We start from the raw sequence: 111,456 nt of genomic DNA on the forward strand, positions 1-111,456 counted from the left end.
CGTGGCCCGTTACGCTTTTGGCTTCGGGGCCGTCCGAGTGTCGCTTACGCGGCTCTCTTGAATTTCACAAGGGCTTAATCAGAAGCAAACTGCTTCGCCGCCTGCGGCGCACCGCCCTCGTTCGTGAGGCGTATATAGTCGCCACCCAGACAAACTGTCAACTGCCTTCAGCCATGTTTTTGAACTTTTTGCGACAGAAGTTTTGGAGCCCGCGGACTGCCGCAGGGGAACATAGGCGTCGCCAAAAAGGAGCCCTATTGCCGCCGCATTGCCATTCGACACCAAGGCCAACAAGGAAGGCTCCCGCGCGGCCCGCGCGACGCCTTCCTGGAAGAGATCAAGGCGGGGTCTGCACACCGTCGGTTCGGCCTCTCATAAGAGCGTAAAGACGCCTCTTTATAAGGGGCTGTAAAACAGAGCGTGTGAGTGGGGATTTCGCCGCTTCGTTGACTTCACCCGCCGTGACAGGCAAATGTCATGGCCCAACAGAAGCGAAAAGCCGTTCCGCCCGGGGAAGAAGCAGCCTTTCTGGATGCCAGACACGGAAGATGTCATAGCCGAACTCGGCAATGAGCCGCCGCTGATCGCGGATGGCCGCAGCGGACCGCCCGACCGGCGCGAGGTTTCGGCGCGCTGGCTGTCGGGCACCTTCCTTACTGGCGTGACCTCGAGCGTGCTGATGGGCGTGGCGCTGTTTGCCGCCCTTGACGGCCGCCAGCAACTGGCAACCCCGCCCGAAATCGCCGAACTGGCCCAGCTCGAAAGCGGCGGCGATTCCGGCGAGGTCGCCAAGACCACCAGGCTGGTGGCGCCGCGCCAGATTGCCAAGGCCAAGGACCGCCGGCGCATGGAAGTGTCGATGGTGACCAAGGTCGGCGACCGCGACGTTATCCACACCATGCCGTTCGTGCAGATCAAGATGGCGCTGGCCGCCGGCCACACCACCAACCGCGCCTACCCGCCTTTCGACCCGATGCAGGTGTTCGGCGACGATGGCGACTCAACGCCGGCGCAGCCGGCGACGGCTTCCGCGGTTGGCGGCCAGATCTACGGCGCCAAGGTCGAAAGCGAGATGAGCCTGAAGACTGTCGATTTTCCGATCGAGACGGCCTCCTTCGACGAAAAGAGCGACCTGTCCGCCGACGAGGTGGAAAAGGTGGTGCGCGAGGCCGGAACGGATCTCAGCGACGGCGCTATCCAGGTTGCCTCGCTGCATTATGTCGACCCGCAGCGATTCGGCGACGCCTTCGCCGAATCGATGGCCGGTTCCTATGACGTCAAGATCGTGCCGGAAAACGTTTCGGTGGCGCCACGCGTCGCCATCGACGACCAGACCCCGGCTTTCGCCGAGGAAATCATCCCCTTTACCAGGGACCGCGACATTGCCGAGGCCTTTGCCGATTCGGGCTATACGGGCGATGACGCCACCGGCATGGCCGAGGCGATCGGCAAGCTGCTAAACGCACCGGCGCTGAAAGCCGGAACCGTGCTGCGCGTCGGGCTCGAAGTGCATGGTGACGCCGCCAGGGTGGTCCGCACCAGCGTCTATGACAAGACCACGCACATCGTCACCATCGCGCTCGACGATCACGGCCAGTATGTGCCGGCGCAGGAACCCGAACCGAATCCCGAATTGCTGACGGCATTTGACGATTCCTCCGCGCCGGTGGTGGTGCGCGGCAATCTGCCGAACGTCTATGACGGCATTTACCGCGCCGCCTATTCCTATGGCATGTCTAAGAAGCTGACCCAGCAACTGGTCAAGCTTTTGGCCTCCGGCGTCGATTTCCAGTCCAGGCTCAATCCGTCGGACCGCATCGACGTGCTGTTCTCGCAGCCGGACGGCGACGACCAGGCCTCCGACGAATCGGAACTTCTCTATGTCTCGTCGACCTTCGGCGGCCAGACGCGAAATTTCTACCGCTTCCAGATGCAGGACGGCTCGACCGACTATTTCGACGAGGATGGTTCGAGCGCCGAGCAGTTCCTGCTGCGTAATCCCCTGCCCGCGGGAAAATTCCGCTCCGGCTTCGGCGCCCGCCGCCATCCGATCCTCGGCTATGTCCGCATGCACACCGGCGTTGACTGGGCTGCGCCGATCGGAACGCCGATCATTGCCGCCGGCAACGGCACTGTCGAAAAGGCCGGCTGGGCCGGCGGCTACGGCAAGCAGATCATCATCCGCCACGCCAATGGCTACGAGACCTCCTACAATCACCAGAGCGCCTTTGCCAAAGGCATCGAACCCGGCGTTCATGTCCGCCAGGGCCAGACCATCGGCTATCTCGGCCAGACCGGCCTCTCGACCGGCCCACATCTTCACTACGAGCTGATCGTCAACGGCACCAAGGTCGACCCGATGCGCGTGCGCCTGCCGGTCGGCAAGGTGCTGAAGGGCGACGACCTCGTCGCCTTCAAGCGCGAACGCGAGCGCATCGACGACCTGCTCAAGCAGGAAGACAGCAATTCGCTGAAGGTCGCCAGCGCCAAGATCGAAGGCTGAGTCTTCGTGCTGCGAATTAGTTAGTCGCCGAATCAGATTGCCCCGAATCAGGTCGACTGATTCTCTTCGGCTCGTGACCAGGGCAGCTTTTGCCCAGAAACGGTCGCCCAGGCGATAATAGCAGCAAGCAGGCAAAGCAGCGCCGTCACCGTTGACACGGCCGCGAACGCCGCATCGCTGGCGGCGAGCCGTGTTGCATCAAGTTCGGGCGCCAGGCCCGCCGATACCGGTTCGCCAAACCCCGGAATGCCCGACCTGACGCTGGTGTCGAGCATCCTCGAATAGACCCAGGCCGCGAGCGACCCCATCGCCGCCACCGCGATCAGTCCGCCAATGCGCGAGACAGCATTGTTGATGCCCGACGCAGCACCGGTATCCTTGTCCTCGACCGCCGTCATGATCGCCGTCGACAGCGGCGACACCACCAGCGCCATGCCGAGCCCCATCACCGCCATCAGCGGAAAGGTGCCGGTCCAGAAATTGTGCATGCCGGCATGGGTGAGCAAAGCAAGCCCGGCAAAGGCAAAGGCCACGACCAGGCAGCCGCTGGCGATCGGAAACCGCGGACCGATCCGATCCGACCATTGGCCGACGGGACCCGACAGCAGTGCGATCGACGCCGACAGCGGCAGGAAGATGAAGCCCACCTCCTTGGTGCTCAGCCCCCAACCGGCAATCAACAGCATCGGCAGGTAGAACAAATTGGCCGACAGCGCGAAATAGAGGAAGAACGTGGCGACATTGGCGCCGGCGAAGGCGCCGATCCGAAACAGCTTGAGATCGATCATCGGCTCGCTCTGTCGAAGCTCGAAGATGATGAAGACGACGAGCAGCAGCGCGCCCGCGGCGATGCTCGGCCCCGACATCAGTCCTCCGCCTTCGGCACTCATCGCGGTCAGTCCGTAGGCAAGCGCCCCGAAGGCAAGCGTGGCGAGAGCGGCGCCGCCGAGATCGAGGCCTCGCTTCTCCGTCGGCGCGTCGGCGGGAATCTTGGCCAACAGGAGATAGATCGAGATCAGCCCAAGCGGCAGGTTGACGGCAAAGATCGCTCGCCAGATGCCGCCGCCAAAGGCAGCCAGGACAAAGCCGCCCAGCACCGGACCGAGCGCCGTCGTCAGCGCCGAAGCGGCAGCCCAGATTCCGATCGCCCGGCCGCGCTCTTTCTTGGGATAGGCCTTGGCGATGATGGCGAGACTGCCCGGCACCATGATCGCCGCACCGATGCCTTGAATGGCGCGAAAGGCGATCAGCACCAGCGCGTTCGGCGCCACGGCGCAGGCGAGCGAAGCGACAATGAACAGTGCAATGCCGGCGACGAAGGCGCGCCTGAGGCCAAATCGGTCGCCGGCGGCACCCCCGGCCAGGATCAGCGCCGACAGTGTCAGCGCATAGGCATTGGAAATCCACTGCGCCTCGGCCAGGCTGGCGCCGAGGTCGACGCGCATCGCCGGCATGGCGATGGCCAGGATCGACCCGTCGATGAAGCCGAGCGCAGACGCCAGGATCGCCGCGACCAGCACGAACTTGCGCTGCGCCGGCGGACAAAACGAACCATTGGCAAGAGAGCTGGTCAGGGGGATTGCTGCAGCTTCGCTAGGAGACTTCATGAGAGCCTGCTTAGACTTCGGATGCCTTGGCAACAACCAGCCAGAGCTTCGCAGTCCTTGAAACCAGATCGACCTGACCGCATGGGCAGGAACCACGCCTCAATGGATGCAACCGGCACATGGCGCGTGTTAAGTTTCTTGCAACGTACAAAGCAAGGGGAAGCCGCATGAAACGACCGCTCGAACCATCGGTAGAGGCGCGCGGGCGCGTTGTCGGCATCACCGATGGCGTCTTTGCCATCGCGCTCACCCTGATCGTGCTTGAGATTCGGGTGCCGGCGCACGAAATGGTCCACTCCGAGGGCGAGCTGCTTTCGGCGATCGCAGCACTGGCGCCCCGCTTCCTGACCTATGCACTGAGCTTCCTGACGCTGACCATCTTCTGGTTCGGCCAGCAGGCGCAGCACGGGCTGATCGCGAAGTCGGACCGCAGGCTCGCGACACTGAACCTATGCTTTCTCGCCTTCGTCGCGCTGCTGCCCTTCTCGACCGACCTTCTTGCCGATTTCCTGGAGTTCAAGATCGCGGTGCTCGTCTACTGGCTGAACCTGCTGATGCTGGGCGCAACGTTGTTCGCCAGTTGGTGGTATGCCGACGGGAACGGCATGATCGCCGAGGATGTGGACGCTGAAGCGCGGCGCACGGTCTACAATCGTATCGTCAAGGCACAGGCGCTGTGGGCGGCCGGCGCGGCGCTGTGCCTGATCACGCCGCTGCTCAGCATCGGTTTCATCCTGCTGGTACAGCTCATCTATGCTGCCGCGCCGCGCGCCTCACTGCTGCGTAAACTCATCGGTTGAGGTCCCGCCGACATCCGCGATTGTTGGTCCGCCGACGAATTCCACCGTGACGCCCGGCGAGACGAGCTTGGCCAGTTCTCGCGCATCCCAGTTGGTCAGGCGCACGCAGCCATGGCTTTCGGTCTTGCCGATCTTGGAGGGATCGGGCGTGCCGTGAATGCCATAGGTCGGCTTGTCCAGCGCAATCCACACCGAGCCGACCGGGCCGTTGGGACCGGGCGGAATGGTCAGGATCTTGTCGTTCTGGCCCTGCTTGAAATTGATGCTGGGGTTGTAGGTGTAGTTCGGATCGAGCGCGACCCGCGACACTGTATGGGTGCCGGTGGGCGACGGCGTGTCGGCTGAGCCGATGGTGGCGGGATAGGCCGCAACCAGCTTGCCGGCTGCATCATAGGCGAACACCTGCTTCTTGTCCTTGTCGGCGACGATGCGGGCAACCGGCGTTGCGACCAGCCTGCCGAAATTGGCGACCTTGATGATGGTACCGGGACGGTTGAAGTCGGCCTCTGGATTGAGTCCCTTCAGATAGGTCTCGTCCATGTGGAAGCGTTCGGCCAGCGCCTCGGTGACGGAGGTGTAGGCCATGCGGTCGAGCTGCGCTTTCTGGCTGTAATCTTCCGGTATCGAGGCGACATAAGGACCGGCCGCGTCCTCCGGAGTGATCGTATAGTTTGCGAAAGCCTCGCCCCCGGTTTGCGCCAGCGCTGCCTGGATGCCGACGGCGTCGGTCGAGCGCAGATTGCTGCCGGTGATCTGGTTATAGGCGGCCAGCGCCTTGTCGACATTGGAGCCGAAGCGCCCGTCGATGACGCCGGGCGAAGCGCCGGCGCGGTCGAGCAGCACCTGCAGAGCCGCCACATCCTGGCGTGCCCCGAGCGAAAGCGAAGGGTCGACGACGGTCTTGCCGCCATCGGTCCTGGGCGGCAGAGTGGCCTGGTCGCCGGGTGCCGCCGGTTCGATCGAGGCTTCGTTCAGCGGCTGGCGCTTGACGGGGCGCGGCTCGGCAGACTTCGGTGCTTCCGGATAAATGTCGCCATCACTGGCGTCATCCTGTGGCGCCGACGGATAGGCATCCACCGAATTGCCGCTGTCTGGATCGTACTCGTCGTCCGGCGGAATGACCCTGCCTTGCTCTTCCAATTGCCTGCGGCGGAAACGCGCCATGTCTTCGGGATCGTCGAGATAATAGCGGTCGTCGTCTTCGACCGGTGCACGTCCAAGTTCGCGCGCCCGCATCTGACGGCGCAGCGCACGGCGGTCGAGCCTGGTCTGCGGCGGCTGGATGGCGATGACCTTGCCGGTGTCGGCATCGACAATGACGCGGTTGCCCCTGGCGTCGTAATAGATGTCGAGGTTGCCGTCCTGGGCAAGCACGATGCCGCCGCTATCGGCAGCGCGAACAACCGGCAGTGCACTATCCACCGTCGGCGATGCCATGGCGCTGGACGCAAGCAGCCCGGCGGCGAGCACCGAAAAGGCAAAGATCGTGCGGAACATGGTGGTCATACTCTCCGGTCGTAATTGCCGCAGCCCCGGCAGTGTCCCTTCAGAACGCTCTCGCCACCGTTTGGATGCGCAAGCAACGCCCTGACCGTCAAAAAGCCTGCAGGCAAACCCCTTCGCCAGCAAACCAGAACATAAGCTTTCCAACATGAACCGGGCATGAAGATGGCGGATTTCAGGTCGCTACAGGCCCAATTCCTTGCGCGTCTGCTTCGTCAGCTTGAGGACGACGAGGCGATGGCTTTCGCCGAGATAGTCCTTCAGCGCATCATCATCCATGCTCTGGCTTGTCTGACGCTGGATCCATTTCATGCCGCGCGAAGCGAGGTACGGCGCCGGCCGGCAGCCGGGCTGGTCCTTCAGAATGTCATAGGCCATTTCAGAACATTTGAAGGTGACGAAAAGCTGTTCGCCATCATTCCAGCCGCCGATGGCAAAGACCTTGCCGCCGACTTTCCAGACATGGGCGCCGCCCCATTGCACGACACGAGTCGTCTGCGGCAGCGAGGCGCAGAAACTGTTGTAGTCGTCCAGCGTCATTCGCCCCCCGCGAATTCACAAGAAAACGCCGCGCGTCCGTTCGGGACGCGCGGCGTATTGATCAGGCTGCGGCTTCAGTCGCCACCACACTGGGCTTCGACCGGAAATTTAACCGGTCGGACCCAGCGGTGACTTTGACGGTCGAACCGTCGAGGATCTCGCCGAGCAGGATCTTCTCGGCCAGCGGGTCCTGCAGGTCCTTCTGCATCACCCGCTTCAGCGGCCGCGCGCCATAGGCCGGGTCGTAGCCCTTGGCCGCCAGCCAGTCGACCGATTCCTGGTCGAGCGACAGCGTGATCTTGCGATCGACAAGCAGGCTTTCCAGCCGCTTGAGCTGGATCTCGACGATGCGGCCCATATCCTGCCGGCGCAGCCGGTGGAACAGGATCACCTCGTCGACGCGGTTGAGGAACTCCGGCCGGAACGAGGCTCTCACCACGCTCATCACCTCGTCACGCACGGCATCGACATCCTGGTCTTCGCCGAGATTGACCAGATATTCGGCGCCGAGGTTCGACGTCATGATGATCAGCGTGTTGCGGAAGTCGACCGTACGGCCTTGGCCGTCGGTCAGCCGCCCGTCGTCGAGCACTTGCAGCAGCACGTTGAAGACATCGGGATGCGCCTTCTCGATCTCGTCGAACAGCACGACCTGATAGGGCCGCCGCCGCACCGCTTCGGTCAGCGCGCCGCCTTCCTCATAGCCGACATAGCCAGGAGGTGCGCCGATCAGCCGGGCGACCGAGTGCTTCTCCATGAACTCCGACATATCGATGCGCACCATCGCGCTCTCATCGTCAAACAGGAAGCTCGCCAGCGCCTTGGTCAGCTCCGTCTTGCCGACGCCGGTCGGCCCGAGGAACATAAACGAGCCTATCGGCCGGTTCGGATCCTGAAGGCCGGCACGAGCGCGCCGCACAGCTTTCGACACCGCCTGCACCGCCTCGCCCTGGCCGACGACACGCTTGCCGATCTCGTCTTCCATGCGCAGCAGCTTGTCGCGTTCGCCCTGCAGCATCTTGTCGACCGGAATACCGGTCCAGCGCGACACGATATGGGCAACGTGATCGGGTGTGACCACCTCTTCGACCATGCCAGCCTTGCCGTCCTGGGCTTCGGCTTCCCGGAGCTTCTTTTCCAACTCCGGGATCTTGCCATAGGCAAGCTCACCGGCGCGCTGGAATTCACCCTTGCGCTGAGCAATGGCAAGCTCGTTGCGGGCTTCGTCGAGCTGCTTCTTAAGATCGGCGGCGAGCCCAAGCTTCTGTTTCTCGGCCTGCCATTTGGTCGTGATCTCGGTCGATTCCTCCTCGAGGCCGACGAGTTCCTTTTCCAGACGGGCGAGCCGATCCTTCGAGGCGTCATCCGTCTCGACCTTCAGCGCCTCGCGCTCGATCTTGAGCTGCATGATGCGGCGGTCGATCTCGTCCAGCGCCTCCGGCTTGGAATCGACCTGCATCCTCAGCCGCGACGCGGCTTCGTCGACGAGGTCGATCGCCTTGTCCGGCAGGAAACGGTCGGCGATGTAGCGGTTGGACAAGGTTGCCGCCGCCACCAGTGCCGAATCCGAGATGCGCACCTTGTGGTGCTGCTCGTATTTTTCCTTCAGGCCACGCAGGATCGAAACCGTGTCTTCCACGGTCGGTTCGTCGACGAAAACCGGCTGAAAACGACGGGCAAGGGCGGCGTCCTTCTCGACATGCTTGCGGTACTCGTCGAGCGTGGTCGCGCCAACGCAGTGCAGTTCGCCGCGCGCCAATGCCGGCTTCAACAGGTTCGAAGCGTCCATAGCGCCATCGGCCTTGCCGGCGCCGACCAGCGTGTGCATCTCGTCGATGAACAGGATGATTCCGCCGGCGGCAGCAGTGACTTCGTTGAGCACGGCCTTCAGCCGCTCCTCGAACTCACCGCGATATTTGGCACCGGCAATCAGCGCGCCCATGTCGAGCGCCATCAGTTGCTTGTCCTTCAGCGATTCCGGCACGTCGCCATTGACGATGCGTAGCGCCAGCCCTTCGGCGATCGCCGTCTTGCCGACGCCGGGTTCGCCGATCAGCACCGGGTTGTTCTTGGTGCGCCGCGACAGCACCTGGATGGTGCGGCGAATCTCGTCGTCGCGGCCGATCACCGGGTCCAGCTTGCCGGCGCGGGCGTCGGCGGTCAGGTCGCGCGCGTACTTCTTCAGCGCGTCATAGCTCTGCTCGGCGCTCGCCGAATCGGCGGTGCGGCCCTTGCGCACATCGTTGATGACCTGGTTCAGCGCCTGCGCGGTGACGCTGGCCTTGGCCAGGATATCGGCCGTCTTGGCCGACTTCTCCATGGCCAGCGCCTGCAGCAGCCGCTCGACGGTGACAAAGGAGTCACCGGCCTTCTTGGCCAATTCCTCGGCCGTCGAAAACACCTTCGCCAGCGGCTGCGCCAGATAAAGCTGGCCGTTGCCGCCTTCCACCTTGGGCATGGCCTCAAGTGCGGTCTCGACGCCGAGCTTGACATCACGGACATTGCCGCCGGCGCGCTCGATCAGCGAGGCGGCCAAACCCTCATCGTCATCGACGAGGACTTTGAGCATATGTTCGGGGGTGAATTGCTGGTGATTGCGCGAGAGCGCCATGGTCTGGGCGGATTGGATGAATCCGCGGACGCGCTCGGAGTATTTCTCGAGGTTCATATCTGTCTCCTTCCATCACCGGCCCGCATTGCGGCACCGGATCAGATTGCGGTGACGGACCCGCTCATCGGAGCCGGGTCCAGTTCACGCCAGATATGGGGCGCAAGCCATTGCCGCTCAAGACGTCCGGCACAGGATATTGCATACCTGAGCAAACGAAAACGGCGGAGATTTCTCTCCGCCGTTTCAAGGATTACCGTCTTGCTCGGTCAGTTGTTGGCGTCGACGACGAACGGGTCGACGGCAGGGCTCTCAGCCGGAGCCGCATCGACCACGTCGGTGGTAGCGGCGGCGTCGTTGGTCGGCTGGTCGGCACCAACCTGGTCACCGCCAGACTGGTCGGCGCTGACCTGATCGGCATTGGTGCGCGGGCGGCGCGGGCGCCGCGGGCGGCGGGCAGCGCCGTTCTCGGCGGCGGCCTCATTGAGTTCGGCACGAGCGGCAAGAGCCGCCGGCGACAGGTTTTCGTACAGCGGCGCCGGCTCGGAGAAACCAGTCTCGGCTTCGGATTCAACCGCGGAAACAGCCTCCGCCTGCACCGGGGTTTCGGTGAAGCGCTGCTGGTCGCCGCGCTGGCCGTTCTGCTCGCCGCGCTGGGCATAGTCGCCACGCTGGTCGTTCTGGCCATAACCGCCATGGGGACGGCGATCACGGTTGCGGCCATTGTTGTCGCGCCCGTTATTGTTGCGGCCATTGTTGTCACGGCCATTGTTGTTCTCGCGGCCGTTTTCCTGGCCATATGCCAGTTCGGCCGGCGTGCCTTCGATCGTCGGCTGAGGACCGTTGCCGGGGTTGGCCTGCGGAGCTTGCGTCTCGCCGCCATTGCCGTTGCCGGCATTGTCGAAATCGTCGCGATCTTCATCGTCGTCGAAATCGTCGCGGTTCTGCTGGGCATTCTGGATCGGCAACTGCGCCTGAGCGGCGGCAATAATGCGATTGTAGTGCTCGGCGTGCTGGAGATAGTTTTCCGCCATAACCCGGTCGCCGGAGCTTTGCGCGTCACGGGCCAGAGTGGCGTATTTTTCGGCGATCTGCTGAGCCGATCCGCGGATCTTCACGTCCGGGCCGTTGCTCTCGTAGTTGCGCGTCAGGGGATTTGGGCCCTTGCGGTTGTTGTTGTTATTGTTGTTGCCACCGCCGCCGCCATTGTTGTTGCGACCGCGCATGCGCCTGTTCTGCTGTTGTGGCCTCATAAGACTCTCTTCATTTTGAAATTTTCGAAAAACGTTTCACGAACGGAGGCGCTCATGCAGCCAGCCGTTTCGTTTCTTCACCGGCGTTCGCCCGCATCAATTGCGTTGGCGCCACGTGTCATCCTGTTCCGGTTACATCACTTGCCGGACGATTCCCGCACGAAGCTTGGGCGTCGTTTGCGCAAGAAGGCAGCTATTTCCAAGGAAAACCGAATCGCTAAGAGCACTGCCCGCTTCGTCTCATCCGGTTAAGGCAGACCCTAGCCGTATTCCCCGGCATTGCCAAGCGCTTTTTTGCACTGCGTCAAGGCTTTCCCTGTTCAAACATAAGAACCCTGTCGTTTCCACCAAGATCGACAAATGCCCCGGCCAACCTGTAGCCGGCTGCCGCGAATATGTCTTTGACCTCATTGCGCTGCGTGTGGCCGATCTCGACCGCAATCTTGCCTTGTGCTTCCAAAAACCCTGCCGCTTCGGCGGCGATGATTCTGTAGGGGCCAAGACCGTCCACACCGCCGTCAAGGGCTCTGCGCGGATCGAAATCGCGGACCTCGTCCTGCAGATTTCCAATGTCTTCAGACGGTATATAGGGAGGGTTTGCGGCAATTACATGGTACCGGCCGCAAACTTTTGCAAACCAGTCGGAGTGCAGCGCCTCAAACCGGCCGGTCAGCCCGAGTTGCTCGGCATTGCGGGTCGCGGTCGTGAGCGCATCTTGTGAAATATCCACGCCGATGGCGGTTGCGGCGGGAACGGCGCTGAGCAAGGCCAGCGCAATGGCGCCGGTGCCGGTGCCAAGATCGAGGATACGGCATTCCCCCAGCCTTTCGACCGTTTCGCTGGCAAAAGGCAGGACCGCCTCGACCAGTGTTTCGGTGTCCGGCCGCGGCTCCAGCGTTTCCGGCGACAGCGCGAGGCGCAGACCGTAAAATTCGCGATAGCCGAGGATGCGGTGAACCGGTTCGCCGGCAAGTCGGCGCCGCAAGGCAGCATCGATTGCGGCGAGCGCACCGGCGTCGAGCGCCCGTTGCGGCTCGGCGATGGCCTGGGTTCGATCGGTGCCTGAGAAATGTTCGACGATCAGCCTGGCGTCCAGTGCCGGATCGGCGACGCCGGCCGCGGCAAGCCGCTCCCGCGCTGCCCGCAGCAGCGGCCCGAGCGTGCCGGGCAGATGATCAGCCATCGAGACCGATATCGGCAAGCAGCTTCGACTGGTGGTCGGCGATCAGCGCGTTGATGACCTCGTCCAGCTCGCCCATCATCACCCGGTCGAGCTTGTAGAGCGTCAGGTTGATGCGATGGTCGGTAAGGCGCCCCTGCGGGAAATTGTAGGTGCGGATGCGCTCGGAACGGTCGCCCGACCCGACCTGTGATTTGCGCGCCTCGGAGCGCTCTTCGTCCGCCTTGCTGCGCTCCATGTCATAGAGCCGCGCGCGCAGGATCTGCATGGCCTTGGCCCGGTTCTGGTGCTGCGACTTTTCCGCCTGCACCACCATGATGCCGGTCGGCAGATGGGTGATGCGCACCGCCGAATCGGTGGTATTGACGTGCTGGCCGCCCGAACCCGAGGCGCGCATCGTGTCGATACGGATGTCTTCGGCACGGATGTCGATGTCGACCTCTTCGGCCTCCGGCAGCACGGCAACCGTTGCCGCCGAGGTGTGGATGCGCCCGCTGGCCTCGGTCGCCGGTACGCGCTGCACGCGATGCACGCCGGATTCGAATTTCAGATGGGCAAAGACCCCTTTGCCGGAAATGGTGGCGATGATTTCCTTGAAGCCGCCGGCATCGCCGTCGCTGGCCGACACGGTCTCGAAGCGCCAGCCGCGTTCGGCGGCGTAGCGCTCATACATGCGAAACAGGTCGCCGGCGAAAAGCGCCGCCTCATCCCCGCCGGTGCCGGCGCGGATTTCGAGGATGGCGTTCTTGTCGTCGGCGGCATCCCTGGGCAGCAGCAGGATCTGGATATCCTTCTGCAGTTGCTCGATGCGCTCCTCCACCCCGGGCAGATCGGCCTCGGCCAGCGCCCGCATCTCGGCATCGGTGCTTTTATCGGCAAGCATCGCTTCGAGGTCGGCCTGTTCATGCTCGACTGAGCGCAATTCCCTGACCTTGGCCACCATGTCCTGCAGCTCGGCATATTCCGATGCCATCTTCACATAGGCGTCGGCCGCCGGCCCGGCCGACATCTGCGCTTCGAGCATCTCGAAACGCTTGACGACCTGATCCATACGCTCGCGGGGAAGATTGACCATGGTTGATGCTATAGTGGAATGGAGCGGTCGTCGGCAAAGGCCTGCAGCAGCGCCCGCATCGGTAGCCCATGCGCCGGCGCCATCAGATTGTCGTCGAAGAAGGCCTGCAATTCCTCCAGCGGCAGTTCGGTCAGCATCGCCTTGACCGGGCCGATCGAGGCCGGCGACATCGAGATCGAGCGGTAGCCGAGACCGATCAGCGCCATGGCGGAGATGGGTTTTCCCGCAAGTTCGCCGCACAGGGTCACCGGCGTGTGGTTGCGCTCGCCGGCGTCGGCAATCTGCTTCAGCACCCTGAGGAACGGCGCCGACAGCGTGTCGAAACGGTTGGACAGCTGCGTGTTGCCGCGATCGACCGCCATGACGAACTGGAACAGATCGTTGGAGCCGACCGAGACGAAATCGACCGCCTTCATCAGATCGTCGAGCTGGAACAGCAGCGACGGCACTTCCAGCATGGCGCCAAGCTTGAGGCTGGTCGGCAGATGATGGGCAAAGCGCGACAGATGCCTGACCTCGCGGTCGATGATCTCGCGCGCCTGGGCGATTTCGCCGAGTTCCGTCACCATCGGCAGCATCAGCTTCAATTCGCGCCCGCCGCAGGCCTTCAGCAAAGCGCGGATCTGGGTCCTGAGAAGGCCCGGCCGGTCGAGCGTCAGGCGGATCGCCCGCCAGCCCAGCGCCGGGTTTTCTTCCTGGATGGCGCCCTTGAAGTAGGGCAGCACCTTGTCGCCACCAATATCGATGGTGCGGAAGGTGACCGGCTTGCCGCGTGCCGCGTCGAGCACGTCGCGGTAGAGTTTCTCCTGCGCTTCGGCGCGCGGGAAGGTCGAGGCGACCATGAACTGCAATTCGGTGCGGAACAGGCCGATGCCGGCAGCGCCCGCTTCGGCAAGCTGCGGCAGATCGACGGCCAGGCCCGCATTCATCAACAAGTCGACCTGGACGCCGTCCTTGGTCACAGACGGCTTCTTGCGCAGTTCCCGGTAGACCTCCTGCCGGCGCGCCCGGAAGCGGACTTTTTCGGCATAGGCGGCTTCGAGATCGGCCTGGGGCCGCAGATGGATGATGCCTTCCTCGCCGTCGACGATGATGGCATCGCCGTTTTCCGCCATGGAAACGGCGCCCTTCATCTGGCCGGCGACCGGAATGCCCATGGCCCGCGCCACGATGACGACGTGGCTGGTGGCGGCGCCGTCTTCCAGCACCACGCCGCGCAGCTTGTCCCGGGGATAATCGAGCAGTTCGGCCGCACCCATCGAACGCGCGACCAGGATGGCGTCCTTCGGCAGCGAAGCCGCGACATCGTCCGGCCCGCGTCCCATCAGCTGGCGCAGCAGCCGGTTGGCGAGATCGTCGAAGTCGCTCATCCGCTCGCGCAGATAGGGATCGGTCATGTGCAGCATGCGGGCGCGCATGTCGCTTTGCACCTTTTCCACCGCCGCTTCCGCCGTCAGGCCGTTGCGGATCGCCTCCTCCAGCCGGCGCACCCAGCCGCTGTCGTTGGCAAACATGCGATAGGCTTCGAGCACCTCGCGGTGTTCGCCCTCGAAGGCGACCTCGCGGCGTTCCAGCATGTCATCGATGGACAGCCTGAGCGAGCCGAGCGAGGCCTGCAGCCGGCGGACTTCCTCCTCGCTGTCCTCGTTAAACAAATTGGTGACGACGATGCGCGGCTCGTGCAGCACGACATGGCCAAGCCCGACGCCCTCATTGAACGACAGGCCGGTGAAGCTGACGGGACGGCGCAGGTCGAGTTCGAGGCCGGGCCGGGTGAGCCGGGCGAGATCGCCGGTGGCGATCATCTCGGCGATCACCATGGCGGTGGTCTCCAGCGCCTCGACTTCATCGTCGCGGTAGTGGCGCATGGTCTTGTTCTGCACCACCAGCACGCCCAGCGTGCGCCCTGCCCTCAGCACCGGCACGCCGAGGAAGGAATTGTAGATCTCTTCGCCAGTCTCTGGCAGGTAGGCGAAGGCCGGATGTTCCTGCGCGTTGGAGAGGTTCAGCGGCCGCGCGCTGGCGGCAATCGTGCCGACCAGACCTTGCCCCAGCCGCAGCTGCGCCAAGTGGACGGCGTTCGGGTTCAGACCCTCGGTGGCGTAGAGTTCGAGCACCGAATCGGCGCGCAGCACATAGAGCGAGCAGACTTCGGCGACCATGTTGGAGGCGATGTCGCGCACGATCCGGTCAAGCCGCTCCTGCGGCTCCAGCGGCTCCTGCATGAGCTCGCGGAGCCGTTTCAGCAGAACGCGCGGGCCACTGGCCGTATCACGCATCGCGGCTTCTTCTCCAATGGGCATTTTGCCCGCCGCAGTTTCCACTGCGACCGGCGCACACGCAACAACTCAAATCGTTCTCGCTACTGCTTATCCAGACCGTAGACGGAATGCAAAGTGCGAACCGCCAGTTCGGTGTAGGGACCGTCGATCAGTATCGAAATCTTGATCTCGGAGGTGGTGATGGCCCGGATATTGATGGCCTTGTCGGCCAGCGCCTTGAAGGCAGTGGCGGCCACGCCGGCATGGCTGCGCATGCCGATGCCGATGACCGAGACCTTCGACATGCCGGCTTCGGACTGCACCACGTCATAACCGATCGAAGCCTTCAGGCGCTCGAGCACAGCCAGCGCCTTGTCGACGTCGCCCGACGGAACCGTAAAGGTCATGTCGGTGAACTTGCCGTCCTCGGAGATATTCTGGACAATCATGTCGACATTGATGTTGGCCTCGGCCAGCGGGCCGAAAATGCCGGCGGCAACGCCCGGGCGATCGCCGACGCGGCGCAGCGAAATCTGCGCTTCGTCCTTGGCGTAGGCAATTCCGGTGACGACCTGCTGTTCCACGATCTCTTCCTCGTCGCAAATAAGCGTTCCCGGAGGATTGAGCAAATCCCCCATTCCGGGCGCATCGGGATCGTCGAAGGACGACCGCACGAAAGTACGCACCCTGTGCACCATGGCAAGCTCGACCGACCGCACCTGCAGCACCTTGGCGCCGAGCGAGGCCATTTCGAGCATTTCCTCGAACGAAATCTTGTTAAGCCGCCGCGCCTTGGGTTCGATGCGCGGATCGGTGGTGTAGACGCCGTCGACATCGGTGTAGATGTCGCAGCGATCGGCCTTGACCGCGGCGGCGATGGCCACCGCGCTGGTGTCTGAACCGCCGCGGCCGAGCGTGGCGATGCGGTTGTCCGGACCGATGCCTTGGAAACCGGCGACGACTGCCACCTGACCCTCGCCGAAACGCTTGATCAAAAAAGCGCCGTCAATGTCCAAGATGCGCGCCGCGCCATGTGCGTTGTCGGTCTTGATCGGGATCTGCCAGCCCTGCCAGGAGCGAGCATGCACGCCCATATTCTGCAGTGTGATCGCCAGAAGGCCGGCGGTGACCTGTTCGCCGGAAGCGACAACGGCGTCATATTCGCGCGCGTCATGCATCGGCGAGGCTTCGCGTGTCCAGGCAACCAGCTCATTGGTCTTGCCGGACATCGCCGAGACCACCACGGCCACCTCATGGCCGGCGTCGACCTCGCGTTTGACGTGACGCGCCACATTGCGGATGCGGGCGATGTCGGCGACGGATGTTCCGCCGAATTTCATCACGATGCGCGCCATGGAAGCGAAATGCCTTTGACTGAAGCCGGCCTGGGCCGAAAGGGGAAGAAGACGGCCGGCAGAAGACGGCCGCTGAATGCGCGGCCTCCTTAGCCAAATGATCGCCATTTCGCAAGGCTGGCCGCGGATTGCCGGTTCAGCATTGCAGCATATTGCGTTCCGCCCCGCCGCCGCTTACCAAATGCTGCCTGCGGGAAACTCCTTTTGGTCCGGCATATCAAATGATTGCTCGTCTTCGGCGCGCCATACGATGGCAGTCGCTGCCGCTTTTCACCGGCTTTGCCGTGCTGGCGTTGATCGTCGGCACACGCGCCGTGCTGGTCGAGGGTCAGCGGGCCAACCGCGAGGCGGCGCGCCAGACCATCGACTACCAGGAATCGCTGTCCACCCTGCTGTCGCTGGCGCAGGACGCCGAGACCAGCCAGCGCGGCTATCTGCTGACCGGCGACAAATCCTACCTCGTGCACTATCGGCAGGCGGTGGAAGCCATTCCGGGCCAGCTTGCCCGCATCGACACCATGACCGCGCCGGATGACGAGCTCGTTCAGCAAATCAACCGCATCAAGGATGCGCTTGCACAAAAGCAGACTGAATTGGCCGCGACGATCGGGCTTTATGACCGCGGCGATGCGGCAAAGGCGCTGGAACTTGTGCGCGGCGGCGAGGGCAAGGCCGCCATGGACCAGATCCGGGCCAGCATGGACACGATCCGGCGCATCAGCGGCGCGGCGATCGCCGCGCGCGACGAACACACCGACCGGGTCGAGAACTGGCTGCGCATCGGCTCGCTGGCGGCGTTGCTGGCGATCTTCCTGCTTGGCGCCTACACGATCCGCCTGTCCCGCCGCCGGTTTCGCGATGTCGCTGTCGCCCAGGAGGAGCTGATGCGCAAGAACATCGAGCTCGGCAACGAGATCCGGACGCGCGAAACGGCCGAATCGCAGATCCGCCAGATGCAGAAGATGGAAGCGGTCGGCCAGCTGACCGGCGGTATCGCCCACGATTTCAACAATATGCTGGCGGTGATCATCAGTGCCATGAACCTCGCCCAGCGCAAACTCCAGCGCGGCGAGCACGACATCGCGAAATTCATCGAAGCGGCGGTCGACGCGGCGACCCGGGCCGCCAATCTGACTGCCAGGCTGCTCGCCTTCTCGCGCCAGCAGCCGCTGGCGCCGCAAGTGGTCGACACCAATCGTCTGGTTACGGGGATGTCGGACCTGTTGCGGCGGGTGCTCGGCGAAACCATCCGCATCGAAACCGTGCTTGCCGGCGGCCTGTGGAAAACCCATGCCGATCCGAGCCAGCTCGAGAACGCCATCCTCAATCTGGCTGTCAACGCCCGCGATGCCATGGACGACAATGGCAAGCTGACCATAGAGACCGCCAACAGCCATCTCGACGACGGTTATGCCGCCACCCATGCCGAGGTCAAAGCCGGCCAGTATGTGATGATCGCGGTCAGCGACACCGGTGCCGGCATGCCGGCGGACGTCATGGAGAGGGCCTTCGAGCCGTTCTTCACCACCAAGCCGGTCAACAAGGGCACCGGCTTGGGGCTGAGCCAGGTGTTCGGCTTCGTCAAACAGTCGGGCGGTCACGTCAAGATCTATTCCGAACCGGGCGAAGGCACGACGATCAAGCTCTATCTGCCGCGTTTCTTCGGTGCGGAAGAGGCCGTCCTGCCCACTGGCCGAGGAGACAATCCCGCTGAAGTCACCGAGACAATCCTCGTTGTCGAGGACGACGCCCGCGTGCGCGCATCAACCACGGACGCCTTGCGCGAACTCGGCTACACCGTCATCCATGCCGGCAGCGGCCAGGAGGCCTTGCAGAAACTGGCGGACAATCCGGGCGTGGCACTTATGTTCACCGATATCGTGATGCCGGTGATGAACGGCCGCAAGCTCGCGGAGGAAGCGCTGGCGCGCCTGCCGCAGTTGAAGGTGATCTTCACCACCGGCTTCACCAAGAACGCCGTGGTCCACAACGGCGTGCTCGACCACGACGTGCATTTCCTGGCCAAGCCCTTCACCATCGAGCAACTGGCAACGAAACTGCGCGACGTGCTGGACGCGAAGTAGCCGTACCGGAAACGCTCAGGGCGAAGCAGCCGTGACTGTCCACAGGCCGGGATAAGTGACGACAAAGCCGGCCGGCGAGACGACGAGGATATCCTCGTAGCCGAACATCGGCGCGGCATAGGCATAGCGGCCTTCATCCAGCCGCTGGTAGCTCTGCTCAAGACGCGTCAGCCTGAGCTCGGGGAAGGTCAGATAGGCGGCCGGCGCGGGCCTTGCCTGGCCGACGCCGAGGTCGAACCGGCGGATCGCCAGAAGGTTCGATGCCGGCGTGAAACCGAGATCGACGTCGACCAGGCCGGCGACGTCCGGCTGGATTTCGCCGTTCAGCGTCCACTGACCGTCGGCGTCGCGCTCAATCGCATAGTGCAGCTCGCGCATGCCGAGAAAACCGTCGACCCGCGCCGCCCTTGTCTGCCAGACGGCATCGCAGATCACCTCATAGGCAAGGCAGCATGGCTTGTCGTCCTGGACGAAAATGGCCTGCCCCCTAAGGCTGTAGCCGCCCTTGATCTGCGAAAGCAGGCAGGAATCGTGGCCCTCCATATCCAGCCGACGCCAAAGAACCGACGCTAGCGTTAATGTCATGGAATCCACTCCGTCGAATTCGAATTCAAAAACGATGCTCCTCTTTCGCCCGCCGGGCCAACCGTGTTTCATCGCGGCGTTCGGCAGCTGACATGCCCCTGACAGAGTGTGCCGCCGTGTCAGCACGGAAAATTGTTGCCTTGACATTCGCGGCCTCACACCCGACTTCCTAGCGCTCCCAAGCAATTCCAGGAAAAGTGGGAACCGGTTTTCCGTCCGAAATTGCGCCCGAAAAAAGAGCTCTAGGAGACCTGCCCGATGCCAGAGCCCCGTCGATCGACGATCGATGCTGGAGAAGTCGAACGCTTCTCAGCCCTTGCCGCCGAATGGTGGAACCCGAACGGCAAATTCCGCCCGCTGCACAAGTTCAACCCGGTTCGGCTTGCCTATATCCGCGACCAGGTGGCGGCGCGTTTCGGTCGTGACCCGCGGGCGGCGCGGCCGTTCGAAGGCCTGCGCTTCCTCGACATAGGCTGCGGCGGCGGGCTGTTGTGCGAGCCGATGGCCAGGCTTGGCGCCGAAGTGGTGGGCGCCGACGCATCTGCAACCAACATCGAGGTGGCCAAGCTGCACGCGGCTGAGGGCGGCGTGACGGTGGATTACCGCGCAACGACCGCGGAAGACCTTGCCGATTCCGGCGAGAAATTCGACGTCATCCTCAACATGGAAGTGGTCGAGCATGTCGCCGACATCGACCTGTTCATCGGCAAGTGCGGCGAGATGGTGAAGCCCGGCGGCATCATGTTCGTGGCCACCATCAACCGAACGCTGAAGGCTCTCGGTCTGGCCATCATCGGCGCCGAATACGTGCTGCGCTGGCTGCCGCGCGGCACCCACCAGTTCGGCAAGCTGGTGCGGCCCGAAGAGCTGGAAAAGGCGCTGGGCAACGCCGCCATGACCGTCATCGACCGCACCGGCGTCATCTACCACCCGCTCGCCGACCGCTGGCAGCGCTCCAAGGACATGGACGTCAACTACATGGTGCTGGCCGAGAAGGGGTCGGTCTGACCCCTTGCGCCTTCTGGCCCCTCACGCCTTCTGGTTCTGCGCCTTGGTGGTGATGATCACGCCGATGGTGTTGATGACCGCTCCGGCCCAGGTCAGCAGCTGGTAGTGCTCGCCGAGGAAGATCGTGCCGGCAAACAGGCCGACGGCCGCCGCCACATAGCCGATCTGGCTGAGATAGACCGGGCCGCCCACCGCCTGCAGTCGGAAGAAGAAGGCAAACATCGCCGAAGCTGACGCAACCTGCGCCACGACGACCAGCGGCACGGTGCCGAGCGGGGCGAAGGCACTGAGGCCGAACAGTGCGAGAATCCCGACCAGCAGCAGCGTTGCCGAGGCCAGGTGGCTGCCGACGGCAAGCTCGATCGGACCGGTCCCTTCGGGCCAGTCGACGGTGCGATAGATGTTGCCGGCGGCAAGGCTGACCGGGATCATGAGCCCGACCAGCACCCAGAAGAAGTCGGCCGGCTGGCCGGCCTCGCCGCGCGTCACCGCCACCATAACCGCGCCGATGAAGCCGACGGCGATGCCTGCGACGCCGAGCATGTTGGGTCGCCTGACGCCGAGCAAGATCGAAAACATCAGCGTGATGACCGGCGACAGCGTGAACATGATGCCGGTGTAGCCGGCGCCAAGATGCGGGATGGCCGAAAACATCAACAGGTTTGGCGCAGCATAGGAGACCGCAGCGGTGATGAAGAAATAACGCAGCCTGTGCGGAGTGAGTCGCATGCGCTGTCCGCCGGCGAGCAGCGCGCACAACAGAACGCCGCCGGCGCCGAACGAGATGCCGAAGGCCCAGACCATGGCAGGAACGCCGGCTGCTGTCGCCAGCTTGCCGAACGGCAGCGTCAGGCCGAGCAGGCCCCCGGTGACGACCAGCAAGCCGGGTGCCGATTCCCAGAGAGATTTCATCGGATGGTCCCGTCCACTCACTTGCGAAATTGGCACTTGCGGCACTCCACCGGTCCTGTATCTTGAGGTAACATAGCGCAAAGATTCTTAACGTCAAGATATTTAACGGTGAGACAATGGATCGCGCAGCAAAGGCGGTCGAGCAGTGGACACGGGAACGGCCGGACCTGGATGTTTCGCCGATGCTGGTGCTCGGGCGGCTGAATGAAGCCTCGTCGCTGGTCGCCCGCGAACGTCTCGCGCCGCTGTTTGCCCGCTTCGGTCTGCAAGCCGGCGAATTCGACGTGCTGGCGACGTTGCGCCGGTCCGGCCAGCCTTATGCGCTGACGCCGACCGCGCTCTACGAGGCGACGATGGTGACATCGGGCGCCATGACCAACCGGCTCGACCGGCTGGAAAAGGCCGGATTGACCCTGCGCGGCCCGCACCCCAACGACCGGCGCGGCATTGTCGTGCAACTGACCGAAAAGGGGCACTCCTTGATCGATGAGGCCCTGACCGCCCACGTCGCCAACGAGCACGAAATCCTGGCCGGCCTGACCAACGCCGAGCGGGAGACGCTGGCTCTGTTGCTTGGCAAATTGATCGGAAGCTTGGTTGACGTCAAAGGCGACACATAGGCCGTTTCGGATTGCGCGCCAAAAGCAATGAGCGGCACGCTATTTTTACGCCTGTCATCACCGCGCGCCTGTACCGAAGGGGATCGAAATCCCTTATCAGTTGGAGTGCCGCAGCAACCTTATCCGCCGCTTCGTTGCCCTTGTGTTTGCTAAAAACGATCACCATTCCGTGGATCGTGCGCTTGGCGCTCGCTTTGATGGCCAGCCAATAGAAAATGTCCTGGAAATATACTTGAAAAAAGTCGCCGTTCAGCTTTCCTGAGCCGCCGCGACATCGTCATGGAAAATCAGTTCCGCTCGTCGGGAAAGCTCGGGATCGGCATGAACTCGACGCCGTCCTCGGCCAGGCTCTTGGCTTCGTCCAGCGTCGCCTCGCCATAGATGCCACGCGCGTCGGTTTCACCGAAATGGATCTTGCGCGCTTCCTCGGCGAATTTGTCGCCGACATAATCGGCATTCTCGCGCACCTTCTCGGCCATCGCCTTCAGCCGCGCCAACGCCTGCTTCTGGGCTTCGCCCATGGCCAGTGCGATTGTTTCCTGCTTGCGGGCGGTGGAGACGGCCGGCGCCATCAGCGCCTTTTGCACCTTGTGCGAACCGCAGTTCGGGCAATCGACGAACCCACGCTTCTTCTGGGTGTCGAAATCCTCATTGCTGCGAAACCAGCCCTCGAACTCGTGCTCATGCTCGCAAATCAGGGCAAAGCGGATCACGAAGCCGCGCCCCTGAGCCGCGGCACTTCTGCCGTGCCGTCATTGACGGCAAAGTCGCGCGCGTTCTTGAGGTTGGGGATTTTTTTGCGCGCAGCCGACGACTGTGCTGTGTCGATCTCGGCGACAATCACGCCAGGCTCGGCATGCGCCGCCTCGGCGATGATGCGGCCCCATGGATCGACGATCAGCGAATGGCCATAGGTCTCGCGGCCGTCCTCGTGCACACCACCTTGCGCCGCGGCGACGACATAGGCGCCGTTCTCGATGGCGCGGGCCCTGAGCAGCACATGCCAATGCGCCTCACCGGTCTGGCGGGTGAAGGCGGCGGGCACCGACAAAAGGTCGGCGCCGGCCAGCGCCTCGGCGCGGAACAGCTGCGGAAAGCGCAGATCGTAGCAGACGGCAAAGCCCAGCCTCGCGCCGTCGATCTCGGTGACGACAGCCTCGGTGCCCGGCTCATAGGCGGCGGATTCGCGCCAGCTCTCGCCATTGTCGAGGTCGACATCGAACATGTGGATCTTGTCGTAGGTGGCAAGCGTGGCACCGTCCGGTCCAAACAGCAGCGCCCGGTTGGCGAGCTTGCCGTCAGCGCGCAGGATGGCGGTCGAGCCGATATGCAGGAAGACGCCAAGTTCGCTGGCGAGCTTGCGCGCCGTCGCCACGATGATGTCCTTGTCTTCCGAGGTGAACGAGGCAGCCCTGGCTTCCTTGTCGCGGATCAGCGCGCCGGTCATTTCCGGGGTCTGGACGTAGGTAGCACCCAGGCCTGCCGCCTCGCGCACCAGCCGTTCCAGATCGACCGCGTTGCGCTCAGGGCTTTCGCCCGAACGCATCTGGATCGCCGCCGCCTTGAAAACACCCATCGTCATGCCCTCTGTGTCGTCGAGCCGTCGGCAAGCAGCCTGTCCAGCTGCCCCCGCGCCTCCAGTTCGTGGAGTTCGTCGGAACCGCCGACATGCGTGTCGCCGATGAAAATCTGCGGAAAGGTAGCTCGTCCGTGCGCCCGCGAAATCATTTCCTGGCGCAATTCCGGCGAAAAGGATGCGTCATGCTCGGTGTAGGCGACGCCCTTGCGGTCGAGCAGCCGCTTGGCCGCCGCGCAATAACCGCACATCATGCGGGTATAGATCGTCACATCGAGCATCAGTCTGCAATCCTGTCTTCCCTGATCTTATATAGTCGCGGACTCGTCGGCCCGAAAGTCCCCCGGCAGGACACGCGCGAAGGTCAGCACGTCGACCGCTGCGGCGCCGCCCTTTTTCAATGCCTTGGCGACCGAGCGCACGGTGGCGCCCGTGGTGTAGACATCGTCGACCAGAAGCACGCGGCGGCCGGCGATCTCGATTTCTGCTTCCGTGGGCACACGGAAGGCAGCGCGCACATTGTCCTCGCGCTCCTGCCGCTCCAGCCCGACCTGCTGGCGCGTCAGCTTGACACGCCGGATCGCCGAGGGTGAGAAAGTCACCCCGCTGAGATGCGAAACAGCCCTTGCCAGTTCCGCCGACTGGTTGAACTGGCGCCTGAAAAAGCGCCGCCAGTGCAGCGGCACCGGCACGACGACATCGGCGTCCGCGATCAGTTCGGCGCCGGCGCGCAGCATCCAGTGCGCCATCCATGGCGCGAGATCAGTGCGGTCCTGGTATTTCAGCCCTTGCACCATTTGGCGGGCGACCCCCGAATAGGCCACGGCCGCCCGCGCCCGCTCGAAAGGCGGCGGATCGGCGATCGCTTCGGCCGACAGGAAGCCCTCGCCCATGTCGTGGGTGAAGGGCGTACCCATCACAGCGCACCACGGCCGCTCCAGGAGCCTGAGTTTCGGCCAGCAGGCGCCACATAAAACGCCAGGCTGAGAGACATGCCTGCGGCAGCCGGCGCAGACAGGCGGGAACAGCACCCGCGCCGGCCAGTCCAACATCGTTTGAGCGAGGCTCTTGATCTCCATCACCGGATCGGCCACGTGGTTTGTCGTCCGCGCCACGATATCACAAGGCGGACAGACAGGGATTGTTTGCCTTGCAGCCGATCATCGATACAGAGCTCTGGCTGGCACACAAGCGCCGGGCATTGGGCCATCCCGTGGCCGGCGCCGATTTTCTGATGCGGCGGGCAGCGGAAGATCTCGCCGACCGGCTCGGCGCGGTCGAACGCCGGTTCGGCAAGGCCGCCGTACTGTTTTGCCAGACGCCGGCCGCGGCGGATGTGGTTGCAGCAAGCGGCAAGGCAGCAGAAATTGTGCGCGTCGAAGCGGACGCAGCGTTTCTGGACGGCCGGCCAGGGATGGTGGCACCGCTGGAGACCGTGCCGTTTCCACCGGAAAGCCTCGACCTCGCCGTCTCGCTTCTGTCTTTGCAGGCGATGAACGACATTCCCGGCATGCTGGTGCAGATCCGCCGTGCTTTGCGCCCTGACGGGCTCTTCCTTGGCGCCTTTGCGGGCGCCGGCACACTTTCCGAACTGCGCGAAAGCCTGCTCGCCGCCGAGACCGAGCTTTATGGCGGCGCCAGCCCGCGTGTCATCCCCTTTACCGATGTCCGCGACGCCGGCGCACTCCTGCAGCGCGCCGGCCTTGCGCTGCCGGTGGCCGACGTCGAAACGGTGACCGTGCGCTACGACACTCTTTTCGACCTCACCGCCGATCTCAGGGCGATGGGCGAAACCAGCGCGCTGACCGATCGCAGCCGGCGGCCGGGTGCACGAAAACTGTTTGCCCGTGCAGCTGAAATCTATGCCGAACGTTTTTCGGACGCCGACGGCCGGATCAGGGCAAGTTTCTCTGTTGTCTGGATGTCGGGCTGGGCACCCGATGCCTCGCAGCAAAAGCCCTTGAAACCGGGCTCGGCGAAGGTCTCGCTGAAGACCATACTAGAAGGTCCTGACGGGCGGTGACAGCGCTCCGGGTCAGTGCTCGGCGAAGGCGTTGGCAAGCTTGCTGTTGGTGTCGCTGAACAGAAACTGGATCGCATTGCTGACCTTGCCGACGCCGCCGACTATGGCAAGCGACAGCACGGCGACGATGAGGCCATATTCAATGGCCGTGGCGCCTGTTTCGTCTTCCAAAAATCGCTGCAACAATGTCTTCATGATCGTCGATCCCTCTTGTCACGACCATACCGCCGACCTGTTAAGAAAGGTTAACGGCACAAGCTTAACAGGCGATGAAACGGGGCCTGCGTTAAGGAAATCAATAAGCTTTTGTTAACCTTCTTCGTCAGCAGTCGCCGCTGCGCCGGCCATCGGCACGGATGATGCAGACCGAACTGGGGGAGGGCTGCAGCACACTTCTGCGCAGTGTATAGGTGGCGCGCGAGCCGACCGAACCGGTGCTTATCGTGTCCAGGCCGCTTGTAAGGGCATCGCGGCTGGACGATCGCGTCTGTTTGTCGAGGACGGGGACCGCAATCAGGGCCAGCGCCACCGCGGCCGAGCCGAACAGCAGCGTGATGCGCAATATGCTCATACCGGCATTGGCGGCGCGAAAGCTGCGATCCGGCCGGATCGAGTCCCATTCCCTGTCGAGGCTCATGCAATCGCTCCCAGCGAATCCGCTTTGCCGCAATTTTTCACGACGAGATAAATCTTCCATTAACGCTGGCTAAATCAGGCCGGCGAAATGGCTTCTGCTCACAACAGGTCAATGAGGAACTGGATCAGCGGGGCGTCGGCAGGCGGCATCGGATAGTCGCGCATTTGCTTTGGCCGCACCCATTTCAGCGCCTGCCCCTCTTTCGGCTGCGCGATGCCGCGAAAGCGACGGCAGACGAAGAGCGGCATCAAGAGATGGAAATCATCGTAGGAATGGCTGGCGAAGGTCAGCGGCGCCAGGCAGGGTATGTCGGTCTCGATGCCGATCTCTTCCTGCAGTTCGCGGATCAGGCATTGTTCCGGCGTCTCGCCGGGCTCGACCTTGCCGCCCGGAAACTCCCACAGGCCGGCAAGCTGCTTGCCCTCGGGCCGCTGCGCCAGGAGCACGCGGCCATCGGCATCGACCAGCGCGCAGGCGGCGACCAGGAGCAGGCGTTTACCTTTAGCAACCTCGCTCATGCGCCGGGCGGCCGGCGATAGTAGTAGCGATAGACTTCCTCGAAGCCGAGCGATCGATAGAGTGCCAGCGCCGGCGCATTGCCGGCCTCGACCTGCAGCCAGGCTTCCCGCGCCCCGCGCAGCCTGGCCCATTTCAGCGCCGACAGGATCAGATTGCGGCCATGGCCCTTGTTGCGCGCCGATTTGTCGGTGGCGATCTCGAACAAGCCGGCGAGATCGCCGTCATGGACGCAGATCAGCACCGCCAGCGGGTCGGTCCCTTCCTCGAGCGCAAACAGCCCGACCTCGGGTTGAATAGCGCCGATGATTTCCGAAAGCCCCGGCCGCAGCGATGAATCCGAGCCGCTGACCTTGAGCGACGCACCAAGAAAGCGGCTGATGTCCTTCAGCGGAATCTGATCCATGGCCGGCGCCAGCTGCGCATCCGCCAGCGGCAGTCGCATCACCAGCGATTCGTCGAATGTGCTCCAGCCCTCATTGTCGAGATGCGTGGCCAGGTCCGGCCCTGACAGCGGCGAGATGCGGAAGGTCAGCGGCCTGCCATAGGCATCGAAGCGCCGGCTGGCGCGGCCGATGCGCTCGGCAATGTGCTGGGTGTCGCCGGGATCGAGCGGGTTGACCGAGTTCAGGCGCTTGGCCGGATGGCCGGCCGTCAGCCGCACCACCCAGGTGCCGTCATAGTGGACGGCCGCTGCCGGCCAGGCGCGAAAACCCGCCGCCTCGTAGCGGCGCACGATGGCGAGCATGCTTGCCGGATGCCTGGAAGCCAACTCCATCAGCTCCGGTAATCGCCATTGATGGCGACATATTCCTTGGTGAGGTCGCAGGTCCACACCGTCGCCTTGCCACGGCCGATGCCGATATCGGCGCGGATGCGGATGTCGTCGCGCTTCATATAGGCCGAGGTCGCTTCCTCGGAGTAGCCTGGATCGCGTTCGCCTTCATGCGCCAGCCGGTTGTCGCCGAACCAGATCGACAAAAGGTCGCGATCGGCCGGTTCGCCGGCCTTGCCGACGGCCATGACGACGCGGCCCCAATTGGCGTCCTCGCCGGCAACCGCCGTCTTGACCAGTGGCGAATTGGCGATCGACAGTGCGATGCGCTTGGCCGAGCGCGCCGATTTCGCGCCGGTAACGGTGACTTCGACCTGCTTGCGGGCGCCCTCGCCGTCGCGCACCACTTGCAGCGCAAGCGATTTCAGCACCTTGCCAAGTGCGCGGCGGAAGGCGCCGAGGCGCGCATCCTTGGGATCGCTGATGGCAGGCGCGCCGCGCCTGGCCGCAGCGCCGGTGGCGAACAACAGCAGCGTGTCGCTGGTCGAGGTGTCGCTGTCGACGGTGACCGCATTGAAGGTCTTGGCCGTGCCGCGCGACAACAAATCCTGCAGCACGGGGGCGGCGATCGGCGCGTCGGTGGCGATGAAGGACAGCATCGTCGCCATGTCGGGCGCGATCATGCCGGCGCCCTTGGAGATGCCGTTGATGATGACGTCGGTGTCGCCGAGCTTGACCGTCGCGGTCGCCACTTTCGGATAGGTGTCGGTGGTCATGATGGCCTTGGCCGCTTCGGTCCAAAGGTCCGGCTTGCCGTCCTTGACCAGTCCGGCCAGCAAATGGCTGAATTTCGTGGTGTCGAGCGGCTCGCCGATGACGCCAGTGGAGGCGAGGAACACTTCGCCTGGCGTGCAGCCGGCGGCCTTGGCCGCCGCCTCGCCGGTCAGTTGGGTGGAGGCGCGGCCCTTCTTGCCGGTGAAGGCGTTGGCGTTGCCGGAGTTGACGACCAGCACCCGCGCCTTGCCGGCGCCAAGGTTCTGCCGGCAGAAATCGACTGGCGCCGAGGGGCATTTCGATTTCGTGAACACGCCGGCGACAGCGGTGCCGGCATCGAAGACCATGGCCAAGAGGTCGGTGCGGTTCTTGTACTTGATCCCGGCCTCGGCGGTGGCGATGCGCACGCCCTCAATGGCAGGCATTTTGGGATATTTCTTCGGCGCGAGCGGTGAAATCGTTGCGGACATTGGAGACCTCGGGCGACGGAAAAACTAGAGCATGATGCCGAAAAGTGTGAAGCGGTTTTCGGACGACATCATGCTCTATCTCTTTAGACTTAGAGACGGATTCAGATTTCAGGTCGAACAGACCTGAAATCATCCGGCTCTGGGGAAGGCCGGTTTGCCCGATACCACGGCCCGGCGCAAGGGCGTTTTCTTGGCCATCGGCGCCGGCAAACCACCTTGGATTAAGCTTGCATTTCAAATCCGTTGGCGCCACCGGGGCCTCTGGCGTTATGATATCGGCCATGGGCAGGCTGGTTATCTTGGCGGTGGCGTTTATGGGGCTTTTGCTCCTGAGCGCCGATGCGCAGCCGGAACAGCGCGTGGCGCTGGTCATCGGCAACGGCACCTATGCCGAGGCCGGCACACTCACCAATCCGGTCAACGATGCGCTCGACATTGCCGGCAAGCTGCGCTCGATCGGCTTCGACGTCATCGAGGGCAACGATGTCGGCAAGCGTGAACTCGAGCGCAAGATCGGCGAATTTTCCGATGCGCTGCAAGGTGCGGGCGTCGGGCTGTTCTATTATGCCGGCCATGGCCTGCAGGTCGAAGGGCGCAACTACATCGTGCCGGTCGACGCCCGGCTCGACATGCCGGTCAAGCTGCAGCTCGAAGCCGTGCCGATCGACGAAGTCCTCGACATCATGGAACAGCAGACCAAGGTCAGCCTGGTGTTCCTCGATGCCTGCCGTAACAATCCTTTTGCCCGCAGTCTGAGCCGCACCGCCACCACCCGCTCGGCGACGCCGCTTGCCGGCCTGGCGCAGTTCGATTCGACGCGCGGCTCCTTCATCGCCTTTTCGACGGCGCCGGGTGCTGTCGCCATGGACGGAACGGGGCGCAATTCGCCGTTTGCCGCCGCATTGCTGCGGCACATGGCCGAACCCGGCCAGAGCATCAACGACATGATGATCGCGGTGCGCCGCGACGTGGTTTCCGAAACCCGCGAGGGGCAGCGCCCCTGGGAACAGGGTTCGCTGCTCGAGCGGTTTGAGTTCGTGCCTGGCGGTGAAACGGTCGCGCAGCCGCAGCCCGCCGCCGCTCCGGCGCCCGAGACAAAGGTCGCGGCACTCGAACGCTCCGTCGGCGACTACAAGACCGCCATCGAGAAATTCCTGCGCGATGACTATCTCGCCCCCGATGCCGCAGCGATCGGCGAGACTGTCAAGCGGCTCTACGCCCCTTCCGCAACCATCTTTGGCACGCGCTACGACAGCGGTGCCGTCGTCAAGCTCAAGACCGACTGGTTCGCGCAATTTGCCTCCTGGTCGTTCGGTCTCGAGCCCGGCAGCCTCGAAGTGACACCGCAGGGCGAGGACCGCGCCGAAGCCGTGTTCGCGATGAGCTATGACTATGTGTCGAAAGACAGATCGGCGGCACGCTTGACCGGCAAGGCACGAGTCACGCTTGGGCTGGTGAAGAGCGACGGCCAATGGCGGATCGCCTCGGAAACCTCGCAAGCGATGAACTGATCGCTGCCGAGGGCGAGCCTCAGGTATGCGCCGCCCTGCCCCCAAAGCATATCTGCTGCGATTCCCGACTTCCACAATATCGCTTGAAACGGACCGTTTCGTTTGACTGTCGGCTCACCTATATTGCCGGCGAAAGTGTTGGCGAGGACAGACATGGGCGAGGATCCGGCGCGCAGATCGATCGGGGCGCGGCGCAATCCCGACAGCGCCGAGGCCATTCTCGAGGCCGCGGAGGCAGTGCTGGTCGAGGCCGGCTATGCCGGCTTTTCCATCGAAGCCGTGGCGCGGCGTGCGCGCGCCGGCAAGCCCACGATCTATCGCTGGTGGCCAAGCAAGGCGGCCTTGCTGCTGGAGGTCTACAAGCGGCAAAAGCGCGTCGCCGTCCCCGATACCGGCAATCTCGAGGACGATCTCGTCGGCTTCCTTCAAAATCTCTTCGCGCACTGGCGCGACACTTCCTCGGGCAGCGTGTTCCGCTCGCTCATCGCCGAAGCCCAATCGGATGAAGCGGCGGCCGTGGCCCTGACTGGCTATGCCGATGGACGTCGGTCCCACACCGCCCGGGTCATCGAGCGCGCCAAGGCGCGAGGCGACGTTGCCGCCGATATCGATGCGGCGCTGGTCGCCGACCTCGTGGCTTCCTATGCCTGGAAACACCTTTTGACCAACCGTCTCGACGAAGATGAGGTTACAATCCGCGCCACCGTCCGCTATGTGATATCAGGCATCTCTCGCTGATTGCCGACAACCGCCGGGGGGCGACTTGACCAAAAACGCCTTACCGGTTCTGCCCGTCAGCCTGATCGTCGTTTCCGACTATCTGACGCCGGATGGCGACGAGGAATTGCGACGGGCAATGCGCGCCTATGCGCAGGATCCGCGGGGCGTGCCCGATGAAATCATCTTCATGCTGCCCGAGGGCCATACCGCCGAGATTGCAGCCGAGTTTGACCGGAAACCGGCCTTTTCCTGCCCTTCGGTGATCGTCGCGACGCATGACAGCGACGAGTCCTCGCAACTGAAGGACGCAGCACTCGCCTATTGCCGCCATGACCTCGTCGCCGTGGTCGAGGCCGATTGCCTGACGCGGCCCGGATGGCTGGCGATCCTTTACGAAGCTGTGGTGAAAAACCCGAAGATCGATGCGATTTCCGGCCGCACCACTTACGGCAAGGACACCATGATGATGCGGGTGATGTCGCTGCTCGACCGCGGCTTCATTGAGCGCCGCAACCGCAACGGCCAGATCATCCATGTCAGCAACAATGGCGCTCTGTACCGACGGCCGGTTCTCGAACGCTATCGCTTCGAAGCCGACCACGGACCTTTCGTCTCCTCGCATCTGCGGCAGCACGCGATGCTGAGGGATGGCGTGGCCATGGAGGTAGCCACGGAGGCAGTCTCGATCCACGCCTATGAGGGCCTGGGCTTCATCTGGGATGTCAGGCGCAACAAGGGATACCAGTACGCGCGCATGGATCTGCTGACGAAGGGCCGACGTTCGAGGCTGGGTCTCGCCTGGCGGGCGGTAAAAACGTCCTTCAAGGAAAACCGCCAGACGGCGCAGGCCGTCGGCACGGCGTTTTGCCGCTGGACGGACTGGCCGCTGTTCTGGGCGATGATGCTTCTGGTGCGCATCCCCGAATTCAGCGGTGCCCTTGCCGCCGGCGATCCGGCGGCGTTCAAGGCTTCCACGCACTATCGTTGAATTTTCCGCCAGCCAACCTCGAAACGAAAAGGGCGCCAAACGGCGCCCTTTTGCATGCTTTTCGAGGCGCCGCCTTACTTGCCGGCTTCCATCGTGTCGACGGCCTTCTTCAGGTTCGCGTCGGGGATCTCGACCTTGGCGGCGCCGCGCAGCTGCTTGACCAGCGCGAAATACTTGTCGCGGATGACCGCCTGCTTGGCCTGGTCCTTGACGTCGTCGAACGCCGGCGGCTGCTTGACGCGCTTGTCCTCGAGCTTGATGACGTGCCAGCCGAACTGCGACTGCACCGGCTCCTTGGTGTATTTGCCGACGTCGAGCGCGAATGCCGCCTTGTCGAATTCGGGCACCATCTGGCCCGGGCCGAACCAGCCGAGATCGCCGCCATTGGTCTTGCCCGAGGGATCGCTGGTGTGCTCGTTGGCGAGCTTCTGGAAATCGGCGCCGCCGTCGAGCTGTTTGATGATCGCCTCGGCCTCTTCCTTCGTCTTCACGAGGATGTGACGGGCATGAACCTCATTGACCGGCGGCGCGCTGGCGATTTCCTGGTCGTAGCGCGCACGCACCTCGGCGTCGGTAACCTTATTGACGACGCCCTTTTCGACCATTTCGCCATGCAGCGCGCGCTGCTGCAGGAACGCCATGCGGCGCTGGAAATCGGGATCCTTGTCGAGGCCGGTGGCGACCGCCTGGGCGGCCATGACGCGGATCTCGATGGCCGCGGAAAGGGCGGCCGCGCGGCGCTGCTCGGGCGGCAACTGCGCGAACTGCTGCGACAGCTCGCCCTCGGCAAGCCCAAGGTCCGCCTCGGTCAGCTTCTCGCCATTGACGGTGGCGACGACCGCGTTGGGATCGACGGGTGCGGCGGCTGGCGCTGCTGCAGCATCGGCCGGTGCGGGAGCGGCTTCCTGGGCCATGACAGGAGACAGCGACAGAGCCGACAGGCCGAGGGCCAGGCCAAGGCTGGCGAGCGACGCACGGCGAAACAGTAAGGACATCAAGATTAACTCCAAGGGGGATTGGTCGGGCTTGCAGATCAGCCGGATTGTGGCGGAATTTGGCGCTGGCCATAGGGCTAACGCGGCGTTGACATCAGTTGAGCCCCCTCTTATCTGTCCAACGACTTTGCGTCCAGAACCGTTTTCCGGGCGCTTTTTGCGTTTGTCCGCGTTTCACGCGGAATTGATGGGGCCGGCCGGCGCTCATCTCAAGATTGAGAATTCTATCGAAAGGACCATTGGATGGTCAGTCTCGGCGGTCTCGCCCGTAAGGTTTTCGGCTCCTCAAATGATCGCCGCGTCAAGGCGACCCGGCCGCGTGTCGAGGCGATCAACGCCATGGAAAACGAGATGCGGGCGTTGTCTGACGCCGAACTTCAGGCGCGCACGGAAAAATTCCGCCAGGATATCGCCAACGGCGCCACCCTGGATGACCTGCTGATACCGGCCTTCGCCACCGCCCGCGAGGCGGCGCGCCGCGTGCTCGGCATGCGCCCCTTCGATGTGCAGCTGATCGGCGGCATGGTGCTGCACAATGGCGGCATCGCCGAAATGCGCACCGGCGAGGGCAAGACGCTGGTCGCCACCCTGCCCGTCTATCTCAACGCGCTGGCCGGCAAGGGCGTCCACGTCGTCACCGTCAACGACTACCTCGCCACGCGCGACTCCGAATGGATGGGCCGCGTCTATAAATTCCTCGGCCTTTCGGTCGGCGTCATCGTCCACGGTCTCTCCGACGAGGAGCGCCGCGTCGCCTACGCCGCCGACGTCACCTATGCCACCAACAACGAGCTTGGCTTCGACTATCTGCGCGACAACATGAAATATGAGCGCGCCCAGATGGTGCAGCGTGGCCACAATTACGCGATCGTCGACGAAGTCGATTCCATCCTGGTCGACGAGGCGCGCACGCCGCTGATCATTTCCGGTCCGCTCGAGGACCGTTCGGAAATGTACAACACCATCGACGCCTTCATGCTGCAGCTCGGCCCGGCAGACTACGAGATCGACGAGAAGCAGAAGACCTCGATCTTCACCGAGGAAGGCACCGAGAAGCTGGAAAACCTGCTGCGCGCGGCCGGCCTGCTCAAGGGCGAGTCGCTCTATGACGTCGAGAACGTCGCCATCGTTCATCACGTCAACAACGCGCTGAAGGCGCACCGGCTGTTCCAGAAGGACAAGGACTACATCGTCCGCAATGACGAGATCGTCATCATCGACGAGTTCACCGGCCGCATGATGCCGGGACGCCGCTATTCGGAGGGCCTGCACCAGGCGCTCGAAGCCAAGGAGCATGTGGCGATCCAGCCGGAAAACCAGACGCTGGCCTCCGTCACCTTCCAGAACTATTTCCGCCTCTACAAGAAGCTGTCCGGCATGACCGGCACGGCGCTGACCGAGGCCGAGGAGTTCGGCAACATTTACGGCCTCGAAGTCACCGAAATCCCGACCAATCTGCCGGTTATCCGCAAGGATGAGGACGACGAGGTCTACCGGACGGTCGAGGAGAAGTACAAGGCGATCGTCAAGGAGATCAAGGAAGCGCGCGCCAAGGGCCAGCCGACGCTGGTCGGCACGACCTCCATTGAAAAATCCGAGCAGCTGGCCGAGCGCCTGCGCAAGGAAGGATTCAAGGATTTCGAGGTGCTGAACGCCCGCCATCACGAGCGCGAGGCGGCCATCGTCGCCCAGGCCGGCAAGCCCGGCGCCATCACCATCGCCACCAACATGGCGGGACGCGGCACCGACATCAAGCTCGGCGGCAACGCCGAGATGCGCATCGAGGACGAACTGGGCGACATGCCTGCAGGCCCCGAGCGCGAGGCGCGCGAAAAGGAAATCATTGCCGATGTCGAGCGCCTGAAGGACAAGGCGCTGGCCGCCGGCGGCCTCTACGTGCTCGCCACCGAGCGCCATGAGTCGCGCCGCATCGACAACCAGCTCCGCGGCCGTTCCGGCCGCCAGGGCGACCCCGGCCGTTCGAAATTCTTCCTGTCGTTGCAGGACGATCTGATGCGCATCTTCGGTTCCGAGCGCATGGATGGCATGCTGCAGAAGCTCGGCCTCAAGGAAGACGAGGCGATCATCCATCCGTGGATCAACAAGGCGCTGGAAAAGGCGCAGAAGAAGGTCGAGGCGCGCAACTTCGACATCCGCAAGAACCTGTTGAAATACGATGACGTCTCGAACGACCAGCGCAAGGTGGTGTTCGAGCAGCGTATCGAATTGATGGACGGCGAAGGCCTGTCCGAAACGATTGCCGAAATGCGTGAAGGCGTCATCGAGGAGATCGTCACCAAGAACATCCCCGAAAATGCCTATGCCGAGCAGTGGAACGTTGCCGGCCTCAAGGCCGAAGTCGCCGAATTCCTCAATCTCGACCTGCCGGTCGAGGACTGGGTCAAGGAAGAAGGCATTGCCGAGGATGATATCCGCGAGCGCCTGACCGAGGCCGCCGACGCAGCCGCCAGGGAGCGCGCCGAGCGGTTCGGCCCCGACGTGATGAGCTATGTCGAACGTTCGGTGGTGCTGCAGACGCTCGACCATCTGTGGCGCGAGCACATCGTCAACCTCGACCATCTGCGTTCGGTCGTCGGCTTCCGCGGCTATGCCCAGCGCGATCCGCTGCAGGAGTACAAGGGCGAGGCGTTCGAGCTGTTCCAGGCGCTGCTCGGCAATCTGCGCCAGGCCGTCACCGCGCAATTGATGCGCGTCGAACTGGTCCGCCAAGCCGCCGAAGCGCCGCCGCCCGAAGCGCCCAACATGTTCGGGAGCCACATTGACGGCACCACCGGCGAGGACGACTTCCAAGGCGGCGAGACCGCACTTCTGGTCCGCCAGGAGAGCAACGCCATCGTCGCTCCCGAAGACCGCGACCCGAACAACCAGGCGACCTGGGGCAAGGTCGGCCGCAACGAAGCCTGCCCCTGCGGCTCCGGCAAGAAATACAAGCACTGCCACGGCGCGTTTGCTTGAAGGGCGTGACCTTCGACTAAAAGGCCGGAGGGACAGCGCCCCCCTCTGTCCTGCCGGACATCTCCCCCACATGGGGGGAGATCAGCAGCTCAATTGATAGCGCCTTTTCTTCAACCTTTGTGATTGGCGAAAGTCGAAAGGACATCCAATCTCCCCCCTCGTGGGGGAGATGTCCGGCAGGACAGAGGGGGGCGCGAAGGGTCGCTTGCCTCAAAGTCTGTCACTCCGAAGGTACTTTTTCACAACAACCCCGAATCGCGCGCCGCCGCAGTCGCCTCGCCGCGCGACACCGCGTCCAGCTTGCCCAGCACCGCCGAGACATGATGATCGACGGTCTTGGGCGAAATCGTCAATTGCTCGGCGATCCGCTTGTTGGACAGACCGCGTTCGATCAGCTGCAGCACCTGCATCTGGCGCAGGGTGAGGCCGGCCTGGTTAGCGCGCGTCGAACGGCGCGGTCCTCTTGCAATGTGAATGACGCCATTGCGCCGCATGGTTTCGCGCACATGCTGGGCCACTGGCCTGGCGCCGAGGCTCTCGAAAATCTCCAGCGCCGAACGCTGTGCCTCGTCATCGCCCTGAACGAGCGCCAGTGCGCGTTCATAGGGCGCGTTCAGCTCACCCCAAAGCGCTGCCGCCGCCCGCCATTCACCGGTAAGAAGCAGCCGATAGGGCTCGGCCATACCAGCCGTGTCGCCGGCATCCCGCTCCGGCGCCAGCAAACGCCGCCAGCCGGCCAGCTCCGCGAAAGCCGATCGTGTCGGCGCCAGGGTCTCGGCATGATCGATCAGCAGCAAGGCCTCGTCCCGGTCGCCAAGGCCAAGCCAGGCCTGCTCGGCCATCAGCGCCGCATAGGGCGTCAGCCGCTGCAGCTCGGTTCCTTTCTCCAGGAACTGCGCCATCTCGGCCAGAAGCGGCTCGGCTGACGGATCGCCGCGCCGGATCCGCAGTTTCACCAGCGCCACCAGGGAGGGAAAGCGCACCAGCTGCGCCGTCTGGCCGCTGGACAGCACGTCGAGCGCCTCGCTGGCGGCGTCCTCCCAATGTCCCTGGCGCAGCAAAAGCTGCGCCAGCACCCCGCGCATATAATCGCGCCAGGTCACCAGATCGTTTTCAACGCAGTAGTTGATGCCGCGGTCGAGCATGGTCCGCGCTTCGTCGAAGCCCAGCTGGTTCATCTCGGTGCAAGCGCTGTTGGTGAAGGCCCGCGCCGCGTGCTCCTGGAAATTCTGATCCAGCGCGATTTCCAGGCTGCGGGCAAGGTTCGCACGCCCCTTGGCAAAATCCAGCCATTGCCCGGCGGCGCCAACATTGTTGAGCGCATGGCAGACGATGTCGGGACTGTTCATGCGCTCGGCAAGGTTGACCGCTCTCTCGCCGAGCAACAGCGCCTCGTCCACCCTCTCGGCCAGCATCGCCAGTTGCGACAGGTTGGAATAGGCCATGGCGAGTTCAGGCCCTTCCGGCACGGTTTCCAGGAGCGCCACCGCCTGCTTGCCGAACACTTCGGCAGCCCTGCGGTCTCCGGCGAGATAGGCCAGCCGCGACAGCCATCTCAGGCTGTCGCCTTCCTTCGCCTCGTTTCCCTGCTCCTCATGCAGCCAGCGCGCCTGGCCCTGCGCTTCGATCGCTTCCTCGATCCGGCCGATGAGGTGGCACTCGAAGGCATATTGTTCGTAAAGCACCGCGCGGGTTTCCACCGGCAGGCTATCGGCGTGGCGCAGGACGACTTCGTAGTAGCCGGCGGCATCGCGATGGGCGCCGACCCGCGATGCCTCGCGCGCGGCAATCGGCGCAAGTTCGCGCACCGCCGCCAGATTGTGCGCCTCGACCGCATGGTGCACCAGGCGGCCTGTGGAGACTTCCCCATTTTCGAGCAGTGCCGCCAGCGCACGCTGGTTGAATTGCCGCCTGTGCGACGTCGTCAGCATCATTTCGATGGCGCGCCGCGCAATGTCGTGACGAAAGGCGTAGCCGTCGCCCAGATCGTCGAGCAGGCCATTGGCGACGCATTCGGCAAGCTGGCCGGCGCTGGCGACGCCACACAGACCCTGCAGGGCCCAGGCGTCAGCCCGCCGCGGAAACACCGACACCGCGTCGAGCATTGCACGGGCCCCGGACGACAGCCGCTCGGCACGCGCCAGCACGGCGTCGCGCACGCTTGCCGGCAACGCCGTTTCGTTTTCGGCGGACAGCAATTCGGTGACGAAGAAGGCATTGCCGGCGGTCGCCCGGTAGATGGCATCGCCGTCGCGGCCGGCCGCATCGGCAAGCGACAGCACGGCCGCTTCGCTGAGCAGCGGCACCTCGATGCGCGCCACGCTGCCGGCCGGGATTTCGCCCAGTGCGCGGCGCACGCGCATCTGTCCTTCGCTGCGGTCGGTGCGCGCCGTGAGCAACAGCAGGATGTGGGTGTTGGAAATACGCCGGCCGAGGAAGCGCACGAAATCGAGCGTCGCATCGTCGGCCCAGTGCAGGTCTTCGATCACCAGCAGGCTCGGTCCCTTCGCAGCAAATGCGTCGAGCGCGTCAGAAAACAGCGGCAGCCTCTGCCCATGCCGGGCGTCGATCGCGCGCGGCAGCGCCCATTGCGCCTCACGGGCCAGATCGTAGAGCGGCCCCAGCGGATCGGGAATCGACAGGTCCTCGCAGGCGCTGCGCAACATGGCCGCGCTCTGCCCGACACGGGCCGCGAACGCCTCGACGAGCGCCGTCTTGCCGGCGCCGGCCTCCCCCGCCAGCACCGCGACACGGCCATGGCCGCCGATTGCATCGCCGAGCAGGCTCTCCAACTGCTGCAGCTGCGTCTGCCGTTCCAGAAGCATCATCATCGTCTCGTATGATCGGAGTTTTCCACCATGGCGGGCCGCTCACGATAGCCCGTGAAGAGAGCGCCGCAATGTGACTTTGCACACATTGCCGTGCCTCTTTCCACAAAGAACGACGCCAACATAGGGAATCGTCCCGCCAAATATGGGGAATCGTTCCGATGCGCAGGCCGGCACGGCGTGGTCAACGTCCAGCCGCGCTCCGATCGAGCGTGAATCAATAGAAAAGGAAGCCTTCCATGCCTCGCTATCTGATTGAACGCACGTTTCCGGACGGCCTCAATATACCGATGACCGACATTGGCGCCACAGCGGTGGGCGGCGTCGTCATGCGCAATGCCGAAAAGGGCGTCACCTGGATCCAGTCCTTCGTCACGCCCGACAAGAAGCGCAGCTTCTGCATTTACGAAGCGCCCTCGCCCGAAGCGATCCGCAGCACCGCCCAGAAAAATTCGCTGCCGGTCGACAAGATCACGGAGGTGCGGGTTCTTGACCCTTACTTTTACCTCTGATCCTGCGTTCGGTCGTTACAATGATGAGCATCAAACTACCCTTCGCGGCCATGGCGAATTGCCTGATGGCTTGCCGGTCGGTGGAACCGAGCCTGTCCTGGGAAAGACCGGCCGGCCAACCTCTCTGCTCGGCCGTCTATGGCGGTTCGCGACGAAGCTGCCTGCGTATCTGTCTGAAAGGCGGCGCCTGCCCCCGGAAGGCGACTATCTGAGGCGCGACATCGGGCTCTCGGAACAGGAAGTTCCGCAGGAGTATTGGCAATATTACTTTTGGGATCGTTGATTTTGCTCAATTTTTAGCGGCGCCGGCCAGAAGCTCGGCAACCGGAGCCGCACACCCATCGCATAACCGGGACGGGCAAAACCGTTTCCTCAATCCTCAACCAACGCCGCCGGCGTTTCGGCAGGCCAGATCGGCCGCCGTCGCCTCAAGCGTCAACAAACGGACGGAAAAACATGACCATAACTCTTTGGACGACACGCTTCGCCGCCTTGGCCGCCATCTCGATCGCGACCGGCGCCGCCGCCCAGGCACATGACGCCAATCCGTTGGCCGAAAAGGTGCGCGCCGCCAACAGCCGCTTCGAGAATGTGGCAGCCGCCACAGCCGAAGGCTACGCCCCGATCCCTTGCGCCAGCGGCATCACCGGCGGCGCCATGGGCATCCACTATGTCAACGGCGCCTATCTCAAGGACGATGCCGTCGATGTCGCCAAGCCCGAAGCGGTGATGTACGAGCCGATGGCCGACGGCAGCCTGAAGCTGATTGCGGTCGAATACATCACCTCGAAGGGTCCGGCCTCGCTCGAAGGCCAGCTGTTCAATTTCAACAGCGCCCCCAACCGCTACGGCCTTGGCCCGTTCTACGAACTGCATGTCTGGGCCTGGAAACAGAACCCGACGGGCGCCTTCGCCGACATGAACCCGCACGTGTCGTGCGACGCAATGAAGGGAATGTAACCCTCCCCATGTGACACCTCGGGCACCGGACACACCCCGGTGCCTGGCCTTCCCCCTTGGCGGGGGAGGGGCGAGCGCAACGCCGACCCGGCTCCCCAGCTTCCCCGGCGTTCGCTCGCCTTTTCGTTCTGCCACCGGCTTGACGATTGACGTACCTTGCACACGCGACTGTTTTGGCCGCTCGACGTACCGCACCTGCCCACCCTTTCTTAAGGTGTTTCGGATACATCGAAAACCTTGGAAAGAGGCGGAAAACGGAGAGACATCGGGGTGCGCTTTTCCGCGGCGACGACGGCCGGGCGGTTCTTGCCGCAGCGCTTGGCGCTGCGCATAGGGCCGCTGCTTGGCCGCATCGATGCGGTGCTGTTCACTGCCGACGAGCGCGGCGAAGCCGGGCGCATGTCGCTGATCGCCTTTGCCATCCGCATCGTCAGCGCCGTCATCGCCTTCATCAGCCAGGTGCTCATGGCGCGCTGGATGGGCTCGTTCGAATACGGCATTTTCGTCCTCGTCTGGGTGACGATGGTCATCGTCGGCAACCTTGCCTGCCTCGGCTTCCACACCTCGGTTATCCGATTCATCCCCGAATACCGCGAACGCAACATGCTGGCCGAGCTGCGCGGCATCGTGGTCGCCAGCCGCCTGTTCGTGCTGATTGCCTCAACCGCAATCGCCGGACTTGGCGCACTGGGTGTCTGGCTGTGCGCGGACTGGATCGAAAGCTACTATGTGATCCCCTTTATCCTCGGCCTGTTCTGCCTGCCGATGATTGCCATGGGCGACCTGCTGCAGGGCCAGTCGCGCGCCAATTCCTGGGCGCTGTTTGCGCTGTCGCCGACCTATCTGGTGCGGCCGGTGCTGATCCTGGCGCTGATGGCGCTGATGCTGGCGCTGGGTTACGCGCCTGACGCCCGCACCGCGATCTTCGCCTCGATCGCCGCCACCTACGCCACCACGCTCGCCCAACTCATCGGCGTTACCTCGCGCATGGGCAAGAATATCCCGGCCGGGCCGATGAAGGTGCATTTTTCCGAGTGGTTCATCGTGTCGCTACCGATCTTCCTGGTCGAAAGCTTCTTCTTCCTGCTCACCAACGCCGATGTGCTGATGGTCGGCGCCTATCTCCAGCCCAACGACGTCGCCGTCTATTTCGCCACCGTCAAGACGCTGGCGCTGGTGCATTTCGTCTATTTCTCCGTCAAGGCCGGCGTTGCCCAGCGCTATGCGCAGTTCACCCATGGCGAGCCGGAAAAGCTCGCCGCCTTTGCCCGCGAGACGGTGTCGTGGACGTTCTGGCCGTCGCTGTTGATGGCGCTGCTGGTGCTGCTGCTCGGCGAACCCATGCTGGTGCTGTTCGGTCCCGAATTCACCGCCGGCTATCCGCTGCTGTTCCTGCTGGTGTTCGGCGTCGTGGCGCGCGCTGCGGTCGGCCCTTGCGAAAGCCTTTTGACGATGAGCGGCAACCAGAACATCTGCGCCGCAGTCTATGCCATGACGCTGGCCTTCAACATCGGCCTCAACATAGTGCTGATCCCGCTCTTCGGCCTGTGGGGGGCCGCCATCGCCACCAGCCTTGCCATGGTCTTCGAGGCGAGCGCGCTGTCCTTCACCGTCTGGCGCAAGCTTGGTATCGTCATGCTGATCTTCATGCCCGCAACCAGGGGAGCCGCCTGATGGCCGCCACCCCGTTGATCGAGGAAACCAGTGGCGGTCCGGCCGGCGCCATGGTGTCGGGCCTTGCCGGCCTGGCGCGCGACGCCGATCCGGCGCATCTCGAGATCCTCGCCAACAACCGGCCGCAGCGCAAGCTCGCGATCTATCCGGCCTCGGCCGGCTTCGAGCTGGTCGAGGAACTCGACTATCTGTGCACCCGCACGATCGAGCCCAACGTCTTCTTCAATCCACGCTTCCTGGCGCCGGCCATGCCCCGGCTGGAGGATCGCGAGGTCAAGCTGGCGGTGATCCGCGACGGTGACGAATATCGCAACCGCCTGCGCCTGCTGGTGCCGTTCTCGGTCGAGCGGCCGGCCGTGCCGCTCGGCGTTCCGGTGATGCGTACATGGTCGAGCCCGTTCGGCCCGATCGGCACGCCGCTGGTCGACCACGACGACCCCATCGGCGTCGTCGAGGATTTCTTCGGCATGCTGTCGCGGCCGCACCTGAAGCTGCCGAAGGTCTTCGTGCTGCCCGACATGCGGCTCGACGGCTCGTTGGCCAGCGTGCTTGCCACCGTTGCCGAGACGCGCGGCCTGACAATGGTCACCACCGGCAAGGCGGACCGGCCGGTGCTCGAAAGTACGCTCGACGGCGAGGCCTATCTGAAGACATCGCTGCGCGCGCATCACCATCGCGAATTCCGCCGCCTGAAGCGGCGCCTGGGCGATCTGGGCAAACTGGAACACATCGTGGCGCGCGGCCCGGACGAAATCCGCCATGCCATCGAAAGTTTTCTGACGCTGGAAGCCGCCGGCTGGAAGGGCCGCGAGCGCACCGCCATGGCCATCGATCGTTATCGCGCCGCCTTCGCCCGCGAGGCCGTGCACCGGCTGGCCGAACACGATATGTGCCGCATCCATTCGCTGACGCTGGACGGCCGCACCATCGCTTGCCTGGTCGTCTTCGTCGAGGCCGGCGTCGCCTACACCTGGAAGACCGCCTATGACGAGACGCTGGCGACCTATTCGCCGGGCACGCTGTTGATGATCGAGGTGACCAAGCAGCATCTCGACGACCCCAACGTCATGATGACCGATTCCTGCGCCGTGCCCGACCATCCGGTGATGAGCCGGCTGTGGAGCGAGCGCAAGCCGATGGGCTCGCTGGTGATCGGGCTGACGCCGGATGCCGACCGCCTCGCCCGCCAGGCCGCCTCGCAGCTGCACCTCTACCGCGAAACCCGCAACATGGCCCGCCTGCTGCGCAACCGCATGAAGAGTTTGTTGGGGCGGCGCTGAGCCGTGTACCCCGCGGGAGCCTTGAGAAAAGCCACTGGATCAACGGCAAAACCCAAGCTATGGGTCGCGGCGGCAATTTCGGCCGGCCTTCACGACAAGCCATCCTGATGATCAGAACCTTTTTGCGTCACGCCAGTACCCGTGCGGCCTTGCTGCTGCTTGCGCTGCTGCCTGTCCGGGCCTGGGCCGATAGCTGTCCCGAGGATTGCAGCGAGCCCGCGCCGCCCGTCAGCATCTATCGCCACACCGGTGCCGGCCACCTCAGCCCGGCCACGCTGGGTGCACTGCCGCGAGTCTATGTGCCGAACCGCTCCTCCAATAGCGTCACGGTGATCGACACCATGACGCTGAAGGAAGTCGACAGGTTCTCCGTCGGCAGCAAACCGCAGCACGTCGTGCCGTCCTGGGACCTGAAGACGCTCTGGGTCGCCAACAACGGCACCGGCAAGAATGGCAGCCTGACGCCGATTGACCCGATGACCGGCAAGCCCGGCCCGCAGATCGCCGTGGATGATCCCTACAATTTGTATTTCATGCCCGATGGCAGCGCGGCCATCGTCGTGGACGAAGCCCTGGAGCGGCTCGATTTCCGCGATCCCCACACCATGGCGCTGAAATCGAGCCTGCCCACACCCACTTGCGCCGGCATCAACCACGCCGATTTCTCGGTCGACGGCTCCTACGCGATCTTCACCTGCGAATACGGCAATGGCGGACTGGCCAAGATCGACCTGAAGAACCAGAAGGTGCTTGGCCATCTCGACTTCTCGAAAATGGGCATGCCGCAGGACATCCGCCTCTCGCCCGACGGCAAGGTCTTCTACATCGCCGACATGATGAATGACGGTGTCTTCCTGGTCGATGGCGACGGTTTCAAGGAAATCGGCTTTATCCCGACCGGCATCGGCGCCCATGGCTTCGTCGTCAGCCGCGACGGCAAGCGGCTCTATGTCTCGAATCGCGGCTCGCACAAGATGGAGCAGGGCACGGCAAAGGGGCCGGGCAACGTGACGGTGATCGACTTCGCCACCCGCGCGGTCGTCGCGCAATGGCCGATCCCCGGCGGCGGCAGTCCCGACATGGGCAATGTCAGCGCCGACGGCAAACAACTATGGCTGTCCGGCCGCTTCGACAGTGCCGCCTACATGATCGACACGACATCAGGCGCGGTCACCAAATTCCGCGTCGGCGCCGAGCCGCACGGCCTGACGGTCTGGCCGCAGCCGGGACGGTATTCGCAGGGCCATACCGGGAATATGCGATAAGGGTGCGTCTACGGGAAAAATAATGCTCTTAGCCAGACCAGAAACACATGAAATCGAGCACCTACAAAAAGTGGAACAAGTAGGATAGCAACCGCGACGATCACTCCGGCACGCCGGAGATGCCCAGCGCCTCGACGTAACGCTCGGCGAACACCTTGTCCCGCCATGGGTTGATCTGTCTCTGCAGGGTGAGCGTGTAGGTCGGGAACGCCTCCATCAGCCGCCGCGCCGCCGCCTGCGCCTCGTCCAGCCGGTTGAGTTTGACCAGCGCCATGATCACCACCCGGTGTGAGGTGCCGTAGTTCGGCATCTCCTGCAGCGCGCGTGCTCCCCATGCCAGCGCTTCCTCATAGCGCTCGAGCATCAGGTAGCTCATCCCGATGCCGGAGAGCGCGATGCCCTTCTCTGGGTCGACCGGGCTCAGCCGCATTGCCCTGTGAAAGTGCTCGATCGCGACGAGCGGGCGGCTGGAATGTGCGTTCACCCAGCCGCTGCTCGTATGGCCCTGCGCCGAATTGGGGTTGAGCAGCAGGGATCGTTCTATCGTGCCCAGGGCCATCTCGTAGTCCCTCGCGCTGTAGGCGAGCACCTGCGCGGCGAAGCGTAGGCTCGTGGGGTCGTCGCGCGCTTCCGCCAGCACCTCGCGCGCCATGCGCACTGCGACCCGGACATCGTCGGGCTCATGCCAGCACTGGCTCACGGATACGCTGCGGATATAGGCGCCAAGCCCCTTTGCCAGGTTGAAGCCGGGGTCGATGCTGAGCGCCTCGTTGGTGAGCCGGCGCACGTCGGCAAAGCCTTCGCGCGTCATGCTGTAGAAGCGCGGCAGCGCGCGAAGATAGAGGTCGTAGGCGCTGATGTAGTCAGTAGGCTTCATGCGCGCCTGCTTGATCTGCTCCAGCCGGATGCTCGGCTCGACAGCGCCGACGACGCTCTCGGTCACCTTGTCCTGCAGGTCGAAGATGTCGCTCACGTCGCCCTCGAAGCGGTCGGCCCAGACATGGTGTCCGCTGATCGCATCCACCAGCTGCCCACTGATGCGCACCCGCGATCCTGCTCTGCGGATGCTGCCTTCGAGCACGTAGCGGACGCCCAGCTCGCGCCCAACCTGGCGCAGGTCCACCGCCCGGCCCTTGTAGGTGAAGGACGAGTTGCGGGCGATCACGAAGAAGGAGTTCACACGGCTCAATCCCGTGATGATGTCCTCTACCAGCCCATCGGCAAAGTATTCCTGGTCGGGGTCTCCGCTCATGTTGGTGAAAGGCAGAACAGCGATCGAGGGTTTCTCGGGCAGGGGAGGCGGCGCAGCCACCGAGGCGCTGGCGTCGGTCTCGACGCGATAGGCGCGCACAGGCCGCTCGATGTTCTTGAGGCGCAGTTCGCCGAGCGGTGTGAAGCCGAAGTCGAGCTTGCCCTGAAGGTGGTCGTAGGCCGTGCCCGAGACGATCACGGTGCCGGGATCGGCGATGCTTTCGAGTCGGGCGGCGATGTTGACCCCGTCGCCGTAAAGGTCGCCGTCCTCCTCGCAAACCACGTCGCCGAGATTGACGCCGATGCGGAAGCGAATCCGCTCGTCGTTGGGCGTCTCCGCCTCATGTTCTGCCAGAGCCTGCTGGATCGCCATCGCCGAGGTCACCGCGTTAACGACACTCGCGAACTCGCACAGCATGCCATCGCCGGTGAGCTTGACGATCCGACCATGGTGCCCGGAGACCAGCGGTTCGAGGAGGTCCTTGCGGTAGATTTTCAATCGCTCGAGCGTGCCGCGCTCGTCGCGCTCTGTCAGGCGCGAATAGCCGACCACGTCGCAAGCCATGATCGCTGCGAGGTGACGCTGCGTGGTCATCGCACCGCTCGGCAAAGCGCCTGCACGCGGGCCGCCCCGCGTCCATGTCCGGCCGACTTCCAGACGCCTCACGTGCATGGTATCCATCTCTCCCAGTCTCCGCCGGTCGCCGATACAGAACGGAGAACGCAGCTTGACGTTGCCTTCACGAGATTTCGCTATGCGCTTGCCAGGCGTGGAGCGTTCCAGTCGAGGCGCTAACAGCCAACCGACGACACGCTCACGCAGCCTCTGGGGACGCTGACACGCCACTCCCAGAAGGCTGGAGATATTTCCTGTTTTTTGTAACCGGCTGACGTCACCGTGGCGGTGCTTTTGTATCGGACATCACACCAGACGTTCGCGCTTAGAGGCGATGAGGTCGGCGAGTGGGGTGAGCGGGATTGGTCAATCTGATGACTGATGCCTTCGCCTTGTCGGCCAAGGTACAGGCTGGACGCGACCCCTCATAGAGGGTGCCAACGAGGCATTCCAAGGTGGATTTCGGGTGGATCAAAATCCACCAGGAGAGATTTGGTGCCCCTAGCCGGAATCGAACCAGCACTCCTTGCGGAACTCGATTTTGAGTCGAGCGCGTCTACCAATTCCGCCATAGGGGCTCAGGCCAATGGCCTGGATGGCGCGGACTATACGGTTGGAGGCCTGTTCGTCAACTGGCCAAATGCGCCGCCCTGCCCTGCTTGCGGCAAAAGCCCGCCTTTCGGTTTCGTGTAGCTCCTGCCATTGTGCGGCGCAGAAAATCTTTCTAGACAGGCCGCGAGTGAAAGCGCGCCCCGGCCTGAGAGATCGACGTGGCGCGCTTCGATCATTGTTTGTGCATGCCCGTTGTCCCGAAGCCGCTGCGCAGTTTGGGCGACCTGCATCAGGAGAGCCGATGCTTCGCGGACTTTACGACTGGACCTTGTCGCTGGCGGCCCGCAAATCCGCCGAATGGTGGCTGGCCTTTATCGCCTTCGTCGAAAGCTCGGTGTTTTTCATACCTGCCGACGTCTTGTACCTGCCCATGGCGTTGGCGCGGCCCGAACGCGCCTATCGCTACGCGCTGACCGCCACCGTTGCGTCCGTGCTGGGCGGCATTGCCGGCTGGCTCATCGGCTACTATGCCTACGACACGATAGCGCGGCCGATGTTGGAGCATTTCGGCGGCCTCGACACGTTCGAGAGGTGGCAGTCGTCCGGCACCGGGTTGATGCTGGTGCTGCTCGTCACATCGGGCGCCGCCCACTTGCCGCCGATGAAGGTGGTTACCATTCTGGCCGGGGCGCTTCACGTCAATCTCGTCGTCTTCATCATCTCGGCCATCCTGGCGCGCGGCGCTCGCTTCTTGCTTCTCGCCTGGCTGCTGCGCCGCTACGGCGAGGAGATCAAGGAATTCATCGAGAAGCGTTTGGGATTGATCTTCGGCGCCGGCGCCGCCGCCCTGATTTCGCTCTATATCGTGGTCAAATACGCCTTCTGACCGCCCAAGGCGGGCGGTGTTTTCAGGATTGTGCCGGCGGACGGCGAATTCAACGGACGAGACATGACAGCTACGATGACTGCCGACACCGGACGCCAGAGGACGCGCACCGCTTTGTTTCTCGCCGTCGCCATGGCCGCCACGGTCGGCTCGGCACTCGCCTTCCAGCACATAGGCGGCTACATCCCCTGCCATCTCTGCCTGGAGCAGCGCACGCCTTATTACATCGGCGCGCCGCTGATGCTGCTGGCGGTGATCACCTCGATGCTCAGCGCGCCGGCCTGGCTGACGCGCGGCCTGCTCGCCATTGGCGGCCTGCTGATGCTCTACGGCCTCTATCTCGGCGTCTATCACTCGGGCGTGGAATGGGCCTGGTGGCAAGGGCCGGCCGACTGCACGGCCGGCGCTGGCCCGGTCGACACCGGCGGCAAGGGCGTGCTCGACGCGCTCGACAAATTCGTGCCGCCGTCCTGCGACAAGGCCGCACTGCGCATCCTCGGCCTGTCGCTGGCCGGCTGGAACGCCATCGCCAGCTTCATCCTTGCCGCCGTCGCCTTCCGCGGCGCGCTGGCGCGGGATTGAGCGAGATTGATTGAGTGGCACGCCGCAGAGTTCGTCCAGAAATTCGCCAGCCCGGATTGGCTGGCGCGGCTTTCGAGAACCGGAGCGGAGCGTACTTAAGTACGTGAGCACCGGAAGCGCAGAAAGCTGCGGCAGACGGCCGGGCTCGCGGATTTCTGCCGAACTCTATGGCTCCAGTTCGACATCCCAGTACAGATAATCCATCCAGCTTTCATGCAGATGGTTGGGCGGGAACAGCCGGCCATTGTTGTGCAGATCGTGCACAGTCGGCTGATAGGGCTTTTGCAGCGGCCACATCTTGGCGTGCGCCGGCATCATGCCGCCCTTCCTGAGATTGCAGGGCGAGCAGGCGGCCACGACATTCTCCCACGTCGTCGCCCCGCCGCGATGGCGCGGGATGACGTGATCGAAGGTCAGATCCTCGGGCGTGCCGCAATACTGGCACTGGAAGCGATCGCGCAGGAAGACGTTGAAGCGGGTGAACGCCGGGTGCCTCGACGGCTTCACATAGGCCTTCAGGCTGACGACGCTGGGCAGCTTCATCGAGAAGGTCGGCGAAGACACCGCATGCTCGTATTCGGCGACGATGTTGACCCGGTCGAGGAACACTGCCTTGATGGCGTCCTGCCAGGACCAGAGTGACAAGGGGTAATAGCTGAGCGGACGGTAATCCGCATTCAGCACCAGCGCGGGAAGCCCATCCGGAGATACGGCAACCGTCACCTTGTTGACCTCCTTGGCTCTAGAACCGTTCGGCGCGGATACTGTAAGCCCGACATGACAGGGATGTGAAGCGGATTGTCGTCAGCTGAAAGCGGCAAAAATGCAGGATTTTCATGCTTTTTTGCGGATTCAGGCCGGAGGCGCTGCGTCCCTGCCCCTGGTTTCGCGATAATAGGACCAGAAAAGCCGCGATGCGACACCTCGCCACGGGCTCCATGATTCGGCCAGAGCGATGAGTGTTTTCTCCGGCGGACGCGGCTCGATGCCCAGCGCATGGCCGACCGCGCTCTGAAGCGCAACATCGCGCGCGGGGAAAATATCGGGGTGGCCGGCGGCGAACAGAAGATAGACTTCCGCCGTCCACGGACCGATGCCCGGCACCGCTGTCATGGCAGCGATCGCCTCTTCGGCGTCGAGCGAGCAGAGGTGATGCAGGTCGAGCCCGTCGGCCACGGCCTGGGCCACCGCGATCAGGCCGCGCTGCTTCGGCCGCGACAGCCCAGCCTCGCGAAACATGTCCTCGCCGGAAGCGAGGATCGCCTGCGGCGTCAGCGGATCGACCAGTTTGACCAGTCGGCCGAAAATGGCATCGGCGCTCGCACGTGAGACCTGCTGCGAGACGATGATCGAGGCGAGGCTACGAAACCCCGGCTCCGACAGCCGCAGCGGCACCTCGCCGGCCATGCCGCGCACCTTTTCCAGCCGCGGATCGATTGTGCAAAGCGCATCCAGCCCCCGCGCAATGTCGTCCAGTGTCGCGATGCGTTGCATGGTATCCTTGTCCGCCGATGAGCAGCAAAGTAGCAATTGGCAAAACCGCTGCACAACCGGATTGCCGCCTCTGAGATGACGCTCCTGACATTTCGCTTCGCGCCGAGCCCGAATGGCGAGCTGCATCTCGGCCATGCCTATTCGGCGCTGCTCAACCAGCAAATGGCAAATGCGGTGGGTGGGCGCCTGCTGCTGCGCATCGAGGACATCGACACTACGCGTTGTACGCCGGAGTTCGAGGCCGGCATTTTTCGCGACCTCGAATGGCTCGGGCTCGAATGGGAACAACCGGTGCGGCGCCAGGCCGGGCATTTTGCCGACTATCAGGCAGTGCTCGACCGGCTGATCCGCGAAGAGCTCGTCTACCCTGCCTTTATGAGCCGTGGCGAGATCAGGGCTTTTATCGCCGACAGCGAAAAGCGCGGCCGCGACTGGCCGCGCGATCCCGACGGCGTGCCGCTCTATCCCGCCGCCGACAAGGCGCTGCCGATCCGCGAACGCAACCGCCGGATCGCCGACAAAGCACCATTCGCCTGGCGCCTCGACGTCGATGCCGCACGGGCGCGCGTCGGCACGGATCTGTCCTGGCGCGAATTCACCGACGAGGCGCTGTCGGCGACGCAGCATGTCGAGGCGCGTCCGCAGGATTGGGGCGACGTCATCCTGGCGCGCCGCGACATCCCGACCAGCTATCACCTGGCCGTCGTCGTCGACGACGCCCTGCAAGGCGTCAGCCATGTCGTGCGTGGCCGCGACCTCTATTCCGCGACCGGCATCCAGCGCCTGCTGCAGGAACTGCTCGGGCTGGCCCAGCCGTACTATTTCCACCACCGTCTCGTGCTTGGACCGGACGGGCGCAAATTGTCGAAGAGCTTTGGCGATACCGGCCTTGCCGCGCTCAGGCAGGCAGGCGCTTCGCCGGACGATGTCAGGCGGCTTGTCGGACTCTAGCTAAAGGCGGGCCAGCCCCGCCTTGAGCAGCGCCAACGCGGCGATAAACGCGAAGGCGCCGCCCAGTCCCCAGGCAACCGCGAGCTTCAGATCTCTAAGGACGATGCCATGCTCGTTCGCGACCATGATCGCGACGAAAAAACCAAGTGTGAACAGCAGCGTGTTGCCGGTCGACCCAAAACCGTCCTCCTGCATGATGGCGTCGAGCGCTGAGCCGAAGAAGAAGCCGAACACGGCCACGCTCGCAACCGTCATCAACAGCCAGCTTGTGTCCAGATGCAACAGCATGTGCGCTCCAGTAAATGCCGAAACGGCGTGTCGCCGGATCGATCGACAGAAGCCGATTGCCCTGACGCCGCCCTTTGAATTCGGTCACCCCTTACATTCCCATGAGCTTATGTATCAATTGTTTCGCTTTGCTTGCCGGATTGAAGCGCATTAGAGCAATTGCCGTAGTTTACTCTTCACCCAATCGGCCCCCACCGCACACGAACGGCTTCCCCAAAAATGCACAGTCTCAAGCGGTTCATCCCCGCCTCCTTCGTCGTCCTGTGGGCGACCGGCTTCATCGGTGCGCGTTATGCCATGCCATGGGCGGAACCCTTCACTTTCCTGGCGGCCCGCTTTGTCATTGCCGCCTTGCTGCTCGCCGGCCTGATGCTCGTGCTTGACTCGAAGCGCGCCACAAGGGCCGAAGCGCTTCACGCCACCGTCGCCGGCATTCTCATGCATGGCGTCTATCTCGGCGCGGTGTTCTGGGCGATCCACCGAGGCATGCCGGCCGGGCTTTCGGCGCTGATCGTCGGCCTGCAGCCGCTGATCACGGCGGTGCTTGCCGGCAAGTTCCTCGGCGAGGCCATCCTGCCGCGGCACTGGGCCGGCCTCGCCGTTGGCCTCATAGGTGTCGTCATCGTGCTGTGGCCGAAGCTCGGCGCGCTTGGCGGCGGCGTCACGCCGGAAACGCTGGTCGCTTCGTTCGTCTCGGTGCTGGGCATGAGCGCCGGCACCATCTGGCAGAAGCGCTATGCGTCGGGCGGCGACCTGGTGGCGGCGACGATGTGGCAATACATCGGCGGCGGCGCGCTGATGATCCTGGCCTCGCTTGCCTTCGAGACGCACACGGTCATCATCAACGGCGAACTGATCTTTGCCATGGCCTGGCTGGTGCTGGTGCTGTCGATCGGCGCCATCTTCCTGTTGATGGTGATGATCCGCGACGGCGAGATGTCGAAGGTCGCGTCGCTGTTCTACCTGGTGCCGGCCGTCACCGCTGTAATCGCCTGGGCGCTGTTCGGCGAACAGCTCAGCCTCGTGCAGATCGTCGGCATGGCCATCGCGACACTAGGCGTCGGACTGGCAACGGCCCGGCCGGTCAGGGGAAAAACTAGGGAATTGAGGATCTGAAGAATTGGAGAATTGGAGAAAAAGCACACAGCGTCAGATATGGCCCTTTTTTTCCTCAATTCCTCAATTCCTCTCATCCGACCCTGGCGCGCGCTTCGAGATAGCGACTGATCGCGGCGTTGAGTTCGCCGCCGAGGATGAAGATCGCCGACAACATATAGAGGAAAACCACTGCGATCATGATTGAGGCCAGCCCCGCATAGGTCGTCACATAGGACGAGAAATGGTCGAGGTAGGTTGCAAACATCGTCGAGCCGATAAGCCATGCGGCCAAGGTGAAAACGATACCAGGCACCAGTGAGACGAAGCGGCGCTTGCCGGCCGGCAGCCAGTAATGCACAGCAAACAGCCCGCCGATGATGACCACTGAGGCGATGACGTAGCGCCACAGCGTGATCGTGCCGGTATAGGGCTTGATCCACTCGAAATGGGCTTCAGCCAGCCGCGCCAGCAAGGGCGCAAAGACCAGCAGCAGGCTGATCGCCAGGAACCCGGCCGTGGCGATCAACACGAAGAAAATGCTCTGCACCCGCCGGTAGATGATGCCGCGCGTCTCGGCGACCCGGTAGGCGCGGTTGAGCGAGGTGCGCAGCGCCTCGATGCCGTTGGAGGCAAAATAGGCGGCAAGGAGCACGCCATAGGTCAAAAGATCGGTGCGCCGCACGGTCAGCACGTTGAGCACCTCGCGCGCGATCGGCTTGGCGATCTGTTCGGGCCAGGTGTCGAATACCAGGTGCACGGCGGTATCGGCGAAGGCCTGCGCGCCGAGGAAGCTCGCCAGCGTTGTGGCAAAGATCAGGAACGGAAACAGCGCCATCAGCGACGTGATCGCCAGATGGCTGGCCATCGCCCAACCGTCGTCGGTGTTGAAATGGCCAAGCGCATCGTAGAGCACGCGGCGCAGCACGACGATATTCCGCATCAAGAGCCGCGTTCCCTTCGATTGTCTCGACGCCGCGAATATGGGAAGGGATTGTGGCAAATGGCAACCCTTGCTCAAACCACGATCCCTCCGGCGAAAGAATTGCGCACCATCATTGTCACCGGTGCCTCATCCGGAATCGGCGCCCATTGCGCCCGGGCGCTGAAGGCGGATGGCTGGCGCGTGCTTGCAACGGCGCGCAAGCCTGAAGATATCGCCGCTCTAGAGGCCGATGGCATCGAGGCCTTTTACCTCGACTATCGCGAGCCGGACTCCATCGCAGCCCTTGCGGCATCGGTTCTGGAGCGAACGGGCGGACGCCTCGACGCGCTGTTCAACAATGGCGCCCATGCACAGCCCGGCGCGGTCGAAGACCTGCCGGTTGCGGCATTGCGGGAGCAGTTCGAGGCCAATTTCTTCGGCTGGCATGACCTGACCCAACGCATCGTGCCGGTGATGCGCCGCCAGGGCCATGGTCGCCTGGTCCATTGCTCCTCGATCCTCGGCCTGGCGCCTGTGCCCTTTCGCGGCGCCTATGCGGCCTCCAAGCACGCGCTCGAAGGCCTGATGCTGTGCATGCAGCAGGAACTCAGCGGCAGCGGTGTCCATGTTTCGCTGATCGAACCGGGGCCGGTGACGTCGAAGATCGCCAGCAACGGGCTGTTCTGGTTCCTGAAAAACATCGACCACGAGAACTCGGTCCATCACGTTGCCTATGCGGCGCAACTGGCGCGGCTGAGGGCCGGCGGCAGCTCATCGCGGCTGAAACCGGGGCCAGAGGTGGTCTACACGGCCTTGCGCCACGCGCTTCTGTCACAGCGCCCGCGCCCGCACTATGTGGTAACGGTGCCGGCTAAGATCGGCGTGATGCTGAAACGCATCCTGCCGGCGTCCCTGCTCTATCGCGTGCTTGCCAGGCGCGCCTGAGCGACACGAACTGGAGCCGCCAGATGGTCACCGTCTTCAAAATCCTCGCCGTTGTGGCCATGGCCGCAGTCTTGATCGTGCTGGTCCGCGGCCTCATCAACATGATGCGCGGCGGCGACGGCGTCACCTCGAACAAGCTGATGCAAGCGCGCGTGATGCTGCAGGCCGTAGCACTGGTGCTGCTTCTGCTCGTCGTCTATTTCACCCGCAAATGACGTTTATCCGATCAGTAACGGGCCTTGGCAATTCCAGGAAAAGTATGACACGGTTTTCCGTCCGGAATTGTGTCCAAAACCGCTTAAGAGGGACGGCGTGGTCAAGCTCAACAAGATCTACACCCGCACCGGCGACGACGGCACCACCGGCCTCGGCACCGGTGAACGCAGGCTGAAATCCGACCTGCGCGTCGATGCCTATGGTACCGTCGACGAAGCCAATGCCTGCATCGGCATCGCCCGCCTGCACACCGCGCCAACCCATCCCGCGATCGATGCGATGCTCAACCGCATCCAGAACGACCTGTTCGACCTCGGCGCCGATCTCGCCGTGCCCGATGACGGCAAGCCGCTGGACTACGAGCCGCTGCGCATCATCGCCTCGCAGACCGACCGCGTCGAAAAAGACATCGACCTCCTCAACAAGGAGCTTAAGCCGCTGAAATCCTTCGTGCTCAATGGTGGCACGCCGGCGGCAGCGGCCCTTCATCTTGCCCGAACCGTGGCGCGGCGGGCAGAGCGCATCATGGTGGCGCTAGCGCAGGACCCGGCCGAGCACGTCAACCGCGAGGGGCTGAAATACATAAACCGCGTCTCGGACTTTCTGTTCGTCGCCGCCCGTGCGGTCAATGACAACGGAAATGCCGACGTGTTATGGGTGCCCGGCAAGAACCGCTGAATTTGGTCGAAAGCGGACGAGGGACCGGGGCATGTTTATCCCGCTTTACGACACCAACAGGTTGCGCCACATCCGTCTGCAATATGTGACGATCGGCCTGATCGCGGCCAACGCGCTGGTCTTTCTCGTCACCACGATCGGCGGCGAAAATTTCAACAACGCAGCCGTGCTCGGCCTCGGCTTCATTCCTTCGGTTGTCCACAATACGGCAGAGCTCTCGCCTGAATTCGTCGTCATTCCGGAGAGCCTGAGCTACATCACCTATGCCTTCCTGCATGCCGATATCTTCCATCTCGGCGGCAACATGCTGTTCCTGTGGGTGTTCGGCGACAATGTCGAGGACGCGCTCGGCCACATCCGCTACCTCATCTTCTACCTGCTGTGCGCCATCGCCGGAGCCGCTTTCCAGGGGCTCGTCGCCTGGGATTCGCAAGTGCCGCTGATCGGGGCCTCCGGCGCCATCGCCGGCGTCGTCGCCGCCTATCTGGTCCTCTATCCCCGGGTGAAAGTGTGGGTGCTGGTCTTCGCCCGCATTCCGCTGCGCATCCCGGCCTTCATCCCGCTGATCCTGTGGATCGGCTTCCAGGTGGTGATGTTTGCCGCCGGCGGCGAAAACCAGATATCCTGGGCCTGCCACATTGGCGGCATCATTGCCGGTGGCGTGCTGGTGCTCATTATGCGCAGCCGCGGCGTACCGTTGCTCGCCGGCGATGACGGCGAACCGGAGCCCGCCGATCAGCCGGCCGTTTCCACCGGGCCGGCGCCAGCCGATCCCGCGCCCACACAACCGGCGACGCACTGGGGCCGCAGTGGCGCTTCCGGCCAGGACTGAACCGATTTGAGTGGTGCACACGTATTGACGTGCAAGGTCACCGCAACTACGGAGGGCGCCACCGTTAGGCGGTAGAAGACCAGAATACCGTCCGGCCAGAATTCCGTTTGGCCGGAATTCAGTCAGGAATGTCGGCTTTCGACAACTCTGCAGTGGCGCACGCTGCTATAGCGCGCCCGAATATCTCAGGAGAGGTGACAGGCAAATGAAGATCCTTGTGCCCGTGAAGCGGGTTGTGGATGCGAACGTCAAGGTTCGCGTGAAGGCTGATGGTTCGGCGGTGGAACTCGCCAACGTCAAGATGGCGATGAACCCGTTCGACGAGATCGCGGTGGAAGAGGCGATCCGGCTGAAGGAAGCTGGCAAGGCCGAAGAGATCATCGTCGTTTCGATCGGCCCGCAGCAGGCGCAGGAAACCTTGCGCACCGCACTCGCCATGGGCGCCGACCGCGCCATCCTGGTCAAGACCGACGAACAGACCGAGCCCCTCGGCGTCGCCAAGGTGCTGAAGGGCGTCGTCGACGCAGAGCAGCCCGGCCTCGTCATCCTCGGCAAACAGGCGATCGACGACGATTCCAACCAGACCGGTCAGATGCTGGCCGCTTTGCTCGGCTGGGCACAGGGCACTTTCGCCTCCAAGGTGGTGCTCGACGGCGACAAGGCCAAGGTAACGCGCGAAGTCGATGGCGGCCTGCAGACGGTGGAACTGAAGATGCCGGCGATCGTCACCGCCGACCTTCGCCTCAACCAGCCACGCTACGCCTCGCTGCCCAACATCATGAAGGCCAAGAAGAAGCCGCTCGACGAAAGGAGCCCGGCCGATTACGGCGCCGACGTCAAGCCGCGCCTCAAGGTGATCAAGACCGAGGAGCCGAGCGGCCGCAAGGCGGGTGTCAAGGTCAAGAGCGTCGCCGAACTGGTCGACAAGCTCAAGAACGAAGCCGGCGTTTTGTAAGCGATCGGGAAAGGAACAGAAAAATGACCATTCTCCTCATCGCAGAACATGACAATGCAAGCCTTTCCGACCAGACCGCCAAGGCGCTCTCGGCTGCCCTGCAGGTCGGTTCGGACGTGCATGTGCTGGTTGCCGGCAAGGGCGCCAAGGGCGCGGCCGACGCTGCCGCAAAGCTGAAAGGTGTCGGCAAGGTACTGCTGGCCGAAGCCGATGAGCTGGCCGAGCGTCTCGCCGAACCGACGGCCGCTCTGGTGGTCTCGCTGGCGGGCGCCTACGACACCATCATCGCGCCGGCGACCTCGTCGGGCAAAAACGTCGCGCCGCGCGTGGCGGCCCTGCTCGATGTCGCGCAGGTGTCGGAAATCATCGAGGTGGTTTCGCCCGACACCTTCAAGCGTCCGATCTATGCCGGCAACGCCATTCAGACGGTGCAGTCGAGCGATGCCAAGAAGGTGATCACCGTGCGCACGGCTTCCTTCCAGGCGGCGCCCGAAGGCGGTTCGGCCGCGGTCGAGACCGTCAAGGCAGCGGCCAACCCAGGCCTGTCCACCTTCGTCGAGAACAAGCTGTCGGAGACCGACCGTCCGGAGCTCACCTCGGCCAAGATCATCATCTCGGGCGGCCGCGCGCTCGGCTCGGCGGAGAAGTTCCAGGAAGTCATCCTGCCGGTCGCCGACAAGCTCGGTGCCGCCGTCGGCGCCTCACGCGCTGCCGTCGATGCCGGCTACGCGCCGAACGACTGGCAGGTCGGCCAGACCGGCAAGGTGGTCGCCCCCGACCTCTACATCGCCGTGGGCATCTCCGGCGCCATCCAGCACCTTGCCGGCATGAAGGATTCGAAGGTCATCGTCGCCATCAACAAGGACGAGGAGGCCCCGATCTTCCAGGTTGCCGACTATGGCCTCGTCGGCGACCTGTTCGTCATCCTGCCGGAGCTGCAAAAGGCGCTTTGACGCTCTCTGCCAAAGCGTATTAAATTGTGAAGGGTGGGGTAGACGAAGCTGCCCCACCCTTTTAGTTTGCACTGCACAAAAAGCAGGCCGCTAAGGCCTTTTCGACGGGATCGCTGCAAATGGCCAAGATCGAGACGATCGGCATTATTGGCGCCGGCCAGATGGGCGGCGGCATCGCGCATGTGTCCGCGCTTTCGGGCTACAAGGTGCTGATCTACGATATCTCGCCCGACCGTATCGAGAAGGGCATCGCCACAGTCAGCGGCAACATGGCCCGCCAGGTCGGCTCCGGCAAGCTTGACGAAAAGCTGCGCAACGATGCGATGGCGCGCATTTCGGCGGCTCCCGCCATGGCCGATCTCGCCGGTGCCGATCTGGTGATCGAAGCGGCGACCGAGGACGAGACGGTCAAGCGCAAGATTTATGCCCAGCTCTGTCCGCAGCTCAACCCGGAAGCCATTCTGGCGACCAACACGTCGTCGATTTCGATCACCCGCCTGGCCGCGCAGACCGACCGTCCCGAGCGCTTTATCGGCATACATTTCATGAACCCGGTGCCGCTGATGAAGCTGGTTGAACTGGTGCGCGGCATCGCCACCGAGGACCAGACCTTCGAGGCAGCCAAGAATTATGTGAAGCAGCTCGACAAGACGATCACCGTCTCCGAGGATTTCCCGGCCTTCATTGTCAATCGCATCCTGCTGCCGATGATCAACGAGGCGATCTACACGCTCTACGAGGGCGTCGGCTCGGTCGACGCCATCGACACCGCCATGAAGCTTGGCGCCAACCATCCGATGGGACCGTTGCAGCTCGCCGACTTCATCGGCCTCGACACCTGCCTGTCGATCATGCAGGTGCTGCATGACGGCCTGTCGGATTCGAAATATCGCCCCTGCCCGCTGCTGGTGAAATATGTCGAGGCCGGCTGGCTTGGCCGCAAGACCGGACGCGGCTTCTACGACTATCGCGGCGAACACCCGGTTCCCACGCGCTAACCCATCAGAACGCTAGAGCAATTCCAGGAAAAGTGTGTAACGGTTTTCCGTCCGGAATTGCGTAAAAACAAATGCTTAGAGCGGTTCAGCGATTCTGTGAAACGCTGAACCGCTCTAGTCCGTTCCGCCGTCAGGACGCCGCCGCGAGCGGCAGCTCGGCTTGGCCCTTTGACCCGTTATCGTCAGGCGCCACGGAAACACAGCCGCGGCCGGCGGCCTTGGCCGCATAGCAGGCGGCATCGGCGCGGGCGATGATCTCGTCGACTTCGCCGGTGCGGATCGGCGCCACCCCGATGCTGGCGTCGATCGCATGCGGCCGGCCGTCCCAGGTGAACTGCAGGCCGCGTATGGCGTCGATGATCTTGCGGGCGGCAATCTTGGCGCCGGCGCTCGACCCCGATTTCAGGATGACCGCGAATTCGTCGCCGCCGAGCCGGGCGACGATATCCTTCGGCCCAAGCGCGCCGCGAATAGCCTCGGCAACCCGCTTCAGCAGGGCGTCGCCGGCGGCGTGGCCGCCAGTGTCGTTGACCAGCTTGAAATGGTCGAGGTCGATGAACATGAAATGATGCTCGCCGACCGGTCTTGCCGCGCCGGCCTTGCGGCTCTGGTCGACCAGCTCTTCCATGGTGCGGATGAAGCTTGAGCGGTTGGCAAGGCCGGTCAGCGCGTCATGCGCGGCGGCGTAGGCGAGCTGGCGCTGCAAGGCGCGCGCATCGGTGAAATCCTGGAAGACGATGACCAGGCCGCAGAATTCCTGGCGCTCGTTCATGATAGGCGACACCACCTGGCGGATGCTGCAGCGCGTGTCGTCACGGCGGATCAGCACCGCGCGGCTGTTGTGGTCGGCGGGGTTGGAGCCGCCGAGCGCCGGCCGCGTCATGCCGATCCTTTGCCCGGTCTCCTCATCCACCGCCCAGTAGACATGGCCAAGCGTCTTGCCGAGCGCCTCTGCGCCGGCAACGCCAGTCAGCTTTTCGGCGACCGGGTTCATGAAGGTGATGCGGTTGGCGGCATCGGCGCAGATGACAGCGTCGCCGATCGACTGCAGCGTCACCCTCAACCGCTCCTTCTCGTCCGCCAGCGCCGCCGCCGACACAATCAGGCTTTCCTCGGTCTGCTTGCGCTGGGTGATGTCGGTCAGGCTGCCTATGGCCCGGATGAGCCGGCCTTCGCTGTCGCGCTCGAGTGTCTTGCCGCGATCGAGGATCCACACCCAGTGGCCGTCCTTGTGACGCATCCTGAACTCGGCTTCGAAAAACGGCGTCTTGCCCTCCAGATGGGCGCGATCGGCCTCGGCCACATTCTCGCGGTCGTCGGGGTGGATCATTGTCAGCCAGAGGTCGGGGTCGCCGTCCAGTTCGCCATCGGCATAGCCCAGCATCTTTACCCAGGTTGCGGAGTAGGTGGTGCCGCCCTTGCGCATATCGAGATCCCATACGCCTTGTCCGGCGCTGGCCAGTGCAAAATTCCAACGCGTTTCGGCTTCGGCTATGCGTGCCTCGGATTGCTTGCGTGCGTCGATATTCTCGATCTGCGAGACAAGGTAGAGCGGGCGGCCGCTCTTCTCGTCGCGAATGACGGAACCGGCAAGATGAGCCCACACCGGTGTGCCGTCCTTCTTGAGGTAGCGCTTTTCGAAGTGGAAGGCGTTGACGGTGCCCGCCCGTATGCCGTCCATCGTCTCGCGCCCGATCTGCACATCGTCGGGATGCGTAATCTGGAAGAAGGTCAGCGCCTCGATCTCTTCCTTGCTGTAGCCGAGCATGGCGGCGAAGGCCGGATTGGTTTCCTGGATGCGGCCGTCGATACCGACAATGGCGATGCCGATCGCCGAATCCTCCATGGCGCGACGGAAGCGCTGCTCGCTCTCGGCGATCTGCCGGCGGTCGTCCAGTATCCGGTAAATAAACAGGGCGGCGAGGATCGGCGCCACGGCGGCGACCGGAACCGATATCAGCAGGCAGAGCTTCAGCACGTCAGCGCTGACGTTGAGCCGCGACAGCAGCATCGCCACGACGGCGGCGCAAAACCCGCCGGCCGCAAGCACTAAAGCCAGGTGACTGTCAGCCCGCAGGCTTTTTCGTTTCCATCGCATCACCGTGCATGCCACCCCATGCGCAACACATTTCTGCGAGAACCCTGGATGATCGCTTTTAAGGAAAGGTTGCGCCTGAGCCACCGGCGATACGGTTAACCCGCAAACAATTGCCGGCATGATTAAGGATCGGTGATTATTGCGGGCGATCTCAGGCGGCCCGGTTACCAGCGCACGAAGAACCGTCCCCCGAGCGCGCCGAGCCCTGCGAGGACGGCAATGGCGAGCGTATACCAGGTGGCGACGAAAAGCGGCGAATCGTCGAAGCAGTGGGCGGCGTAGAAGGTCGCCGCCAAGCCGCCAGCGAGCAGGCCCGCGACCGCACCGGCAAGCACCGGTCGCGTCGGCGCGCCATAGCGCAGCATCCACAGGAAAACGGCAAGCGGCCCGATTCCGATCAGCGGGATGAAGCCCATGCAGATCATCATGTTGGAGCCGACCATGCGGGTGCTCCACATTGGCTCCGGCACCATGAACAGTTCGAGGGCTACGGCCACAGCCACAAGCAGCGGCGCAGCCGCCATCCAGGCTGCGGCTCTCGCCGTCGAAGCGCCCGGTGTCGACAGTGCCCGGATCAGGCCAAACGCGGTGATGGCAAGCACGATGGTGAAGACGAATTTCGCCAGGAACCGCATCGTGTGCATGGCGATCATGATGTCGGGACGTGGGCCGATAGTGAGGAAGAACACCACCGCCGCGATCACCGCGGCCCCAGCCGCAGCTATCCACCAGGCCGAGCGCAGCGGCATCGCCTTGCTGCTGATATCAGCGTCGAGTGCCTTGATGAGATCTTCGGTTCTCATATCACTGCCGCCCGAACCGTTTGGCGATCGCGGCAAGCCCGCGATGCAGCGATACCCTGACCGCCGTCTCGCTGACGCCGAGCTTGGCCGCCGTCTCGCCGATCGAGCGGCCATCGACGGATATGGCCGAGACCACTGAACGCTGCGCCGGCGGCAAGCCGTCCAGCGCCCGGTTGATGTCACGTTCGCTGACGGTCTCGGCTTCCGGCTCGGCAAAAGTTTCGGCGATCTCGTCGATCTCGATCTCGATACGCCGTCCGCGCCGCCGAAAGGCATCGATCAGCTTGAAGCGGGCAATCGCATAGATCCACGGCAGCACCGGCGCGTCCTGGCGCCAGGTATGCCGTTTCACATGAATGGCCAGCAAGGTTTCCTGCACGACATCCTCGGGATCGACCCCGCCCTGTACGATCTTGCGCCTGACAAAGCCGCGAACCAGCGCGGCAATCCGGTGCAGAAAGTCGGCGTAAGCCCTTTCGTCTCCCGCGATTGCGGCCCGCATCAGCCGGGAAAGCTCGGCCTCATCCTTGCCGCTCACAAGAGTTCACTCCCCGATCTTCGCGCTTCGGCGCTGATTTGTTACGTGGCCAATGAAATAATGTCCAAGCCAAAGTGCCGCAAAATCACGAAAGTTTGCGGGCGAGCGACGGATTGAAGCAGCCCACCAATGTTGACTATGGTAATCAGGTATTGGTAGGTGCAGCCGTGCAAACCAGAACCACCGACATTGAGGATGACGCCATGAAATACACCCTTCCCACCCTGGTCGGCGCCACCGCGCTGGCAATCGGCATGATCGCCGGTCCCGCAATGGCCATGGATGCCGGCATCATCGTCTACAATGCCCAGCATGAGAGCCTGGCCAAGGAATGGGTCAAAGGTTTCACCAAGGAAACCGGCATCAAGGTCACGCTGCGCAATGGCGGCGATAGCGATTTCTCCAACCAGATCGTCGCCGAGGGCGCTTCTTCGCCAGCCGACGTGTTCCTGACCGAGAACTCCCCGGCCATGACCCTGGTCGAAGCGGCTGGCCTTTTCGCGCCGGTCGACGCCGATACGCTGGCCCAGGTTCCGGGCGAACTCCAGCCGAGCAGCGGCAAATGGGTCGGCGTGGCTGCACGCAGCACTGTCTTTGCCTATAACAAGACCAAGCTTACCGCCGATCAATTGCCGAAATCGATGCTCGATCTTGCCGATCCGAGCTGGAAGGGCCGCTGGGCCGCCTCGCCGTCGGGCGCGGATTTCCAGGCCATCGTCAGCGCGCTACTTGAGCTCAAGGGCGAAGCCGCAACCGCCGACTGGCTGAAGGCGATGAAGGCGAACTTCACCGCCTACAAGGGCAACAGCACGGTGATGAAGGCAGTCAACGCCGGCGAGATCGATGGCGGCGTCATCTACCACTATTATTATTTCGGCGATCAGGCCAAGACCGGCGAAAACAGCAAGAACGTCGAACTCCACTATTTCAAGAACCAGGATCCAGGCGCCTTTGTCTCGATTTCGGGCGGCGGCGTGCTCGCCTCCAGCAAGCATCAGAAGGAAGCCCAGGCATTCCTGAAATGGGTGACCGGCAAGGGCGGCCAGGAGGTGCTGAAATCAGGCACATCCTTCGAATATGCAGTCGGCAAGGACGCCCAGTCCAACCCGAAGCTGGTGCCGCTCAACGATCTGCAGGCGCCGAAGGTCGACCCGGCGACGCTGAACTCCAGGAAGGTGACCGATCTGATGACGGCAGCCGGCTTGCTTTAGCCTGCGTTCGTCCTAAAAGGGCAACGATTGCGCTCCTGCGGGCTTTCCGCAGGAGCGCTCTGTTTTCGAGATGGCATTTGTCCATGACGACACATTGCGCTTCCAGTCGCGCCCTTGATGTTACGGCTGGCCTCGCCCCGGCGGCAGTGGCGCTGACCTGATGCAGTCTGCGGTCGATCTCGCACGTTCAGGCCAGCCCGCCAGGCGATCGGCCCGCCGGCAGCCCATGTCCTGGATCCTGGTTGCCGCCATCATCGTCTCGCTGCTGTCGCTTGTGCCGCTCGCCTTTATCGTCTGGATCGCGGTGCAGACTGGCTGGGGCACCGTCTCGGCCCTGGTCTTCCGGCCGCGCGTCGGCGAACTTCTGATCAACACCGTGCTGCTGGTGGCGCTCACCGTGCCGATCGCGATTATGTTGTCGATAGCGCTGGCCTGGCTGACCGAGCGCAGCGACCTGCCCGGCGCTCGGCTGTGGGCCTGGCTTGCGGTGGCGCCGCTCGCCATCCCCGCTTTTGTGCACTCCTATGCCTGGATTACCTTGGTGCCGGGACTGCACGGCCTGTGGGCCGGCGTGCTGGTGTCGGTGCTTGCCTATTTTCCGTTCCTCTATCTGCCAATCGCGGCGTCGCTACGCCGGCTCGATCCTGCTTTGGAAGACGCAGCCGCAGCGCTCGGCCTCGGACCGTGGCGCGTGTTCGCACGCGTCGTGCTGCCGCAGTTGAGACTCGCCATTTGCGGCGGCGCGCTGCTGGTTGGCCTGCATCTGCTGGCCGAATATGGCCTCTATGTCTTCATCCGCTTCGACACCTTCACCACAGCCATCGTCGACCAGTTCCAGTCGACCTTCAATGGCCCCGCCGCCAACATGCTGGCCGGCGTTCTGGTGACCTGCTGCTTCGTGCTGCTCGCTCTCGAGGTGCTGGTGCGCGGCGAAGAGCGCTATGCCCGCGTCGGCTCAGGTGCGGCTCGCCGCCGGCAGCGCAGCAGGCTCGGACGCGCCACGCTGCCCTGCCTGGCTCTGCCTGCCATCACCACGCTGCTCGCCATCGGCGTGCCCTTCGTCACCATCGGCCGCTGGCTGGTCGCCGGCGGCGCCGATGTCTGGCGTTTCGATGAGATCGGCCTGGCGCTGGGCCAGACGCTGTTCCTGGCGCTCGCCGGCGCCCTGCTTGCGACCATCGCCGCCATGCCGATGGCATGGATCTCGATCCGTGCGCCGGGGCCGCTGCAGCGGCTGCTAGAGGGCTGCAACTACATTGTCGGCTCGCTGCCCGGTGTCGTCATCGCGCTGGCGCTGGTCACCATCACCGTGCGCATCGCCATGCCGCTCTACCAGACGCTGTTCACCATCCTGGTCGCCTATGCGCTGATGTTCCTGCCGCGCGCCCTGATCAGCCTCCGCGCGTCGATCGCACAGGCGCCGGTCGAGCTTGAACGCGCCGCCGCCAGCCTTGGCCGGCCGCCCCTGAAGGCGCTGTGGTCGACGACGATCCGCCTTTCGGCGCCAGGCGCCGCGGCCGGCATGGCGCTGGTGGCGCTTGGCATCATGAACGAACTGACCGCCACCCAGATGCTGGCCCCCAACGGCACGCGCACGCTGGCCATGGCGTTCTGGTCCTATAGCGGCGAGATCGACTATGCCTCGGCCGCCCCATACGCCTTCATCATGGTGGCGATGTCGCTGCCACTGACCTGGCTGCTCTATATCCAGTCGAAACGGATGGCCGGACGATGAGCTTTCTCGAAATCAGCGGCCTCACCAAGCATTACGGCCCGGTCGCCGCCCTTGCCGGCGTCGACCTCAGCGTCGCCAGCGGCAGCCGCACCGCGATTGTCGGTCCGTCCGGCTGCGGCAAGACGACGTTGCTGCGGCTGATCGCCGGCTTCGAGGCGCCCGACCAGGGCCGCGTCGTGCTCGACGGCGAGGTGCTTGCCAATGGCGGCCATGCGGTGCCGGCGCATCGCCGCGGCATCGGCCTGGTGGCGCAGGACGGCGCGCTGTTTCCGCATCTCAGCATCGCCGACAATATCGGCTTCGGCATGGCCCGCGGCGAGGACCAGCGCGCCGAGCGCATCGCCGAGCTTGCCTATACCGTCGGGTTAGACAAGGCGATCCTCAAACGCCGACCGCACCAGCTCTCCGGCGGCCAGCAGCAACGCGTGGCGCTGGCCCGCGCCATGGCGATGAAACCCAGGCTGATGCTGCTCGACGAGCCGTTCTCGGCGCTCGACACCGGCCTGCGCGCCTCGATGCGAAAGGCGGTTGCCGAATTGCTCGAAGCTGCCGGGATCACCACCATCCTGGTCACCCACGACCAGGCCGAGGCGCTGTCCTTCGCCAGCCAGGTCGCGGTGATGCGTGACGGGAAGTTCTCGCAGGTCGGCACGCCGCGCGAACTCTATCTGCAGCCGAAGGACCGGATGGTCGCCGAGTTCCTTGGCGACGCCATCATCCTGCCGGCAAAGGTTTCAGGCGGCTTCGCCACCTCCTCGCTCGGCCGCATCGCCGTCGACTCGAAGGAGCGCCGCGACATCGCCCGCATCATGCTCCGACCGGAGCAGGTGCAGGTGAACCGCACGTCGCGCGAAGGCATGTCGGGCCCGCCGGGCACGATCTTCGCCGAGGTGACGGACTCGGAGTTCGCCGGCTCGATGTGCACGATTGCGGTGCGGCTGTTGAACAACCCCGATCCGCCTGACGCAGCCGCGATCGGCAACACGCCGCTGATCCTGCGCAAGCCTGGCATCGACGCGCCCGCCGTCGGCGAGATCGTGCGCCTGACCGTCTCCGGCAAGGCGCACGTCTTCGCCTAGCGAGATCAGCTCCTAGCCAACCCTCTGGCCCGTCGCCGGTGACCACAGCGGCCAGGTCTCGAGAAAATCGTTGTTGTGCACGACCAGGTGTCGGGCAGCAGCGTCGATGAGAATGATGCCGTAGGTCGGCGGCGCCTGCTCGACCATCTCGTCGCCGACGAGGTCGAGCATGAAGCGGGCATGCAGCCCGCGTTGCGCGGTGAACGGAATGCCGGCGACCGTGCCGGCAATGTCGCGATGGACATGGCCGAAGAATATATGGCCGACATTGCCATGGCGCGTCAGCACCTCGAGGAAACGTTGCGGTTGTTCGAGCCCGAGCGGGTCGAGCAGCGGCAGGCCGAGCTCGACCGGAGGATGATGCAGGAAGATGTAGGCCTGCCGTCCCGTCGCATCGGCGAGCCGCGCGTCGAGCCAGGCAAGCCGCTTGTCGCAGAGTTCGCCGGTGACGCGACCTTCGGCCAGGCTGTCCAGGAAGAGCAGCGATGCCTCGGGCGTGTCGAAGACCGACTGCACGAAACCGTTCTCATCGGTCGGATTTTCAGGGAATGCCGCCTTGAGATTGCCCCGACTGTCGTGATTTCCCGGCAGCAGCCGGTAAGGGAGCGAAAGCCGACTCAAAGCCGATTTGAGATCGGCATAGCCTTCATCAGCACCGGTCTCTGTCAGGTCGCCGCTGAACACGCAAAGCGCGGCATCGCCGTGGCGGGCATTGATGTGGTCGATGCAGCGGTCGAGCCGCTCATGCAGGTCCGCGCCAAAGCGGATTTCGCCGCGCCGCCCGAGATGGATATCGGTGACCTGGATGATTTTCATGATGCGACTTGTCCTCAATGCTGGTCATCCGCTGCGGGCGGACGGAACGCGCTGGCCGATGGCGACAAAATCAGAGTGCCGGTTCCCGCACCGACGCCTTGAACACGTCGAGCCGGCTCCCCGTCTCCGACGAGAAGAAATGCAAATCGGTTTCCGCAAACTGCAGGCCGACCGTGCTGCCTGGCACCGGATGGACGGTCTCCGACGTCACCACCGAGAATGGCGCGCCGTCGAGATCGACATAGATCACCCGCCCGGCGCCGAGCTCCTCGACGAGATCGACGGTCGCTTCGAGCGCGCCCGGCGTGCCCGCCGCGACCAGACGTACCGACTCCGGCCGGATGCCGACCGCGACCTTGGTGCCGACCGGCAGGCCGGCGCGTGAAACGTTGAGCTTGCGGCTGTCGCCAAGCAGCGACAGGCCGTCGAGCGTCACTGTGCCCTCAAGCATGTTCATTGCCGGTGCGCCAACGAAGGTGGCGACGAAGCGGCTTGCCGGACGGCTATAGACTTCGGCTGGCGTGCCGACCTGTTCGACGCGGCCGCCATTCATCACCACCAGCCGGTCGGCTAGCGTCATCGCCTCGACCTGGTCGTGGGTGACGAACACCGAGGTGGCGGCGAGCCGGCGGTGCAGCTTGCGGATTTCGGAGCGCATCTGCACCCGCAGCTTGGCGTCGAGGTTGGACAGCGGCTCGTCGAACAGAAACACCTTCGGCTCGCGGATCATGGCGCGTCCCATGGCGACGCGCTGACGCTGGCCACCGGACAGCGCCATCGGCTTGCGGTCGAGCAGATGTTCCAGTTCAAGGGTGCGGGCGACAGCTTGGATGCGCTGTTTGCGCTCGGCGGCGGGAACACCCGATACTTTCAGCGAATAGCCGATGTTTTGCGACACGCTCATATGCGGATAGAGCGCGTAGTTCTGGAACACCATGGCGCAGCCGCGCTCGCGCGGTTCGAGCTTGTTGACCACCGTGCCGTCGATGGCGATCGTGCCGCCGGAAATATCCTCCAGTCCGGCGATCATGCGCAGCAGCGTGGACTTGCCGCAACCGGATGGCCCCAAGATGACGACGAACTCGCCGGACGCGAAGTCGAGGCTGACGCCGTGCACGACCTGCATCTTGGCGTAGCTCTTGGTGACGTCGCGAATGGTGATGGAGGCCATTGTCTGCTCCTCATTTTTCGGTGGCGATCAGGCCGCGCACGAACCAGCGTTGCATGAGCACCACGACGACCAGCGGCGGCAGCATGATGATAAGCGTGCCGGCCATGGCAATGTGCCATTCGGGCGCGCCGCCGACATTGGGGATGAGCTGCTTGAGCTCGGTCACCGCCGTCGCATGCGACTGGTCGGTGGTGATGAGCAGTGGCCACAGATACTGGTTCCACGCCCACAGGAACATGATGGTGCCGAGCGCGGCCATGTTGTTGCGCGACAACGGCAAAAGGATATCGATGAAGAAGCGCAGTGGGCCGGCGCCGTCCATGCGCGCCGCCTCGGTCAACTCGTCGGGAACGGTCAGGAAGAACTGCCGGTAGAGGAAGGTACCGGTGGCTGTGGCGATCAGCGGCAGGATCAGGCCGGGATAGGAATTGAGCATCCCCAGGTTGAGCGCGACATGCACGCCCGAAACCTTCTCGACCAGCCAGGATAGACCGGTCAGATCCATGATCGTCTGGAAGGGTTCGAGCACGTTGGCGACGACCGCATAGGTCGGCACGATGCGCACTTCCAGCGGCAGCATCAGGGTGACGAAGATCAGCCAGAAGATGAAGGTGCGGCCGGGGTATCGGAAATACACGATCGAAAAGGCGGTGAGCGCCGAGATGATCACTTTGCCGGCGGCGACACCGGTCGCCATGATGAAGCTGTTGAGCAGCTTCGGCCCGAGGTTGGCCGTTACCCACGCCGTCTTGATGTTGACCCAGAAGTCGTTGCCCGGCAGCAGCGACATCGGCACGTCGTTGACGTCCTTGAGGTTGTGCGATGCCGCGATGGTCACGATGACGAACGGCGCGATGCAAAACACGAAGCCGGCGAACAGGATCACATGCGTGAAGAAATTCAGGAACGGGGTGCGCTCTACCATGATCATCTCACCTGTAGTGCACGCGCCGCTCGATGAAGCGGAACTGGAAAATGGTCAGCACGATGATGAGCAGCATCAGGATGATGCTCTGCGCGGCGGCGCCGGAATAATCGAGCCCTTTGAAGCCGTCCGAATAGATCTTGTAGACCATCAGATTGGTGGCGTTGGCAGGGCCGCCCGAGGTCATGATGTCGACGATGCCGAAGGAATCCTGGAAGCTCTCGGTGATGTTGATGACCAGCAGGAAGAAGATCGTCGGCGTGATCAACGGGAACTGGATATCCCAGAAGCGCCTGATGACGCCGGACCCGTCCATCGCCGCCGCCTCGATCAGCGAGCGCGGTATGGCCTGGAAGGCGGCAAGGAAGAAGATGAAGTTATAGCCGACATATTTCCACGAAAAGGCAACGATGATCGAAGCCATGGCATCAGCGCCGTCGAGGCCGGGATCCCAGAAGCCGGGCCAGACCTGGTTGACGACGGCCATGAAGCCGGCTTCCGGCGCCAGGATGAAGCGGAACGCCAGCGCCAGCGCGGGCGCGGCGATGCCGTAGGGCCATATCAGCACCACGCGATAAAAGCGCGAGCCGGCAAGCTGGCGATCGGTGAGCGCGGCAAGAACGAGCGCGATGAACATCGCCAGGCCGGTGCTGATGCCGGCGAAGATGAGGCTGGCGCTGATCGAGTTCCAGTAGTCGGCGTTGGACAGGATCGAGCGGAAATTGTCGAGCCCGACCCAGATGTTGCCGCCGCCCCAGGGCTGCTGCAGCGTCAGCGACCAGTATACCGCCTGGCCGGCCGGCCAGTAGAAGAAGGTGAAGATCAAAAGCAGCTGCGGCACCGCGAAGAGGATGCCGATAGTCCACCTGCTGAAGGTAACGCGTTTTTCCATCGGTCCGCCCAGGCCGTTGAACCGCCGGCCCGTTTTCCTGCATGAACTAGAGCATGGTCCCAAAAAGTGGGTACCGGTTTTTGGAAAAGATCATGCTCCAAAAAGGGCTAGATACGAAATGGCCGCCCGTCGATTCTTGGCGGGCGGCCATACCGGTATCCGGGGGTTAGGGCAGGGTCTTGCCCGGATAGGTCTGCTGGAAACGCTCAAGGATGGCGTCGCCGTTCTTGACCAGCGTGTCGAGGCCTTCCTGGACGCTGACTTTGTTGGCGAAGATCGCCTGCATCTGGGTGCCGAACTCGGCGCGGATCTGGGTGAAGTTGCCCAGACGGATGCCGCGGGTGATTTCGGTCGGCTCGGACGCGGTCAGGCTGGCGATCGCGGTTTCACGGCCCTTGTAGGGCGCCTTGTCGTAGAAGCCGGTGGACTTCATGTACTCGAAGCCCGACTTGGTCACCGGGATGTAGCCGGTGTTGGTCGACCAGAACAAGGCCGTCTTGGGGTCGTGGATGAAGTTCAGGAACGCGGCAGCGCCCTTGTATTCGGCATCCGACTTGCCCGACAGCACCCACAGCGAGGCGCCGCCGACGAGCGAATTCTTGCGTTCGGTGCCGGCATAGACCGGCAGTTCGGCGACATCCCAGTTCATGCCTTCTTTCTGCGTCTTGCCGACGGTGCCGTGGTCGCCGACCGAGGTCATGATGACCTGGCAGGTACCGGTGGCGAAGGACTGGACCATATCCTGGCCGAGGTCCTTGGACTTGATCTTGATCAGGCCGGCGTCATACCACTTCTTCAGATCGGTGACGTACTGCACGAACTTGGTCTTGTTGACTTCCAGACGGGCGTCGAGGCCGTCATAGCCGTTGTTCTTGGTCGCGATCGGCTGGTTGTGGAGCGCCGAGAACTGCTCCATCAGCTGCCAGCTTTCGTTGGCCGAGATGTTGATCGCCATCGGGCATTCATAGCCGGCGTCCTTCAGGGCCTTGAGGTCGGCGCCGACATCTTCCCAGGTCTTCGGCGCCTCGGTCTTGCCGATCTTGGCGAAGGCGTCCTTGTTCCAGTACATCAGCGGGGTCGAGGAATTGAACGGGAACGAGAGCATCTCGCCCTTCGACGTCGCATAGTAGCGGGCGATGCCGGGGAAATAGTCGGCGTAGTCGATCTTGTAGCCGTTTTCTTCCATCAGCTTGTCGGCTGGCTTGTAGGCGCCCGACAGCATCATGGTGGCGGTGCCGACGTCATAGACCTGCACGACGGCGGGCTGCTTGCCGGCACGGAAGGCGGCAATGGTGTTCTGCAGCGTGGCGTCGTAATTGCCCTGGCTGGTGCAGACGACTTCATAGTCGGCTTGCGAAGCGTTGAAGTTCTTGCACAGCGTATCGACGACGCGAGCGAGGTCGCCCGACAGGCCGAACCAGAAATCGAATTTGACCGGCTCCGCGGCAGCCGGCTGCGCCAGCGCGATGCTGAAGGCGCCGGCGGCAAGGGCCGCAAGGCCCTGCTTGAAGATCGACATGGATTTTATCCCTCTTGAGTGGCTGATGACATCAGGCTTTGCGCAAGTCCCTTGCCGCTCTCATAGAGAAGGTATGTGACAGTTCTGTTGTGCCCTTTCAGGCCCGTGGACAGCCGGTCTCTCCTCCTCGACGGCCACGCCGGCATGAAACCGTCACATCGGCGCTCTAGGTAGCTAGGGCGCCTCGGAAAGGCGTAAAGACCCGGCCCCAAGAATGATTATCCGGCTAATGTGTCTTGCCAGGTGACGGGCCAGATGACGGGCTTGAGTGGAGAGACGAATGCTGGTCCCGCAATTGAGGCATGTGCCTGCAGCCAACCGCCAGGCGATGCGCGAAGGCCCGCGCGACAGCGCCACCCGTCTGCGTGATGCGGCCGCCATTCCCACGCTCGGTCAGATCGAGATTGGCGGCACGGCGTCTCGGCAAGGGCCGGCAAGAGCCTGACCGTTGTGGCTTGGAACGTCGAGCGGAGGGTCGCAGCAAGGTACAACCCGGAAAACCCGCTGTAGTTGTGGTGCGCATAACTGATTCTTCAAGCGCCTCGTACTACTCAAGTCGATGGCTTGATTGCTGCGGGAGAGCAGGTGGGGCGAGATGCTGACGGTCTATAATTGCATCGTGCACGAGCACGATCTGAGACTGGTCGCACTGGCAGCCCTCATTTGCGGTATTTCTTCCTTCTCGGCGGTCAATCTGCTTCGCCATGTCGACCGCTCAAGCGAACGCAACCGCTATACCTGGCTGATGATATCAGCCACTTCCACCGGCTTCGGTATCTGGGCGACGCATTTCATCGCCATGCTTGCCTTTTCTCCGGGAATACCCAACGCCTACAATGCGGAACTGTCGGCGCTTTCGCTCGCCGCTTCCGTCGCCCTGACAGCTGCCGGCATGTGGATTGCCACCTTGCGCCGGGGCATCGACTACGCCTTGGTCGGCGGCGCGATCCTCGGTGCCGGCATCGCCGCCATGCACTATATCGGTATGGCCGCTTTCGAGGTCGAAGGACGGATCGTCTGGAACACGCTTTTGGTCGCCGTCTCGCTGCTGGCAGGCGTCACCCTCGCCGCACTGGCGCTGCTGGTCGTGCTGCGGCGCCCGTCCATGCAGGCGACCATCGGCGCCGCCGTCCTGTTGACGCTGGCGATCTGCACCCTGCACTTCATCGCCATGGGCGCGGTGTCGATCTTCCCGGACTCCTCCATCGAGATATCGCAGTTCACGGTCGAGCCGGTATCGCAGGCCTTCGCCGCCGCCGCAGTCAGCCTGGTGATCCTGGTGCTTTCAGCCGCGGCACTGTGGATCGACCTGCGCTTCCGTCATCACAAGCTCGAGGCTGAGCGGATGCACGGCCTCGCAAACGCCGCCGTCGAGGGCCTGATCGTCTGCGACGGCACCCGCATCGTCAGCGCCAATGACAGCATCGCCGCGCTCACCGGCATGGCGCCGGAAGCGCTGAACGCGATGCTGCTCGGCGACCTTTTCGGCGAACGCACAGCGGCCAGCATGTCCGACTGCAGCGGACAGGCACTGGAAGCCGAGTTGAGAAGCCATGACGGCACCGCCATCCCCGTCGAATTGATCGCCAGGAGCATCGACTATTGCGGCAAGCGGCACAGCGTCGTTGCAGTACGCGACATCCGCGAACGCAAGAAGGCCGAGCAGGAGATCCTGCGCCTCGCCCACTTCGACCCGCTGACCGGGCTCCCCAACCGCCGCAGTTTCTCCGGCCGGCTCGAGGCCGAAATTGCCGCAATGCACCGAGGCGGCAAGGGCGGGCATCTTGCGCTGCTGCTGCTCGATCTCGACCGCTTCAAGGAAGTGAACGACCTGTTCGGGCACGGCGCCGGCGATGCCATGCTGCAGAAGGTGGCGCTATGCGCCTCCGGCGTGCTCCGCCAAGGGCAGATGCTGGCGCGTCTCGGCGGCGACGAGTTCGCCATCATCGCCCCGAACCTTTCTGATCCGCAGGCAGCGGGCCGCATTGCCGAGGCGGTGCTGGCGTCGATGCGCGAGGAAAACCGGCAGTCGGTCGGTGGCGGCCTGGTGTCTGCCAGCATCGGCATTGCGCTTTATCCGCTCGACGCCGACGAGCCGACAGCCCTGGTCAGCCATGCCGATACGGCACTCTATCGCGCCAAGGCCGAAGGCAAGGACACCTACCGCTATTTCGAGGCCTCGATGGGCGCCGAGGCGCGCGACCGGCGCGTGATGGAGCACGAGCTTCGGCAGGCCATAGCGCGCAATGAGTTTCGCCTCGTCTACCAGCCGCAAAAGGAGATCAGCAGCGGACGGATGGTCGGGTTCGAGGCGCTGATCCGCTGGCGCCATCCGCAACGCGGTGACGTGTCGCCGGTGACCTTCATCCCGGTGGCCGAAGACAGCGGCGTCATCATTCAGATCGGCGAATGGGTGCTGGCGACAGCCTGCGCCGAGGCTGCCCGCTGGAAGGGCCCTCTCACCGTCGCGGTCAATGTCTCGGCGGTGCAACTCCACAACCCGAATTTCAGCCGCAAGGTCCACGAGGTCCTCCTTGCCTCCGGGCTAGCGCCCGGCAGGCTCGAACTCGAGATCACCGAAACGGCGCTGGTCAAGGATATGCCGCGCGCGCTCGCCACCTTGCGACAGGTCAAGGCGCTGGGCGTGCGTGTGGCGATGGACGATTTCGGCACCGGCTACTCCTCGCTGTCCAACCTTCGCGCTTTCCCCTTCGACAAGATCAAAATCGACGGTTCGTTCATCAAATCGGTCGACAGCAACGGCCAGGTGGCGGCCATCGTGCGTGCCGTGCTGGGGCTTGGCCGAGGTCTCGGCCTGCCGGTTCTGGCCGAGGGCGTCGAAACACTGGGCGAACTGAAATTCCTCGACGCCGAAGCCTGCGAGATTGGCCAGGGCTATTATCTTGGCCGACCGAGCCCGATCGAGGCGTTCAGCGACCTGACCGGCGTCACTGCGCCAGCTGACGACGACGCCCCGATCAAACCGCGCGGCGGCAGCATCCTGATGCTCGAACCGGCGGCGGCGCTTCGCTCAGCCTAAGGCGCGAGTGCCGCCTCTATGAGCCGCTTGGCATCCGGTCCCGACCATTCGGCCGGGCCATTCATATGCGCGACCAGGCAGCCTTCGCCGTCGATCAGCATGGTGACGGGAAGGCCTAGCGCCAGGCCGCGTGTCTTGACGTCGTTGAACAACGCCAGCGTCGAATCGCGGTAGTAACCGAGCTTCTCGATACCGATGTCGCCAAGGAATTTCTTCGGTTTCACATCGTCGCCGGCGTCGACATTGACCGCGATCACCTCGAAGGCGTCGCTGCCCTTTTCCTTCTGCAGCGCATCGAGAGCCGGCATTTCGGCACGGCAGGGCGCGCACCATGTCGCCCACAGATTGAGCAGCACCGTCTTGCCGGCATGGTCGGCGATCGTCATCGGCTTGCCGTCCGGCCCGTTGAAGGCCAGGCTTTTCAGCGATTGCGGCGGATCGGCGGGCAACAATGCGGCAACCTGGCCCGTGGCCGCGGCGGCGACCTTCTTGGCACGGTCGCTCTTGGCGGCACAGGCGACGTCGTCCTTGCCGCCGCCGGCGGCAGCTTGCGCTGGCGCGCTGCCGGAGGTTGCGTTGTTGCCAGAACCGCTCTCGCTGACATATACCGCGACCGCGCCCGCCAGCACGCCGGCCACCAAAGCGGCAAGGATCAGGCACGGGGCCGGGAAGTATCTATTGCCGTTAGCCATTATTCTAAAACTGCTCCGGAGCACGGGTTATAGCGATGAGCGACAAGAAGGCCAGCAACCAGATGTGGGGCGGACGTTTTGCCTCGGGTCCGGCCGCCATAATGGAAGCGATCAACGCGTCGATCTCGTTCGACCGCAAACTCTATGCGCAGGACATAAGAGGTTCGATCGCTCATAGCGAGATGTTGGCGCAAACGGGCATTATTTCGGCGGCCGATCAAGAAAAAATCGCTCACGGCCTGAACACGATCCTGAAAGAGATCGAGGCCGGCACGTTCGAATTCTCGACCCGGCTGGAAGACATCCACATGAATGTCGAGGCCCGCCTCGCCGATCTGATCGGCTCGGCCGCCGGCCGCCTGCACACCGCCCGCTCGCGCAACGACCAGGTCGCGGTCGATCTCCGGCTTTGGGTCAAGGACGAGTGTTTCCGTGTCGCCGAGGCGCTGAAGGGTCTGATATCAGCCTTCCTCGAGCGGGCCGAGGAGCATGCGGCAACCGTCATGCCGGGCTTCACCCACATGCAGGCAGCGCAGCCGGTGACTTTCGGCCACCACTGCATGGCCTATGTCGAGATGTTCTCGCGCGACCTTTCGCGCGTCCGCGACGCCATCGAGCGGATGGATGAAAGCCCGTTGGGCGCGGCAGCCCTTGCCGGCACCAGCTTCCCGATCGACCGCCACCAGACCGCAAAGGCGCTCGGCTTCCGCGAACCGATGCGCAATTCGCTGGACAGCGTTTCCGACCGCGATTTCGCGCTGGAGTTCTTAGGTCTGGCAGCGATCTGCGCTACGCATCTGTCGCGGCTCGCCGAAGAGATCATCATCTGGTCAACGCCGCAGTTCGGCTTCGTCAGGCTATCGGATTCCTTCTCCACCGGCTCCTCGATCATGCCGCAGAAGAAGAACCCGGACGCCGCCGAACTCGTGCGCGGCAAGACCGGCCGCGTCACCGGCCATCTGGTCGGCCTGCTGACGGTGATGAAGGGCATGCCGCTGACCTATGGCAAGGACATGCAGGAGGACAAGGAATCGGTCTTCGACGCCGCCGAAACGCTCGATCTGATGCTGGCCGCGATGACCGGCATGGTGCGCGACATGACGGTGAACGCCGCTGCCATGAAGAAGGCCGCCGGCTCCGGCCACGCGACCGCGACCGACCTCGCCGACTGGCTGGTGCGCACGCTGGGCCTGCCCTTCCGCGAGGCGCATCATGTCACCGGCCGCGCGGTGGCGCTGGCTGAAGAGAAGAAGGTCAGCCTGGAGAAGCTTTCGCTGGAGGACCTGCAGTCGATCAACCCGGGCATCACCGAGGACATCTTTTCGGTGCTTGCGGTGCAGAATTCGGTCAAGAGCCGCACAAGCTTCGGTGGCACCGCGCCGTCGGAAGTCCGGAAGCAGATCCGCACCTGGAAAAAGCGCATCGCCAAGGCATGATCCCCGGGCATTGCGACAGCAATGTCCCGCCATTGCGACAGCAATGTCCCGAGGTATTGCGACCAGCAATATCCGGGGTGCAATGCGCCGAAAACTCGGTTAAAAGCGGCAGCACATAGAAGTTTCGGACGGATGGATCGATGACCGCACGCAGGATTTTGGTGACGCTGACGCTGCTGACGGCGATGGTCGCCGTAACCGCCTGCGGCCGCAAGGCCGGTCTTGACACGCCCTATGAAGCAGCCGTCCAGGCCCGCAAGGACGCCGAGCGCGCCAAACAGCCCGTGCCGCCGGAGCCGGAAAAACCGGTCGTGGACAAGAAGTTCATCCTCGACCCGCTGCTCTAGAGCCGACGAGACCGGCTTAGTTTATCTGGGACCAGGTCTCTTGCTCCAACTTCCGGAAACACTCTCGTGAACCATTTCGACTACCGCGACGGCGTGCTCCATGCCGAGGACGTGGCGATACCAGGCATCGCCGCAAGCGTCGGCACGCCGTTCTATTGTTATTCGACGGCAACCCTGACCCGGCATTTCCGCGTCTTCGCCGGTGCCTTCGCCGGGCTCGACACGCTGGTCTGCTATGCCTTGAAGGCGAATTCCAACCAGGCGGTGCTGCGCACGCTGGCAAGGCTGGGAGCCGGCGCCGATACCGTCTCGGAAGGCGAGATGCGCCGCGCGCTCGCCGCGGGCATCCCGGCCAACAAGATCGTGTTTTCCGGTGTCGGCAAGACCGCGCGCGAAATGGATTTCGCGCTCGAGGCCGGCATTCTCTGCTTCAACGTCGAATCCGAGCCGGAGCTGGAATTGCTGTCGGCCCGCGCCACGGCACTCGGCAAGGTGGCGCCGGTCTCGCTGCGCATCAACCCGGATGTCGATGCCAGGACGCACAGGAAGATTTCCACCGGCAAGGCCGAGAACAAATTCGGCATACCCTGGCAAAGGGCGCGCCAGGTCTATGCCCGTGCCGCCGGGCTGCCGGGCATCAAGCCCATCGGCATCGACACCCATATCGGCAGCCAGATCACCGAGTTGCAGCCCTTTGACGACGCCTTCGCGCTTCTGGCGGAACTGGTCGGCGCGCTGCGCACCGATGGCCACGCCGTCGAGCACGTCGATGTCGGCGGTGGCCTGGGCATTCCCTACCGCACCGACAACAGCCCGCCGCCTCTACCCGATGCCTATGCCGAGATCGTCAGGAAGCATCTGACAAAGCTTGGGGTGAAGGTGATGTTCGAGCCGGGCCGGCTGATCGTCGGCAATGCCGGCATCCTGGTCTCGGAAGTGATCTTCGTGAAGGAAGGCGACGCCAAGAACTTCCTCGTCGTCGACGCCGCCATGAACGACCTGATCCGGCCGACGCTCTACGATGCCTTCCACGACATCAAGCCGGTGGTGCAGCCGCCGGCCGACACGCCACGCATGGCGGTCGACATTGTCGGCCCGGTCTGCGAGACCGGCGACTATCTCGGCCTCGACCGTGACCTGCCCCGGCTGAAGTCTGGTGACCTGATTGCCGTCTCGACGGCCGGCGCCTATGGCGCGGTGCAGTCCGGCACCTACAACACAAGGCTTCTGGTGCCCGAGGTTCTGGTCGACGGCGACCGCTTTCATGTCGTGCGCCAGCGCCAGACCTATGACGAGCTGATCGGCCTGGATTCAGTGCCCGACTGGCTCGCATAGAAGCCGCCGCGCCGGCTGCGCTAGAGCCGGTTCTGGATGAGCATCCTTGTGTCGGCGATCTTGTCCTCGTCGCGGCGGTAGAACGTCCATTGCTTGATGCGCTTGGGGCGCAGCAGGCCGGCCTGGATAAGCACGCGCATATGCTCGGAGAGCGTCGCCTGCGTAATGCCGAGCTTCTCTGCGATCAGCAGCGCGCAAACGCCGTCCTCGACCAGATCGCCGTCTGCCTGGGCCGGGAAATGCGCCCGCGGATCCTTCAGCCAGTCGAGGATCTGCAGTCTGCGTTCGTTGGCGATCGCCTTGAAGACATCAACCTCTTGCATTTAGCCATTTTGCCAAGTTACTAATTGCTGTCAATCCCAAGGAGATGGTCATGACCAACGGCAGCAGCATCACGCGCGAACGCATTGCCGCGATGGAGCCGCGCATCCGCCCCTATGTCAGACACACGCCGGTGTTGCGCGTCGACATGGCCGATTTCGACCGGCCGCCGCTGGCGGTCGACCTCAAGCTCGAATGCCTGCAGCATTCCGGCTCGTTCAAGGCGCGCGGCGCCTTCACTAATCTGCTGGAACGGCCGGTGCCCGCGGTCGGCGTCGTCGCGGCGTCGGGCGGCAATCATGGCGCCGCTGTCGCCTATGCCGCCATGCGGCTTGGCCACAAGGCGACGATCTTCGTTCCCGAAGTCAGTCCGCCGGCTAAGCTTCAGCGCATCCGCGGCTACGGCGCCGAACTGATCGTCGGCGGGGCCCGCTATGCCGAGGCGCTTGCTGCCAGCGAGGGTTTTGCCGAAAAGACCGGCGCCTTGCAGATCCACGCCTTCAACCAGGAAGAAACACTCGTCGGCCAAGGCACGCTCGGCCTCGAAATCGAGCAAGACTTGCCTGAGATCGACACGCTGCTGGTCGCCGTCGGCGGCGGCGGCCTGATCGGCGGCATCGCGGCCTGGTTTGCCGGTCGCATCAGGATCATCGCCATCGAACCTGAAGGCGCGCCGACGCTCCATCGCGCCTTCGAGGCCGGCCACCCGGTCGATGCGCCCGCCGAAGGCGTCGCCGCCGATTCGCTGGCGCCCAAGCGCGTCGGCGAAATGATGTTCCCGATCGCCGAGGCCTTTGTCGAGCGCTCCATCCTGGTCACCGACGACGCCATCATCGCCGCGCAGAAGGCACTGTGGGAGCGGGTGCGGATCATCGCCGAGCCGGGCGGCGCCGCAGCCTTCGCAGCGCTGTTGTCCGGCCGCTACACGCCGGCACCGGGCGAACGGATCGCGGTCCTGGTCTGCGGCTCAAACACCGATCCGGCCAAATTCTGATTCTTGCCGAAATTCTGATTCTTGCTTTGACTGAATTGCGGGTGGAAACCCGCCAAAGCTCTTCAAGTTTTCCGGAACCGCCTCGCCTTTGCCGTGTTTGCTGGTAAACTTGCATTGGTTGAGTCCGGGCTATCCCGCCCGGGCAGGAAGGGCCGATGACGGAAAGCCCCATTTCCAGCGGCGATCGCAGCCTGGCCGGGCGGCTTGCCCTAAGCCGGCTGGCGACACGCCTCTCGATGTCGGTCGAGCGCGGCTGGCCGCTGATTCTACCGCTGCTCATCGTCGCCAGCCTGTTCCTCAGCCTCTCCTGGCTCGGCCTTTTCCCACGCCTGCCTGACGTTGCGCGCATTGCCCTGGTCGTGGCGTTCGGCATTGCCGCGGTTGCAGCGCTCTATCCGCTGCGTTTCTTCAAGCTTCCCTCCGCCGCCGAGGTCGACCGCCGCATCGAGGCGGCCAACCAGTTGCAGCACAGCCCGGTGCTGGTGCAGACCGACCGTCCGAGCGGCAAGGAAAGCATCTTTTCCCAGGCGCTGTGGCGCGAGCACCAAAAGCGCATGGCCGAAAAGCTTGGCAGCCTCGGCGCCGATCTGCCGCGTACCCGCGTGCCGGAACGCGACCCGTGGGGGCTGCGCGCCGTGGCGGCGCTGCTGTTGGTTACTGCTTTTGCCTTTTCCTTCGGCCCGTCGGGCGGCAGGCTCTCCGATGGTTTCCGCGCCCATGCGGCGCGCGACATCGTGCCGCCGCGCATCGATGCCTGGGTGACCCCGCCGGCCTATACCGGCAAGCCGCCCATCTTCCTGACCACCCCAGTCATCGACAACAATGCCAAGCAGGCAACCGCCACCTTCACCGTGCCGCAAGGCAGCGACGTCTCGCTGCGCGTCACCGGCGGCTCCGGCGAGGAAACGCTCAGCTTCGCCGACAAGAGCGGCAATGCCCGCGCCATCGACCCGACGGGACCGCAGGCGGCAGCGATCAAGGCAGCGGCGGCCAACCCGGCGACACCCAAGCTGCGCCAGTTCACCGGCAAGCTGACGGCTGACGGGACGCTGACGCTGAAATCGGGCGAAGCCGATCTCGGCCAATGGGCATTCGCGGTGATCCCCGACAAGCCGCCGACGATCCGCTTCGTCGGCGAGCCCAAGCGCGCCGTCAACGGCGCCTTCGAGCTCAATTACCAGATCGACGACGACTATGGCGCGGCCACCGCCAAGGCGGTTTTCGCGCTGGTCGATCCGGCGGCGCCCGGTGCGCATCCGCTCTACGGATCGCCTGAAATGCCATTGGCGCTACCGCGCCGCGGCGGCAAGGCGAACGCCGCCAAGACCACCAAGGACCTCACCGAACACGTCTGGGCCGGCGCCAGCATCAAACTGTCGCTTGTCGCCACCGACGACGCCGGGCACACCGCGACCAGCGAAACCAAGACTATTGTGATGCCCGAGCGGCCCTTCGCCAACCCACTGGCGCGGGCAGTGATCGAGCAGCGCCGCCTGCTGGCGCTCGATGCCAACGCCAAGCCGCGCGTGCTCGACCTGATGGACGCCATCACGCTCCGACCCGAAGACACGTTCGACAACATGTCGCATTACCTCGCCGTCATGAGCGCCCGCAGCCGTCTGAAGATGTCCGACAGCGACGACCAACTGCGCAGCGAGGTTGCCTATCTCTGGGAAATCGCGCTCGGCATTGAGGAAGGCAATCTCTCCGCGGCGGAAAAGCGCCTGCGCCAGGCGCAGCAGGCGCTGCAGGACGCCATCAAGCGTGGCGCCAGCGACGAAGAGATCGAAAAGGCGATGAAGGAACTGCGCGAGGCGATGAACGAATTCCTGCAGGAGTTCGCCGAGCGCGCCAAGCAGAACCCGAACGCGCCGCAGATGCAGCAGAACGGCCGTGAGCTGCGCCAGAGCGACATCGACCGCATGATGGACCAGATCGAGAACCTGGCGAAATCAGGCGATCGCGACAAGGCGCAGGAGCTGCTGTCGCAGCTGGAAAACATGATGAACAACCTGCAGGCCGGCCGTCAGCAGCAAGGCGGCGAGCAGGACAGCGAAATGCGCCAGCAGATGGACAAGCTGGGCGAGATCATGCGCCGCCAGCAGGAGATGATGAACGACACCTACCGCATGGACCAGATGCAGCGCGGCCAGGGCCAACGGGATCAAGACCAGCAGCAGGATGGCGACCAGCAGCTCGGCGGCCAGGATCAGGACAAACCCGGCCCCGGTGACGATCGCGATCCGCTTGCCCGTAAAAAGCCGATGACGGCGCAGGAATTCGCCGATGCGATGAAGCAGTTGCAGGAAGGCCAGGGCCAGCTGCAGAGCGAACTCGACAAGCTGAAGAAGGGTCTGGAAGGCATGGGCATGCAGCCCAATGAGGGGTTTGGCGAAGCCGGCAAATCCATGGGCAATGCCGAAAAGTCGCTTGGTGAAGGTGAAGGCGACCAGGCAGTCGGCCACCAGGGTCGCGCGCTGGAAGCGCTGCGCAAGGGCGCCAAGGAGATGATGAAGCAGTTGCAGGCGATGCAGGGCGACCAGGGCGGTAGCCAGGAAGGCGGTCGCCAGCAGGACGCCGACCGCGACCCGCTAGGCCGGCCGCGCGCCAGCCGCGGACCCGATTTCGGCGATTCGGTGAAGGTGCCCGACGAGATCGACGTGCAGCGTGCGCGCCAGATCCTCGAAGCGATCCGCAAGCGGCTCGGCAACGCGCTCAGCCCCGACATCGAGCGCAGCTATCTCGAGCGGTTGCTCGAACTGAAGTAGCGTCGCTCGGGGGAATATCCGATCCAGCCCAATGGTGACGCCATGCCGAAACTTGGGGCTGTAACGCCCATCCTGCGCATCTTCGACATCGCCAAGGCGCGCGAATTCTATCTCGACTTCCTCGGCTTCACGATCGAGTTCGAGCATCGCTTCGACGACAATGCGCCGCTCTACATGGGTGTAATCCGCGACGGCTGCGTCCTGCATCTGAGCGAACATCATGGCGACGGTGCTCCAGGCATAGCCATGCGCATCAAGGTCGAGGACATAGCGGCGCTGCATCGCGAACTGATCGGCAAGAAATACCGCTATGCCCGGCCGGGTCTCGAAACAACGCCCTGGCAGACCCGCGAAGTGGCGGTCGGTGATCCCTTCGGCAATCGCCTGCATTTCTACGAGGATGCGGCAGGCTAAGCAGTTTCCCGGAAGGAGCTGTTCTAATGCATGTCGCCCAGAAGTGTGCTGCGGTTCTGGGACAACGACATGCATCAAAACAAAGACTTAAAGCGCGTCGCTTGAATCCGTTTCAGCGCGACGCGCTTTAATCGGACCTGTTGACGAATGCGTCGCGGATCGCTTCCTGCATGCCGTCGATCGCCTCGCCTGACGCGTTCGGGTTGCGATGCATCACCACATTCGAGGAGTCGATGTGACCGAACCCGTCGGCGGCAGTGAGCTCGCGACAGCCATCGGGAATGTTGCTGTGCGAGATCGGCGCGATCGCCAGGCCAGAGGTGACGGCAAGCTTCAGGCCGCCGGTGGTGTCGCTGGTATAGGCAACACGGTAGGCCAGCCCGCGCTGTTCCAGCGACTTGATGGCGAAGTCCTTGCACCAGCCGGCCCTGTTGTAGAGCGCGATCGGCACCGGCCGCTCCTCATGCATGTGATGCAGGCTCGATGTCACCCACACCGTCGGATCGTGCATCAGCACCTCGCCGCCACCAGGATCCTGCCATTCGAAGACCACGGCGAGGTCGAGCTCGCCGGCGGCAAGTGCGGCCAGCTGCGCGCCTGAATGCGCATAGCGTACCGTAACCTCGACCTTGGTGTGGCGTTTTGAGAAAGCGCCGAGCGCGCGCGACAGGATGGCGTGGCCATATTCCTCGGGAATGCCGATCCGCACCGGCCCGCCGAGCGGTGCCGCCGCCATCGACGCCGCCGTCTCGTCGAGCAGCGAGACGATGCGGCGGGCATTGACGATCAGCTCGCCGCCCCGGCGCGTCAGCGCTACGCCGCGCGAGCCGCGTTCGAACAGGCTGTCGCCGACCAGCTCTTCAAGCTTCTTCATCTGCATCGACACAGCCGACTGGGTGCGGCCGGCCTGCTCGGCCGCCCGGGTGAAATTGCCCGCTTCGGCAATGGCGACGAAGGTGCGCAGGAGATCGCTGTCGAGGGTTGGCCGCATTGTCTCAGTCATAAGCAAATTTGATCGCTGGTATCATTCCAATTCGTTTGCAACATGTCAAACGCCGGACGATAGTCAGCCTACCCCATTGGATATGCGGCCGCGAAATCGGTTGCGGACCAATCGAAGAGTCCTCACTCATACCCGCTGCCCGAAACGGTGGCGGGTTCTTTTTACCCCGCGGCCGGGCGGCTGCGGGCAGGCAAGGGGCCGGCATGCGCAACCGGATCGTTCTCGGCATCATCAGCCTGTGTCTCGGCGTGCTGGTGTTCTCGCTCCAGGATCCGCTGGTCAAGGCGGTGTCGGGCGGTTATCCCGTCACCGAGGTGATGTGGATCCGCTCGATCATCGCCTTGCCGATCCTCATTGTTCTCGTCCGCGCCGATGTCGGCCTGCGGGCCATCGCCTCGAAGCGGTTTGGTCTGCTGACGATCCGTGCCTTCATCCAGTTCAGCTCCTATACCGTCTACTATCTGGCGATCGCCGCCTTGCCGTTGGCCGATGCAGTGGCGCTCTACTTCATGGCGCCGCTGTTCATCATGGCGATGGCTGGGCCCTATCTCGGCGAACGCGTCTCCTGGCAGGCGCTCGCCACCGTGCTGATCGGCATGCTGGGCGTGGTCGTGATGCTGCGCCCGGGCGCCGGCCTGTTCGACTGGGCGGCCTTCTTGTCGCTGGGTTCGGCGCTGCTCTACGGCTTTTCGCAGCTGATGGCGCGCAAGATCGGCGATACAGAATCCTCAACCGTCATGGCCTTCTACCAGAACGGCGCCTATCTCGTCGGCGCGGCCCTGGTTGCCGGCACATTCTGGCTTGCCGGCATTACCCACGCGGCCCATCCCAGCCTCGAATTCCTGGTGCGGCCATGGGTCTGGCCGACGACGCCGGATTTCCTCAAGATGGCGGCGTGCGGCTTCGTCGCTTCGGCTGGCATGATTCTTCTGTCGCAGGCCTACCGGCTGGCGCCGGCCAACCGCGTCGCCACCTTCGAATACACAGGGATCATCTGGTCGCCGCTGTGGGGCTTCCTGTTCTTCAACGAGGTGCCGCGCTCGACCACCGCTATCGGTGCCGCGCTGATCATTGGCGCCGGCTTGCTCGCGCTCAACACCGAACGGCGCCGGAGCACCCTGGTCCTAGCCGCAACTCAGGATGCGGCTTGAACAGTGTCAGGCAAAGCAGGCCAGCGCCTGTTCGACGCGGGAGCGGATTTCGGCCAGCGTGAAAGGTTTCTGCACGACATCGATAATGATGCCGTTCAACTCCTCGGCGCGCTCGCGCTGGTCGGCATAGCCGGTCATCAGCAGGATCTTCATCGCCGGAAAAAGCCTGGCCGCCGCGATCGCCATCTCGATGCCGTCCATCTCCGGCATGCGGATATCGGAGACGACGAGGTCGTAACCGCCGCCCGCCGCGCTGATCATCGCCAGCCCCTGCGCGCCATCGGCGGCAATGTCGATTGAATGCCCGGCGCGTTCGAGCGCGCGGGCGGCGAGGGTGCGGACGGACTCATCGTCCTCGACGATCAGAAGCTTTGCCATGGGCCGGAATTTGGCGGGCAAAAGTTGACTTTTTCTGAAAATTTGAAGCGTCGGAGGCCTTTTCTCAGGCGTCGCCTTTCACGACGCCGACAAACGGCAATTCCCGGAAAGCGTGCGCAACGTCCATACCGTAGCCGACGACGAAATAATCGGGGCAGTCGAAGCCCACATAATCGGCGTTGAGCTCGGTCTGGCGACGCATGCGCTTGTCGAGCAGCACCGCGATGGCGCAGCTTTTGGCGCCGCGCGACAGCATCAGATTGCGGGTGAAGGAGAGTGTCTTGCCTGATTCGAGAATATCATCGATCAGTAGCACGTCACGGCCGGCGACCTCATTGTCGATATCGCGCAGCACCCGCACCTCACCGCTGGTGGTGCCGGCGCCATAGCTGGAAATGAAGATGAATTCGACCTCCGGCGACAGCCCGACATCGTGCATGGCGCGAATGAGATCCGCGGCAAAGATGAAGGAGCCTTTCAGCACTGAAATTACCAAGAGGTCGTGGTAATCGTGCTCGGCGATCTCCTTGGCGAGCTCCAGATTGCGCCGCGCGATCGCGGACGCCGAAAACAGGACTTCGATGTCCTTGCCGCGCACAACTGGCATCAATAACCTTTCCGAGAAATCGTCGCCTAACCGGCGAAAGTGACCGAGACGGCCTTTACACCGTTTCTAGGCACGTCGAGACGGCTGGAAAAGCCGAATCTTTCGCCGGGCGCCAGCGAACGGTTGGATGTCCCCAACGTATAGCGCGTGATGCGGCTGTCATTGCCGGTGACGCGGATTTCCAGCGGCGGCAATGGCCCGGCTTTCACCCCGTCATTGACGGCCTCGCCATCGACGAACAGCACCGGGGTGGCGCCAGACGCGTCGACACGCGAGGTGACGCCGGCAATGCTGAGTACGGCGCCCGCCGGCTGTTCGACTGTCCAGAACGGCGTCTGGCGCACCAGCGCGTGACCGCCCGAGACCCAGAAAGCGGCGAGCGCCGCACCGATGCCGGCGATCCAGAAGATCGGCCCGCCTCGCGACGCCGGCGGCCGCACGGTTGCGGCGTCCGGCTTGCGCAGCATCTCCATGCCTGCGATCGACGGCGTGGCCACATTGCGCGCAGGCGCCTGGATGGCGTCCGCCCTCGAGGCTCCGCGTGACAGCACCTCATAATCGGCATCGACGATGTCGGTCGCCAAAGGACGCAATTCCGGCGCGACACTCTTCCCGGCCATGATTTCGCCGGAAACCGGGCGCGCGGTTCGTTGCTCAGCCATCATGGCCCCGCTGTTCGCTCTTCGTTTCTTTTGCGTAAATGGAAATGGTTAACGCTTCCCCACCGGAACCCTTGTGACGCATTCAAAAACAGCGAAAATTAACCGACGGTTAACCATGGCGGCCGATGGTCGTTGGACAGAAAGGGCTGGCACGCCGCCGCCACACATTTCAGGTCGTCGCACGTGATCCGCTTTGAAAATGTCGGCCTCCGCTATGGCATGGGTCCGGAAATCCTCCGCGACATCTCCCTGCACATTCCGGAGAGCTCCTTCCAGTTCCTCAGCGGGCCCTCCGGCGCCGGCAAGACGACGCTGCTGCGCCTTCTGTTCATGTCGCTGAAGCCGACACGCGGACTGATCACCATCTTCGGCAAGGACCGCTCGCGCATCTCGCGCGCCGAACTGCCGCATCTCAGGCGCCGCATCGGCGTGGTGTTCCAGGATTTCCGCCTGCTCGACCACATGACCACCTATGAGAATGTCGCTCTGCCGCTGCGCGTGCGCGGCCGCGAGGAAGCGAGCTACCGCACCGACGTCACCGAACTTTTGAAATGGGTTGGTCTCGGCGAGCGCATGCATGTGCTGCCGCCGGTCCTCTCGGGCGGCGAAAAGCAGCGCGCCGCCATCGCCCGCGCGCTGATCGAACAGCCCGAAATCCTGCTCGCCGACGAGCCGACCGGCAATGTCGACCCGCCCCTGGCGCGTAGGCTGCTCAGGCTGTTCATCGAGCTCAACCGTCTCGGCACCGCTGTGGTGATCGCCACCCACGACCTCGGCCTGATGGAGCAGGTCGACGCGCGCCGCATGATCCTGGCCGGCGGAAGGCTGGATATCTATGACTGAGCTATTCGCCGAACAGCTGCATGAAGCGGCCGCGGAGCAGGCAGGTACGCCGCAGCGTGTCCAGCGCCGCATGGCGCCGATCGTGCCGGCGCAGAACATTGCCGGCCGCGCTCTGGTGCTGGTCATCGCCATCATGACCTTCCTGTCCTGCCTGACCTTCGGCGCCGTCACCCTGGTGCGCGATACCGCCTCGGTCTGGGAGAACCAGATCTCGCGCGAGGCGACGATCCAGATCAAACCTGTCGACGGCCTCGATATGGAGGCAGCCCTTGCCCAGGCCTCGCAGATCGCCGGTGAATTCCCCGGGGTGAAAGCGACCAGCATCATCGATCGCGATGCGACAGCCCGCCTTTTGGAGCCATGGCTGGGCTCGGGGCTGAACATCGACGAACTGCCGGTGCCGCGGCTGATCATCGTCACCATCGACGAGACCAGCCCGCCCGACTTTGCCGCCATCCGCGCAGCGATCACGCCCAAGCTGCCAAGTGCTTCGCTCGACGATCACCGCACCTGGGTCGACCGGCTGGTCGCCATGGCCCGCACCACGGTCACCATCGGCATCGCCGTCTTGGTGCTGATGTTGTCGGCGACAGTTCTGACGGTGGTATTCGCCACCCGCGGCGCCATGGCCGGCAACGGCCATATCATCGAAGTGCTGCATTTCGTCGGCGCCGAGGCGCGCTTCATCGCGCGTGAATTCCGCTGGCATTTCCTGGTCACCGGGATGAAGGGGGCTGCCGCCGGCGGCGCCGCAGCGATCCTCGTTTTCATCGTCTTTTCCTGGTGGTCGTCGCGCAACATGGCAACGCCGCAGGCCGACCAGGCGACCGCTTTGTTCGGCAATTTCGCCATCGGATCGGCCGGTTATCTCGGCGTCGGCCTGATGGTGCTGGTGATCGGCGGGCTGACGGCGGCGACATCGCACGCCACCGTCGTCGCCTATCTCAGCGACATCGATGTCCGCCAGCCGGATGCGGGCTGAGCAATGACGGCAGAAGCGAAAAACAGTTCGGGGGCCAGGGACAAGAATAGCGGAGCGATCACGGATCGAAAAACGACGTAACGCAATGTGCGCTTTTTTTCTTATCAAAGCGGCATTTCAGGATTAACCATAGGATGATGGACGCGCGGAACTCAACCGGGACGGTTGGACAGATGCCAGTGGTGGGTGCGCTTTCACGTGTGCGCACCGGCCCGGGTCGTTTGCGGACGGTGTTGCGTCTCGGCTCCCTCTGTCTACTGCTGCTGGTGGCGCTGTTTGCCGGCGGCTTCGGCTGGTTCGCCAGCAAGGTCAGCCACATGACAACCCCGGCCGATCCGGCCAAGGCCGATGCTATCATCGTCCTGACCGGCGGTCAGGCGCGCCTCGACGCCGCACTCGATCTGCTTGCCTCCGGCAAGGGCGAGCGGCTGCTGATCTCAGGCGTCCATCCCTCCGCCAGCCGCCGCCAATTGCAAGCCGCGACCGGCGGCGACAAGGCGCTGTTTTCCTGCTGCGTCGACATCGACCGCGCCGCACTCGACACGATCGGCAATGCTCAGGAGAGCGCCAAATGGGTGGAGAGCCACGCCTACGGCAGCGTCATCCTCGTCACCAACAATTATCATATGCCGCGCAGCCTGCTGGAGATGGGCCGTCTGCTGCACGGCGCCAGGCTTGAGCCCTATCCGGTGGTCAACACCAATCTCGACAATGGCGACTGGCTGACCAAGCCGGAAGCGCTGCGCGTGCTTCTGACCGAATACAGCAAATATCTGCTGGCGCTGGCGCGCGGCATCGTCCCGGTCCGCCAGACCGCCGACAGCGTCGCGCTGGCCGAGGTTTCGACCGCAAAGGACTGACTCGATTACCCCTTAGCCGAGGCGCCGCGCAGCCGCGCAATCTCCTGTTCGAGCCGCTCAATCCTTTTGTCGCGTTCGGCAAGTGCAGCCGCCACGTCGGCCGCTTCGAAGCGCTGCGGAATGTGTTGCGGGCAATTGGCGTCCCAGGCCGAGACGGTGAACAGGATGACCTGCTCGGGACGTGCTTTGTAGTCCTGCGGCATCAGCTTTGCCAAAAGCTCGGCATCGTCCTCGACGACGCGCGCCATACCCCAGATCTTGACGCGCTGCCGATGCGCATAATCGATCAGGAACAGGAATGCCTGGTTGTTGTCGGCAAGGTTGCCTTGGGTGATGAACTGCCTATTCCCGGAGAAATCGGCAAAGCCGATGGTCTTCTCGTCTAGCACCTTGAGGAAGCCGGCAGGACCTCCGCGATGCTGGATATAGGGCTGGCCCTCGCCATTGGCCGTCGACAGGAAGACGCTGGTCTGCGCCGCGATGAAGTCGGCGAGGTCCGACGTGATATGGGCGCGCCATCCGCCGCGCTCCTCGGCGCTGGCATAACCCTTGCGCGACCCCTTGCGGGTCTGGATCGCCTTGACCGTCGGCGTGAAGGCGACATCGCTGATGAAGGTATGAGCGTTCATGGAAGACTCCGCGAGGCCAAATCTCTGGCCATTGTGTGCTCCGATATAGAGGCTTCCATCTTCCGGATGTAGATGGCATGTTCGCAACATCTCCTTCCATTTTGTGGAAGCAACGATGGATCGCTTCGAGGCCATGTCGCTGTTTGTCGCCGCAGTGGAGGCTGGCAGCCTTTCCGCCGCCGGCCGCCGCTTCGGAATTCCGCTGGCGACGGTCAGCCGCAAGGTTTCCGACCTCGAAAAGCATCTGCAGACGCGACTGCTGAACCGTTCGACCCGGCAGTTGACGCTGACCGATGCCGGCCAGGCCTATCTCGCCGCCTGCCGCCGTATCCTGGGCGAGGTCGGCGAGGCCGAGCGCACCGCCGCCGGCGAATACAGCACGCCGACCGGCGACCTGTTCATCACCGCCCCGATCGTCTTTGGCCGCCTGCACGTGCTGCCCGTCGTCACCGAGTTCCTCGCGGCCTACAGCCAAGTCAACATCCGCCTGACGCTGGCCGACCGGATAACCCAGCTGGTGGAGGAACATCTCGACCTTGCCATCCGCATCGGCGAGCTTGCACCTTCGAGCCTGGTCGCCATCCGCGTCGGCGCGATCCGCCGCGTGGTGTGCGCCAGTCCCGCCTATATCGCCGCGCACGGCATGCCGCAGACCCCGGAAGATCTGGCCGCGCATGAGTGCATCAGTTTCGAGGGGCCCTCCGCTCTCGCCAGCTGGAGCTTTGCCGGCGGCAAGGGTGAACTGATTGTGCCGATCCGCTCGCGGCTGCGCGTCAACACCGCCGAAGCGGCGATCGATGCCGCGATTGCCGGCGCCGGGATGACGCGCGTGCTGTCCTACCAGATCGCCGACGCGGTACGCTCTGGCGTGCTCGTCCCGGTCTTGCGGCCCTTCGAGCCACAGCCATGGCCGGTGAGCCTCGTCCATGCCGGCCACGGCCTGCTGCCGGTCAAACTCAGGGCATTCCTTGATTTCGCCGCTCCGCGGCTGAAACAGCGGCTGCTGCAGGCGGCGTGGTGAACTGAGGGCCGGCTGCGGCCATTGCGGCGTTTCCTTTTTGCCCGCGCTTGGTGTAACCAACGCACACCTCCTCAACGGGCCCTTCCCCGCATGCTCTACATCCGCTCGCTGGCGTTCAACCTCGTCTTCTACGTCAACCTGGTCGTCCAGATGATCCTCTGGACCCCATACTATTTCCTGTCGCCGCGCCACCGTGCCTGGTTCGTGCCGAAATTCTGGTCGCGCACCAGCCTGTGGCTCTACGACAAGATCGCCGGCACCAGGAGCGACATCACCGGTTTGGAAAACCTGCCCGAAGGTTCCTTCATCCTGGCGCCGAAACACCAGTCATTCTGGGACGCGATCGCTTTCTTTCCGCTTCTCCAGGACCCGCTTTACATCCTCAAGCGCGAACTGACCTGGATCCCCTTCTTCGGCTGGTACATCATGAAGATGCGGATGATCCCGGTCGACCGCGGCAGCCGCTCCAAGGCGCTGAAGCAGGTCGTTGCCTCGACCAGGCAGGAAATGGCACGCAATCCGCGCCAGCTGATCATCTATCCCGAAGGCACGCGCCGCGCACCTGGCGACGAGCCGGCCTATAAATACGGCATTGTCGAACTTTACACGCAGCTTGGCGTCCCGGTGGTGCCGGTTGCCCATGTCGCCGGCCTCTACTGGCCGCGCCGCAAATTCATGCGCTTTCCCGGCACCATCAAGGCCCGCTTCCTGCCGCCGATCCCGCCCGGGCTCGGCAAGGACGAATTCATGGACCGGCTGATCGGCGAGACCGAAGTCGCCTGCGACCAGCTGCTGATCGAGGCGTCGCGTTCGCCGAACCCGCCGCCAATGCCGCCGACCGCGGTGAAGCGGTTGGCCGAACTCGCTGCCGCGAAGGCGAAGGCCTGATCTCATCAGATCTACCGTTCGGGCTCACGGCCACGCCGCCAAAGCCGTGGTCAGCACCAGCGTTGCGGCGAACACCAGGTTGATGATCCGCGACGCCAGCGGCTGGCGCAGGGTGCTGGCGAAGGCCGCGCCGGCCAGAAGCCACAGCACATGAATGGCGACGATCATCAAGGTGAGAACCGCGAGCCTCGCCGGAACGCCGAGAGCATCGGCGCCGGCCGCCGTCGCGGAGCCGGCAAGGACCGCGGCAATCGCGACATAGGCCTTCGGATTGGCGACGGCGAGCAGGAAGCCGCCGAGGAAGGTTGGCAGCACAGCCCCGCTGTCGCGTGCCGCCAGCGGCGGCGCCGTCGCTATCCTGAAGGCGAGATAGAGGATGTAGGCGGCGGAAGCGACCGCCAGCACCGGCGCCACCCCCGGCATCGAGGTGAGGACAGCCGTGATGCCGGTGGCCACCACCAACAGCACCGCAACCGTGCCGAGAATGATCCCCCAGGCATAGCGGAGCGAATTGCGCAGGCCTAAGGCTGCGCCTATCGCCGTGACGCTGATCGTCGCCGGGCCCGGACTGCCCATGACGACGGTTGCCGCCAGCACCAGCGCCAGCAATTGCTGCCAGGGCTGTGTCTGCGAAAGGATCTCTATGGCCACGCTGCTCCCGCCTCTGCCACGATACTGGGAAGCAGTGTGGCAAGGCGGACTTGCGTCGTCTTGAACGATCGTGCCGAACCTGATCGGCAGCCTTCGCTATGCGCTGGCCTTGTCCAACGCCGCGAGATCCTCCGCGCTGAGCCTCAGCGAGACCGCGCGCACCAGGCTGTCGACCTGGTCGAGCGTCGTGGCGCTGGCGATCGGTGCGGTGATGCCGGGCTGTGCCATCACCCAGGCAAGCGCGACTTCGGCCTGGCTGGCCGAATGCCGCGCCGAGACAGTGTCGAGCGCCGCCAGAATGCGCATGCCGCGCGCATTGAGATAGCCCTTCACGCCACCGCCGCGATCACTTTTGCCAAGATCGGCCTCGCTGCGGTATTTGCCGCTCAAAAACCCTTTGGCGAGAGCGAAATAGGTGATGGCGCCGATATCCTCCGCCGCGCACAGATCATTCAGCGGCCCGTCGAAAGACGAGCGATCGTAGAGATTGTATTCCGGCTGCAGCACGGCATAGCGCGGCAGCCCGCGCAGGCTGGCCACATCGAGCGCCGCCCGCAACTGGCCAGCGTCGAGGTTGGAGGCGCCGATATGGCGGACCTTGCCCGCGGCGAGCAGCTTCGCGTAGGCGCCGAGCGTCTCCTCGTAAGGCGTGGTCGGGTCCGGCCAGTGCGACAGATAAAGGTCGATGACGTCGGTCTGCAGTCGCTTGAGCGATGCCTCGACCGCCCTCTCGATATGGGCGGCCGACAAATCCTTCTTGCCTTGCCCCATATCCGAGCCGACCTTGGTGATGACGACGATCTTGTCGCGGTTGCCGCGGCTTTTCATCCATTTGCCGATGATCGTCTCGGATTCGCCGCCCTTGTTGCCGGGTGCCCAGCGCGAATAGGCGTCGGCCGTGTCGATGGCGTTGAGGCCGGCGCCGGCGAACCGGTCGAGCAGGTGGAAGGAGGTCTTCTCGTCGGCGGTCCAGCCGAAGACATTGCCGCCCAGAACCAGCGGCGCGATGGAAAGGTCGGTTTGACCAAGACGGCGTTTCTGCAAGATGGGCTCCGTGATGCTGGCACCGGCGGGCGAACCCGAATGCTTCGGGCCGCAGCTAAGCTAGGTCTCGCCGCGCCGAGGTCAAAGGCCTCAGCCAATTTTCCAGCGGACCAGCGCTTCACAAAGGCGCGACCTGCCCGCATATAACCTGGCCATTGTCTACTGGCTTTGACGCCGGTATTCGCCGGGTGGCAGCCCGACGGTGCGATTGAAAAGCCGGCTGAACGAGGCCGCATCCTGATAGCCGACCTGATAGCATACCTCCGCAACACCAAGCCTGGTGCTTTCGAGAAGCGTCTTGGCGGCCTCGAGCCGTCGATCCTGAATCCATCGGCCGGGCGTTGTGTGTAACTCCTCGGCAAACCGGCGCGCCAGTGTTCGCGGCGACAGGCCGAGTTGCGCGCCAAGCAAGGCAAGGTCGAGCGTTCTGAGCTGGTTTCTTGCCAGGGCTTCGAGGCGGTCGCGCAACGGCTCATGCAGGGGCAGCAGATCGGTGAGCGGGAATTCATATGGCGCCTGGCTCTGCCGCGACGGCGGCAGCACCAAGAGTTTGCGAACCAGACGCTCCTCCTTGGCGAAGCCAAGATCCTTGAGAAGAGCCTTGCCGAGTTCGAGGCCTGAAAAGCCCCCGCCGCAAGTATAGATCCGCCCGTCCCCGACCAGGACACGGGAAGCGTCCCAGCGCACATTCGGAAAACGGCGCTGGGCATCAGCCTTCAGCCACCAGGAGATCGTCGCGCGTTTTCGATCGAGAAGGCCGGCATCGGCGAGGAAATAACCAGCGCCGCAATGCGCGGCGACGATGGCGCCATCGCGCTGCGCCCTGGCGATGAGCGGCGCGGCATGACGGCTCTCTTCCTCCAGTGCGGCAACAAGCTCCGGCACCTGCATGCCGGGCATGGCAAGCAGGATCAGCAGGTCCATCCGCTGCGAGGGTTCGCGTCTGGTATGAAAGGAAATTCCCGGCGTCGTCGTGGCGTCGGCCTGCCGCGCCACGAATTCGAAGGAAATCGCCGGTGCGCCGCGAAGAGTGTTCACCAGGTCGAACATTTCGACGAGCGTGGCGGCAACTGCCGAATAGAAAGTCGACGGCAGCCAGATCACGGCGTGGACGGGGCGTTTTTCCAAGATGTGTCCTCGAATTAGCAGTATGGCAAGTTTAGCACATAGATTGTCAATTCTGCCAATTCTGGTTTTCGCCAGCCGAACCTAGATTCCGCAACGCCGATGCAAGTGTCGGCGCTCGCGGTCTGGTCGCCTCCAAGCCGCTGCCATTTGGAGACCGACATGAAGGCAATCGTATTCGACGAGATCGGCTCGCCGCGGGACGTGCTTTATCTGGATGATGTGCCGATTCCGCGGATCGGCGACGGCGAGGCGCTGGTCAGGATGGTCTCGGCTTCGGTCAACCCGGGCGACTTTCTGTTCATCCAGAACCTCTATCCCGAACCGAAGAAGCCGCATTTTCCCCGGCAGATCGCCGGGAATCATGGTGCAGGCATCGTCGAAGCGGCAGGGGCAGGTGTCGCCCTGAAACCCGGCACGCTTGTCGCCTTCAGTCACTACAACACATGGGCCGAGTACGCGGCCATTCCCGCTGAATGGCTGATCCCCTTGCCCGCCGACTACCCTGCCGAACGCGCCGGGCAGATGGTGAACCCCATCACGGCCTGGGACCTGTTGGTGGATTCCAGGGTGCAGCCTGGCCAGTGGCTGGCGGTCACGGCCGGCTATTCTTCGATTTCAACCATGGTGATGCAGTTCGCCCAACGGCGCGGCATCAACGTCATCGCGGTGGTGCGACGGCAGCATCAAAGGCTGAACCTGAAGGAGCTTGGCGCCAGCGCCATCCTCGACCTGTCGGACGTGAATGGCGACATAAAGGAAGCCATCATGGACATGACCGGCGGCGCGAGACTGAACGGCATCATCGACAATGTCGGCGGGCCTGCCAGCGGCGAGTTGATCCGCACCCTTGCTCTTGGCGGGCAAATGGTCATCAACGGCGGCATGAGCGCCGAGCGTTTCGAACTGCACAATTTCGACGTGCTGCTAAGCGGCGCCGAAATCAGGGCAAACATCTATCGCTACTTCTTTTCGCCGCCCGTCGAAGCCGACCGGCCGATGCTGCGCGAGATTGTCGACATCTTCGGCCAGCCTGGCTTCCATATCCCTGTCGGCGGTATCCACCCGTTGAGCGAGTTCAAGCTTGCCGTCGAAAACAGCCTGGATCGCGCCGATCTCGGAAAACAGATTTTCACAATGTAGCGTTGGGCGCGACCCGTTTCGCCACCTCTTCCAGCCAGTGATCGCTGATACCGAGCGCTTCGAGGTGCTCGACCGCGCTCAGCACATAGTCCTCATTGTTTCCGGACTGGCCGATGGCGCCGCGGATGACGCTTGCCGCATGCGCCGCGTCGAGGCCGCCGGCATACTGGTCGTGCTGGCGGTCGACGATATAGGCAACCGCCGGGACCGTTTCGCCGCCGTCGAGGCGGATATCGAGTGTCCGCTCAAGGTAGACGCTGGTCACCAGTTCGCGCTCGCGCAGATAGGCAAGCACCTCATCGCGCAACTCACCGGGCACGCGAAACGCCAGCCCGATGCAGGAGCCGCCGCGGTCGAGGCCGAGCACCAGGCCCGGCCGTTCGCGCGTGCCGCGATGCACGAAGGAGTAGACGCAGAGCGACCGGCGGTAGCCGTAAAGGCGGGCGCGGCGGGTCTCGACATGCGCAAATCCCGGCCGCCAGATCAGCGAGCCGTAGCCAAAAACCCAAAAATCGCCCATATCGCCAAGCCTGATTGCACGAGAGTGACGCCGCCGCATCGGAATCGGTGCTCTTCTGTCTTTTTGCTTGTTGCGTAAATCACAGTCCACCCGCAACACGCCCGCGTTAATGAAAGCCGCAGCATGACGTCAAGTGACGAGCGTCCGTCAAAATTTCGCCGCCGGCTGTTCTGGCTTGCCGCTTTCGTCGTGATGCTGTTCGGCGCCTACAGCGCGGTCTGGTTCTATGTTGCCGGCCGCGTCAGAAGCGAAGCCGACAAGGCGGTGGCGCAGCTGAACACCAAAGGCATCGAGGCCGGCTGCGCCAATCTTACGGTCAGTGGCTATCCCCTGAGCTTTTCCGTATCCTGTGACACGCTGGCCTACGAGGACGACACCAGGAACGTCGCCGCCTCGACCGGCAGCTTCAACTTCGTGGCCGAACTCATCCGCCCGCTATCGCCCGCCGCCGAGTTGCGCGGACCGCTGCGCACATCGGTGCCGGGAATGATGCCTTTATGGATCGACTGGGACAATCTGCAGGCCAACGCCAAGCTCTCCTGGCCCTTGCCCCGCAGCATTTCGTTGCAGGCCGAGGCCCTGTCCGGCCAGACCGATCCGGCCGATGATACCGGCCCGGTTTCGCTGTTCAGCGCCGGGACCGCAGCGTCCGAGCTGCGGCCCGACGGCCTGGACGTCGGCTATGCCGGCAGCTTCACCGATCTTGAGATCGATGCCGACGCGATCGGCGGGCGCGTGCTGCCGCCGCTCGACGGCAGCGGCGACGCGACGCTGAAGAACGGCGTGGCGCTGATGCAGACCAAGGCCAGGAGCCTGCGCGGCCAGGCCGCCGACATCCACAAGCTCGATCTGTCGTCGGGAACCGCGCGCATCACGGTGTCAGGCCCGGTGTCGGTCGACGCCAATGGCCTGGTCAATGCCGACCTGACGATCAAGCTCAAGGATCCCAAAGCCGTGGCGGCAATCCTCGCCACCGCCATTCCCGAGCAGAAGAGCCAGATCGAACAGGGCTTTGCCGGCCTGGCGCTGCTCGGCAACGAACCGTCGATGCCGCTCAAGGTGGTGAAGGGCAAGGCCTCGCTCGGCTTCATTCCACTGGGCAAGATCAAGCCGCTCGACTAGACCATGATCCCAAAGCGGGAACCGCTTTGGGGAGAGATCCATGCTCAAGCAAGCCAACACATGAGCCGGCCGGTGAAACTGCTCAGCGTTGGCGCGCTGACGCTGGATACGATCCTGCGTGTCGAAACCTTGCCCACGCATCAGGGCAAGTTCATCGCCTCGGACGGCGTCCAGATCGCTGCCGGCATGGCGACAAGTGCGGCCTGCGCCGCAGGCCGTCTCGGCGCTGAGGTGTTTCTGTGGGCAAGTGCGGGTGACGATACCATCGGCGACCAGCTGCTGGCCGGCGTCGAGGCCGAGGGCGTCGATTGCAGCTTTGTGCGCCGCGTCGAAGGCGCGCGTTCTGCGCTGGCTTCGATCCTGATCGACGCCCATGGCGAGCGCATCATTGTGCCCTTCTACGACCCGAAGGCGCAGACCGACCCCGAGGCGCTGCCTGTCGCCGATCTTTCCGGCTTCGACGCCGTTCTGGTCGATGTCCGCTGGCCGGGCGCTGCCGCCCTAGCCCTGACCGCCGCGCGCGACGCCGGCCGCCCGGCGATACTCGACGCCGACACGGCGCCGCTCGAAGTGCTGGAGCGTCTGTTGCCCCTGGCGTCGCACATCGTCGCTTCGGAGACGGCGGCGCGCATTGTCTGCGGCTATGCGCTCGATCCCGAAACCGCCTGCGCCGACCTCGCCAGCCGTACCGATGCCTTCGTCGCGGTGACCGGCGGCGCGGCGGGAAGCTGGTGGCATGACGGGTCCGCCGGCTGCGTTCGCCACATCGCAGCACCCAAGGTCAAGGCAGTCGACACGCTCGCCGCCGGCGACGTGTTTCACGGCGCCTTTGCCGTCGGCCTCGCCGAAGCCATGCCCATCGAGCAGGCGTTGCGCTTCGCCAGTGCCGCCGCCGCGCTCAAATGCCAACGCTTCGGTGGCCGGCTGGGTGCGCCAAACCGGGCCGAGACAATGGCCATGGTCATAGCAACCTGGCCTGCCTGAAGCAGTTTAGCTTTTGGCCGGATGCTCCACTGCCTGACGGCCGAAATCGGGGACATCAATATCCTGACCGGCCTCGATGATCGAGCGGCGCACGGCGCGGGTGCGGGTGAACAGATCGAACAGCTTGTCGCCGTCGCCCCAGCGGATCGCCCGCTGCAGCGAGGAGAGGTCCTCCGAAAAGCGCGCCAGCATTTCCAGGATGGCGTCCTTGTTGTGCAGGCACACATCGCGCCACATGGTCGGGTCGGAAGCGGCGAGACGGGTGAAGTCGCGGAAACCCGAGGCCGAATACTTGATCACTTCAGACTTGGTCACCGACTGCAGATCGTCGGCGGTGCCTACAATGTTGTAGGCGATGATGTGCGGCAGATGCGAAACGATGGCCAGCGTCATGTCGTGATGCTGCGGGTCCATCGTGTCGATGTTGGAGCCGCAGCGCCGCCACAACTCCGAGAGCTTCTCCAGCGCGGCCGGATCGGTATCGGGCAGCGGCGTGAAGATGCACCAGCGGTTTTCGAACAGCTCGGCGAAACCGGCATCGGGGCCTGACTTCTCCGTGCCCGCCAGCGGATGGCCCGGGATGAAATGCACACCTTCCGGCACATAGGGCTGCATCTGCGCAATCACGGACGCCTTGGTCGAACCGACATCGGTCAGGATGGCGCCCTTTTTCAGCGCCGGCGCGATCTCTTCCGCCACCTCGCCTGACGATCCCACAGGCACGGAGACGATGATGAGGTCGGCATCGCGAACCGCTTCTTTTGCGTCCGTGGTGTAGGACTCACCGAGACCGAGCTCCTTCGCACGCGCCAGCGTGGCCGGGCTGCGCGTCGCGATGGCGACATGGGCGGCCAGGCCTTCGCGGCGGATGACGCGGGCCAGCGACGAGCCGATAAGGCCGATGCCGACCAGCGCGATCTTTTCAAACATCGGTGACGTCATGTGCTTCAGCTTTTCAGGAAAGTCGTGAGCGCTGCAATTACACCGCGATTGGCTTCTTCAGTGCCGACGCTCATGCGCAGCGCGTTGGGGAAGCCATAGCCGGTAACGCGTCGCAAGATATAGCCGCGCTGGGTGAGGTAGTCGTCCGCCGCCTCTGCCGAATGCTTCTTGTCATTGGGGAAGTGGATGAGAACGAAATTGCCGACACTCGGCGTCACCCTTAGCCCTAGCTTGGTCAGCTCTTCATTCAGCCAGGTAAGCCAGGTCTCGTTGTGCAACGAACTGCGCTCGACATGGGCGCGGTCGCGGATGGCGGCAATGCCCGCCTCGATCGCCGTTGCGTTGACATTGAAAGGGCCGCGGATGCGGTTGAGGGCATCGACAATGTGCAGGGGACCGTACATCCATCCGATGCGCGCGCCGCCAAGGCCAAGCTTGGAGAAGGTGCGGGTCATGACCACATTCTGCGCGCTGCCCGCCAGCTCGATGCCGGCCTCATAATCGTTGCGTCGCACATATTCGGCATACGCCGCGTCAAGCACCAGAAGCACATTGCCCGGCAGGGCGGCATGCAGCCGGCGCACTTCCTGGAACGGTAGGTAGGTGCCGGTCGGATTGTTGGGATTGGCGAGGAACACGATCTTGGTGGCCGGCGTAACCGCAGCCAGGATCGCGTCGACATCGGCGCGCTCCTCGGTCTCTTTCACGGCGACCGGCCTGGCGCCCGCCGCCTGGATGTAGATCTTGTAGACCATGAAGGCGTGTTCGGTAAAAATCGCCTCGTCGCCCGGTGCCAGATAGGTCTGCGCCAGCAGGCCCAAAATCTCGTCCGAGCCGTTGGAGCAGATTATGTTCGCCGGGTTCAGGCCATGCACTTCGGCGATCGCCTCGCGCAGCCGGCGGGCCGTGCCGTCGGGATAGACGTCGAGCCTGGCGGCAACTTCACGCGCCGCCTCGATTGCCTTCGGCGACGGGCCGAGCGGGTTCTCGTTCGCCGACAATTTATGGACCTTGGCCACGCCGGCAGGCGCCGTGCTCTTGCCCGGCACATAGGCTTCGATGTCCATGATGCCCGCGCGGGGCGTTGGCCGTGCCTTGTCCGCTGTCTTGTCCATGTCGCAAATCCGTCGAGAATGCCTCCGTCCGGAGGCCGCAGCGGAAATACAAGCCGTGGCTCCGAATGTCGAGAGGCCCGGGCAACAGCTTGCCGTTGACGCCGGGCCACGCGAGTTCTAGAAGAACGGGAACAGTTCCGTGGTGATTTGGCCGGTCGGCTTGCAGCCACGTTAAACAACTCGCTAAAGGGCCGTTTGCGTGACGTAACCGGCTTTGCAATCGCATTGCCGGTTTTTTATTGCCTGACGGCGGGCAAGGAGAGTCACATGACCGCGCTCCGTGCTGCAAAAACCAACAACGAGGCCGACAACCCGTCGAGCCCGGTGTTGCGTTTCGGCGCCGACAAGCCGCTGAAGCTCGACGCCGGCACGCTTTTGTCGCCGTTCCAGATCGCCTACCAGACCTACGGCACTCTGAACGACGCCCGCTCCAACGCCATCCTGGTCTGCCACGCGCTGACCGGCGACCAGCATGTCGCCAGCACCAATCCGGTGACCGGCAAGCCGGGCTGGTGGGAAGTGCTGATCGGCCCCGGCAGGATCATCGACACCAACCGTTTCTTCGTCATCTGCTCCAACGTCATCGGCGGCTGCCTCGGCTCGACCGGTCCGGCATCGACCAATCCGGCCACCGGCAAGCCCTATGGGCTCGACCTGCCAATCATCACCATCCGCGACATGGTGCGGGCGCAGCTGATGCTGGTCGACCATTTTGGCATCGAAAAGCTGTTTTGTGTGCTCGGCGGCTCGATGGGCGGCATGCAGGTGCTGGAATGGGCATCGTGCTATTCCGAGCGCGTTTTCTCGGCGCTGCCGATCGCCACCGGCGCGCGCCATTCCTCGCAGAACATCGCCTTCCACGAGGTCGGCCGCCAGGCCGTCATGGCCGACCCGGACTGGCATGGCGGCAAGTATTTCGAGCACGGCAAGCGCCCGGAAAAGGGGCTGGCGGTGGCGCGCATGGCTGCCCACATCACCTATCTGTCGGAAGCCGCTTTGCACCGCAAGTTCGGCCGCAATCTGCAGGACCGCGAAGCGTTGACCTTCGGTTTCGATGCCGATTTCCAGATCGAGAGCTATCTGCGCCACCAAGGCATGACCTTCGTCGACCGCTTCGACGCCAACTCCTACCTCTACATGACCCGTTCGATGGACTATTTCGACCTTGCCGCCGACCATGGCGGCCGGCTGGCCGACGCCTTCGCCGGCACAAAGACCCGCTTTTGCCTGGTTTCCTTCACCTCGGACTGGCTGTTCCCGACAGAGGAGAGTCGCTCGATCGTGCATGCACTGAACGCCGCCGGCGCTTCCGTCTCCTTCGTCGAGATCGACACCGACCGCGGCCATGACGCCTTCCTGCTCGACGAGCCCGAACTGTTTGCCGCCATCAACGGCTTCATCGGCTCCGCTGCAAGGGCGAGAGGGCTCAGCGCATGACCCCGAAAAGTTGCAGACTTTTCGGCCGGGGATCATGCGCCACGCAAGGGGCGAAGCCATGAGCGTCAACCGCGCCCAGCGCGTCGACCTCGAAGTCGTCGCCGGCCTCATCCCGCCGCTCTCGCGGGTGCTCGACGTCGGCTCCGGCGACGGCCTGCTGCTCGAATTGCTGCAAGAAACCAAGCAGGTCGACGGTCGCGGGCTGGAGCTGTCGCAGCGCGGCGTCAACGAATGCGTGGCGCGCGGCCTCTCGGTCATCCAGGGCGACGCCGACACCGACCTCGAATTCTATCCTGACAAGGGTTTTGACTTCGTCGTCCTGTCGCAGACGCTGCAGGCGACCCGCAACCCGAAGCTGGTGCTCGACGAGCTCTTGAGGATCGGCAACCGCGCCATCGTCTCCTTCCCCAATTTCGGCCATTGGCGGGTGCGGCTGTCGCTGTTCTTCAAGGGACGGATGCCGGTGACCGAGGATCTGCCCTATTCCTGGTACGACACGCCCAACATCCATTTCTGCACCATCCGCGACTTCGTCAATCTGGTCGAGGAGCTCGGCGCCTCGGTCGAAAAGGCGACCGCGCTTGATGGCAACGGCCAGAAGATCGGCCTGTCGATGCCATGGTGGTTCTGGAATTTCTTCGGCCAGCAGGCGGTGTTCTTGCTGAAGCGTTAGAAGGTGTCCTCGACTCGGCCTTTTTGCTATTCATCCTTCCGGTCGGGGCGAAAAATGATTCCAGAGCAATATTCAATTGTACTAGAGATGGAGAATGCCAAATCCATCGACTGGGATGAAATCGGTGTCGGACTAAAAGCGCTGGCGCGCGAGATCGTTGTCGTTTCCTCAACCGGCTTGGCGAGGCCAAAGGTCATTGTCTCGCATGGCGGGCAGGAATCGGACGCCGGTGCGCTGAGAACTAGTTTCGCAGCCGAAGCGCCGGAGTTGCAGCAGGCAGCTGACCTGGTCTTTGCGGCCTGCCCCGGCGGCCGCTATTACGACCTCAAGAACCATGCCATTCCTCGGGCCGAAGGGAATATCGTCGTCTTCATGGATTCCGACACGGTTCCCGAGACGGGTTGGCTCTCGAATCTTCTTGGCCCCTTTCAACATTCCGAAACCGTCTGCGTGAATGGCCACACCCACCTCCTTTACGATGATTTCCTCTCGAGAACCTTCGCTTTGATCTGGTTCTTTCCGATGGCGCGGGGGGACGAAAGATTCGCCTCGAAACGTGCAATCAATGCCAACAACGTCGCTTTCCGGCGCGACTGGATTGCCGTTCATCCCTTCCCGAGGCACAACGGCTTCAAGGTTTCCTGCACCTTGCTCATGCATCAGCTCTGGCGGGAGCGTCATAAGATCGTGAATGTCGACGCTCGCGTCTATCACTACCCGCCGCGAGGTTGGCGCTTCTTCTACTGGCGTGCATTGGTGACCGGCCGTGACGCCGACAGGAAATTTGTCGAACTGTATGCTCCCAATCGCATCCGGCGCATCCTCAAGTCCTTTAGCCGCTGGGGCACCATGTCGTGGCGCACGACGCGGCGCGTGATAGGCCATGCGCCACAGACGGGCATGCCGCTCTGGCAAATTCCCTTTTCGCTTCTGGTCGGCCTTGGATTCTACACGTTGGCTTTTTTTGGCCATTTCAGCCTGGCGGCAGGCCTTGTTCCCGACGTGATCGAAACCGTCCCCGACTATGTCGGGCATAGCTAACCCCTGTCTAGCACGTCGCCTTATGCGGATGCCGAACACCGTTGGCAATGACTATATCGGCTTTTGAGTTATCGGTGCGCAAGGCCAGAATCTGCCGATAGGCTGATGAATTGTACCAGCCGCGCGCGTTCTTCCTGTCCGGAAACTCGATAACGATCAGATGCCCAGGCCATTCGTTCTCGATCTCGTCTAAGTCGCCGCCATGGACAAGAAAGCGCCCTCCGAACGGCTCCAACGTGGCGTCGATCCTCTGCAGATACTCGACAATCCGCGGGCCCATCGTGACTTGGCGCATATGGGCGACGGCGTAGGCAGTCATGGCTGAACTCCCTGTTCGATCGAAGCGCAATAACCGGCTCCGTTGGCGCAATCTGCGGAAATGACGGCCATCGGTCGATTACGTCAGGGGTAATCGGCCAGCCTACCGGCGTCCTGGCTCAACAGTTTGTGATGACATTGCCGCCGGTTTTTTGTAGCGTCGAATCGAATGCCATCCCGAGGTAAGGTTTGGACGGCGACCCATCAAAGCATCCGGCCTCCAGGGAATTCGGGGCATAATCGAAGCAGCATGTCCAAGACAACCGACCTCGCGCCGCTGATCTCGGTGATCACGCCGACGCACAATCGCCGCAGCAAGGTGGTGCGCGCCGTCGAGAGCGTGCTGGCGCAGAATTTTGCCCGGTTCGAGCATATCGTCGTCGATGACGGCTCGACCGACGGCACGGCCGCCGCACTCGCCGAAATCCGCGATCCACGGCTGATCTATGTTGGCTCGAAATGGCGTGGCGCCAATGCCGCCCGCAATGCCGGCATCGAGCGGGCGCGGGCGCCCGTGGTGACATTCCTCGATTCCGACGACGTTTATTTGCCGGACCGGCTGGTGCGGACGCTGGAGCAGTTCGACAACAATCCCTCACTCGAAGTGCTGATCAGTTCCTTCGTCTCGCTGAAGGGCAATCGCCGCACCAATTGCGTCAACCGCGAGGCGCTGCTGAGCCGCGACTCGCTGGAACGGGCCCTTGTCGCGCAGACCATCTTCATTGCAGGCTCCGCAATCACCGCCCGGCGCGAGTCGCTGCTGGCCATCGGCGGTTACGACAGCGACGTCACGCGCATGCAGGATCGCGAATTGTTGCTGCGCTTTGCCCGGCGCAGCGGCGCGCAACTGTCCGAAGTGATCGACTGGAAAAAGTACAATTCTGAGAATTCGATCTCCGGTCGCCGCGACGGCTATGTCGAAGCCTATGCCAGTTTGATCGACAAGCACCCCTATATCGCCGACCGCTACCCCCACATTCCGCCTTACATGATTGCCCGGCAGCTCATCGCCGACGCGCTCAAGGGCAGGGTTTCGCAGGCGTTCTCCGGCTATCTGGCCAACCGGTCGTCGAAGGCGCTTGGCTATTCGCTGCCGCAACTGTTTCGCGGCTATGTCGGCGGCCGGCGCTGGCGCCGCGATCTCTACGCCGAATTCCGCGACAAATACGGCGTGCGGCCGGCCTAGAGCCGGTTGCATCACCCGAAGACAGATCTCACTTGTCGAGTTCCGGGAAATACGGATCGGAATAAAGCCGTCGGTCGCGTTCACCCTGCAGGCAGTCCATGGGCGCTGCCGCGTCGATCGTGACCACGGTCGCATCGGCAATGCCGCTCACCTCCAGGATAAGCTTGCGGCGTATGGCGGTAGCGAATTCGGAGGCCGCGTAGATCGGCAGCACGAAGGAGCCGGGCCCACCGGTGACGCAGTCGTCATAATACTGGTCGAGATGGCTGAAGGTTGGTGACGGGCTGATCAGGATCGGCAGACCGTTGATGACGATGCCCTTGGCCACCGCGGCGTCGCGTGTGGTCGCGACCGGCAGCCCGGTGTTGTTGGGACCGTCGCCGGAGATGTCGATCACACTGCGTGGCGCATCGAACCCGGTGCCGTCGAAAAGCCCCGCGCCGAAGGCAAGCGCGCCGGAAATCGAGGTGCCTCGGAAGCTGCGGAACGGCCGCGCGGCTATTTTGTCGGCGAAGGCGTCGGCGCTCTCTGCGCTGTCGATCACCTGCCAGGCGATGACGCCATCCTCGCGCACGACGCCCGCCCATTCGAAATAGGCAAGAGCGATGCGGCCGGTCGTGCCCGAGCGCACGGCCTTGATGAAATCGCGATGCCTGAGCGCCTCGACATAGCCGGCGCGCTGCAGCGCGAACTCCCTCTCGTCCATCGACTGCGAGATGTCGACGGCCAGTACCAGTTCGACATCGACGGCAACGCTGTTTGCCGGGGCAGCCACGGGCGTGACCGGAGTGCAAGCAAGGCAGGCGAGCAGGCTGAGCGCATCGAGCATGGCCGCACCACGGATGTTTCGATCCGCGAATCTTGGCCGCGATCGCGGCGAAATAAAGCCCTTCTACTTCTTTCGCCGGTTGGTCGCCTTCGGTGGCGGGTCGATGGCGCCGGCCCTGACGCGGGCAGGTTTCAGCGCCGCCGCTTCCGTATCCTTCCCGATGCTCAACGCGCGGGGAAAGAAACCATTGTGCAGTCCGCGGCCGATGTTGAGGATTGCGGTGTCGGGGAGACGTTTCTCCAGCATCGACAGCACGCGCCGTAGCGACGGACCGTCGAACGCATCCATCGCCTCGTCGATGATTACCCATCTCGGCCGCCGCAAAGCAAGCCTGGCGAAGGCGAGCGAGCGCTGTTCGTCATCGCTGAGCTCATGCTCCCAGCGTGCGGAACGGTCGAGCGAGGACGACAGCCGCTGAAGGCCGACGTCGGCAAGCACCGCCGAGAAATCGGCATCATCAGCCGGTGCGGATCCGTTCGGATGCAGCACCTCGCGCAACGTGCCGGCCGGGAAATACGGGACGCGCGGCACAAAGATCGGGACTTCTCCCGCCGGCAGGCCGATCCGCCCGCTGCCCCACGGCCAGAGGCCGGCGATGGCACGGAAGAACAGCGTCTTGCCGGCGCCCGGCTCGCCGGTAATCATGACGCGCTCGCCGGGATGGATTTCGACATGGCTGTCGGAAAGTTTGGTGCAGCCTTCCGGCGAGGCCACTTCGAGCCTCTCGAAGGTCAGACTGCCATTGGCATTGTCGCCGAACTCGATGCGCCTTTCCTTGTCGTGCAGCACATCGGTTTCGTCGAGCGCGATACGGAAGTCGGCGACACGCATCAGCGTGGCGCGCCAGTCGGCGATGCCGCCGATGTTGTTGATGAACCAGCGCAGCGACGAGTGCACCTGGTTGAAGGCGCCGACCGCCATCATCAGCCCGCCGAAGCTGATGTCGCCCGAGAAATAGACCGGCGAGGCCACCAGGATGGGCGCCACGACGGTGATCCAGCCATAGGTGTCGGTCACCCAGGCCAGATTGATCTGCGCTTTGTAGATATTGCGCATGGCGCCCAGCACTGTGCCGAGGTCGATTTCGAGCCGTGTCTTGGCATCGGCTTCACCATGGTAGAGTGCGATGGCGTCGACGTTCTCGTTGACCCGCACCATCGAGGAGCGCAGCTCGGCTTCACGCGTGTAGCGATCGCTGTTAAGGCGGATCAGCGGCCGCCCGACCAGCCAGCTCAGCCAGGAAGCGATGCCGGCATAGAGGAACGCCGCCCAGACCATGTAGCCCGGTATCGCCAGCGACCAGTCATTGATGTGGAAGACGAAGCCCGACGAGAGTTGCCACAACACGCCGACGAAGGACACGAGCAGGATGAAGGATTGCAGCAGGCCGACGCCGAGGTCCGTCGTCAGATCGGACAGGTGCGCGGCATCCTGCTGCATGCGCTGGTCGGGATTGACGCCGATGGCGCCGGCATTGGCCAGCCGGAAGGCCCGTGCCGGCCGCATCCACTGGTCGATCAGGTCGAGCGTCAGCGCTTCGCGCAGCTTCAGCCGGATCATCTGGTTGAGCCAGGTCTGAGCGATGTTGAGCACCAGCAGCGTGCCGGCGATCATTGCAAAGATCATGAGCTGATGCAGGAAGGCCGCCATGTCGCGGCGCGCCAGCGCATCGTAAAAGGGCTGGTTCCAGCGGTTGAGCAGAACCTGGCCGATCGACGTCGCGACGATGACGGCCATGATGCCGACCGACGTCCACAGCAGCCATTTGCGCACCGGCGAGCTTACCAGCGCCCGTTTGATCGTCGCTACCTGGTCGCGCAGGCTGCTGGCTTCGACGATTACCGGCTGAGCGGCAGCGTTCGTGTCCGGGTGATCAGCCATGGCCTGGGTCCTTGCGTTCAACAGCGGTGCTGAAACCGGATGGAGAGACTTGGAGGCATCCGCCACTCAAACGGCCTGCGACTGCATCTGCGACAGATAGGTGGGAAAACCCCGCGCAACACCTCATGATCACGAATGTGTCACCTGGCGCGTGGTCGATGTCACCCCTTCGGCCTGGCGGCCAAGCCTTGTCGCGCCGTGCGGCGCCAGCACCGGCACGAAGACACGGCGCGAAGCGCGCTGGGCGACCGGCACGCCCTGATAGAGCCGCTTCTGCGCCTCGACCACGATGACGCCGGAAAAGATCGGCCAGAACCGCCGGCCGGCGCGCTCCAGCACATTGTGGAACCGCATCATGAAGCGCCGCGGCGATGGCGGGAAGAACAGCGCGTCGGACCAGGAAGCCGGCGTGAAGTTCGCCTCGCGCAGTAATTCGGTGAGCTGGCCGCGCGAGAACGGCCGGCCATTCCCGAACGGCGTGTGCTCGAACCGAGCCCAGACGCCGCGGCGGTTGGGCACGACGATGACGACACGCCCCGCCGGCGACAACACCCGCCAGATCTCGTTCAGCGTCTCGCGCGGGTTTTCGACATGCTCCAGCGAATGCACCAGCAGCATGCGGTCGATGCAGGAATCGACCAGCGGCAGTTCCTCGTCGAAGACCAGCGCCGTCGACGTCGGTCCACTCGCCGGCCAGACCACCGCACCTTGGGTTGCCGGCATGAACGCAAAGACCCGCTCGGCATCGGTGCCGAACCGCTCCAGCCACGGCAAGGTATAGCCGAGCCCGACCAGCCGCTCATTGGGCACGGCAGCCCATATCGAGGACAGCGCCATGGTGATCGAGCGTTCGGCCAGGCGGCCGAGCGTGGTCGAATAGAAGGAACGGAGATCGACGATATCGGAATGCATGCCCGGGACGGTAGCTGCGATGCCGCTGAAGTTCAACAAAGGTGCCAAGTTCCGGATGACATCGGCGGGCAAGCGCCCTATGTCTGCGGCGACAGATGGAGAGATCAGAAATGCCGGTCGAAATAGAACAGTTCATGTGCCGCAGCGACAATTTCGGCGTGCTGGTGCATGACCCCAAGAGCGGCGAGACCGCCATCATCGACGCGCCAGAAGAAGCGCCGATCCTGGCCGCGATCGCGCGAACCGGCTGGAAGCCGACGATGATCCTGACCACCCACCACCATGTCGACCATGTCGAGGCCAATCTGGCGCTGAAGGAGCGCTTCAAGCTGCGCATCGTCGGCCCGGAGGCGGAAAAGGAAAAGATCCCCGGCATCGACGAGACCGTCGGCCAAGGCTCGGTCGTCCATCTCGGCGGTGAGCGGATCGATGTCATCGCCACGCCCGGCCACACGGCGGGCCACGTCTCCTATCACCTGCCGGCCTCAAAAGTGGCGTTCACCGCCGACACGCTGTTCGCGCTCGGCTGCGGCCGGCTGTTCGAATGCAAGCCGCCGGTGATGTATGAATCGCTGAAGAAGCTGGCCGCACTGCCGGCCGACACGGTCATCTATTGCGGCCATGAATACACGCTTTCCAATGCCCGCTTCGCGCTGACTGTGGACCCGACCAATTCGGCGCTGAAGGAGCGCGCCGCCAAGATCGAGACCCTGCGCGCCGACAACAAGGCGACGCTGCCGACCACGATCGGCGAGGAATTGTCGACAAATCCGTTCCTGCGCTGGCACGACCCGGCGATCCGTAAGCATCTCGGCATGGAAAAGGCCAGCGATGCCGACGTGTTTGCCGAGATCCGCAAGCGCAAGGACAATTTCTGACCATCGTGACGTTCCGGGAGCAGCCATGACCAGCGCCGCTGAAATCATCGCCACGCTTGGCCTGAAGGCGCATCCGGAAGGCGGCTGGTATGCCGAGACCTTTCGCGACGGCGCTGGCGGCGCACGAGGCCATTCGACGGCGATTTATTTCCTCCTGGAACAGGACCAGATTTCGGCCTGGCACCGGGTCAAGGACGCAGCCGAGGTCTGGCATTTCCATGCCGGCGCGCCGCTGGCGCTGTCGATGTGCGAGGAAGGCGGTGCCGTGATCGAGCAGGTGCTCGGCATTGAACTTGCAGCGGGCGAGCGGCCGCAGATCGTGGTGCCGGCCGGCTGGTGGCAATCGGCGCGCAGCCTCGGTGAATGGACCCTGGTCGGCTGCACCGTGGCGCCGGGCTTCGACTTCGCCGCCTTCGAAATGGCCGAACCCGGCTGGGAACCTAGCTCAGCAAAAAGCCCAGCGTGATCGCCAGCTGGGCTGCGTAATACAGCACCCAGACGGCATAGCGGATGCCGGCGCGATAGGGCGCGATGGCAGGCACCAGGAATTTTTCCGTGGCAAGCAGCCCGTCCGACGCCATGAACATAACGGCGCCGATGATGACCCATGGATTGTCGAGCGTCAGCGCCGAAATGCCCATCGCCAAGATGGCGGCGATATAGACGGCAATCGGCGTGCGCAGGCCGGGGCCGACACGGCGCCAGAGCGCCGCCAGCATGATGACCACGAAGGCCGCCATGGCGAGCGCGATCGCACCGCGCCATGTCTCGGCGCCGAGCATATCCAGCCCACCGCCGCTGCGCAGAAACAGCGGCACATAGAGGATATGCGCGGCGAGGAAGCTGGCCAGTCCACCGAGGAAGGCCTTCTCGCCGTCGCGCGACAGGAAGGCGTCCCCGACGGCGCTGAGCACCAGTGCAGCGACAAGCAGCAACGGCCCACCTTGCATGAAGGCCAGCGCCGCCAGCATGGCCACGGACAACGTTTTTGCCGCCGAGCGGGCCAGCGTCGGCCGCCTGTCGAGGGTGAAGGCGTAGATCACCGCCGCCACCAGCGAAAAAATCAATGTCGCATTGGCATTGGCGTCGATGCTGCCGGCAAACGGCATCGTCATGCCTTGGCTCCGATCTCAGCCGGCTTGCGCAGGAACAGCGACTTCGCCGCCAGGGCTGCGCCGCCGGTGATCAGCACGCAGGCGGCGAGGATACGCAGCGACGGTTCGGCAACGCCGGCCGCGATCAGCACCAGGGTCGACAGAAGCGGCGCCGCATAGCTTGCCGCACCCAGCACCTGGATGTTGCCGCGCTTGACGCCGATGTCCCACGCGTAGAAAGCGGCGCCCACCGGCATCAGCCCCAGACCGAGCACAGCCAGCCACTGGCCGGGGCCGTCGGGCAGCACCGTCTGTTCCAGCAGGAGATGACAGACCAGCGAAAGGGCTGCCGTGGCGGCGCAGAACCAGGTGACGATCGAGGTCGGCACCGCCGGGAAGCGCCGCGACAGCAGCGAATAGGACGACCACAGCAGCGCGCAGACGCCGGCCATCGCATAGCCGAAGGCGTAGCGCGCATCGAAGGCAAGCCCCCCGCCCTTGGTGACGATGAGCACCGTTCCGGCGAGCCCAAGCAGTGCGCCGACGACGTGGTTCCAGGCCAGCTTCTCGCCCGGCATCAGCGCCGAGCCGAGCACGATCAGCAGCGGCCACAGATAGGCGATAAGGCTTGCCTCCACCGCCGGCGCGTTGCGCAGCGCGGTGAAGTAGAAGAAATGGTAGCCGAACAGGCCGGCAATCCCGATCACCCAAACCTGGCGAGGGATCTTCTGGCTTTTGTCGGATGCCGGCATGAACAGCCGGGCGACCAGCCCGACCGCGGTGCCGATGGTGAAGGTGATGGCCGAAAGCAA

108 protein-coding genes, 1 tRNA gene and 1 riboswitch (1 of these 110 only partly in view) are annotated in these 111,456 nt (G+C 63.7%); of the genes, 53 read left to right on the plus strand and 56 right to left on the minus strand.

Annotated features, from left to right (window positions below; all coding sequences use genetic code 11):
- Positions 1–532: 532 nt before the first annotated feature.
- Entirely contained in the window at positions 533–2,503 is a 1,971-nt protein-coding gene (locus tag FJV77_RS08495) for a M23 family metallopeptidase (RefSeq protein WP_142866376.1), read from the plus strand.
- A 47-nt stretch (positions 2,504–2,550) separates the two neighbouring features.
- Here FJV77_RS08495 and FJV77_RS08500 read toward each other — a convergent pair whose 3' ends face one another.
- Positions 2,551–4,110 carry an MFS transporter gene (locus FJV77_RS08500; protein WP_142866377.1) on the minus strand — a complete coding sequence of 520 codons (1,560 nt, stop codon included), beginning with the start codon at positions 4,108–4,110 and terminating at the stop codon, positions 2,551–2,553.
- 167 nt (positions 4,111–4,277) lie between these two features.
- Here FJV77_RS08500 and FJV77_RS08505 point away from each other — a divergent pair, with 167 nt between their 5' ends.
- Positions 4,278–4,910 (plus strand): TMEM175 family protein, encoded by a 633-nt coding sequence (locus FJV77_RS08505; protein ID WP_142866378.1) that lies wholly within the window; start codon positions 4,278–4,280, stop codon positions 4,908–4,910.
- Here the strand turns inward: FJV77_RS08505 and FJV77_RS08510 are convergent.
- The 8 genes from FJV77_RS08510 to FJV77_RS08545 form a co-directional block, all read right to left on the minus strand.
- Positions 4,884–6,407 (minus strand): L,D-transpeptidase family protein, encoded by a 1,524-nt coding sequence (locus FJV77_RS08510; protein ID WP_142866559.1) that lies wholly within the window; start codon positions 6,405–6,407, stop codon positions 4,884–4,886. The genes FJV77_RS08505 and FJV77_RS08510 overlap by 27 nt on opposite strands.
- A 189-nt stretch (positions 6,408–6,596) precedes the next feature.
- On the minus strand, positions 6,597–6,953 hold the full coding sequence (locus FJV77_RS08515; protein WP_142866379.1) for an MmcQ/YjbR family DNA-binding protein: 357 nt from the start codon (positions 6,951–6,953) through the stop codon (positions 6,597–6,599).
- Between the two features lie 61 nt (positions 6,954–7,014).
- On the minus strand, positions 7,015–9,621 hold the full coding sequence (clpB, locus tag FJV77_RS08520) for an ATP-dependent chaperone ClpB (RefSeq protein WP_142866380.1): 2,607 nt from the start codon (positions 9,619–9,621) through the stop codon (positions 7,015–7,017).
- Positions 9,622–9,830: 209 nt separating this feature from the next.
- On the minus strand, positions 9,831–10,814 hold the full coding sequence (locus FJV77_RS08525) for a DUF4167 domain-containing protein (RefSeq protein ID WP_142866381.1): 984 nt from the start codon (positions 10,812–10,814) through the stop codon (positions 9,831–9,833).
- 304 nt (positions 10,815–11,118) lie between these two features.
- Positions 11,119–11,997: a peptide chain release factor N(5)-glutamine methyltransferase gene (prmC, locus tag FJV77_RS08530; RefSeq protein ID WP_142866382.1), complete on the minus strand. Its 879-nt coding sequence runs from the start codon at positions 11,995–11,997 to the stop codon at positions 11,119–11,121.
- Positions 11,990–13,069 carry a peptide chain release factor 1 gene (gene prfA / locus FJV77_RS08535; RefSeq protein ID WP_142866383.1) on the minus strand — a complete coding sequence of 360 codons (1,080 nt, stop codon included), beginning with the start codon at positions 13,067–13,069 and terminating at the stop codon, positions 11,990–11,992. The genes prmC and prfA overlap by 8 nt, the downstream gene beginning before the upstream one ends.
- A gap of 8 nt (positions 13,070–13,077) precedes the next feature.
- Positions 13,078–15,348 (minus strand): phosphoenolpyruvate--protein phosphotransferase, encoded by a 2,271-nt coding sequence (gene ptsP / locus FJV77_RS08540; RefSeq protein ID WP_142866384.1) that lies wholly within the window; start codon positions 15,346–15,348, stop codon positions 13,078–13,080.
- 83 nt (positions 15,349–15,431) lie between these two features.
- The gene (locus FJV77_RS08545; protein WP_112619289.1) at positions 15,432–16,685 is read right to left on the minus strand and encodes an aspartate kinase; all 1,254 of its coding nucleotides are present in this window, start codon (positions 16,683–16,685) and stop codon (positions 15,432–15,434) included.
- A gap of 221 nt (positions 16,686–16,906) precedes the next feature.
- On the opposite strand from FJV77_RS08545, the gene FJV77_RS08550 reads away from it, so the two are divergent.
- Entirely contained in the window at positions 16,907–18,769 is a 1,863-nt protein-coding gene (locus tag FJV77_RS08550; RefSeq protein WP_246691191.1) for a CHASE3 domain-containing protein, read from the plus strand.
- 15 nt (positions 18,770–18,784) lie between these two features.
- Here FJV77_RS08550 and FJV77_RS08555 read toward each other — a convergent pair whose 3' ends face one another.
- Complete coding sequence (locus FJV77_RS08555) at positions 18,785–19,354, minus strand: putative glycolipid-binding domain-containing protein (RefSeq protein ID WP_142866385.1); 570 nt, start codon at positions 19,352–19,354, stop codon at positions 18,785–18,787.
- A gap of 258 nt (positions 19,355–19,612) precedes the next feature.
- Here FJV77_RS08555 and ubiG point away from each other — a divergent pair, with 258 nt between their 5' ends.
- Positions 19,613–20,362, plus strand: a complete 750-nt coding sequence (gene ubiG, locus FJV77_RS08560) for a bifunctional 2-polyprenyl-6-hydroxyphenol methylase/3-demethylubiquinol 3-O-methyltransferase UbiG (protein WP_142866386.1) — start codon at positions 19,613–19,615, stop codon at positions 20,360–20,362.
- Between the two features lie 21 nt (positions 20,363–20,383).
- On the opposite strand, the gene FJV77_RS08565 is transcribed toward ubiG, so the two are convergent.
- A complete protein-coding gene (locus FJV77_RS08565; protein ID WP_142866387.1) occupies positions 20,384–21,274 on the minus strand; it encodes a DMT family transporter in 891 nt (296 codons plus the stop codon).
- Between the two features lie 116 nt (positions 21,275–21,390).
- Here FJV77_RS08565 and FJV77_RS08570 point away from each other — a divergent pair, with 116 nt between their 5' ends.
- Entirely contained in the window at positions 21,391–21,894 is a 504-nt protein-coding gene (locus tag FJV77_RS08570) for a MarR family transcriptional regulator (RefSeq protein WP_142866388.1), read from the plus strand.
- 287 nt (positions 21,895–22,181) lie between these two features.
- On the opposite strand, the gene FJV77_RS08575 is transcribed toward FJV77_RS08570, so the two are convergent.
- The 4 genes from FJV77_RS08575 to FJV77_RS08590 are packed head-to-tail and all read right to left on the minus strand — an operon-like array spanning position 22,182 to position 24,564.
- Complete coding sequence (locus tag FJV77_RS08575; protein ID WP_142866389.1) at positions 22,182–22,607, minus strand: DUF1178 family protein; 426 nt, start codon at positions 22,605–22,607, stop codon at positions 22,182–22,184.
- Positions 22,604–23,470 (minus strand): carbon-nitrogen hydrolase family protein, encoded by an 867-nt coding sequence (locus FJV77_RS08580; protein WP_142866561.1) that lies wholly within the window; start codon positions 23,468–23,470, stop codon positions 22,604–22,606. The genes FJV77_RS08575 and FJV77_RS08580 overlap by 4 nt, the downstream gene beginning before the upstream one ends.
- Before the next feature lie 2 nt (positions 23,471–23,472).
- Positions 23,473–23,751, minus strand: coding sequence for a glutaredoxin 3 (gene grxC / locus FJV77_RS08585; RefSeq protein ID WP_112562285.1), 279 nt, complete (start codon positions 23,749–23,751; stop codon positions 23,473–23,475).
- A 27-nt stretch (positions 23,752–23,778) separates the two neighbouring features.
- Positions 23,779–24,564 carry a ComF family protein gene (locus FJV77_RS08590; RefSeq protein WP_142866562.1) on the minus strand — a complete coding sequence of 262 codons (786 nt, stop codon included), beginning with the start codon at positions 24,562–24,564 and terminating at the stop codon, positions 23,779–23,781.
- Positions 24,565–24,620: 56 nt separating this feature from the next.
- Between FJV77_RS08590 and FJV77_RS08595 the strand changes: the two genes are divergently transcribed.
- Positions 24,621–25,493, plus strand: a complete 873-nt coding sequence (locus FJV77_RS08595) for a methyltransferase domain-containing protein (RefSeq protein WP_142866390.1) — start codon at positions 24,621–24,623, stop codon at positions 25,491–25,493.
- 12 nt (positions 25,494–25,505) lie between these two features.
- Here FJV77_RS08595 and FJV77_RS08600 read toward each other — a convergent pair whose 3' ends face one another.
- The 6 genes from FJV77_RS08600 to FJV77_RS32290 form a co-directional block, all read right to left on the minus strand.
- Positions 25,506–25,688: a Flp family type IVb pilin gene (locus tag FJV77_RS08600; protein ID WP_142866391.1), complete on the minus strand. Its 183-nt coding sequence runs from the start codon at positions 25,686–25,688 to the stop codon at positions 25,506–25,508.
- A gap of 127 nt (positions 25,689–25,815) precedes the next feature.
- On the minus strand, positions 25,816–26,130 hold the full coding sequence (locus tag FJV77_RS08605) for a hypothetical protein (RefSeq protein ID WP_142866392.1): 315 nt from the start codon (positions 26,128–26,130) through the stop codon (positions 25,816–25,818).
- A gap of 98 nt (positions 26,131–26,228) precedes the next feature.
- Complete coding sequence (gene mutT / locus FJV77_RS08610) at positions 26,229–26,648, minus strand: 8-oxo-dGTP diphosphatase MutT (protein WP_142866393.1); 420 nt, start codon at positions 26,646–26,648, stop codon at positions 26,229–26,231.
- Entirely contained in the window at positions 26,645–27,394 is a 750-nt protein-coding gene (locus FJV77_RS08615) for a GNAT family N-acetyltransferase (RefSeq protein ID WP_142866563.1), read from the minus strand. The genes mutT and FJV77_RS08615 overlap by 4 nt, the downstream gene beginning before the upstream one ends.
- 29 nt (positions 27,395–27,423) lie before the next feature.
- A complete protein-coding gene (gene argJ / locus FJV77_RS08620; protein ID WP_142866394.1) occupies positions 27,424–28,665 on the minus strand; it encodes a bifunctional glutamate N-acetyltransferase/amino-acid acetyltransferase ArgJ in 1,242 nt (413 codons plus the stop codon).
- Entirely contained in the window at positions 28,607–28,948 is a 342-nt protein-coding gene (locus FJV77_RS32290) for a hypothetical protein (RefSeq protein WP_185970244.1), read from the minus strand. Before FJV77_RS32290 ends, argJ begins: the two co-directional genes overlap by 59 nt.
- Between FJV77_RS32290 and FJV77_RS08625 the strand changes: the two genes are divergently transcribed.
- The 3 genes from FJV77_RS08625 to FJV77_RS08635 all read left to right on the plus strand — a co-directional run bounded on the left by FJV77_RS08625 (position 28,947) and on the right by FJV77_RS08635 (position 31,884).
- Positions 28,947–30,176 (plus strand): caspase domain-containing protein, encoded by a 1,230-nt coding sequence (locus FJV77_RS08625; protein WP_142866564.1) that lies wholly within the window; start codon positions 28,947–28,949, stop codon positions 30,174–30,176. The genes FJV77_RS32290 and FJV77_RS08625 overlap by 2 nt on opposite strands.
- 153 nt (positions 30,177–30,329) lie before the next feature.
- Positions 30,330–30,914, plus strand: a complete 585-nt coding sequence (locus FJV77_RS08630) for a TetR/AcrR family transcriptional regulator (protein WP_142866565.1) — start codon at positions 30,330–30,332, stop codon at positions 30,912–30,914.
- Between the two features lie 25 nt (positions 30,915–30,939).
- Positions 30,940–31,884: a glycosyltransferase gene (locus FJV77_RS08635; RefSeq protein WP_142866395.1), complete on the plus strand. Its 945-nt coding sequence runs from the start codon at positions 30,940–30,942 to the stop codon at positions 31,882–31,884.
- Positions 31,885–31,958: 74 nt separating this feature from the next.
- Here FJV77_RS08635 and FJV77_RS08640 read toward each other — a convergent pair whose 3' ends face one another.
- The gene (locus FJV77_RS08640; protein WP_142866396.1) at positions 31,959–32,879 is read right to left on the minus strand and encodes a peptidylprolyl isomerase; all 921 of its coding nucleotides are present in this window, start codon (positions 32,877–32,879) and stop codon (positions 31,959–31,961) included.
- Positions 32,880–33,122: 243 nt separating this feature from the next.
- Here FJV77_RS08640 and secA point away from each other — a divergent pair, with 243 nt between their 5' ends.
- Complete coding sequence (gene secA, locus FJV77_RS08645; RefSeq protein ID WP_142866397.1) at positions 33,123–35,855, plus strand: preprotein translocase subunit SecA; 2,733 nt, start codon at positions 33,123–33,125, stop codon at positions 35,853–35,855.
- Positions 35,856–36,094: 239 nt separating this feature from the next.
- On the opposite strand, the gene FJV77_RS08655 is transcribed toward secA, so the two are convergent.
- On the minus strand, positions 36,095–38,680 hold the full coding sequence (locus tag FJV77_RS08655; protein ID WP_142866566.1) for an AAA family ATPase: 2,586 nt from the start codon (positions 38,678–38,680) through the stop codon (positions 36,095–36,097).
- Positions 38,681–38,922: 242 nt separating this feature from the next.
- Here FJV77_RS08655 and FJV77_RS08660 point away from each other — a divergent pair, with 242 nt between their 5' ends.
- The 6 genes from FJV77_RS08660 to FJV77_RS08685 all read left to right on the plus strand — a co-directional run bounded on the left by FJV77_RS08660 (position 38,923) and on the right by FJV77_RS08685 (position 44,374).
- Positions 38,923–39,195: a DUF4242 domain-containing protein gene (locus tag FJV77_RS08660; protein WP_142866399.1), complete on the plus strand. Its 273-nt coding sequence runs from the start codon at positions 38,923–38,925 to the stop codon at positions 39,193–39,195.
- Positions 39,173–39,478 carry a hypothetical protein gene (locus tag FJV77_RS08665; protein ID WP_142866400.1) on the plus strand — a complete coding sequence of 102 codons (306 nt, stop codon included), beginning with the start codon at positions 39,173–39,175 and terminating at the stop codon, positions 39,476–39,478. The genes FJV77_RS08660 and FJV77_RS08665 overlap by 23 nt, the downstream gene beginning before the upstream one ends.
- 173 nt (positions 39,479–39,651) lie before the next feature.
- Positions 39,652–40,155: a hypothetical protein gene (locus FJV77_RS08670; protein WP_142866401.1), complete on the plus strand. Its 504-nt coding sequence runs from the start codon at positions 39,652–39,654 to the stop codon at positions 40,153–40,155.
- A gap of 270 nt (positions 40,156–40,425) precedes the next feature.
- Positions 40,426–41,829 (plus strand): lipopolysaccharide biosynthesis protein, encoded by a 1,404-nt coding sequence (locus tag FJV77_RS08675; protein ID WP_142866402.1) that lies wholly within the window; start codon positions 40,426–40,428, stop codon positions 41,827–41,829.
- Positions 41,829–43,109 (plus strand): GNAT family N-acetyltransferase, encoded by a 1,281-nt coding sequence (locus FJV77_RS08680; RefSeq protein ID WP_142866403.1) that lies wholly within the window; start codon positions 41,829–41,831, stop codon positions 43,107–43,109. The genes FJV77_RS08675 and FJV77_RS08680 overlap by 1 nt, the downstream gene beginning before the upstream one ends.
- Before the next feature lie 107 nt (positions 43,110–43,216).
- The gene (locus FJV77_RS08685; RefSeq protein ID WP_142866404.1) at positions 43,217–44,374 is read left to right on the plus strand and encodes a YncE family protein; all 1,158 of its coding nucleotides are present in this window, start codon (positions 43,217–43,219) and stop codon (positions 44,372–44,374) included.
- Between the two features lie 100 nt (positions 44,375–44,474).
- On the opposite strand, the gene FJV77_RS08690 is transcribed toward FJV77_RS08685, so the two are convergent.
- Both FJV77_RS08690 and FJV77_RS08695 read right to left on the minus strand, forming a co-directional pair.
- Entirely contained in the window at positions 44,475–46,307 is a 1,833-nt protein-coding gene (locus tag FJV77_RS08690; protein ID WP_246691192.1) for an adenylate/guanylate cyclase domain-containing protein, read from the minus strand.
- Between the two features lie 427 nt (positions 46,308–46,734).
- Positions 46,735–46,819: transfer RNA gene (locus FJV77_RS08695), tRNA-Leu, on the minus strand.
- Positions 46,820–47,094: 275 nt separating this feature from the next.
- Between FJV77_RS08695 and FJV77_RS08700 the strand changes: the two genes are divergently transcribed.
- Both FJV77_RS08700 and FJV77_RS08705 read left to right on the plus strand, forming a co-directional pair.
- Positions 47,095–47,679: a YqaA family protein gene (locus FJV77_RS08700; RefSeq protein ID WP_142866405.1), complete on the plus strand. Its 585-nt coding sequence runs from the start codon at positions 47,095–47,097 to the stop codon at positions 47,677–47,679.
- Positions 47,680–47,742: 63 nt separating this feature from the next.
- Positions 47,743–48,261 carry a disulfide bond formation protein B gene (locus FJV77_RS08705; RefSeq protein ID WP_142866406.1) on the plus strand — a complete coding sequence of 173 codons (519 nt, stop codon included), beginning with the start codon at positions 47,743–47,745 and terminating at the stop codon, positions 48,259–48,261.
- Positions 48,262–48,426: 165 nt separating this feature from the next.
- Here the strand turns inward: FJV77_RS08705 and FJV77_RS08710 are convergent, their stop codons facing one another.
- Entirely contained in the window at positions 48,427–48,984 is a 558-nt protein-coding gene (locus tag FJV77_RS08710) for an HNH endonuclease (protein ID WP_008874122.1), read from the minus strand.
- A 129-nt stretch (positions 48,985–49,113) separates the two neighbouring features.
- The gene (locus tag FJV77_RS08715; RefSeq protein WP_142866407.1) at positions 49,114–49,755 is read right to left on the minus strand and encodes a DNA-3-methyladenine glycosylase; all 642 of its coding nucleotides are present in this window, start codon (positions 49,753–49,755) and stop codon (positions 49,114–49,116) included.
- Positions 49,756–49,830: 75 nt separating this feature from the next.
- Here FJV77_RS08715 and gluQRS point away from each other — a divergent pair, with 75 nt between their 5' ends.
- Positions 49,831–50,706, plus strand: a complete 876-nt coding sequence (gene gluQRS / locus FJV77_RS08720) for a tRNA glutamyl-Q(34) synthetase GluQRS (RefSeq protein WP_142866568.1) — start codon at positions 49,831–49,833, stop codon at positions 50,704–50,706.
- Here the strand turns inward: gluQRS and FJV77_RS08725 are convergent, their stop codons facing one another.
- Positions 50,707–50,994: a hypothetical protein gene (locus FJV77_RS08725; protein WP_112562263.1), complete on the minus strand. Its 288-nt coding sequence runs from the start codon at positions 50,992–50,994 to the stop codon at positions 50,707–50,709.
- 219 nt (positions 50,995–51,213) lie between these two features.
- On the opposite strand from FJV77_RS08725, the gene FJV77_RS08730 reads away from it, so the two are divergent.
- The gene (locus tag FJV77_RS08730; RefSeq protein WP_142866408.1) at positions 51,214–52,110 is read left to right on the plus strand and encodes a DMT family transporter; all 897 of its coding nucleotides are present in this window, start codon (positions 51,214–51,216) and stop codon (positions 52,108–52,110) included.
- A 73-nt stretch (positions 52,111–52,183) separates the two neighbouring features.
- Here the strand turns inward: FJV77_RS08730 and FJV77_RS08735 are convergent, their stop codons facing one another.
- Positions 52,184–53,032, minus strand: coding sequence for a YihY/virulence factor BrkB family protein (locus FJV77_RS08735; RefSeq protein ID WP_185970245.1), 849 nt, complete (start codon positions 53,030–53,032; stop codon positions 52,184–52,186).
- Between the two features lie 60 nt (positions 53,033–53,092).
- Between FJV77_RS08735 and FJV77_RS08740 the strand changes: the two genes are divergently transcribed.
- The 7 genes from FJV77_RS08740 to FJV77_RS08770 all read left to right on the plus strand — a co-directional run bounded on the left by FJV77_RS08740 (position 53,093) and on the right by FJV77_RS08770 (position 58,591).
- Complete coding sequence (locus tag FJV77_RS08740) at positions 53,093–53,959, plus strand: SDR family oxidoreductase (RefSeq protein WP_142866410.1); 867 nt, start codon at positions 53,093–53,095, stop codon at positions 53,957–53,959.
- Between the two features lie 23 nt (positions 53,960–53,982).
- Complete coding sequence (locus tag FJV77_RS08745; RefSeq protein WP_142866411.1) at positions 53,983–54,174, plus strand: twin transmembrane helix small protein; 192 nt, start codon at positions 53,983–53,985, stop codon at positions 54,172–54,174.
- Between the two features lie 97 nt (positions 54,175–54,271).
- The gene (locus tag FJV77_RS08750) at positions 54,272–54,853 is read left to right on the plus strand and encodes a cob(I)yrinic acid a,c-diamide adenosyltransferase (protein WP_142866412.1); all 582 of its coding nucleotides are present in this window, start codon (positions 54,272–54,274) and stop codon (positions 54,851–54,853) included.
- Between the two features lie 31 nt (positions 54,854–54,884).
- The gene (locus FJV77_RS08755; protein WP_142866413.1) at positions 54,885–55,685 is read left to right on the plus strand and encodes a rhomboid family intramembrane serine protease; all 801 of its coding nucleotides are present in this window, start codon (positions 54,885–54,887) and stop codon (positions 55,683–55,685) included.
- Between the two features lie 205 nt (positions 55,686–55,890).
- On the plus strand, positions 55,891–56,640 hold the full coding sequence (locus tag FJV77_RS08760; RefSeq protein ID WP_142866414.1) for an electron transfer flavoprotein subunit beta/FixA family protein: 750 nt from the start codon (positions 55,891–55,893) through the stop codon (positions 56,638–56,640).
- Between the two features lie 23 nt (positions 56,641–56,663).
- On the plus strand, positions 56,664–57,593 hold the full coding sequence (locus FJV77_RS08765) for an electron transfer flavoprotein subunit alpha/FixB family protein (protein ID WP_142866415.1): 930 nt from the start codon (positions 56,664–56,666) through the stop codon (positions 57,591–57,593).
- A gap of 119 nt (positions 57,594–57,712) precedes the next feature.
- Positions 57,713–58,591 (plus strand): 3-hydroxybutyryl-CoA dehydrogenase, encoded by an 879-nt coding sequence (locus FJV77_RS08770; RefSeq protein ID WP_142866416.1) that lies wholly within the window; start codon positions 57,713–57,715, stop codon positions 58,589–58,591.
- A 130-nt stretch (positions 58,592–58,721) separates the two neighbouring features.
- Here FJV77_RS08770 and FJV77_RS08775 read toward each other — a convergent pair whose 3' ends face one another.
- From FJV77_RS08775 to FJV77_RS08785, 3 genes are all read right to left on the minus strand, one after another.
- On the minus strand, positions 58,722–60,689 hold the full coding sequence (locus FJV77_RS08775) for a PAS domain S-box protein (RefSeq protein WP_142866417.1): 1,968 nt from the start codon (positions 60,687–60,689) through the stop codon (positions 58,722–58,724).
- Between the two features lie 164 nt (positions 60,690–60,853).
- Positions 60,854–61,492, minus strand: a complete 639-nt coding sequence (locus FJV77_RS08780) for an NrsF family protein (protein WP_142866418.1) — start codon at positions 61,490–61,492, stop codon at positions 60,854–60,856.
- 1 nt (position 61,493) lies between these two features.
- Positions 61,494–62,030, minus strand: a complete 537-nt coding sequence (locus FJV77_RS08785; RefSeq protein ID WP_142866419.1) for a sigma-70 family RNA polymerase sigma factor — start codon at positions 62,028–62,030, stop codon at positions 61,494–61,496.
- Between the two features lie 203 nt (positions 62,031–62,233).
- On the opposite strand from FJV77_RS08785, the gene FJV77_RS08790 reads away from it, so the two are divergent.
- The 3 genes from FJV77_RS08790 to FJV77_RS08800 all read left to right on the plus strand — a co-directional run bounded on the left by FJV77_RS08790 (position 62,234) and on the right by FJV77_RS08800 (position 66,055).
- Positions 62,234–63,241: an iron ABC transporter substrate-binding protein gene (locus tag FJV77_RS08790; protein ID WP_142866420.1), complete on the plus strand. Its 1,008-nt coding sequence runs from the start codon at positions 62,234–62,236 to the stop codon at positions 63,239–63,241.
- A gap of 160 nt (positions 63,242–63,401) precedes the next feature.
- Complete coding sequence (locus tag FJV77_RS08795) at positions 63,402–64,976, plus strand: iron ABC transporter permease (protein WP_142866421.1); 1,575 nt, start codon at positions 63,402–63,404, stop codon at positions 64,974–64,976.
- Complete coding sequence (locus FJV77_RS08800; protein WP_142866422.1) at positions 64,973–66,055, plus strand: ABC transporter ATP-binding protein; 1,083 nt, start codon at positions 64,973–64,975, stop codon at positions 66,053–66,055. The genes FJV77_RS08795 and FJV77_RS08800 overlap by 4 nt, the downstream gene beginning before the upstream one ends.
- A 12-nt stretch (positions 66,056–66,067) precedes the next feature.
- Here the strand turns inward: FJV77_RS08800 and FJV77_RS08805 are convergent, their stop codons facing one another.
- The 5 genes from FJV77_RS08805 to FJV77_RS08825 all read right to left on the minus strand — a co-directional run bounded on the left by FJV77_RS08805 (position 66,068) and on the right by FJV77_RS08825 (position 71,378).
- A complete protein-coding gene (locus FJV77_RS08805) occupies positions 66,068–66,871 on the minus strand; it encodes a phosphodiesterase (RefSeq protein WP_142866423.1) in 804 nt (267 codons plus the stop codon).
- Positions 66,872–66,941: 70 nt separating this feature from the next.
- A complete protein-coding gene (ugpC, locus tag FJV77_RS08810) occupies positions 66,942–68,042 on the minus strand; it encodes a sn-glycerol-3-phosphate ABC transporter ATP-binding protein UgpC (RefSeq protein ID WP_142866424.1) in 1,101 nt (366 codons plus the stop codon).
- A 10-nt stretch (positions 68,043–68,052) separates the two neighbouring features.
- Complete coding sequence (locus tag FJV77_RS08815; RefSeq protein ID WP_142866425.1) at positions 68,053–68,967, minus strand: ABC transporter permease subunit; 915 nt, start codon at positions 68,965–68,967, stop codon at positions 68,053–68,055.
- A gap of 7 nt (positions 68,968–68,974) precedes the next feature.
- A complete protein-coding gene (locus FJV77_RS08820) occupies positions 68,975–69,859 on the minus strand; it encodes a sugar ABC transporter permease (RefSeq protein ID WP_142866426.1) in 885 nt (294 codons plus the stop codon).
- A gap of 166 nt (positions 69,860–70,025) precedes the next feature.
- On the minus strand, positions 70,026–71,378 hold the full coding sequence (locus FJV77_RS08825) for an extracellular solute-binding protein (protein WP_142866427.1): 1,353 nt from the start codon (positions 71,376–71,378) through the stop codon (positions 70,026–70,028).
- A 280-nt stretch (positions 71,379–71,658) separates the two neighbouring features.
- On the opposite strand from FJV77_RS08825, the gene FJV77_RS08830 reads away from it, so the two are divergent.
- Positions 71,659–71,823, plus strand: a complete 165-nt coding sequence (locus FJV77_RS08830) for a hypothetical protein (protein ID WP_246691193.1) — start codon at positions 71,659–71,661, stop codon at positions 71,821–71,823.
- A 150-nt stretch (positions 71,824–71,973) separates the two neighbouring features.
- On the plus strand, positions 71,974–74,418 hold the full coding sequence (locus FJV77_RS08835) for an EAL domain-containing protein (RefSeq protein WP_142866428.1): 2,445 nt from the start codon (positions 71,974–71,976) through the stop codon (positions 74,416–74,418).
- Here the strand turns inward: FJV77_RS08835 and FJV77_RS08840 are convergent.
- On the minus strand, positions 74,415–75,110 hold the full coding sequence (locus tag FJV77_RS08840; RefSeq protein ID WP_142866429.1) for a TlpA disulfide reductase family protein: 696 nt from the start codon (positions 75,108–75,110) through the stop codon (positions 74,415–74,417). The two genes, FJV77_RS08835 and FJV77_RS08840, sit on opposite strands and share 4 nt — an antisense overlap.
- 35 nt (positions 75,111–75,145) lie before the next feature.
- On the opposite strand from FJV77_RS08840, the gene argH reads away from it, so the two are divergent.
- The 3 genes from argH (at position 75,146) to lysA (ending at position 78,228) form a co-directional block, all read left to right on the plus strand.
- Positions 75,146–76,546 (plus strand): argininosuccinate lyase, encoded by a 1,401-nt coding sequence (gene argH / locus FJV77_RS08845; RefSeq protein WP_142866430.1) that lies wholly within the window; start codon positions 75,146–75,148, stop codon positions 76,544–76,546.
- A gap of 140 nt (positions 76,547–76,686) precedes the next feature.
- Positions 76,687–76,893 (plus strand): hypothetical protein, encoded by a 207-nt coding sequence (locus tag FJV77_RS08850; RefSeq protein WP_112562243.1) that lies wholly within the window; start codon positions 76,687–76,689, stop codon positions 76,891–76,893.
- Positions 76,894–76,959: 66 nt separating this feature from the next.
- Positions 76,960–78,228: a diaminopimelate decarboxylase gene (gene lysA / locus FJV77_RS08855; RefSeq protein ID WP_142866431.1), complete on the plus strand. Its 1,269-nt coding sequence runs from the start codon at positions 76,960–76,962 to the stop codon at positions 78,226–78,228.
- Positions 78,229–78,248: 20 nt separating this feature from the next.
- On the opposite strand, the gene FJV77_RS08860 is transcribed toward lysA, so the two are convergent.
- Positions 78,249–78,551, minus strand: a complete 303-nt coding sequence (locus tag FJV77_RS08860; RefSeq protein WP_142866432.1) for a metalloregulator ArsR/SmtB family transcription factor — start codon at positions 78,549–78,551, stop codon at positions 78,249–78,251.
- Positions 78,552–78,601: 50 nt separating this feature from the next.
- On the opposite strand from FJV77_RS08860, the gene FJV77_RS08865 reads away from it, so the two are divergent.
- The 3 genes from FJV77_RS08865 (at position 78,602) to FJV77_RS08875 (ending at position 82,725) form a co-directional block, all read left to right on the plus strand.
- Entirely contained in the window at positions 78,602–79,543 is a 942-nt protein-coding gene (locus tag FJV77_RS08865) for a threonine/serine dehydratase (RefSeq protein ID WP_142866433.1), read from the plus strand.
- A gap of 155 nt (positions 79,544–79,698) precedes the next feature.
- Positions 79,699–82,311, plus strand: coding sequence for a TIGR02302 family protein (locus tag FJV77_RS08870; RefSeq protein ID WP_142866434.1), 2,613 nt, complete (start codon positions 79,699–79,701; stop codon positions 82,309–82,311).
- A gap of 42 nt (positions 82,312–82,353) precedes the next feature.
- On the plus strand, positions 82,354–82,725 hold the full coding sequence (locus tag FJV77_RS08875) for a glyoxalase superfamily protein (protein WP_142866435.1): 372 nt from the start codon (positions 82,354–82,356) through the stop codon (positions 82,723–82,725).
- 127 nt (positions 82,726–82,852) lie between these two features.
- Here FJV77_RS08875 and FJV77_RS08880 read toward each other — a convergent pair whose 3' ends face one another.
- Positions 82,853–83,716: a LysR substrate-binding domain-containing protein gene (locus tag FJV77_RS08880; protein ID WP_112562313.1), complete on the minus strand. Its 864-nt coding sequence runs from the start codon at positions 83,714–83,716 to the stop codon at positions 82,853–82,855.
- Between the two features lie 215 nt (positions 83,717–83,931).
- On the opposite strand from FJV77_RS08880, the gene FJV77_RS08885 reads away from it, so the two are divergent.
- Positions 83,932–84,879: a DMT family transporter gene (locus FJV77_RS08885; protein ID WP_142866436.1), complete on the plus strand. Its 948-nt coding sequence runs from the start codon at positions 83,932–83,934 to the stop codon at positions 84,877–84,879.
- 6 nt (positions 84,880–84,885) lie between these two features.
- On the opposite strand, the gene FJV77_RS08890 is transcribed toward FJV77_RS08885, so the two are convergent.
- The 3 genes from FJV77_RS08890 to FJV77_RS08900 all read right to left on the minus strand — a co-directional run bounded on the left by FJV77_RS08890 (position 84,886) and on the right by FJV77_RS08900 (position 86,529).
- Positions 84,886–85,257 (minus strand): response regulator, encoded by a 372-nt coding sequence (locus FJV77_RS08890; protein ID WP_112562237.1) that lies wholly within the window; start codon positions 85,255–85,257, stop codon positions 84,886–84,888.
- 64 nt (positions 85,258–85,321) lie between these two features.
- Entirely contained in the window at positions 85,322–85,864 is a 543-nt protein-coding gene (hpt, locus tag FJV77_RS08895) for a hypoxanthine phosphoribosyltransferase (RefSeq protein ID WP_023673315.1), read from the minus strand.
- Positions 85,865–85,890: 26 nt separating this feature from the next.
- The gene (locus FJV77_RS08900) at positions 85,891–86,529 is read right to left on the minus strand and encodes a hypothetical protein (protein WP_142866437.1); all 639 of its coding nucleotides are present in this window, start codon (positions 86,527–86,529) and stop codon (positions 85,891–85,893) included.
- A gap of 180 nt (positions 86,530–86,709) precedes the next feature.
- Between FJV77_RS08900 and ftsE the strand changes: the two genes are divergently transcribed.
- The 3 genes from ftsE (at position 86,710) to FJV77_RS08915 (ending at position 89,211) form a co-directional block, all read left to right on the plus strand.
- On the plus strand, positions 86,710–87,369 hold the full coding sequence (gene ftsE / locus FJV77_RS08905) for a cell division ATP-binding protein FtsE (protein ID WP_023685344.1): 660 nt from the start codon (positions 86,710–86,712) through the stop codon (positions 87,367–87,369).
- Entirely contained in the window at positions 87,362–88,351 is a 990-nt protein-coding gene (locus tag FJV77_RS08910) for an ABC transporter permease (RefSeq protein WP_142866438.1), read from the plus strand. Before ftsE ends, FJV77_RS08910 begins: the two co-directional genes overlap by 8 nt.
- A 173-nt stretch (positions 88,352–88,524) precedes the next feature.
- Positions 88,525–89,211, plus strand: coding sequence for a YdcF family protein (locus FJV77_RS08915; protein ID WP_246691194.1), 687 nt, complete (start codon positions 88,525–88,527; stop codon positions 89,209–89,211).
- A 5-nt stretch (positions 89,212–89,216) separates the two neighbouring features.
- Here the strand turns inward: FJV77_RS08915 and FJV77_RS08920 are convergent, their stop codons facing one another.
- A complete protein-coding gene (locus FJV77_RS08920) occupies positions 89,217–89,840 on the minus strand; it encodes a pyridoxamine 5'-phosphate oxidase family protein (protein ID WP_142866440.1) in 624 nt (207 codons plus the stop codon).
- A 115-nt stretch (positions 89,841–89,955) separates the two neighbouring features.
- Between FJV77_RS08920 and FJV77_RS08925 the strand changes: the two genes are divergently transcribed.
- Positions 89,956–90,861 (plus strand): LysR family transcriptional regulator, encoded by a 906-nt coding sequence (locus FJV77_RS08925; RefSeq protein ID WP_142866441.1) that lies wholly within the window; start codon positions 89,956–89,958, stop codon positions 90,859–90,861.
- Positions 90,862–90,951: 90 nt separating this feature from the next.
- Positions 90,952–91,749 (plus strand): 1-acyl-sn-glycerol-3-phosphate acyltransferase, encoded by a 798-nt coding sequence (locus FJV77_RS08930; RefSeq protein ID WP_142866442.1) that lies wholly within the window; start codon positions 90,952–90,954, stop codon positions 91,747–91,749.
- A gap of 24 nt (positions 91,750–91,773) precedes the next feature.
- Here FJV77_RS08930 and FJV77_RS08935 read toward each other — a convergent pair whose 3' ends face one another.
- From FJV77_RS08935 to FJV77_RS08945, 3 genes are all read right to left on the minus strand, one after another.
- Positions 91,774–92,400, minus strand: a complete 627-nt coding sequence (locus tag FJV77_RS08935; protein WP_246691195.1) for a LysE family translocator — start codon at positions 92,398–92,400, stop codon at positions 91,774–91,776.
- 96 nt (positions 92,401–92,496) lie between these two features.
- Positions 92,497–93,444, minus strand: coding sequence for an aldo/keto reductase (locus tag FJV77_RS08940; RefSeq protein WP_142866443.1), 948 nt, complete (start codon positions 93,442–93,444; stop codon positions 92,497–92,499).
- Positions 93,445–93,603: 159 nt separating this feature from the next.
- Positions 93,604–94,572 (minus strand): helix-turn-helix domain-containing protein, encoded by a 969-nt coding sequence (locus FJV77_RS08945; RefSeq protein ID WP_142866444.1) that lies wholly within the window; start codon positions 94,570–94,572, stop codon positions 93,604–93,606.
- A gap of 159 nt (positions 94,573–94,731) precedes the next feature.
- Between FJV77_RS08945 and FJV77_RS08950 the strand changes: the two genes are divergently transcribed.
- Complete coding sequence (locus tag FJV77_RS08950) at positions 94,732–95,712, plus strand: zinc-binding dehydrogenase (RefSeq protein WP_185970246.1); 981 nt, start codon at positions 94,732–94,734, stop codon at positions 95,710–95,712.
- Here FJV77_RS08950 and FJV77_RS08955 read toward each other — a convergent pair.
- Positions 95,702–96,232: a gamma-glutamylcyclotransferase gene (locus tag FJV77_RS08955; RefSeq protein WP_142866446.1), complete on the minus strand. Its 531-nt coding sequence runs from the start codon at positions 96,230–96,232 to the stop codon at positions 95,702–95,704. The genes FJV77_RS08950 and FJV77_RS08955 overlap by 11 nt on opposite strands.
- Positions 96,233–96,355: 123 nt before the next feature.
- Here FJV77_RS08955 and FJV77_RS08960 point away from each other — a divergent pair, with 123 nt between their 5' ends.
- On the plus strand, positions 96,356–97,354 hold the full coding sequence (locus FJV77_RS08960; protein WP_142866447.1) for a DUF2125 domain-containing protein: 999 nt from the start codon (positions 96,356–96,358) through the stop codon (positions 97,352–97,354).
- A gap of 60 nt (positions 97,355–97,414) precedes the next feature.
- Positions 97,415–98,338 (plus strand): sugar kinase, encoded by a 924-nt coding sequence (locus FJV77_RS08965; protein WP_142866448.1) that lies wholly within the window; start codon positions 97,415–97,417, stop codon positions 98,336–98,338.
- 6 nt (positions 98,339–98,344) lie between these two features.
- On the opposite strand, the gene FJV77_RS08970 is transcribed toward FJV77_RS08965, so the two are convergent.
- Positions 98,345–99,280, minus strand: coding sequence for a prephenate/arogenate dehydrogenase family protein (locus FJV77_RS08970; RefSeq protein ID WP_185970247.1), 936 nt, complete (start codon positions 99,278–99,280; stop codon positions 98,345–98,347).
- A 5-nt stretch (positions 99,281–99,285) separates the two neighbouring features.
- The gene (gene hisC / locus FJV77_RS08975) at positions 99,286–100,395 is read right to left on the minus strand and encodes a histidinol-phosphate transaminase (protein ID WP_142866450.1); all 1,110 of its coding nucleotides are present in this window, start codon (positions 100,393–100,395) and stop codon (positions 99,286–99,288) included.
- Between the two features lie 129 nt (positions 100,396–100,524).
- A riboswitch (SAM riboswitch) is annotated at positions 100,525–100,602 on the plus strand.
- Positions 100,603–100,662: 60 nt separating this feature from the next.
- On the opposite strand from hisC, the gene FJV77_RS08980 reads away from it, so the two are divergent.
- The 3 genes from FJV77_RS08980 to FJV77_RS08990 are packed head-to-tail and all read left to right on the plus strand — an operon-like array spanning position 100,663 to position 103,546.
- A complete protein-coding gene (locus FJV77_RS08980; RefSeq protein WP_142866451.1) occupies positions 100,663–101,832 on the plus strand; it encodes a homoserine O-acetyltransferase in 1,170 nt (389 codons plus the stop codon).
- 58 nt (positions 101,833–101,890) lie between these two features.
- Positions 101,891–102,505, plus strand: coding sequence for a methionine biosynthesis protein MetW (metW, locus tag FJV77_RS08985; RefSeq protein WP_112562220.1), 615 nt, complete (start codon positions 101,891–101,893; stop codon positions 102,503–102,505).
- 54 nt (positions 102,506–102,559) lie between these two features.
- Positions 102,560–103,546, plus strand: coding sequence for a glycosyltransferase (locus FJV77_RS08990; RefSeq protein ID WP_142866452.1), 987 nt, complete (start codon positions 102,560–102,562; stop codon positions 103,544–103,546).
- Between the two features lie 7 nt (positions 103,547–103,553).
- Here the strand turns inward: FJV77_RS08990 and FJV77_RS08995 are convergent, their stop codons facing one another.
- Positions 103,554–103,865, minus strand: a complete 312-nt coding sequence (locus FJV77_RS08995) for a DUF1330 domain-containing protein (RefSeq protein ID WP_142866453.1) — start codon at positions 103,863–103,865, stop codon at positions 103,554–103,556.
- Positions 103,866–104,114: 249 nt separating this feature from the next.
- Here FJV77_RS08995 and FJV77_RS09000 point away from each other — a divergent pair, with 249 nt between their 5' ends.
- Positions 104,115–105,050, plus strand: coding sequence for a glycosyltransferase family 2 protein (locus FJV77_RS09000; RefSeq protein ID WP_142866454.1), 936 nt, complete (start codon positions 104,115–104,117; stop codon positions 105,048–105,050).
- 28 nt (positions 105,051–105,078) lie between these two features.
- Here FJV77_RS09000 and FJV77_RS09005 read toward each other — a convergent pair whose 3' ends face one another.
- The 3 genes from FJV77_RS09005 to FJV77_RS09015 form a co-directional block, all read right to left on the minus strand.
- Positions 105,079–105,879, minus strand: coding sequence for a DUF1194 domain-containing protein (locus tag FJV77_RS09005; RefSeq protein ID WP_142866455.1), 801 nt, complete (start codon positions 105,877–105,879; stop codon positions 105,079–105,081).
- Positions 105,880–105,942: 63 nt separating this feature from the next.
- Entirely contained in the window at positions 105,943–107,760 is a 1,818-nt protein-coding gene (locus FJV77_RS09010) for an ABC transporter ATP-binding protein/permease (RefSeq protein ID WP_142866456.1), read from the minus strand.
- 129 nt (positions 107,761–107,889) lie between these two features.
- A complete protein-coding gene (locus FJV77_RS09015) occupies positions 107,890–108,672 on the minus strand; it encodes a methyltransferase domain-containing protein (RefSeq protein WP_142866570.1) in 783 nt (260 codons plus the stop codon).
- Between the two features lie 110 nt (positions 108,673–108,782).
- Between FJV77_RS09015 and gloB the strand changes: the two genes are divergently transcribed.
- Complete coding sequence (gene gloB, locus FJV77_RS09020) at positions 108,783–109,550, plus strand: hydroxyacylglutathione hydrolase (protein WP_142866457.1); 768 nt, start codon at positions 108,783–108,785, stop codon at positions 109,548–109,550.
- A 25-nt stretch (positions 109,551–109,575) separates the two neighbouring features.
- A complete protein-coding gene (locus FJV77_RS09025) occupies positions 109,576–110,016 on the plus strand; it encodes a cupin domain-containing protein (RefSeq protein WP_142866458.1) in 441 nt (146 codons plus the stop codon).
- Here the strand turns inward: FJV77_RS09025 and FJV77_RS09030 are convergent.
- Both FJV77_RS09030 and FJV77_RS09035 read right to left on the minus strand, forming a co-directional pair.
- The gene (locus tag FJV77_RS09030; protein ID WP_142866459.1) at positions 109,991–110,665 is read right to left on the minus strand and encodes a lysoplasmalogenase family protein; all 675 of its coding nucleotides are present in this window, start codon (positions 110,663–110,665) and stop codon (positions 109,991–109,993) included. The two genes, FJV77_RS09025 and FJV77_RS09030, sit on opposite strands and share 26 nt — an antisense overlap.
- Positions 110,662–111,456, minus strand: the 3' portion of a protein-coding gene (locus FJV77_RS09035) for an EamA family transporter (protein WP_142866460.1). 93 nt of this gene lie beyond the right edge of the window; the window shows 795 of its 888 coding nt (coding positions 94–888); its start codon lies off the right edge, out of view — the gene reads right to left on this strand; the stop codon is at positions 110,662–110,664. Before FJV77_RS09035 ends, FJV77_RS09030 begins: the two co-directional genes overlap by 4 nt.

The sequence above is a fragment of the Mesorhizobium sp. WSM4306 genome, assembly GCF_007003975.1.
Taxonomy (GTDB): Bacteria; Pseudomonadota; Alphaproteobacteria; order Rhizobiales; family Rhizobiaceae; genus Mesorhizobium.

Coding starts and splice junctions, on each gene's coding strand:
- FJV77_RS08495 (WP_142866376.1), top strand. CDS start 533: ATGCCAGACACGGAAGATGTCATAGCCGAACTCGGCAATGAGCCGCCG.
- FJV77_RS08500 (WP_142866377.1), bottom strand. CDS start 4,110: ATGAAGTCTCCTAGCGAAGCTGCAGCAATCCCCCTGACCAGCTCTCTT.
- FJV77_RS08505 (WP_142866378.1), top strand. CDS start 4,278: ATGAAACGACCGCTCGAACCATCGGTAGAGGCGCGCGGGCGCGTTGTC.
- FJV77_RS08510 (WP_142866559.1), bottom strand. CDS start 6,407: ATGTTCCGCACGATCTTTGCCTTTTCGGTGCTCGCCGCCGGGCTGCTT.
- FJV77_RS08515 (WP_142866379.1), bottom strand. CDS start 6,953: ATGACGCTGGACGACTACAACAGTTTCTGCGCCTCGCTGCCGCAGACG.
- clpB (WP_142866380.1), bottom strand. CDS start 9,621: ATGAACCTCGAGAAATACTCCGAGCGCGTCCGCGGATTCATCCAATCC.
- FJV77_RS08525 (WP_142866381.1), bottom strand. CDS start 10,814: ATGAGGCCACAACAGCAGAACAGGCGCATGCGCGGTCGCAACAACAAT.
- prmC (WP_142866382.1), bottom strand. CDS start 11,997: ATGGCTGATCATCTGCCCGGCACGCTCGGGCCGCTGCTGCGGGCAGCG.
- prfA (WP_142866383.1), bottom strand. CDS start 13,069: ATGGTCAATCTTCCCCGCGAGCGTATGGATCAGGTCGTCAAGCGTTTC.
- ptsP (WP_142866384.1), bottom strand. CDS start 15,348: ATGCGTGATACGGCCAGTGGCCCGCGCGTTCTGCTGAAACGGCTCCGC.
- FJV77_RS08545 (WP_112619289.1), bottom strand. CDS start 16,685: ATGGCGCGCATCGTGATGAAATTCGGCGGAACATCCGTCGCCGACATC.
- FJV77_RS08550 (WP_246691191.1), top strand. CDS start 16,907: ATGATTGCTCGTCTTCGGCGCGCCATACGATGGCAGTCGCTGCCGCTT.
- FJV77_RS08555 (WP_142866385.1), bottom strand. CDS start 19,354: ATGACATTAACGCTAGCGTCGGTTCTTTGGCGTCGGCTGGATATGGAG.
- ubiG (WP_142866386.1), top strand. CDS start 19,613: ATGCCAGAGCCCCGTCGATCGACGATCGATGCTGGAGAAGTCGAACGC.
- FJV77_RS08565 (WP_142866387.1), bottom strand. CDS start 21,274: ATGAAATCTCTCTGGGAATCGGCACCCGGCTTGCTGGTCGTCACCGGG.
- FJV77_RS08570 (WP_142866388.1), top strand. CDS start 21,391: ATGGATCGCGCAGCAAAGGCGGTCGAGCAGTGGACACGGGAACGGCCG.
- FJV77_RS08580 (WP_142866561.1), bottom strand. CDS start 23,470: ATGGGTGTTTTCAAGGCGGCGGCGATCCAGATGCGTTCGGGCGAAAGC.
- grxC (WP_112562285.1), bottom strand. CDS start 23,751: ATGCTCGATGTGACGATCTATACCCGCATGATGTGCGGTTATTGCGCG.
- FJV77_RS08600 (WP_142866391.1), bottom strand. CDS start 25,688: ATGAAGACATTGTTGCAGCGATTTTTGGAAGACGAAACAGGCGCCACG.
- FJV77_RS08605 (WP_142866392.1), bottom strand. CDS start 26,130: ATGAGCCTCGACAGGGAATGGGACTCGATCCGGCCGGATCGCAGCTTT.
- mutT (WP_142866393.1), bottom strand. CDS start 26,648: ATGAGCGAGGTTGCTAAAGGTAAACGCCTGCTCCTGGTCGCCGCCTGC.
- FJV77_RS08615 (WP_142866563.1), bottom strand. CDS start 27,394: ATGCTCGCCATCGTGCGCCGCTACGAGGCGGCGGGTTTTCGCGCCTGG.
- argJ (WP_142866394.1), bottom strand. CDS start 28,665: ATGTCCGCAACGATTTCACCGCTCGCGCCGAAGAAATATCCCAAAATG.
- FJV77_RS08625 (WP_142866564.1), top strand. CDS start 28,947: ATGGGCAGGCTGGTTATCTTGGCGGTGGCGTTTATGGGGCTTTTGCTC.
- FJV77_RS32290 (WP_185970244.1), bottom strand. CDS start 28,948: ATGGCCGATATCATAACGCCAGAGGCCCCGGTGGCGCCAACGGATTTG.
- FJV77_RS08630 (WP_142866565.1), top strand. CDS start 30,330: ATGGGCGAGGATCCGGCGCGCAGATCGATCGGGGCGCGGCGCAATCCC.
- FJV77_RS08640 (WP_142866396.1), bottom strand. CDS start 32,879: ATGTCCTTACTGTTTCGCCGTGCGTCGCTCGCCAGCCTTGGCCTGGCC.
- secA (WP_142866397.1), top strand. CDS start 33,123: ATGGTCAGTCTCGGCGGTCTCGCCCGTAAGGTTTTCGGCTCCTCAAAT.
- FJV77_RS08655 (WP_142866566.1), bottom strand. CDS start 38,680: ATGCTTCTGGAACGGCAGACGCAGCTGCAGCAGTTGGAGAGCCTGCTC.
- FJV77_RS08660 (WP_142866399.1), top strand. CDS start 38,923: ATGCCTCGCTATCTGATTGAACGCACGTTTCCGGACGGCCTCAATATA.
- FJV77_RS08670 (WP_142866401.1), top strand. CDS start 39,652: ATGACCATAACTCTTTGGACGACACGCTTCGCCGCCTTGGCCGCCATC.
- FJV77_RS08680 (WP_142866403.1), top strand. CDS start 41,829: ATGGCCGCCACCCCGTTGATCGAGGAAACCAGTGGCGGTCCGGCCGGC.
- FJV77_RS08685 (WP_142866404.1), top strand. CDS start 43,217: ATGATCAGAACCTTTTTGCGTCACGCCAGTACCCGTGCGGCCTTGCTG.
- FJV77_RS08690 (WP_246691192.1), bottom strand. CDS start 46,307: ATGGATACCATGCACGTGAGGCGTCTGGAAGTCGGCCGGACATGGACG.
- FJV77_RS08700 (WP_142866405.1), top strand. CDS start 47,095: ATGCTTCGCGGACTTTACGACTGGACCTTGTCGCTGGCGGCCCGCAAA.
- FJV77_RS08705 (WP_142866406.1), top strand. CDS start 47,743: ATGACAGCTACGATGACTGCCGACACCGGACGCCAGAGGACGCGCACC.
- FJV77_RS08715 (WP_142866407.1), bottom strand. CDS start 49,755: ATGCAACGCATCGCGACACTGGACGACATTGCGCGGGGGCTGGATGCG.
- gluQRS (WP_142866568.1), top strand. CDS start 49,831: ATGACGCTCCTGACATTTCGCTTCGCGCCGAGCCCGAATGGCGAGCTG.
- FJV77_RS08725 (WP_112562263.1), bottom strand. CDS start 50,994: ATGCTGTTGCATCTGGACACAAGCTGGCTGTTGATGACGGTTGCGAGC.
- FJV77_RS08730 (WP_142866408.1), top strand. CDS start 51,214: ATGCACAGTCTCAAGCGGTTCATCCCCGCCTCCTTCGTCGTCCTGTGG.
- FJV77_RS08735 (WP_185970245.1), bottom strand. CDS start 53,032: ATGCGGAATATCGTCGTGCTGCGCCGCGTGCTCTACGATGCGCTTGGC.
- FJV77_RS08740 (WP_142866410.1), top strand. CDS start 53,093: ATGGCAACCCTTGCTCAAACCACGATCCCTCCGGCGAAAGAATTGCGC.
- FJV77_RS08745 (WP_142866411.1), top strand. CDS start 53,983: ATGGTCACCGTCTTCAAAATCCTCGCCGTTGTGGCCATGGCCGCAGTC.
- FJV77_RS08755 (WP_142866413.1), top strand. CDS start 54,885: ATGTTTATCCCGCTTTACGACACCAACAGGTTGCGCCACATCCGTCTG.
- FJV77_RS08760 (WP_142866414.1), top strand. CDS start 55,891: ATGAAGATCCTTGTGCCCGTGAAGCGGGTTGTGGATGCGAACGTCAAG.
- FJV77_RS08765 (WP_142866415.1), top strand. CDS start 56,664: ATGACCATTCTCCTCATCGCAGAACATGACAATGCAAGCCTTTCCGAC.
- FJV77_RS08770 (WP_142866416.1), top strand. CDS start 57,713: ATGGCCAAGATCGAGACGATCGGCATTATTGGCGCCGGCCAGATGGGC.
- FJV77_RS08775 (WP_142866417.1), bottom strand. CDS start 60,689: ATGCGATGGAAACGAAAAAGCCTGCGGGCTGACAGTCACCTGGCTTTA.
- FJV77_RS08780 (WP_142866418.1), bottom strand. CDS start 61,492: ATGAGAACCGAAGATCTCATCAAGGCACTCGACGCTGATATCAGCAGC.
- FJV77_RS08790 (WP_142866420.1), top strand. CDS start 62,234: ATGAAATACACCCTTCCCACCCTGGTCGGCGCCACCGCGCTGGCAATC.
- FJV77_RS08795 (WP_142866421.1), top strand. CDS start 63,402: ATGCAGTCTGCGGTCGATCTCGCACGTTCAGGCCAGCCCGCCAGGCGA.
- FJV77_RS08800 (WP_142866422.1), top strand. CDS start 64,973: ATGAGCTTTCTCGAAATCAGCGGCCTCACCAAGCATTACGGCCCGGTC.
- FJV77_RS08805 (WP_142866423.1), bottom strand. CDS start 66,871: ATGAAAATCATCCAGGTCACCGATATCCATCTCGGGCGGCGCGGCGAA.
- ugpC (WP_142866424.1), bottom strand. CDS start 68,042: ATGGCCTCCATCACCATTCGCGACGTCACCAAGAGCTACGCCAAGATG.
- FJV77_RS08815 (WP_142866425.1), bottom strand. CDS start 68,967: ATGGTAGAGCGCACCCCGTTCCTGAATTTCTTCACGCATGTGATCCTG.
- FJV77_RS08820 (WP_142866426.1), bottom strand. CDS start 69,859: ATGGAAAAACGCGTTACCTTCAGCAGGTGGACTATCGGCATCCTCTTC.
- FJV77_RS08825 (WP_142866427.1), bottom strand. CDS start 71,378: ATGTCGATCTTCAAGCAGGGCCTTGCGGCCCTTGCCGCCGGCGCCTTC.
- FJV77_RS08830 (WP_246691193.1), top strand. CDS start 71,659: ATGCTGGTCCCGCAATTGAGGCATGTGCCTGCAGCCAACCGCCAGGCG.
- FJV77_RS08835 (WP_142866428.1), top strand. CDS start 71,974: ATGCTGACGGTCTATAATTGCATCGTGCACGAGCACGATCTGAGACTG.
- FJV77_RS08840 (WP_142866429.1), bottom strand. CDS start 75,110: ATGGCTAACGGCAATAGATACTTCCCGGCCCCGTGCCTGATCCTTGCC.
- argH (WP_142866430.1), top strand. CDS start 75,146: ATGAGCGACAAGAAGGCCAGCAACCAGATGTGGGGCGGACGTTTTGCC.
- FJV77_RS08850 (WP_112562243.1), top strand. CDS start 76,687: ATGACCGCACGCAGGATTTTGGTGACGCTGACGCTGCTGACGGCGATG.
- FJV77_RS08860 (WP_142866432.1), bottom strand. CDS start 78,551: ATGCAAGAGGTTGATGTCTTCAAGGCGATCGCCAACGAACGCAGACTG.
- FJV77_RS08865 (WP_142866433.1), top strand. CDS start 78,602: ATGACCAACGGCAGCAGCATCACGCGCGAACGCATTGCCGCGATGGAG.
- FJV77_RS08870 (WP_142866434.1), top strand. CDS start 79,699: ATGACGGAAAGCCCCATTTCCAGCGGCGATCGCAGCCTGGCCGGGCGG.
- FJV77_RS08875 (WP_142866435.1), top strand. CDS start 82,354: ATGCCGAAACTTGGGGCTGTAACGCCCATCCTGCGCATCTTCGACATC.
- FJV77_RS08880 (WP_112562313.1), bottom strand. CDS start 83,716: ATGCGGCCAACCCTCGACAGCGATCTCCTGCGCACCTTCGTCGCCATT.
- FJV77_RS08885 (WP_142866436.1), top strand. CDS start 83,932: ATGCGCAACCGGATCGTTCTCGGCATCATCAGCCTGTGTCTCGGCGTG.
- FJV77_RS08890 (WP_112562237.1), bottom strand. CDS start 85,257: ATGGCAAAGCTTCTGATCGTCGAGGACGATGAGTCCGTCCGCACCCTC.
- hpt (WP_023673315.1), bottom strand. CDS start 85,864: ATGCCAGTTGTGCGCGGCAAGGACATCGAAGTCCTGTTTTCGGCGTCC.
- FJV77_RS08900 (WP_142866437.1), bottom strand. CDS start 86,529: ATGATGGCTGAGCAACGAACCGCGCGCCCGGTTTCCGGCGAAATCATG.
- FJV77_RS08910 (WP_142866438.1), top strand. CDS start 87,362: ATGACTGAGCTATTCGCCGAACAGCTGCATGAAGCGGCCGCGGAGCAG.
- FJV77_RS08915 (WP_246691194.1), top strand. CDS start 88,525: ATGCCAGTGGTGGGTGCGCTTTCACGTGTGCGCACCGGCCCGGGTCGT.
- FJV77_RS08920 (WP_142866440.1), bottom strand. CDS start 89,840: ATGAACGCTCATACCTTCATCAGCGATGTCGCCTTCACGCCGACGGTC.
- FJV77_RS08925 (WP_142866441.1), top strand. CDS start 89,956: ATGGATCGCTTCGAGGCCATGTCGCTGTTTGTCGCCGCAGTGGAGGCT.
- FJV77_RS08930 (WP_142866442.1), top strand. CDS start 90,952: ATGCTCTACATCCGCTCGCTGGCGTTCAACCTCGTCTTCTACGTCAAC.
- FJV77_RS08950 (WP_185970246.1), top strand. CDS start 94,732: ATGAAGGCAATCGTATTCGACGAGATCGGCTCGCCGCGGGACGTGCTT.
- FJV77_RS08955 (WP_142866446.1), bottom strand. CDS start 96,232: ATGGGCGATTTTTGGGTTTTTGGCTACGGCTCGCTGATCTGGCGGCCG.
- FJV77_RS08960 (WP_142866447.1), top strand. CDS start 96,356: ATGACGTCAAGTGACGAGCGTCCGTCAAAATTTCGCCGCCGGCTGTTC.
- FJV77_RS08965 (WP_142866448.1), top strand. CDS start 97,415: ATGAGCCGGCCGGTGAAACTGCTCAGCGTTGGCGCGCTGACGCTGGAT.
- FJV77_RS08970 (WP_185970247.1), bottom strand. CDS start 99,280: ATGACGTCACCGATGTTTGAAAAGATCGCGCTGGTCGGCATCGGCCTT.
- hisC (WP_142866450.1), bottom strand. CDS start 100,395: ATGGACAAGACAGCGGACAAGGCACGGCCAACGCCCCGCGCGGGCATC.
- FJV77_RS08980 (WP_142866451.1), top strand. CDS start 100,663: ATGACCGCGCTCCGTGCTGCAAAAACCAACAACGAGGCCGACAACCCG.
- metW (WP_112562220.1), top strand. CDS start 101,891: ATGAGCGTCAACCGCGCCCAGCGCGTCGACCTCGAAGTCGTCGCCGGC.
- FJV77_RS08990 (WP_142866452.1), top strand. CDS start 102,560: ATGATTCCAGAGCAATATTCAATTGTACTAGAGATGGAGAATGCCAAA.
- FJV77_RS08995 (WP_142866453.1), bottom strand. CDS start 103,865: ATGACTGCCTACGCCGTCGCCCATATGCGCCAAGTCACGATGGGCCCG.
- FJV77_RS09000 (WP_142866454.1), top strand. CDS start 104,115: ATGTCCAAGACAACCGACCTCGCGCCGCTGATCTCGGTGATCACGCCG.
- FJV77_RS09005 (WP_142866455.1), bottom strand. CDS start 105,879: ATGCTCGATGCGCTCAGCCTGCTCGCCTGCCTTGCTTGCACTCCGGTC.
- FJV77_RS09010 (WP_142866456.1), bottom strand. CDS start 107,760: ATGGCTGATCACCCGGACACGAACGCTGCCGCTCAGCCGGTAATCGTC.
- FJV77_RS09015 (WP_142866570.1), bottom strand. CDS start 108,672: ATGCATTCCGATATCGTCGATCTCCGTTCCTTCTATTCGACCACGCTC.
- gloB (WP_142866457.1), top strand. CDS start 108,783: ATGCCGGTCGAAATAGAACAGTTCATGTGCCGCAGCGACAATTTCGGC.
- FJV77_RS09025 (WP_142866458.1), top strand. CDS start 109,576: ATGACCAGCGCCGCTGAAATCATCGCCACGCTTGGCCTGAAGGCGCAT.
- FJV77_RS09030 (WP_142866459.1), bottom strand. CDS start 110,665: ATGACGATGCCGTTTGCCGGCAGCATCGACGCCAATGCCAATGCGACA.